This window comes from Actinoalloteichus sp. GBA129-24, from assembly GCF_001941645.1.
GTDB lineage: Bacteria > Actinomycetota > Actinomycetes > Mycobacteriales > Pseudonocardiaceae > Actinoalloteichus_A > Actinoalloteichus_A fjordicus.
Window position 1 is genome coordinate 3,159,062 of record NZ_CP016077.1, and the last position, 111,206, is coordinate 3,270,267.

The following is a 111,206-nucleotide window of genomic DNA, read 5'->3' on the forward strand; positions in this document are numbered from 1 at the left end:
CCCGCGATGCGCAGCGCGAGCGGCAGGCGCCCGCACAACGCCGTGAGCGTGGTCGCGGCCGCAGGCTCTTCGGCGACCCGCGCCGCGCCGACGATGTGCCGCAGCAGCTCCACCGACTCCGCCGTGGTCAGGACGTCCAGGGTCAGTGCCGTGACGCCGTCGCGGGCCCGCAGCCCGACCAGACTGTGCCTGCTCGTGATCAGCACCAGGCTGGCGGCCGTCGCAGGCAGCAGCGGGCGGACCTGATCGGGAGTGGCGGCGTTGTCCAGCACGATCAGCATCCGCCTGCCCGCGAGCATGCTCCGGAACAGCGCCGACGCCTCCTCCGCGTCGACGGGGACCTGCCGGGTGTCCAGACCGAGCGCCCGAAGGAACCGGCCGAGTGCGTCCGCCGCGGCCAGCGGAGGCGAGGTCGCGTCGAAACCGCGCAGGTCGACGTAGAGCTGTCCGTCGGGGAACTCCTCGGCCACGTGATGAGCGAAGTGGATGGTCAGCGCGGTCTTGCCCACCCCGGCGGTGCCGTCGACCGAGCAGACCACCACCGCGCGTCGGCCGTCGGTCGTTCGGCGTGCCAGCGCGGCGAGTTCGGCGGTCCGACCGGTGAAGCCGGGCACGTCGTGGGGGAGCTGCGCGGGCACCGGGAGCGCGGCGGGCCTGCGCGCGGGCGCCTGCTGCGGTGCCGACTCGCCGCGCAGGATGCTCGCGTGCAGGCCTTGCAATGCCGGTCCGGGATCGACGCCGATCTCCTCGGCCAGTGAGTTGCGCAGCCGGTCATAGTGCTGGAGCGCCTCCACTCGTCGTCCGGACCGCGCGGCGGCCAGCATGTACTGCCCGGCGGTCCGCTCGTCCCATGGCTGGCGGGCCGTCGCGGCGCGCAGCTCGTCGAGCAGCTCGACGTGCCGTCCCCTGCCCAGCTCGTGGTCGTGGTGATCGCCGGTCGCGGTGGTCCGTTCGCCGGTCAGTCGGTCGCGGGTCTCCTCGACCCACTCGCCGCCCGTGCCCGCCAGCGGGACTCCGCGCCACAGGCCCAGCGCCGCCGACCACGCGGCCGAGGCCTCCTCGTCGGACAGCTCCCCGCTCCTGGCCTCCTCGGCCAGCCTGCGGAAGCGGTGCAGGTCGATCAGCTCGGGATCGACGTCGAGGAGATAGCCGCCGCTGGTCCTGCGCAGAACGGCCGGGTCGTCCAGTTCGGCGAGGCTGGCGCGGATGCGGGTCAGGTGGCTGTAGAGGGCGCTGCGGGCCGACGGCGGAACGGCCTCACCCCAGACCCGGTCGATCAGGACCGCAGGAGTCAGAATGAGGTTGGCGTCCACCAGCAGCGCGGCGAGCACACTGCGCCGCCGAGGGCTGCCGATGTCGACGCGCCGCCCGGCGGTCCACAACTCGATCGGGCCGAGCACCCGGAAGTCGGTCGTCCTCGCCACCACGTTCCTCTCATCGGTTCCTCCCACTCGCGGAGAAGTCGCCGGGATACGGTCGAGCGCCCGTCGGTCGCCCGATCGCGCTCGGCGACCCGCTGATCATGTCGGAGTCACCGACGGGCGCGATGACCGTCCTCCGGATTCACCCGGCCCGCATCGGCCGCCCGCGTCCGCTGCGGCACCGGCCTCCGCCTCTACAGCGCGCTTACCTGCGCGGCAAGGTTTCCTTCGGATTTCACCCATGGTCGATGCGGCAGGATGACGCCCGCCGGGAGCACGGTGTCGGGTGCCAGGGGTGAGCAGAACGGAGCAGCCGACGCAGCCGGCGCGGACAGGCGCGATCGTGGGCCGGACGGACGTCGAGTCCGGGGGTGACCGCCGTCGAGGCGGTCTGGACGAGTCCGCCGATTCCGCGACTGTCCGCTCTCTTCGGCGGCGCGGTACGCCGCGCCGCCGACGGGCACGCGGCTCGCCTCGGACCCGTCGGGACGGTCGGGCCCGAGACCGGGCTGCTGCCTCGATCACCGGACGCGGGCCAGGTTCGGACGTCGGCGAGAACCCGCAGGCCGGGGCGCCCGTCTCGCGCGGGCGCCGGAGACGGCGGCGCGGCCTGCGGTCCTCCGCGAAGCCCAGTCTCGGCCGCCTCGCTTCGGCGGCGCCTGCTGATTCCGTCGTGTTGTTCAGTGCCGGAATGCTCAGCGGCGGAGACCGGCGCCGCCGTGTATGGAGCTGAGCTCGGGCAGCGTCGGACTGTCCGGCCGCCATCGGGTGACGTCGACGATCCCCGGCAGCACCACCTCCAGGTTCGCGTCGGCCAGCCACCGACGCAGGACCTCGGGAGAACGCAGCGTGATGGGCGTCGCGGTCGCCCGGTAGAGGTCCTCTACCCCCTTCGTCACCTCGGGGGGCTGCACGTTCGAGCCATGGGACAGCGCGACCAGCGACCCCGGCGCCACCGCCTCGGCATAGCGGGCGATGACGTCGCCGGGCCGGTCGGAGTCCGGCACGAAGTGCAGCACCGCCGTGGCGAGCACCGCGAGCGGATCGTCCAGATCGAGGATGCGGGTGGCTCGGACCAGCACGTCCTCGACGTCTCGGAGGTCGGCCAGCGTCACGGCGGTCTGTTCCACGCCGCGCAGGATGGCGACCGAGTGCGCGACGGCCACCGGATCGTGGTCGACATAGGAGATCCGGGTCTCCGGGTGATAGCGATGAGCGATCTCGTGGACGTGCCCCCGGCTGGGAATGCCCGACCCGAGGTCGAGGAACTGGCGGATGCCACGGTCCAGCGCGTGGACCACGATGCGGCGGAGGAAGTCGCGGGTGGCCCGTGCGGAGTCGACCAGGTCGGGGGAGATAGCGATGGCCTGATCGGCGAGCGCCCGGTCGGCGGCGAAGTTGTGGGCCCCGCCCAGGTAGTAGTCGTACATCCGCGCCACGTTCGGGACGTCGAGGTCGATCCGATCGGGGAACCGACTCCGCCCCGCCTCGGCACCCGCGAAGGTCATCGAACCTCGCCCGTCATGTCGTCAAGGATGCGCCCGTCGACCCCCGTTCGCAGGGCGACGGCACGTGATGGTTCTTCGGCATTATCACTTCAGTTCTGAATAAAATTAAGTAGGTTCATGCTCACGACCAGCGAAGACGGCCGGGGGAAGACCTGGGGCGGCGCTATCTCACCCCTGGTCGGGTGCAGTGCGGCGCAAGCCGGGTCCGCCCGTCTCCTGGCGGTGCGCGGGAGCGTGGTGCCTGGGTGACGGGTCTCGAGCCGAGGCGTCCATGGTCGGGCTTGCCGTGATGTTCGTTGCGTGTTCGCCGCCTCACCGGGCCGGTGCCATCGCGGTGCGCGCGCCCTGCCGGTCGACGCCTCGGCCTTGATTGTGACCCGCATCGGCCTGGCAGGCCGGTGCCACCTCCGTCGATGACGTAGGTGTAGCTGCCCTCCGCCGTTGCGATCCTCACCGGCTCAGGCGGGCCGGTGCCACTTGAACTTCGAGTACGACGTTGCGATCCTCACCGGCCCAGCCGGCCGGTGCCACCCTGTCTGCGCAGGGGATATTCAGCTCGGTGCGCCATGAGGTTATCGGATGGTGATCGGCGCGCCCGGCAGACGGTTCGGAGTGACCCGGTGCGTCGCCCGACGCCTGCCGTCCCGAACCATGCGGCGGCGCATCACCGGAGCGGCCCGTTCGTCGTCGTCGGCAGTTCGGCTCGGTCGCGGGCTGCCCGGCTCCTCGGTTAACCTTGACAAACATTGAGGTTCTAGGAGGCCGTAGATGATGATGCCGGAGTGGAACGCGAAGGAGCTCACCGTCGGGCAGCTCGCGGCCAGGAGCGGCGTGGCCGTCTCCGCACTGCACTTCTATGAGCGGCAGGGGCTGATCAGCAGCAGACGGACCACCGGCAATCAGCGTCGCTACCGGCGGGACACGCTCCGCCGGGTGGCGTTCATTCGGGTGTCGCAGCGGGTCGGAATCCCCCTGGCGGCCATCGGCGCCGCGCTGCGTCGCCTGCCGGACGGGCGAACCCCCACCCGTTCGGACTGGGAGACGTTGTCCACGGGCTGGCGGGCCGAGCTGGACTCGCGCATCGGGCAGCTCGTCCGGCTGCGGGACGACCTCACCGACTGCATCGGCTGCGGCTGTCTGTCGCTCGACACCTGCGTGCTGTCGAATCCGCACGATGAACTCGCCGATCAGGGGCCCGGTGCCCGCAGGCTGGAATGCACTCCCTCGGAGTGGGCGGCGGGCTGCGAGCCCGAGCCTGCGACCGCAGGAAGCAGGTCGACGGCGTCTGGACGACCCGCGTCCGATGCGGACTGCGGATGAGGCGGGGCCGGTCCTACCCCGAGGGTGGCGGCCGCTGTCCGCACCGCCACCCCGCCGCCTGAGGTCCTTGTCGTCCTCCGGACGACGTCGACGGCCCGCCTGCCGCCGGGCAGGAGGTGGATCAGGACGCCTGCGCGCTCTCGTTCGCCGAGACGTCGGCGGCCGCAATCGTCGAGTCCTCGGCCAGTGCCGTCCGGATCCGGGCGACCAGGTCGTCGACGTCGATGTTGCCGTTCGCCGCGCCGAGTTCGGCGACCATCGCGGTCAGGACGTCGACCTGCTTGCGCAGTGCGACGAGCTGAAGATAGGTGTCGCCGGGGTACTTCTGCCCGCTCTGGCCGGGAGTGAGGTCCTGGTAGAGCCTGGTCATCCGGTTGCGCAGCTCGGTGAGTGCCAGCCAGATGTCGCCGGGCGGGTGCGAGTTGCTCAGGCCCTGGCGCAGGCTGTTTCGGATCTCGAACAGGGCGGTGCGCTCGTCGGGGGTCATGTCGTCCTCCAGATCGTCGGATGCGGCGAGCCGGTTGATCTCACCGATTCGTGCCTGCGCGTGGCGTCCGGGACAGGCGGTGGAGGCGCCGGGCGCGTCCCGGTGCCCGCCGTTGAGCTGGTTGGCCCGCCACCAGCCATGGGCCGCGCCGTGGCGGAGCAGCCAGGCGACGGCGCGGATCTGCTGGTCGGTCATCTGCTGGGTCTCGTAGTTGCCGATCAGGCAGATCGCTCTTGAGATGTCGTTGCGGCCCCCGGTGTGCGCGCCCTGACGGTCGACGCTGTGGCCCTGATAGATCGCGCCCGTCGAGTCGATCGCGAACGTGTACGAGATCCCCCCGCCGAAGCGGGACTGGCCGATGTCCTCCAGCGTCCGCACCGCTGCGGCGCCGGACCCCGAGGTGACGCTGTGGTGCAGCCACACCTCTTGTGCAGGCAATGGCGCGGCCCGGAAACCGTCCGGATAGCGGGCGCCCCATGCGGCGCGACTGATGATCTCCATGGTGGACTCCTCCTCGGTTCGACCGTCGAACCCGGCGGTGAGTGGCGACCACGGGCGCTCGGCGAGCCTGCCCGCCTGGGCATGGCGGGTTCGCGGCTCGGCGTGGCTCGATACGGTCGCGTCGGGCGGCGATGCCACGACGATGCAACCGGTCGCCTGGACTGTCCTCCGACGTCCCGATCCGACAGCGGATCAGGGCCTTGCTGGCCCTCGCACGCACGGGCCGCTCGGTCGGCCTGCCTGCGCGGCACGGCACGTCCGACTCCTCACCAGCCTGCCGTCCCGCAGGCGGACGGCCGTGAGATCCGGCTCGGTGGTCCGGTCGGGGCAGGGGATCGGCGGCCCGACTGTGCTCGGCCGTCCCGGCGAGCACCGGGCGCGGCGGTCACCGAAAGGATCGCCGTGCCCGCGCAACGCTGAAACCGGGCGGAGACCCGCCGACCTGCGGTGGTCATGTCAGCCGTTCTCCGTTCTCGTCGACGGCATTCACTGAACGCCTCGTGGAGCCTTGATCCGCCCGACATGCGGAGATCATCGGTGGCGAGGTCTGGTCTTGTTCGCAGTCGACCAATCCTTGTCGGCCTTGGTCGAATAATAACCGGCATCGCTTCCGATTGGCTATCAATTGGTCCGTCTGGATCGGATTGTTCGCCCGACCGGCCGCTTGCTCACGCGGATTTCATATGGTCGTGCACTCGCCGTGGTCGCGGCGGCGTGATCGGGCGCTCCGCTGTCGAGGTGCCGCACGGCCGTCATGCGTTCCCGGCGATGCAATCGGCCATCGCCCCAGCTCAGATGTGGTGTATCTGCGGTTTGTCTCTTTCGCGAAGCCGTTGTTCCGCCCGTCTCTCGTCTGGTCCGGTCATCGTGGATCGGACCCGTCGCACACGGGGATCGCGGGGTTCTCCGGCATTGGCAGCGCGATATCGGCGGCGACTCGTGCCGAGGATGCCGACGGTGCGGATCGAGCCGGTGAAAGCGGCTGGTCCGCCGCCGTGCTTTACCGGATGCGGTCGGGGCTGAGGTGCCCCGACGAAATCGACAGCGACATTCCCGGTGCCTGCCCGGTCAGGGCAGGTCATAGGGCGTCGTGATCGTGCTGTAACACAAGCCGGCGGTCGATCGATCTGCAAGGTGTGTGACTCGCGCGAGGCGGCCGATCCGGACGTCGCCGACTAATGGAGTGGTGCGGTCAGTGCTCGGCAGACGGCAGCAGCTTGAGGTGCTCCGGCGGTGTGAGGAGCGCTTGCGACGCGATCGCGTCGACGCCCTGGAATTCCTGGCGGGCGGGCCCCAGACACTTGCGGCCCGTCGGATACTGCAGGACGAGCCGACTCGACTGCCGTCGGCGGGCCGGAACGGCGCGGGGGAGCGCGGTTCCCCCGGCAGCTCGATCGCCGAGTCCTCGCGTCGTGAGCCGGGCGTCGACCCTGCTCGGCGGGACGAAGCGGACGGCACGGTCCGTGCGGAGGTTCGTCGACGTCGTCGCAGGCTGGCCAGAGCGGGTCGCGCGCTGCGGTCCACGTCCTCCCGGCTCACCGGCGGCTCCCGGCCGCGCGGCGGTTCTGCGGGCGGCGGTGATCTGGCCGAGCTGCTACTGCGTGCGTATGACGATGCGGCCGCCGCCTGCGGTCGTGACCTGCGCGGGATCGGACTGTCCGCGGCGCTGGAGCGACTCGAGCGCTCCGTCGGCGTCATCGACCGGATCGGGTCCTCACTCGCGGTGCGGATCGCTCCGGCCTATCACGCGCTGCGGCGGCGTGAACTGGAACTGGCGGCGGGCACACTGCCGCCCGGGCGGCGGGCGGCGGCTCGGGAAGCCTCGCCGCAGGCGCCGTCGCAGCGGGGGCCTCGTGACGGCTGATCGAAGCGGCCTCGGCTCGCGGGGGACCCATCCCCGACCGGGCTCAGCGTGTCGTGGCGCAGCGCGGACGGGGGCTCGGCGGCCGAGTCGGCTCCGGCCGGGCGGGCCTGCGGAGCCCGTGGTCAGGAGGCGGCCGCGCCGTCGGCGGGACCACGGCTTCTCGGAAGGCGCCCCGGAAGTAGCGGTGCGGGGTTCGTGGGCCACACACCACGAACCCCGCACCCTGGAGGCCGTAGGGACGGTTCCCGCACCGTTGTGAGCGTGGGGCCTCCCCGAAAAGGCCGCCTGCTCACACCTGTCCCGTCCCCACGGACGAACATCCGACCCAGTCGGTCGGGGTCGGCAAGTAGGTCAGTTCTGTTCCACCTTCACCCAGTCGATGAGGTAACGGGCGTCGTCCGCCGCGACGAGGTCCACGGTGGACTGCGGGATGCCGTGATACGGCTGGCTCACCCCGTTGACGCCGTGCGGGTAGTCGCCGCCGAGCGCGAAGTTCAACAGCAGGAACTCCGGATCGTCGTAGACCCACTGTCCGTACTGCTCGACCTCGGCGCGGCTGACCGTGTAGACGTGTCGGTCGTTGATCCAGAAGGTGAAGCCCTGCGGCGACCATTCGACGCTGTAGACGTGCCAGTCCCACGGGTCGAGCCCGTCGAAGTACTGCCGGGCGTGCAGCGGGGTGTCGCCCGAGTAGCCGGGGCCGTGCAGCGAGACGTTGGTGAAGGGCTCGCCGACGCTCTCCATGATGTCGATCTCGCCGCTGGACGGCCATGGCGTGCCGTGGCCGATGCTGCTGCCCAGCATCCAGGCGGCGGGCCAGAGACCGGAGGCCTGGCTGCCCTGCGGCAGCTTCAGGCGCACGGCGAAGTTTCCGTAGGTCCAGTCGCGCTTGTCCTGGGTCTTGAGGCGACCGGAGACGAAGTCGTAGGTCCGGCCGTCTGGCGCGACGGTGCCGGGGCGGTACCGGGGATGGATCGCCAGCGCGCTGTCGGCGCCGTCGACGTTCTGGTCGATGTAGAGCACCTCGGGGGAGTCGATGTAGGCCTGCTGCTCGTTGTTGACCGTGCCGAAGTTCGTCCCGGTGACCTCGACGGTCCAGTTCGACGAGTCGATGCCGGGTCCGGAGAAGTCATCGAAGAAGACGACCGCGGCGGCATCGGTGTCGGTGGGGGACTGTGCTCCCGCCGGGAGCACCGGCAGGGCGACCAGGAGGGTGGCTGCGGCGCCGAGCGCCAGAGTGGCGCGACCTCGTCTCATAGGGAGACTCCTTCTCGTGATCGTGCGAGCCGCCGCCTACTCACGCACCACGAATGTAGTGAACGATTTTCTGGAAGCAGACGTTAGCCGTCGCTTGATCACCATCACCAGGGGTGATCGGCGCTGAATCGATTCTGAGCTGCGGAGATTACCTCGAATGGCAGATCGGTTCCGCCTCGTCGCTCGGGGACACGGGGTCGGGGCGGGCTGCTCAGCCGCCGTCTCGACGCGGTCGCTCCCGGATGAGCGTGGCAAGCAGGACCGACCCCAGCATCATCGCCCCGACGGCGGTGAAGACCACGGCGAAGGTGCGTGCCAGGCCGTCGACGATCGGGGCGGCCAGCAGGGGGTCGAGCGTGCTGAGGAAGGACGTGTCGTTCAGATCGACCGAACCGGCCCGCATCTCGGCCACCAGCGCCGCCTCCGATGTCCCGAGAGTCGCCTCGTCGGCGATCCGCGCCGTGAACTCCGGTGAGTCGAGACTCGACCGGAAGGCCGTCGCGATGCGTTCTCCACTGAGCGTGAACAGCAGCGACAGCACCACGGCGGTGCCCGCGACGCCGCCGAGTTGGCGGGAGAAGCCGGACAGCGAACTGGCCACCCCCATTTCCGTCCGGTCCACGCTGTTCTGCAACGCCGTGAGCACCACCTGGAAGTACATCCCCGTGCCGAGACCCAGCAGCGTGAGCACCAGCGCCGCCTGCCACAGGTCGGGGGTCGCCGCGAACCCGAGCAGCAGATAGGCGCCTGCCATGATCGCGAGTCCGCTGGCCAACAACACGGTGAACCGGCCGGTGCGGGCGATCACGGGCCCGCAGAGCATGGCGCCGAGGGTCATCGCCAACGCCTGCGGGAGTAACAGCAGGCCTGCTGCGGCGGGTGCCATGCCGAGCACGATCTGGAGGTAGAGCGGCACCAGCGCCATCCCGGCGAACATGCCCATTCCGCCGAGGAAGTTGACGACGTTGACCAGTGCGAAGGCCGGTCTGCGGAACAGGCGCGGCGCCAGCAGGGCTGCGTCGCCCATCCACCGTTCGACCTGGGCGAATGCGATCAGCCCGACCACGCCCACGCCCGCCGCCGTCAACGCCGCCGGAGACGTCCAGCCCCACTCGCGCCCCTGCTCGGCGAGGAGCAGCAGCGGCACCACGCCCACGATGAGGGTCAGCGCGCCCCACCAGTCCACCCGGTGGTCGACCCTGGGCGTCTCGATCCGGAACAGGGCGCCGACCACGATGATCGCGAGAACCCCCAGCGGGACGTTCACCAGGAAGACCCAGCGCCAGCCCGCGATGCCCGCCAGGGTCTCGGCCTCGGCGAACACGCCGCCGAGGACGGGGCCGAGCACGCCTGCGAGGCCGAAGACCGCACCGAGTCTGGCCTGGTAGCGGACCCGTCGGTGCGGTGGGAGCAGGTCGGCGATCACGGCGAGTGCCAGCGGAAGCAGCCCGCCCGCGCCCAGACCCTGGATGCCGCGGAACACGGCGAGCTGATACATCGACTGCGCGAGGGCGCACAACAGCGAGCCGACGGTGAAGACGACGATCGCGATCAGGTAGAGCCGTCGGCGGCCGAAGATGTCCGACAGCTTTCCGTATAACAGCGTCGAGACGGTCATCGTGATCAGATAGGCGGTCGTCACCCAGGCCTGCAGGGTCAGCCCGCCGAGTTCGTCGGCCACGGTCCGCAGGGCCGACATCATGATCATTCCGTCGAGCGCGGCGAGGAACACGCCGAGGATCAGCCCGGCGACCACGGCGTTGACCGTCCGCCTGCTCGGCTCGGTGCTCTCCACGGTCGTCATCGGCGTGTGCCGCCGCTGCGCGGCTCCGCGACCGGGACCGCTCTCGCTCTCCGGCCCGAAGCCGGTGCGGTGGCCGGAAGAGGGGGCGACGCCTGCACCGGGCCGCGACCAGGCGGGCCCGGCGGCCGGTGCGCGAGTGCCCGGCGGCGCGGCAGGGGGCGTCCGATCGAGACGGAGGAGCGGCGAGCAGCCATCGCGAGCGACCCTTCGTCGGCGGGCATCGGACTCGAACCGGGTGCGGCCCGACCCTAGGGAGCCCCGCTCGAACGAGGATCGAGGAGCGCGCCGCGTCGTCAGCCGTAGATGCCCTGGATCGCGCCCGCGGCAATCGCCGTGACCACCTTGAAGCACTTCATGGCCTCGGTCATCGTCGGTGCGTCGAAGCCGACCCTGCGGACGTCGAGCTGCTCGACGGTGGGGATCACCGCCGTCGCCGCCGCCAGGTGCGCGGCATCGAACTCCACCTCGATCCGATGCGGCGCCGCCGTGCCCTCGAATCGCCCGGCCGAGGCCATCCCGTGCTCGGCCCGCGCGGCGATCAAGGCGTGTGCGCCTGCGGGCGGCAGGCAGATCGCGGCATACCGGCTCACGCACTCCTTGACCGGCGCCAGCGCGGCCTCCGGCGCGTAGCTCACCGCGTCCAGGCAGGTCTGGTCGTCGCCGGTGACCAGGACGACCGGCACGCCGTGCTCGGCGGCAAGCGCCGCGTTCAACCGTCCCTCGCTGGCGTGAACGCCGTCCAGCCACACCCCGGTGATCGAGTTCTCCAGATAGGTGTGGGAGAGCACCCCCTCGGCACCCGCCGCCGCGTGGTAGCCGAGGAACACCACTCCGTCCATTCCGGAGTCCACGCCCTGCATCATCGACAGCGGCTTGTGCCGCCCGGTGAGCAGCCGAGCCCGCTCGTCCAGATCCTCCAGCAGGAGATTGCGCTGCGAGGAGTGTGCCTCGTTGACCAGGACCTCGGTGGCGCCCGCCGCGTACAGCCCGGTCACGCAGGCGTTGACGTCGCCGGTGAAGACGCGGCGGAACCGCTGCCACTGCTCGGTGCCGGGGCGGACGTCGTCGGTCCAGGTGACGCCGGTGGCGCCCTCCATGTCGGCGGAGATCAGGATGCGCATGTCGCACAGCGTAGGCATCGGCGCCGCCGCAGCCGATCACCGACGCACGCCGCGCCCACGTCCGTGGACAAAGCACTCCTGCGCCCCGCCCGATGGTCACTCTTGTGGCGGACCGACGCCGTTGTCTCGACCGGCCCGAGCCTGCCGCGGCGGCCCGTGCGGAGCGATGCGAGCGCGGTGTCGGTCAGTCGACCGGCGACGACTTGCTTCGAGGTAGAGGCGTTGATCCCGGGGAGGCGAAGATCAGGTTACGGCTGTGTTCGGGCGGGCGAAAGTGGATCGGAAGTCATTGACTCGCCTTGGTGTCAGGTGGTTGGTTTTCTCCCACTGGGTGGAAAGGGGCTCACCGGATGAGAGTCAGATCAGGCGCCGTGGCGGCTGCCGTCGGAGTGATCGCGGCGGTGACGGCACCCGCCGTCGCGCCGGGCGTGGCGGGCGCGGAGACGGAGGAGACGGCGGAGTCGCCGACCGTGCTGCGAGTGGCGGTGACGCAGAACATCGACTCGCTGAACCCGTTCATCGCGATCTTCGCCTCGTCCACCGAGCTGATGCGGCTGATGTACGAGTTCGTCACGCTGCCCTCGGCCGAGGACCAGTCGCCCGTCGGCGGGCTCGCCGAGAGCTGGGAGACCTCAGAGGACAACCTGACCTGGACCTTCACCATGCGTGACGACGTCCAGTGGTCGGACGGGGAGCCCGTCACCGCCGAGGACGTGGCCTTCACCTACAACCTGATGCTCGAGGACGAGGCCGCCCGCACGGCCAACGGCAACTTCGTCAGCGCCTTCGAGTCGGTCGTCGCCGAGGACGAGACCACACTGGTCGTCACGACGGCGACACCGCAGGCCACCATGCTCGCCCTGGACATCCCCATCGTCCCGGAGCACATCTGGTCCGAGGTCGACGACATCGCGTCCTTCACCAACGACACGATGCCGGTCGTGGGCAGCGGTCCGTTCATCCTGACGGAGTACCGGGCCGAGCAGTTCATCCGGATGGAGGCCAACCCCGACTACTTCCGGGGGCCCGCCGAGATCGACGAACTCCAGTTCCTCTTCTACCGCAACGCCGACGCGGCCGTCCAGGCCCTGCGGACGGGCGAGGTGGACCTGGTCAACCGGCTTACGCCCGCGCAGGTCGACGCGCTGCGCGACGTGGAGGGCATCGCCGTCAACGAGGCGCAGGGCCGCCGGTTCTACGAGCTGGCCACCAACCCCGGCGCGGCGACGCGGGACGGCACCCCGATCGGGGACGGCCACCCGGCGCTGGAGGACGTCCGCGTCCGGCAGGCGATCAACCAGGCCATCGACCGGGACGTGCTCGTCGACCGGGTGCTCGGCGGGTACGGCGAACCGGGCGCGGGCTACATCCCGCCGGTCTTCCAGGACTACCACTGGACGCCGTCCGAGGAGCAGCGCTGGGACTTCGACCTCGACGCCGCCAACGAACTGCTGGACGAGGCCGGTTACCCGATGGGCGACGACGGCGTCCGAGTCGACGGCGACGACCGACCGCTGTCCTTCCGCCTCTACGGCCGCAGTGACCGCGCGTTCGACACCCAGGCGGGTGAGTTCGTGCGGAACTGGCTGGGTGAGATCGGCATCGAGGTCGACCTCCAGATCATGGCGGGGACCCGGCTCAACGAGCTGACCGGCGAGGGCGTCTACGACCTCGCGTTCAGCGGCTGGGGCGTCAACCCCGACCCCGACTACGTGCTCGGCATTCAGACCTGTGGCCAGCGTCCTGGCGAGGACGGCACGGGCGGCACGACCGACGCGTTCTTCTGCGACGAGGAGTTCGACGACCTCTACGCCGCCCAGCTGGCGGAGTTCGACCCCGAGGCACGGCGGGCGCTGGTCGCCGACATGCAGGAGCTGTTCTACGAGCAGTCGTCCTCGATGACGCTGTTCTACGAGAACGCACTCGAGGCGTACCGGTCCGACCGGTTCGAGGGCTTCCAGCTTCAGCCCGATCCCGGCGGCGTGATCCGGGAACAGAACGGATACTGGGGTTACTACGGCGCGCAGCCCGCCGACGGTGCCGCAGGCGGCGGGGGCGGTGTCGACACCGGCGTGATCCTGGCCGGGATCGCCGTCGTGGTGCTGCTCGGCGGCGGGGCGGCCGTGTTGATCGCCCGACGTCGTCGCGCTACGGCCGACGATCGGGAGTGACCTGGTGAGTGATGTGCTCGCCCCCTCCGAGTCTCTGGGCGACGCCCCGGACTCGGAGGGGCGTTCAGGGGGCGGCAGCGGCCTTGCTCGGTACGTGGCGAGCAAGGTCGCCGGTGCGGCGACGAGCCTGCTCCTGGTGATCCTGCTCGGGTTCTTCCTGTTCCGGGTGCTGCCCGGCGACCCGGTGCAGACGATGACCAGGGGCCGGGCGGTCAGTGCCGAGCAGATCGCGGAGCTGCGAGAGCGCTTCGGCCTCGATCTGCCGCTGTGGCAGCAGTTCATCGACTACCTGTTCGGCGTGCTGCGCGGCGACCTCGGGGTGTCCTACTTCTACAGCAGGCCGGTCTCGGACCTGATCGCCGAGCGCTTCTGGCCGACGGTGCTGCTCGCGGGCTCGGCCACCATCCTCGCGGTGCTGCTGGGCATCTGGCTGGGCACGCGCAGCGCCTGGCGGCACGGCAGTCGGTTCGATCGGACCGCCACGGGCGTGGCGCTGACCCTCTGGTCGGTGCCCACCTTCTGGCTCGGCCTGATCGTGCTGATGGTCTTCGCCGTCGGCGTCGGGCCGATCCCCGGCATGTTCCCCACCGGGGGCATCACCTCGCCCGACACTCCCCCCGGCGTGATCCCCTACGTCCTGGACGTGGCACATCACCTGGTGCTGCCCTGCATCACGATGGTCGCGGTGATCTTCGCCCAGTATCAGATGGTGATGCGCTCCTCCCTGCTGGAGGAGATGGGCGCCGACTACCTGACCACGGCGCGGGCCAAGGGACTGCGGGACGAGCTGGTGCGACGCAGGCATGCCGTGCCCAACGCGATGCTGCCGACGGTGACGCTGATCTTCCTGCACCTGGGGCTCGTGGTGTCCGGGGCGATCATGGTGGAGACGGTGTTCTCCTGGCCGGGGCTCGGCCTGCTGACCTACCAGGCTCTGGACGTGCCCGACCTGCCGCTGCTCCAGGGCACCTTCATCGTCCTGGCGGGTGCCGTCGTGGCGATGAACCTGGTCGCCGACCTCCTCTATCGATTCCTCGACCCCAGGGTGCGTGCCTCATGACCGAGACGCGAAGCCCCAGCGACGACGGTCCTGCCGAGCGGGTCTCGGTCCCGCCTGCCGGGGGCGACGGGCCGGTCGTCAAGCCCCGCAGCCCCAGGGCCATCGCCTGGGCCCGGCGCAGACGGGCCTTCGCCACCGGCTGGACGTCCTTCCGCAGTCAGCGGGCCGGCCTGGTCGGTCTCATCGCGCTGGCGGTCATCGCCGTGCTGGCACTGGCGGCGCCGCTGCTGACGGACGCCACCGGGCTGGACGTCACCCAGGCCACGGCGGACCGGCTCGAGCCGCCGAGCATGCAGTACTGGCTCGGCACCGACGAGAACGGCCGGTCCGTGCTGCTGCTCACCTGGTGGGGCGCGCGGATCTCGCTGCTCGTCGGCCTGGCCGCCACGGTGCTGTCGGTGGGCATCGGCACGCTCGTCGGCGTGCTCGCCGCGCACTTCGGCGGGCTCACCTCGGCGGCGCTGATGCGGGTCACCGACTTCTTCCTGGTCGTCCCCTCGCTGGTCCTGGCGATCGCGTTGTCCACGGTGCTCGCCAGAGGCCTGGGCACCATCGTGCTGGCCATCGGCCTCACGGCCTGGCCGACCACCGCTCGACTCGTCCGCGCCCAGACCCTCGCGGTGGAGGCCAGGCCCTACATCGAGCGGGCCAAGGCACTGGGTGCGGGCCACGGCCATCTCATCGGCAGTCACGTACTGCCGGGCGTGCTGCCGCTGGTGTTCGCCAACACCACGTTGGCCGTGGCCAGCGCGGTGATCGCCGAGTCCACGCTGTCGTTCCTCGGGCTCGGCGACCCGACGCAGGTGTCCTGGGGGGCGATGCTGAAGTCCGCGATGGACACCGGCGCGGTCACCGGGGGCGCCTGGTGGTATCTGCTGCCGCCCGGTCTGGGCATCGTCACGGTCGTGCTGGCCTTCACCCTGTGCGGCAGGGCCTTGGAGACAGTGCTCAATCCACGTTTGCGGGGGCGTTAGGTGACGTTGCTGGAGCTGAGAGACCTCACCGTCGACTACCGGTCGACGCGGGGGCCGGTGCCCGCCGTGCGCGGAGTGAACCTGAGCCTGGACGCGGGTCAGACCCTCGGCCTGGCGGGCGAGTCCGGCTGCGGCAAGAGCAGCGTGGCGATGTCGGTGCTCCGACTGCTCCCGCGTACGGCACAGCTGGGCGGCGAGGTGCTGCTCGACGGCGAGGACGTCCGCACCATGTCCTGGAGCAGGCTCCGCGCGGTGCGCTGGGCCGGGGCCTCGGTCGTCTTCCAGGGCGCGATGCACGCGTTGAACCCGGTCCGCACGGTCGGCGAGCAGATCGCCGAGCCGATCCGGCTGCACGGCATCGACGCCTCGGCGTCCGCCTCGCCGCCGGGGACAGGCACGACCGCGCCCGCAGACTCGGCGGGCAAGGGCGGTCGGGCCGCGACCGGCGGGAACTCGCGGCCGTCCTCCTCGAGGGTCGACCGGCGGGTGGTCGAGCTGCTCGGCCAGGTGGAACTGCCTGCCGGCCGTGCCTCGGCCTACCCGCACGAGCTGTCCGGCGGCCAGCGGCAACGGGTGATGATCGCCATGGCGCTGGCCTGTTCGCCCCGGCTGATCATCGCCGACGAGCCGACCACGGCGTTGGACGTCATCGTGCAGGCCCAGGTCCTGGAACTGATGACCCGCCTGGTGGCCGATCGAGGCCTCGGCCTGATGATGATCAGTCACGATCTGTCGGTGCTCGCCTCCTGCTGTGAGCGGCTGGCGGTGATGCACGAGGGGAAGATCGTCGAGGAAGGCCCGGCCAAGGCGGTGATCGCCGATCCCGAGCACGCGCACACCCGCGCACTCGCGGCGGCGTTCCCGGAGGTCGGCGACCCGGCATCACGTCTGACGTCGGGACGGGCGGGGGCCGGGGTCGAGCGGATCGTGGCCTTGGACCCCGCGTCGGCCCCCGTGCCCGCGCCCGAGCCGACGACCGGGGCCCTTCAGCCGCTGCTGTCGGCCACGGGCGTCTCCGTGGTCTTCCGAGGCAGGCACGGCGGCCGGACCCGCGCGGTCGACGGCGTCGACCTGCACGTCGAACGAGACGAGATCGTCGCGCTGGTCGGACAGTCCGGATCGGGCAAGACGACCATGGCCCGTTCGCTGGTCGGCCTGCAGCCGTTGGCGGCGGGGCGAGTGCTGTTCGAGGGGAAGCCGCTGCCGACCGGCGGGCGTGGCCTGCGGGACTACCGTCGCCAGGTCCAACTCGTCCTCCAGGACCCGACGGGGGCCCTGAACCCGCGCCACAGCGTCTACGAGTCGGTGGCGGAGGGCCTGCGGATCCACCAGGTTCCCGGCGACGAGCAGGAGCTGGTCGCCGCCGCGTTGGAACAGGCCGAACTGCGTCCTGCGGAGCGCTTCTTCACCGCGCTGCCGGACGAGCTGTCCGGCGGACAGCGGCAGCGGGTGGTGATCGCGGGCGCCCTGGCGCTGTCGCCGAGGGTGCTGGTCGCGGACGAGCCCGTCGCCTCCCTGGACGCCTCGGTGCGCGGCGAGATCCTCGCCCTCCTGCTGAACCTCCGTGTCCGACTGGGCCTGTCCACCCTGGTCATCACGCACGACCTCGGACTGGCCTGGGCGATCGCCGATCGCGTGGCCGTGATGTACCGGGGCCGGATCGTGGAGACGGGGACCGTCGAGGAGGTGCTGTCCGATCCGCAGCACGAGTACACCCGCAGGCTCCTCGCGGCCGTGCCCGCGCCGCTCGCGCGTCATCGGCCTGATCTGCTCGGGACTCCTGATCTCGGCACCCCCGCACTCGGCATCACGGTGACGGATCCGGCTGCGCCCGGCGGCGACCTGCCGCCGGCCCCGCCCCCCGGCGCCGCAGCCGCGACAGCCGCGACGGCAGGCGAGGCCGTCGACTCGGCGGATCTCCGTTCCGCGCAGCCTTCCGACGCCGAGCCTGCGGCGGTGGAGCCCTCGGCCGCCGGCCTGACCGCTGTGGGCCCGGCAGGCGGGGACACGGCGGGCCTGTCGAGCGGTACGGAGTCGACGACGGGCGGCGAGACCGACCGGACCTGACGGACCAGACCGCCGCCGAGGTCGACCACGAGGGAGGCGGCGGTCTTCGGCCTCGGCCGTGCCGCCGTCTCGTACCACGGCCGTCGCTCGCCCGGCTGCGCGCTGTCTCGCCTGCTGAGCCGCGAGCCACGTGTGTGTCCGTGGGACTGCCCGCCGTGCCACTGCTCGGCCTCGGTGGCCGCCGCTCTGGCGCGGGGCGCACCACGTCGCAGTGCCGTGGTGCCGCGGGCCGCCGGCTCAGGGGGCCGCAGACCCGTGCGTGCCGCTGCGCCACACGAGCTGTCTGCCGGTCGGCCTCGACGGCGATCGGACCTCGCAGCCTGCCGCGCGGCGCGGACCGAATCGGCTTCCTGCGCTGTCCGGCGAGGTCAAGAAGGTGCCCGCGCCCGACGTCCGGCATCGGCACGTCCGGTCCACCGCTGCCGTCACCTGAGCGGCGGCTGCCGCGCGCCCGCGTCAGGCCAGCGCCGCCGAGACCTGCCCCGCCAACGCGCGGGCGAGGCCGAGGGGCACCGCGTTGCCGATCTGTCTCGCGATCTCGGCCTTCGTGCCGCACCAGCGGAAGTCGGCGGGAAAGTCCTGGAGCAGGGCTGCCTCGTAGTGGGTGATCGGCCGGTTCACCCGGCGGGCGGGTGCGTCCGCCTCCCACTGCGGATGCAGGTACTGGCCCTTCTCCGGCTTGAAGAACTCGGTGCGGATGGTCAGCGAGGGCGCGTCCCAGCGCATCCGGCCCATCACGTCGGTGGTCCCGGTGGGCTTGTCCCGCCAGCACCTCGGCAGCAGCTCTCTCGGCACGTCGAACCGCCCCCCGCCCGGCGGAACGGAGTCGTAGCGCCGCAGGGACAGTTCGGTCGGCCGTCGGCCCAGATGCAGGTCCAGCCCGCTGAAGACGCCGGGAAAGACCCGACCGAAGAACGTGGTCGTCGTCTTGGGCAGCTCGGTGGTGTGCGGACGTTCCGGCAGTTCGGCGATGCGGCTGCGGGTGCCTGCCCAGGGCAGCAGGCTCGCGGCCCCGCCCTCCGTCTCACCTCGGCCGTGCGTCGGGTCCGGGAGCGCGATCGGGCCGACGCGGGAGCCGATGATGATGGTGCGGCGCCTGCGCTGCGCCACGCCGTAGTCCGCGGCGTTCAGATGGCCGTAGGTCAGCGTGTAGCCGGCCAGACTGCCCCCGTCGACCTCGGCCCGCAGCAGGCCGAACTCGGGGCTGCTGAGGAAGCGGTCGACGTTCTCGATCACGAACACCTTCGGGTTCGCCGCGCGCACGACGCGTACGTACTCCCGCCAGAGCTGGTTGCGCGGGTCGGCGAGGTCACGACTGCCCAGGCTGGAGAAGCCCTGACACGGCGGCCCGCCGACCACGACGTCCACCGACGGAACCTCCGCCGCCGGCACGGTCGCGATGTCGACCGGCCGCACGTGATCCTCGCCGAAGTTCGCGGCGTAGGTGGCGGCGGCGTACGGATTGGACTCCACCGCGAGGGCCGTGTCGAAGCCTGCCGCGACGAACCCGCCGGTCATCCCGCCGCACCCTGCGAACAGGTCGATCATCGTCGGCACGGCGTCATCGTAAGCCGGACGGGGGACGGACCCCGTGGTCGGCCCGCCGTTCCGCCGGGTCGCGAGCCTGCCGACTCCGGCTCGTCCGGATTCCTCGGCGACGTCCGGGGTCGTCCTCGTGGGGCCTGCACCGCCAGGCGCGTGGGCTGAGCCCGCGATGTGCCGAGCCGCCAGGGGACGGCGGCCGGGAGTCCGGTCGAGCCGGGGCGGGCCGGAGCCGGTCTGGGCGGTGGCTCGTGCGCCTCGGACCGTCATGATGAGGCGGAGCCCGATGCCGCAGCTCGCACCAGAGTGGATCAGCAGGCCTCAGCGCGGCGCGATCGGCGCCTCCGGCGTTTGGGCATGCGGGCGGGCGGCACGGCCGTTCTCGGCAGCCACAGGCCCCCGGACGAGGGTTCGTCGCGCGCGTGCGCGTGCGTCGGGTATGCCGACGGCGTCGCGGGCGGTCATTAGGCTGCCCGGCGTGACGGGTGCGGCGAAGGCGGAGTCCTGGGCCTCCTCGCCGGGAGTGCGCACGGGCATGCGGGCCAACAAGGGGCGGGACACTCGGCCGGAGCTGGCCGTGCGCCGAGCCGTCCACGCCATGGGACTGCGGTATCGAGTCTCCGCTCGTCCGCTGCCCGGCCTGCGGCGCACGGCGGATCTGCTCTTCACCCGCGTCAAGGTCGCCGTCTTCGTCGACGGCTGCTTCTGGCACGGCTGCCCACGACATCACACGGTCGCCAAGACCAACGCCGAGTACTGGGCGGAGAAGGTCCGTCGCAACCGCGAACGCGACCGGGAGACCGACCGACTGTTGATCGAGGCAGGCTGGCGGCCGTTGCGTCTCTGGGAGCACGAGTCGGTGGACGAGGCGGCTCTGCGCATCGCGGAGGAGGTCCGCCGCGAAGCCCGCCCGAAGCATTCGTGACCGGCCCGACCATCGATCCGGGGCGATCTTGGGTCGGCCCTGGGACGCACCGAGACCCCGTGTCGACACGCCGGGAGAGATTCGCCCATTGGGCCGCTACCTACCCGCCGCGATCGTGCTACGGTTGCGCCGGTTGCTGTTGCAGTTCCTCGCATGTTCTTGGACGCCCGCGGAGCCACATAGCGGGCGTTTTCTGTACGTGGGCCCCGGTCCATGACGGGGGACGACGAACCAGAACCCGGGATCCGCGAGGTGCGGATCCCGAATCGTCCCTACAAGGAGACACAGTTCATGGCTCAGGGCACCGTCAAGTGGTTCAACTCGGAGAAGGGCTTCGGCTTCATCGCGCAGGACGGAGGGCCGGACGTGTTCGTCCACTACTCCTCCATCGACACTCAGGGCTTCCGTACGCTTGAGGAGAACCAGCGCGTGGAGTTCAACATCACCCAGGGCAACAAGGGTCCGCAGGCGGAGCAGGTTCGCCCCATCTGATCTCGAACCCAAGTGTGAACACCCAGGTGTGAACGAGGTGCCCCGACGAGTTCGTCTCGTCGGGGCACCTCGGGTATGTGGACATGGTTCACCGATCGAGGTCGACTTCCGGCGCATCCGTTGTTCGGCGGGTGACGAGCCCGTTAACGTGGAGCCGGAAGTCCGGGTAGCCGTCGTGGAGACCGGATGACCTCTCGTCCGGCCGCACTCGGGTGCGCAACCCGGCCGCACCGGGTGCACGACACAGGGAGAAATGCAGTGACACGGAGGGTCGACCTAGGCGCGGTCCGGTTCCGACTTCGGATGAACTGGCTCCGTCGGATCATGCTGACCTTGACCGGGTCGACGCCGCGCAGCTGTCGGGTCGACGTGGGACTGCATCAGGTGGTCATCCGTGCAGGCCGGTTCTTCCGCACCGCGTTCCCGCTCCGATCGGTCTCCTCGGTGATCGTCCTGCCGCACCACCGCGTCCCCGGCGCAGACGCCGGCCCGGACGGCGTGCGGCTGCTCGGAGCACGCACGGCGTTGGTCCAGATCCTCCTGGAGGCCCCGGCACACGCTCGCAAGCTCGGCAAGCGCATCGCCGTCCGCCGCGTGACCCTGAGCGTCGACGACCCGAGCCTGTTGATGACGGTGTTGAGCAATCGAGGCCACCGCCGCGCCGGGCGACGTTCCGTCACCCCCTGAGCCGCCCCGCCCACGGGCGAAAGCCGGCCCGGTTCCGCCCTCGTCGAGTCTTCCGACGCCTGCTGATCAACTCGGCTCTGCCGCCATCCGCCACACCGTGGTCCGTTTGACCGCCGTGTCCTCCAACGCGGCCACCACCGGGACCTCGTAGTCGGCGAGCGCGTCGAATCGACTGCGCGGCAGATACATCCGCCCCGGATCGCCGACCAGCACCAGCGCCCCTCTGGCCTGCGCCCTGGCCAGCATCGGCAGCACCCGCGCCGCCATCGGCCGTTCGTAGAAGACGTCGCCCGCCAGGACCACCTGGGCGCCGAGCCCGTCGCCGTCGAGCAGGTCCGCCGGACTTGCGGTCACCGCGACCTCGTTGATCGCCGCGTTCAACCCGATCACCGCGACGGCGAGATGATCGATGTCGCTGGCGACGACGTCGGCGGCACCCGCCAGCGCGGCGGCGATCGCGACCAGTCCCGAACCCGACGCCAGATCGAGCACCCGACGCCCCGCCAACAGCTCCGGATGATCGAGCACATGTCGGGCCAGCGCCTGCCCGCCCGCCCACGGGAAGGCCCAGAACGGCGGGGGAGTGTCCGATCGCCCGGACGAGTGTTCGATGCGCTCCCACAGCTCGATCGCCTCGGCAGCCAGCCGTAACCGGACCTCTGGGACCAGGGGAGTGGTGGTGACGGCCGTCTGGGCGTGGATGAAGTCGATCCGGGCGGCCGTGCTGAGTTCGTCGCCATGCACGCCGTGATCCTCGTGCAAGGCGGACGCACGCGGTCGCCCGGGTTCGCCTCAGACTCGCCGAACCGGGGTGCCGACTCCGCTCCGTGACCGGCGATCCGAGTGCCGTCGGCTGCGCAATGATCCTCCTGCGGATTCGGAGCCGCGTCTTAGGCTTTCGAGGACGACTCGGTGGCCCGCCCACCGTTCGCGACCCGAGGAGGAACCGATGGACCTGCTCGATGCCCACCGCCGGGCGATGGAGGAGTTCGACCGTCGTGTGCGGGCGGTGCCCGTCGACCGCTGGGACGCGGCCACGCCGTGTGCCGAATGGACGGTCCACGATCTGGTGAATCATCTGGTCGTCGAGCAGCTCTGGGTACCGCTGCTGCTGGACGGCGCCACCGTCGCCGAGGTGGGTGACCGCTTCGACGGCGACCAGCTCGGCTCCGATCCGGTCGCGGCCTGGTCGGCTGCCGCCCGTGTCGCCGAGGAGGCCTGGCAGGAGCCGGGTGCGGTGGAGGGCATGGTGCACGTCAGCACCGGGCTCATTCCAGCGGCGGAGTACGGCTGGCAGATGGTCGACGACCTGACGGTGCACGCTTGGGATCTGGCCGTCGGGATCGGCGTGGACAGCGCCTTGGATGACGGCCTCGTCTCCGCCGTCCACGACGACCTGCGACCCCATATCGACGAGTGGCGTGGTGCGGGTCTCTTCGCGCCGCCGCTGCCTGCGCCCGCGGGGGCGAATGAACAGGACCGGCTGCTGGCCTGGCTGGGCAGGCAGGTCTGATCGACTCGCCGCCCGACGGCACCGGGTGACGCCGCCCGCCATCCGAGTGGCCCTCCGGGAGTCGGCGTGGGCGTGCGGCACCACGGCGACGGGGTCCGGGCGAGGGGATGCCGCGATCGGCGAGAGCCGAGCGGCGCGGGCGTGGACCGGCCGACTGTCCGGTCTCCGGCGTCCGCCGATGCAGTACGGGGAGTACGGGCCGCCATGCTCGACGGGGCCCGAGCATCGAGGTGGAGCCGGGCGGGCGGCCCCGCGCCGTCGGACGCCTCGGCGCGGGGCGTCACGAGGCGGGCGAGCGCCCGCCCCGTCGGGGGCCCGACGAGTTGTCGGCTCGGCGCCTTCCGACGGCGGTGCGGCCGTCTCGACGGGTTCGGCGTCGAGAAGGGCCGCCGCCGGCATCGCGGGGGCTCCCCGGACGGCCGTCGCCGTGCCGGGGACCGGTCAGGTCAAAGCGGCTTCGTCGAGTCTCAGCGTGCCCGCATCGGCATCCAGCTCCACCGGCACGCCCAGGGGCACGGTGAGCTGATCATCACAGTGGCCGAAGCCCAGCTCCCAGCCGACGGGCACGCCCAGCCCGCCCAGCCGATCGAGCACCAGCGTCCGGACGTCCGCCAGCGGTCCGCAGTCGGTCCAGGAGCCGAGCGCGAAGCCCGCGACGTCCTGCCACCAGCCCGCCCGGTCCAGCTGGGTGAGCATCCGATCCAGTCGGTAGAGGTCCTCGCCGACGTCCTCCAGCAGCACGACCGCCCCCGGCGGCGGCGGATAGGCGTCGGTGGTGCCGATGTCGGCGGCCAGCAGACTGAGGTTTCCGCCCCAGCTGAGTCCTCGTGCCCGGCCGGACACCAGCGGTCCCGCTCCCGGCCTGCCCAGCACGAGGGCGGACTCCGGTTCCAGCAGGGTTCGACGCAGCGTCTCCACGGCGCCGGGGTGATCGACGAACGGCGCGCTGCCCACCATCGGCGAGAACAGCGTCACGAGGTCCAGCCTGCTGCCGAAGGCCTGATGCAGGGCCGTCACGTCGCTGGACCCGGCGAACACCTTCGGCGGTGCCCCGGCGAACGCCGCGAGGTCGAGCCGTTGCAGGGTTCTGGTGCAGCCGTAGCCGCCCCTGGCACAGAGCACGCCCGCGATGTCCGGGTCGAGCCAGGCCTTCGTGAGGTCCTCGGCGCGATCCTCGTCCCGGCCCGCCAGGTAGGGGAAGTCCGGATGCCGGTCCAGGACGTGGGCGCCCACCACGACGTCGAGCCCCCAGCTCTCCAGGATCGCCACCCCGGCAGCCAGCACCGGGGCCGTCACCGGTCCTGCGGGGGCGACGATCGCCACCCGATCGCCGGGGACCAGCCTGCGAGGGCGTCGGGCGCCCGTCATCGGCGCAGGGACAAGGTCGGCACGCCGGGGGCCTCGAACTCGAGAACCTGCGCGTAGAAGGACAGTTCGGCCTCCAACGCCGTCCGAACGGTCTCGGCACGACGGAAGCCGTGCTGTTCGCCCTCGAACGCGAGGTAGGCGAAGGGGATGCCGCGTCCGTCGAGTTCGTCGACGAACCGTTCGGACTGCTCCGGCGGGCAGATCTCGTCTTCGAGCCCCTGCAGCAGCAGGATCGGCCCGGCGAGGCGGTCGACGTTGTTCACGGGAGACCGCTGCTGATAGCGCTGCGCGGTCTCCGGGAGAGGGCCCACCAGGCTGTCGAGGTAGCGGGACTCGAAGTCGTGGGTCTCCCCGGAGCCCCAACCCGTGAGGTCCAGGATCGGGTACATGGCGGTGCCGCAGCGGTAGACCGAGACCGTGGTCAGCGACGCGGCGGTGGTCCAGCCGCCCGCGCTGCCGCCCCGGATCGCCAGGCGCTGCCGGTCGGCGGTCCCCTCGGCGGCGAGCGCCTCGGCGACGGCGGCACAGTCGGCCACGTCCACCACGCCCCAGGACTCGCGCAGCCGCTCGCGGAAGGCCCGGCCGTAGCCGGAGGACCCGCCGTAGTCGACGGCGACCACACCGATGCCCCGGCTGGTGAAGTAGGCGATGGTGGGATCGAGGACGGTGGTGTTCTGACCGGTCGGCCCGCCGTGGACGTGGACGAGGAACGGCGGCAGCTCACCGTCCGGGGCCGCGAAGTCCGGGTTGGTCGGCGGATACACGTGGGCCGGGATCTGCTGCCCGTCCGGCCCGGTGAACATCCGGGTCGTCGGCACCGGGAGCCAGGCCTGGGCAGGCAGACCCGCAGGCTGCCCGGTGAGGACTCGCGGGGTCAGCGTGGCCACGTCCACGGCCACGACGGCGGGCTTGCTCTTCGGCCCGCTGGCCACTCCGATGATCGTCTTCCCGTCGCAGGCCAGCGTCGAGCGCCAGGTCGGCAGTGGGGACTCGACGTCGGTGAGACCGCCGTCGGCCTCGTCGAGCAGGGCGAGTCTGCCGCCGCACAGCACCGCGTGCCTGCCGTCGCCCAACGGCGCCAGCCAGCTCGCGCCGAGCTGCCACAGCGGCCCGCCGATCTCGACCTCGGCGGTCAGCAGCGGCGTGACGACCCCGGCCAGGGTGACCCGGTGCGGGTTCCACCAGCCTGCCGGGTCGGTGAGCGCGTAGAGGGACTCGTCGTCGGCCCAACGGAGCTGACACACCGACTCGGTCGGTCCGCCCGCGAGCACTCGATGGGGCTCGAAGCCGTCCTCGGTGATCTTCGCCACGCAGAGTTCCGTGCCGTCCCACGGCATCGCGGGATGCTCCCAGCCGATCCACGCGGCGTGCCTGCCGTCCGGGCTCGGCCGGGGGGCGGTGAGGAAGTGGTGGCTCGCGGCGAGGACCCGCACGGCCGTCGCGTCCTCGCCCGCCGCGCCCGAGACGGGCAGGGCGACGAGATCACGCCGAACGTCGACGCGGGAGTCGCCGACGACCGTCTCCCGGACGCACCAGACCTCTCGGCCACCGGGACCGGCCACCAGTTCCCCGTAGCGAGCGCCCTGCGGCCGGTCGGGAACGGGGCTGGCAGGCCGGGGAACGGCCTCGGGATCGGTGAGGTCGAGCAGGTAGACCCGCTGATCGTCCCAGTGGGTGAAGGCCACGTGCCTGCGACCGTCGGCCTCGAAGGCGACCCAGGGCCTGCCGCCGTACTCGTGCACCCGGTTGCGGACGTTCCAGGGCGCCCCCAGCACCTCGGCGACGATCCCGTCGTCGGTCTCACGCATCAGCGCGACCCGGCCGCCCTCTTCCGGACGGCTCTCCGTCCACCAGGCCGCACCGAAGGCGAGGTCCGCTGCGAGGACTCCACCGCCTGACTTCGCCGCGTCGGCCGCGTCGATCGGCGAGGTCCACGTTCCGTAGGGAGAGATCGTCACCACCCCGGCAGCGTAGCCGCGCGCGTGCCCCGGAACACAGAAGCAGAGGGATTCCGTCGCGAACCGGGGGGAGCGCGCTGCCCGGTGCAGCCCGGTGGCCTAGTGTCGTCGGTGTCATGGCTCGTGTCATTCATGTATTCCGTCAACCCGACCGGTTCATCGCCGGGACCGTCGGGCAGCCTGGCGAGCGCAGTTTCTACCTGCAGGCGTCCGAGGACGTCCGCAAGGTGAGCGTTCAGCTGGAGAAACAACAGGTCTCGGTGCTCGCCGAACGCATCGGCGCCCTCCTTGAGGAGGTGGCGCTGCGTTTCGACACCGAGGTCCCCGGTGCGGCGCCCGAGGCGGTCATCGACGTGGAACCACTCGACGTCCCGGTCGAGGAGGAGTTCCGCGTCGGAACCATGGGATTGGGTTGGGACGCCGAGACGCACGCGGTGGTCATCGAACTGCTGGCGATGACAGAGGAGGAGGTCGACGAGTCGGTCGTACTCGACGACACCGAGGAGGGTCCGGACGCGCTCCGGGTGTTCCTCACTCCGCTGCAGGCCAGGGCCTTCGCGGCGCGGGCCGAACGGGTGGTCAACGCCGGACGCAAGCCGTGTCCGCTGTGCGGCGAGCCGTTGGACCCCGCCGGGCACATCTGTCCCCGGCAGAACGGCTATCGCCGCGGCGACGAGGGCTGAGGCGAAGCCGGTGCCGGTGCAGCCCGATGATCCCGCTGCCCTCGACTTCCTGCGCCGAGGCCGCATCGAGGTCGAGGGGCGGATGGTCGCCGCCTCCAACGCCACGCTGTTCTGCGCGATCGAACTGGACGGTGTCGAGGCGCACTGCGTCTACAAGCCGGTGCGGGGCGAGCAGCCGTTGTGGGACTTCCCCGACGGCACGCTCGCGGGCCGCGAGGTGGCGACCTACCTGATCAGCGCGGCCGCGGGGTGGGACCTGGTCCCGCCGACGGTGCTGCGCCCCGGGCCGTTCGGGCCGGGCATGGTGCAGTTATGGATCGACACCGACACCGACTCCGAGCTGGTGGACGTGGTGGGTGTGGACGCGATCCCGGCGGGCTGGCGGCCGGTGCTGCACGCTCACGACCGAGCGGGTGAGCCCGCCGTGCTGGTCCATGCCGATCATCCGCGCCTACGGACGATGGCGGTGCTCGACGCCGTGATCAACAACGCGGACCGCAAGGGCGGGCATGTGCTGAGCACGGCCGAGGGCGCGGTGTACGCGGTCGATCACGGCATCTGCCTCCATGCCGAGGACAAGCTTCGCACGGTGCTGTGGGGCTGGATCGACCAGCCCGTGGGCGAGGAGACGCTGGAGGTCCTCGGCTCGCTGCGCGCCCGGCTGGCGGGCCCGCTCGGCGAGGAACTCCATGATCACCTCACACGCAAGGAGGTCGAGGCGTTGGGTCTGCGCCTCGACCGGCTGGCCGCTGCGGGCGTGTACCCCTCGCCATCCGAGGGCTGGCCCGCGATCCCGTGGCCCGCGTTCTGACCGGTCCGCCAGGACTCTTGCGCTTGTCCGTCATGACGGGGATCACGTGGTCGGAAAGGGTGTCATCGGCCTGGATAGCCGCAGGTCAACAAGTATCGGCCCCGCGCACGCGGGGATGGACCCGCGGGAATCGACCGAGCAAATGCACTCATGGTATCGGCCCCGCGCACGCGGGGATGGACCGCTCGAGATGACCCTGCCGATCGGGGGCGCCGCCCCGGGCACCGGGGATCGGCGCCCGGCGTCCGGGTGCGCCAGCCAGACGTCTGCCGGTGCGCTACAAGGCGATGACGCCAGCCTTGGTCGGCCGGAATCCGCAGGCGTCCAGGTAGAAGCCGCTCAGGCGGCCTTCGAAGTCGACGTGCAGCCACTCGCAGCCCGCCGCCGAGGCCTCCCGCATCGCCACCGCCACCAACTCCGCCCCGACACCTCGACGCTGGAGGGATTCGGCCACCACCGTGTCCACCAGGAAGGCATGACCGGCCCCGTCCCAGGCGACGTTGACGAAGCCGACGAGGTCGTCGTCCGCCCACGCGCACACCCAGCCCAGGCTGTGTCGGCTGACCTGACCCCACCAGTCGTGCGGAACGGGCGCATGACCGAAGCCCTCGGCGTGCAGCCGCTCGACGGCCGCGCTGTCGAACCCGCCGCGCCACGCGTACTCGATCTCCATCGCCGGACAGTAATCGAGCAGATCGGCGCCGGAGTCCGATGCGAATCGTGCCTGTCACGGGTCCGCGGGAGGTCCGGCCGGGCGATCTTGCCGAGCCCGGCACCTGCCGAGTCCCCGTCGCCGGGCCCCGGCGGGCAGACTGGACGGTCATGACCACACCCGCCGTCCCGTCCTCCCACGACCGCGCACTGCTGCTGCGGGCCGTCGCCCTCGCCGAGGAGTGCCCCCGCTCCGCGAGCGCCTTCTCCGTCGGTGCGCTCGTCGCCGACGCGGCAGGCGAGGTCATCGCCACCGGATACTCGCGGGAGACCGGCTCCCACGACCACGCGGAGGAGATCGCGCTCGCCCGGTTGTCCCCGACCGATCCTCGGCTGGCGACCGCGACGATCTACAGCTCACTGGAACCGTGCAGCACCCGGTCCTCGCATCCGAGGAGCTGCACCCGGCTGATCCTCGACACGCCCATCCCGCGCATCGTCTTCGCCTGGCGAGAGCCCGAGGTCTTCGTCGACTGCGAAGGCGCCGAGCAGCTCCGCGCCGCAGGGCGCGAGGTGATCGAGCTGAGCGAGTTCGCCGACCTCGCCCGCCATCCCAACGCCCACCTCCTCGGCGGCTGACCACCCCGGACGTCGGGTCGGTCCCGCGCGGCGAGCCAGCGTCGACGCCGCCGGGCACGGCACAGGTCGGCCGGGGCCGAACGCCACGGCGTCGGCCGGGGGCGAGGACGGAGCGAGCGAGAACGCTGTTTCTGCTCCGATGTCAACCCCTTGACCGAAGTGGATCACCTCGGCAGGCTGCGCAGCGGGCAATGACGCCGGACGGTCGACTCGACCGGTGCGGCGTCGCCGTGACTCGGTCGCTCGGCTTGTTCTCTCGGAGGGAGCAGCACGATGGAGACCGATGTGAGCTGGACCGGCACCGGGATCGACCTGGACCGGCCCAACGCCGCGCGCATGTACGACTACTACCTCGGCGGCGCCTTCAACTTCGCCGCCGATCGGCATCTCGCCGAACAGGCCTTACAGGTCATGCCCTGGATGCGGGAGGCGGTGGCCGCGAACCGCTCCTTCCTCGGGCGGGCGGTGCGCCACTGCGTCGAGCAGGGCATCCGGCAGTTCCTCGACCTGGGATCGGGCATTCCGACGGTCGGCAACGTGCACGAGATCGCGCAGGCGGCCGAGCCGAGCTGTCGAGTGGCCTATGTCGACAACGAGCCGGTGGCGGTCGCCCACAGCAGCCACCTGCTGGCGGACGATCCACAGACGACCATCACGCAGGCGGACCTGCGTGATCCGGAGCAGGTCCTGGCCGCACCGACGGTCCGCGAGGTGATCGACTTCGCCGAGCCGGTCGCCTTGCTCGCGGTGGCGGTGCTGCACTTCGTCCCCGAGGAGCGACGGCCGGAGGAGATCCTCGCCGGGTACCGCCAGACGATGGCGCCGGGCAGCAGGCTGGTGATCTCGCACGTGACCGCCGATCACGATCCCGAACAGGCGAGGGCGGCTTCACGGGTCTACCAGCGGGCCGACACCCCGGTGCTGCCGCGCAGTCGAGAGCGGCTGACGGCGATGCTGACCGGTTTCACCCTCCTGGCGCCGGGCCTGGTGGACGCGACGGAGTGGCACGGCGTGCTCAACGCCGACGCGGAGCATGCGGGCTTCTACGCGGCGGTCGCCTCGGTCGACTGAGCCGACCCGAGATCGCCTGGCGGAGGGGCGTCGGGATCGAGCCGGATCACCCGCCGACGTCTCGACGGCCCGGTTGATCGGCGCGTGGCCGGAGATCCGCCGGGACGTCGACGCGGCCAGGCGACGGGGACCGTCGCTCGCCGACCGGTGCGCCCGGCCGCCGTGCGCCCTCGGGCCGTGGCAGGCTCAGGCCTTTCCTGATCCGTGCTGGCCGAATCGGTGCTTCTGGTCGGCGGCGAAGGCGTCGATCCGTTCGAACAGCGGCGTCGCCGCCCAGGCGGCCAGCGTCCACAGTCCGAAGAAGGCCAGGTAGGTCAGCGGCAGACCCGTGAGGGGGATGTCGGCCAGCCCGGCGAACAGCGCGAAGACCAGGGTCATGAACGCGGCTGAGACCAGGGCGGTCACGATGCGATGACGAGCGCTGGAACGGTTCATCGTGCTTCCTCTCCTCCGAGAGACGAGAGCCTGCTGTCTCTCGGATGTGTCGAGTCCGACTACGTCGGGACACGTCTCCCGCGATGGTAGGCGCGCAGCGATCAGGAGTCTCGCATCGAAGTCGACACGCCACGATCGGTGCAAATCCGCAACCTAGGGCCGCCGATCGGCGTCACCGCACCAGTGCGGTCGTCAGCCGGTCCAGCTCGGCCGCTGGATCGTCGGTCAGTCCGGCGTGGACCGCGCCGGTCTGCACGACCGTGCTGCGCGGCGCGGTCAGCCAGCGGAACCGCTGTCCGAGGCTGGTCTGACACGCGGGCACCTGTCGATCGGCGCCCGAGCACACCCGCTCGACGGCGTGCAGCGCCGCGACGACCGACTCCACGTCGACGTGGGGGTCCAGCGCCCGTAGTCGGTCGGCGTCCAGATCGACGGCGGCACCGAGGTAGTCCAGCCTGCCGCAGTACAGCAGGACCCCGGCGTTGATCGACTCGGCGCGCTCGATGCGGGGCATCACGCGCAGCGTCGCGTACTCGAACACGACCAGCTCGCTCATGCCGTCCCTCCGGGAAGCCAGCTCGGTGCCGACTCGATCCGACGCAGGAAGTAGTCCACGTAGGCGGCTCGCCGATGGAACGCGTCCGAGTCGCCGTCCTCGTCGACGAGCCAGCGATCGGGCACCAGCGCCGTGATCTCGGTGAGCAGTGACTCGGTCACCTTCGGCGCCAGTTCGCGGTGGGCCGTCGCCGGGTCGGCCGCATGTCGGACGAGCACATGATCCTCCGACCGGAAGGGCCTGCCCGCCGCCGTCCCGGCCCGAGGCCAGTCGTGGTGGAACCAGAGCGCCGCCCCGTGGTCGATCAGCCAGAGTTCGCGATGCCAGCGCAGCAGGTTCGGATTGCGCCAGCTGCGGTCGACGTTGTTGATCAGGCCGTCGAACCACAGCACCCGCGCGGCCTCCTCGGCGTCCGGCGGGAACGCCTCCGGATCGAAGCCGAACGCACCCGGCAGGAAGTCCATGCCCAGGTTCAGCCCGCTGCTGGCCGCGAGCAGCTCCTGGACCTCCTCGTCCGGCTCGTGCCGGGCAATGCGCGGGTCCATCTCGACCAGCACCAGATCCGGCACTCGAAAGCCGAGTCTGCGGGCCAGTTCGCCCGCGATGATCTCCGCCGCCAGCACCTTGGGACCCTGACCCGCCGCCCGGAACTTCACGACGTAGGTGCCCTCGTCGTCGGCCTCGACCAGGCCGGGGAGGGAGCCGCCCTCGCGGAGCGGTGTCACGTACCGCGTCCCGGTCACCGTCGGGATCACCCTGGCCGCCTTCCCTCGATGCCCTGCGCATCGTCGAGCACACCGTAATGCGCCCGGTTCGGGCTGGACGGGCAGGCCCGCGACGCGCGTCACCGGCTGTCCTCGGCGCGAGGCGGGCCGGGTGGCCGTGCGGCCGGCTACTGCCCGGACCGGGAGCCTGCCGCAGTCCCGGTGCTCGTCGGTGTCCGCCGCTGCCCGCGACGTTCTTCGACGGACGATCGACGTGGCGGGCCGGTCCGTCGTGAGCTGGAGTCACTCGACGTGGTCTCGTCCGCCGATTCTGCGTAGCGTCGAGGCGTGAGCGATCTCCCGGTCCCTGCCGCCCCCGCGATCCCCGACGACCTGCCCGCCACCGTGGGCGCGCTGCGTGCCACCGGACACCGGCTGCGCGGCGTCAAGGCCGAACTGCGGGAGAACCTGCTGGCCGCGCTGCGGGCGGGCGTCGATCCCTGGCCGGGCATCGTGGGCTTCGACCGGACGGTGCTGCCTCAGCTGGAACGAGCGCTGCTGGCGGGACACGACGTCGTGCTGCTCGGGGAGCGCGGCCAGGGCAAGACGAGGCTGCTGCGGACCCTCGTCGGGCTCCTCGACGAATGGGCTCCGGTGATCCGCGACGCCGAACTGGGCGAGCACCCGTTCGACCCGATCACCCCCGCGAGCCTGCGTCGGGCCGCCGAGCTGGGCGAGGACCTGCCGATCGGCTGGGTGCACCGCTCCGCGCGCTACACCGAGAAGCTCGCCACCCCGGACTCCTCGGTCGGCGACCTCATCGGCGACGTCGACCCGGTCAAGGTGGCCGAGGGCCGCAGCCTCGGCGACCCGGAGACCATCCACTTCGGTCTGGTTCCCCGGGCACATCGCGGCATCGTGGCGATCAACGAACTGCCCGACCTCGCCGAGCGCATCCAGGTCGCCCTTCTCAACGTCATGGAGGAGCGCGACGTCCAGGTGCGCGGCTACACGCTGCGCCTGCCGTTGGACGTCGTGGTCGCGGCCACCGCCAACCCCGAGGACTACACGAACCGGGGTCGGATCATCACCCCGCTCAAGGACCGGTTCGGCGCGGAGATCCGCACCCACTACCCGCTGGAGATCGCGGCGGAGACGGCGCTGGTCCGGCAGGAGGCCGAGCTGGTCGCGGAGGTCGGCGACCACCTGTTGGAGGTGCTCGCCCGGTTCGTCCGCGCGCTGCGGGAGTCCACGGCGGTGGACCAGCGATCCGGGGTGTCGGCGCGCTTCGCGGTGGCCGCCGCCGAGACGGTCGCGGCTGCGGCGCTGCGTCGTGCCGCCCGCACGGGCGAGGCCGACGCCGTGGCCCGGCCGGTGGACCTCGATGGCGTCGTACCCGTCCTGCGCGGCAAGATCGAGTTCGAGGCGGGGGAGGAGGGCCGAGAGGAGGAGCTGCTCGGTCACCTGCTGCGTCGCGCCACCGCCGACACCGCCCGCCACCTGCTCGCAGGCGTCGACCTCGGGCCGCTCGCCGAGGCCGTCGCGGGCACGCCGGTGACCACGGGCGAGCGGGTCACCGCCGAGGCGTTGCTGCGTGCGCTGCCCGAGCTGCCCGCGACGGCCGAGATCGCCAAACGGCTGGGCGCCGACCCGACCGGCCCGGCGGGACCGATCGCCTCCGCCGTCGAACTGGCGCTGGAGCTGCTCTACCTGTCGCGACAGCTCGGCAAGGACACCGAGGACGAGCAGACCGTCTACGGCGCGTGACCTGGCACGGAATCGAGGACGAGATGGACGACGGCGCTGAGGGCGGCGAGCCCCGCCGGGCCGGGCGCGAGGGCCCGGAAGGGGATGTCGCGGGCTACCGCTACGTCCGCTGGCACGGCGGACCCGACCCGCTGGCCCCGCCGATCGACCTGCGGGCGGCCCTGGCCGAGCTGGGCCGCGACGTCATGGACGGCTCGTCGACCAGGGCCGCGCTGCGCGAGCTGCTGCGGCGAGGACTGCCCGACCGCACCGGACTGGACGAGTTGACCAGACGCGTCTGGGAGCAGCGCTCCCGGCTGCAACGGCGGCATCGGGTCGACGGGACGCTGACCGAGGTCCGCGAGCTGCTCGCCCGCGCGCTGGCGGAGGAGCGGCGCGTGCTGTTCCCCGAGCCGACCGACGACGCGCGCTTCCGCGAGATGCGGCTCGACGCCCTGCCGACCAATCCCGGCCGGGCGGTGCGGGAGCTGGGCGACTACCAGTGGCGTTCCGAGCAGGCGGCCGCCGACTACGCGCGGATTCGGGAACTCCTCGGCGAACAGCTGTTGGACGCCCGGTTCGAGGGGATGCGGCAGGCGATGCGCGACGCCGGGCCGGAGCAGGTGGCCCAGGTGCGGGCGATGCTCGCCGACCTCAATGCCCTGCTCGCCGCGCACGCCGCAGGCGAGCCCGACGTGCCCGCGAGGTTCACGGCGTTCATGGCCGAGCACGGCCGGTTCTTCCCGGAACAGCCTCGCGACGTCGAGGAGCTGATCGACGTGCTGGCGGCCCGCGCGGCCGCCGCGGCCAGGACGCTCAACTCGCTGTCGCCCCAGCAGCGTGCCGAGCTGGCCGAACTGTCCAGACAGGCCTTCGGCGATCCCCGGCTGTCCGAGGCCCTCGGCGAGCTGGACGCCCGACTCCAGTCGCTGCGTCCGGGGGAGGACTGGCAGGGCAGCGGCCGGTTCCGAGGCTCTCAGCCCTTGTCACTGTCGGAGGCCGCCGAGGCGCTGACGGAGCTGGGCGAGCTCGACGAGTTGGCCGAGCAACTCGGCCAGGCCTATCCGGGTGCCCGCCTGGAGGACGTCGACCTGGCCGCGCTGGAGCGCAGGCTCGGCCCGGACGCGCGAATCGCCGTGCGCGGGCTGACCGAGCTGGAACAGGAGCTCACGCGGGGCGGCCTGCTGAGTCGCAGCGCGGACGGCAGTCTCCGGCTCACGCCGCGCGCCCTGCGCACGCTCGGCCAGGACCTGCTGCGCGACGTCCTGGATCAGACCAGGACGCGGCGCGGGGAGCGCGACACGCGACGAGCGGGGTCGGCAGGCGAGCCGACCGGGGCGAGCAGGCCGTGGCAGTTCGGCGACACCGAGCCGTGGGACGCCGCCCGGACCGCGCGCAACGCCGCGTTGCGGCGGGCCGCCCTGCCGGGACCCGTGCTGGCGGTGGCCGACATCGAGGTCGCCGAGTCCGAGACGCGGACCCGAGCGGCGGTGGTGCTGTGCGTGGACGTCTCCTGGTCGATGGTCCAGGACGGCCGCTGGGCGCCGATGAAGCGCACGGCGCTCGCCCTGCACCACCTGGTGAGCACGCGGTTCCGGGGCGACGACCTCCACCTGGTCACCTTCGGCAGGCGGGCCGCCACCACCGACATCGCGGGCCTCACCGAGCTGGAGGCGACGATGGAGCAGGGCACCAACCTGCACCACGCCCTGCTGCTCGCAGGCCGACATCTGCGGCGGCACCCCGATGCGATGCCGGTCGTCCTGGTGGTCACCGACGGCGAGCCCACCGCGCATCTGGAACCCGACGGCGAGGCGGTGTTCGACTACCCGCCTCGGCCGGAGACGCTGCGCGCCACGCTGGCGGAGGTGGAGGCGCTGGCCAGGGCGGGCACCGCGCTCAGCGTGTTCCGGCTCGGTGACGACGAGCGGCTCACCGTGTTCGTCGACCTGCTCGCGCGCCGGGCGGGCGGCCGGGTGTTCGCCCCGGATCTCGACGGGCTGGGCGCGGCGGTGGTCGGCGACTATCTGCGCACCCGGCGGTCCCGCCGCTGAGGACGACCCGAGACGGCGGTCTCGGGCGACGGGCGCTGCCGGTCGTCGATCGGTCGCCTGACGGCGTGATCTCGGTTGAGTTTCTGGGCGGGCGGCGGGTCCGTGACGAGGCCTGGCCACCGCCTGGAGTGGCGTGGGTCAGGTGGCAGCTTGGCGCCTTGGTCGTCACCAGACGAGCAGGTCAGGAAGTATCGGCCCCGCGCATGCGGGGATGGCTCCCGGGCACTGGCAACCGACGGTGCCGTCAGCGAATCGACCCTGCGCAGGGACGGCTCGATCGTGATCGCCCGCGGTTGGCGGGCCGCGCTGTCAACCGTGCGTACGCGGGAGTGATTCTCGGCCTGTGCGGCACGCGCCCGATTCGGGCCTCGACAAGTGTCTGAGGCTCTCCTGAACAGGATCGATGCCGACCGCGCTGGGGGCAGAACAACTAGCCGAGTCGGGCGAAGGCGGCGTCGACGGCGGCAGTGAGGCGTGCCGGTTCGTTGTCCGCTGCCGCGCGTCCGGCATGGAAGCACGCGATCCCCAGCTCGGCGGCGAGCGAGGCGGTCTCGCGATCGGCGCCGCTCTCGGCCAGCAGCGCGATGATCTCGGCCTTCGTCGCGGCGATGGAGGCCAAGGACCTCTCCGCCGTCGTCGACATGATCGACCGCGACGTGGAGCTGACGGTGGCACTGTCCTTCACCGGAGAACCGGAGCCTGCGGCCCGCTTCGTCGGCGATGAGCAGGTCCTCGGCTACCTGACCGGCGTGTTCACGAACATGGCGACCATCGACTTCGTCGACGAGCGGGTGAGCGTGACCGCCGACGGCGCCACCTCCTTCCGCCAGGCGAACGGCGACTTCACCACCGCCGACGGCAGGCCCTACCGCAACGCCTACGTCGTCCGCCTGGACGGGCACGAGGGTCGCCTACCAAGGTCGAGGAGTACGGCAACCCGATCACCTACTGCCAGACCTTCGGCGATCCGACCTGCTGACGCGCGCCCCCGACCCGGTCGCCACTCGGCCCCACGAGGGCCCTGCGCTGTGCCGAACAGGGAGTGACCACGACCGAGGGCGGTGGACTTCGGCGATTCACGCGGGATGACGCCGAGGACCCCTGACCACGCCCTCGGAGCAGACCGTCCGGCTGATCGTCGCGGGGCGACGGAGCGTCGAACACCTTGCGGCACACGGCATCCTCCGGGCGGCCGGAGAGCCCGACACGACGCAGAACGAACCCCGCGCCGCTGTCGGCACCGTCCACGAGGGGACTCGGACGGCGAGCGGCTCCCCGTCGCGGTCCGCTCAGGTCGGCAGCACCGAGGCGTGGCCCGCCTCGGCCCCCACCCGTACCAGGGGCCCCTGGTACGGGTCCTGGGCGACGTGGACGACCTGATCGGAGCCTGCGGTGATCTGAACGCGATACGGCGCGTGCTCCTCGGCGATCCAGGCGGTCACGTCGCCCTGGCCCGACACCGCCGACAGCGAGGCGAACGGCGCGGTGGTGTGCACCGTGACGTCGCCCCAGTACGTCTCCAGCATGATGCGCTCGGCATCGACGTCGCTGACCTCGATGTCGCCGGTATGGGCCGCGATCAGCACCTCCCCCGCGAGGCCTTCGGCGAAGACCTCGCCGTCCGAGGTTCGGACGGTCAGCGGCGCCATCGTGTCCACGACGCTCACGCTGCCCGTGCCCGTCTCGACGTCGACCTCGACGCCGGCAGGGAGCCGGATCAGATAGTCGGTCGCGCAGAAGTCGTACATGTGCACCGGGCAGGACTCGGTGATGCTCAGTGTCTCGTCCGACTCGGTGACCTCGGACCAGGTCTGCGGGGTCGAGGCGTCGCTGTGCCAGGTGCGGATGATCTCCGTCGTGGTCGCCTCCTCCGACGCCTCGACGCGGACGTCACCCGAGTCGATGATCATCGTCAGTCTTCGGATGTCGCCGGAGTGGCTCACGGTCGTGGTCTCACTGGTCTGGGTGAGCACCGCGAGTCCGTACATGCCGCCGGAGACCACCATCATCAGCGCGACGAACGACCCGCCGATCAGCCAGGCGGGCCGGGCCAACCAGGCCAGGTCGGGTCTCGGCCGCGCCCGTCGGCTCGTCACGTCGCTCATCCCTCGCTCCTGATCGTGTGTGGTCGTCGTCGACCATCCCGCCCGGCCGTGCCTCGATGACGGCCCGACTCCGGCGTCGCGGGCCGGCTCGGCATGCCGCACGGGCGGCCCGCGACGTCACCCCTCGGGGACGCCGTGGTTGCGGAGGTACTCCAAAACAGCCCGGACGCGCCGATGTTCATGGTCCTGGTGACCGAGGTCGAGCCGCGTGAAGATGCCGTTGATGTGCTTCTCGATCGCGCGTTCGGTGATCATCAGGCGTTCGGCGATGCCTGCGTTGTTCAGGCCCTGGGCCATCAGGCCCAGCACCTCCAGTTCGCGCGGACTCAGCCTGCCCAGCCTGGCGTCGTCCCGATTGCGCGTGAGCAGCTGCGCGATGACCTCCTGGTCGAAGGCGGTGCCGCCCGCGACCACCCGGCGCAGCGCGGCGAGGAAGTCGTCCAGGTCGACAACCCGGTCCTTGAGCAGATAGCCGACTCGGGTCGCGCCGCCGGTGATCAGCTCCGCCGCGTACCGGCCGACCACGTACTGTGAGAGCACCACCACCGCGATGTCGGGATGCCGACGACGAATCTCCACGGCGGCATGAATCCCCTCCTCGGAGAAGCCGGGCGGCATCCGTACGTCCACCAGACACAACTCCGGGCGGAGGTCTTCGACGCTGCGGAGCAGCGCGTCCGCGTCACCGACGTCCGCCACGACGTCGATCCCCTCGTCCCGCAGTAGACGCAGCAACCCGGTACGCAGCAGCACCGAGTCCTCGGCGATCACCACGCGCATCGTCTCACGCCTCCCAGGGCAGGTCGACCGTGACGACCGTGGGTCCGCCGGGCGGGCTGGACAGCGCCAGTTCGCCGTCCACGGCCCACACCCGGTCGATCAGCCCGGCCAGCCCGCCGCCCGGTGCACCGTCCACCGTGGCACCGCCCACGCCGTCGTCGGCGATTCGAATCCACAGCCGTTCGCCGTCGCGGTGCAGCCGGACGGAGGCGGTGGTGGCCTCGGAGTGCTTGGTGATGTTGGTCAGCGCCTCGGACACCACGAAGTAGGCGACGCCCTCGGTGCGGGCCGAGGGACGCGAGTCCAGCTCGACGTCCAGGCCGACGGGAACGGCGCAGCGGCTCGCGACGGCGGGCAGGGCGCCGTCCAGCCCGTGGTCGGTGAGGATCGCGGGATGCAGTCCGCGTGCCAGGTCCCGTAGCTCGGTCATCGCGGCCTTGGCCTCCTGGTGGGCCTCCGCCAAGAGCACCTCGGCGGCGGCGGTGTCCTTGCCGATCCTGGCTCGTGCCCTGGTGAGGGTCATGGTCACGGACAGCAGCCGCTGCTGGGCCCCGTCGTGCAGGTCACGCTCCAGCCGCCTGCGCTCGGCCTCGGCGGCGTCGACCATCCGGAGCCTGCGCTCCCGAAGCTCCTCGACCTGTCGGCGCAGCGCCCGCATCTTGTTGCGAAGCACCATCCTTCGCAGCAGCAGCACCTCGATCATGGCGAATCGCCGGGCCAGCCAACCGCTCACGACGAGCCCGACCACCCCGCCGCCGAGGCTCAGGACGATCTGCCTGCTGTCCGCACCACCGGACGCGACGAGCAGCACGCCGTGGCCGAGGTAGGCCGTCGAAGCCGAGAGGGCGAACAGCAGCACGGCACCGGAGGTGATCCCCCACCCCACCTGGACGAGGGTGTAGGCCAGTGCGGTCAGCGCCCGTCGATTCAGCCCGCGCCGCAGCAGACCCTGCCGCCGTGTCCTCGGGACGAGGTCGTCCTCCGGCAGCCGTTCCCGGTCCAGCCCGGTGAGGTCGAGTCCGAGGACGGCGCTGATCCGATGCAGCTCGATCCACTCCACGCCCAGTGCCGCCCAGCAGGCCGCCGCGGCGATCGGGATGCCGACGAACAGCAGCGGGACCAAGAGCACGCCGAGGGCGAACACGAGCAGGACCACCAGGTAGCACAGGGACAGCGCGAGCGTGGTCAGGCAGTGGACGATCGCCACGAGACTGTCCAGGACGCCGCGGGCGCCCGTGCCGGGTCGTCGACTCGACCGGGCGGCGCTCTCGATCACGTGCGGCTCCTTGTCTGTGATGACCATCGTGAATCTAGAGGCGGGTGGGACGGCCGGACAGCGGGGAGGCACCACAGGTGGGGTGGTGGTAGCACCACCCCGCCTTGGGGTGGTGTCGTCATCGACCAGGAACCTCTGCCGCTCATAGCGTTTCCCTGGAGCCGGTGAGGGGAGCGAACAGATGATCGGGTTGCGAGAGCGCACCGAGGAGGGCTGTTCCGGCGAGGCACGCGCGGTCGATCCGACGGAGCGGGCCTGGCGTCGGGTCGGGCCGGGCGGAACCGCCGAGTGGTTGCCGCACCAGGACGGCGCGGGCGACAGACGGACGACGACGCCGTCGGTCCGGTCTGGGTGGGAAGCAGGCTCTGCGGCCTCGTCGTCACCCGGCGGCGCGCCAGGACCGATGAAGGGAGCGGAAACCGCGTCCCGACGCGCCCCCGCCGTGATGTTGCTGATCGCAGCGGTCCTTCTGATGTATCAGGATCAGCCGTTCGCCCTCCTGTACGGGGCGGCGACCTGGCTGGGCGCGCTGGTCGCTCCGGGTGCGGGCGGCACCGATCAGGGCTGGTGGGTGTTGGTGTTCGGCATGGACCTGCCGGAACTCGCGTTCACCGGCCTGCCGCTGGCGGCGCTGCTGCTCTATGCGGTTCTCACCCGGCGCCGTTGACGGATCACTCCTGGGGGCCTGCCGTCGTCGGGGCCCGTGCCGCAGGGCCGACCGTCGCGCCACCCCGTGTCGGCGGCATGCCGGACCGGCCTGCTCCGCCCGTCCCGCCGACTGCCGCGCAGCGGGCCACCACGACCGCCTGCCTGCGCCGCGCCCGCCGGTCGGGTCTCGCCTCTCGCGTCAGCCGTGGTCGGCGGCGCGGGCCGACGTCGCCGCATCACGCGGGCCTCATCGTCACCGAGGCCGGTATGACATCGCCGTCCTCAGCGCACCTTGTTGAGTACCGCGAGGGCGTCTCGCACGGCCAGCCCCACCTCGTGACGCGCCCGGATCGCGGCTCGGGCCTCGGCGTCGAGCCGGGTCTCCGCGGGCAGCCCCGTCGATCGACGGGCCCGCTGCTGATCCACCTGCCAGGCCAGCACCTGCTCGTACACCGGGGAACCCCGATCCAGCGCCACCTCGTGGCCCGCCTCGGCCTCGGCCAGCGCTCTGCGCAGGGCCTCGGAGTCGTTCAGTCCTGCGCCCTCGGCCATGCCCCGGACCAGTTCGATCAGCTCACCGCGTGACGTCGGCCTGCTCTTCTCCGCAAGCCTGGCCGCCGCCTCGGGGGCGTGCGGCTCGAGGGCGGCGAGTCGCAGCGACGGACGGGCGTCGGGTAGCGGAGCGTGGAAGGGCACGGTGAGCAGATGTCCGGTGGTGTCGGCCTCCGTCAGTCGCACACCGGTCAGGCGTTCGACGAGTGCCAGCGCCGCCGAGTCCGGGTCGACGGCGGGAGCCGCGGCGCCTCGGCCCTGGTCGTGCAGGCCGACCGAGGCCATCGCATCCACCAGGGCGTCCGGCTCGGCGCCCCAGCGGCGGTCGGGGGCGAGCTGGTCGAAGCAGGTGCGCACCACGCCGTCCACCGCGTGCGTGATCTGACCGGTGTCTCCCGCATCCCGGAACACCGACACGGCCTCCCCGCCGGTCGAGAGACCCCGCAGCACCTCCCGCCGGGTGCCCTGGAAGCCGTCGATCTCCATCAGCACCGTCCAGGAGCCGAGCCGCACCGCGCGCGCCACCTCGGGGTAGCCCAGGTCGAAGGACCTGGTCAGCTCAAGCCCTCGCTCCTGGGTCGCCACGACGATGTCGTCCTCGACGCCGCCGAGCAGGCACAGGGCCTGCTCGGGCAGCGTCTCGCGCACGAAGGAGAAGCAGAACCCCGGCCTGCCGCCCGTTCCGGCGGGCCAGCTGTGCTCGGCCTGGGTTCTGGTCTCGTCGTTCATCTGCGTGTTCTCCAGGATCGCGGTGGCCGGTCGGCACCGGCCCGCCAAGGCGTGGTCGTGCGCGAGGATAGTGCCGACTGGACTACTGTTCGTCGCCGGCCGTCGTGCGCGGCTGCTCCGAGTGGACCAGCCCGGTGCTCTCCTCTGCGGGGGTGGCGGACCCGACGACAGCACCGGCCACCGGCCCCGGCGCGTCCTCGGAATCCGAGGATGCACCCGGCTGTCCCGGTGCCGCTGTCGGCGTCCCGGTCGAGTCGCCGTGCAGGCCGGGCGCGGTGGCGGCCAGCGGCTTCTCCTTGAGGAACAGCGCCAGCACGGTCCCGAAGAGGAACACCGGTACCAGGTAAAGGAACACCGGGGTGAGAGCGTTCGCATAGGAGACGACGAATGCGTCCTGGAGGGGTTCTGGCAGCCCGGCCACGATGGCGGGAGTGATCGACTCCACATGCGGGACCTCGATGTCGGCTCCCTGCGGGAGGTTCTGGTCCAGCTGCGCGGTGAGCCTGCTGCTGAACAGCGATCCGACCACCGACACGCCCAGCGTGGCGCCGATCTCGCGGAAGAAGTTGTTGCTGGAGGTCGCGGTGCCGATCTCGGCGGGGCTCACCGAGTTCTGCACGGCCAGGACCAGGACCTGCATCACCAGGCCGATGCCGAAGCCGACGAGGGCGAGGTACAGACAGACCAGGGCCACCGGGTCGTCGATCTCCATCGTCGACAGCAGGAACAGCGCCACCGTCGTGATCGCGGTGCCCACGATGGGGAAGACCTTGTAGCGCCCGGTCTTGCTGATCGCGAAACCGGAGCCGATGCCGGAGATCAGCATGCCCACGACCATCGGGATGACGAGCAGACCGGACTCCGTCGCGCTGGCGCCGTAGACCATCTGCAGGTAGGTCGGGATGTAGCTGATCGCCGCGAACATCCCGAGGCCGACCAGCAGGCCGAGGATCGTGGAGACGGTGAAGATGCTGTTGCGGAAGAGCCGCAGCGGGATGACCGGGTCGGCGGCGAACCGTTCGGCAAGGCAGAACAGTGCACCCGCGATGACGGTGCCCGCCGCGAGCCCCAGGATCTGCGGCGAACCCCATTCGTAGCGGGTGCCGCCCCAGCTTGCGAACAGCGTCAGACACGTCACCGCGATCGCCATGAGGCCGATGCCGAGGAAGTCCACCTGGACCCGGCTGCTGCGCTTGGGCAGCCGGATGCCGAGCCAGGAGATCACCAGCGCCGCGATGCCCAGCGGCAGGTTGATCCAGAAGGCCCAGCGCCAGCTCGAACTGTCGGTGAAGTACCCGCCGAGCAGCGGCCCGACGACGGCCGAGACACCGAAGATCGCCCCCATCGGCGCCATGAACTTGGCGCGCTGGCGGGCGGGGACCAGGTCGGCGATGATCGCCTGCGACATGATCATCAAGCCGCCGCCGCCGATGCCCTGCAGTCCGCGGAAGGCGATGAGCTGCCCCATGTTCTGCGCGAACCCGCACAGGGCCGACCCGAGGACGAACAGCACGATGGCGCCGAGGAAGAGATTGCGTCGGCCGAGCAGGTCGCCCATCTTGCCGTAGACCGGCATCGCGATCGTGACCGCGAGGATGTAGGCGGTGACCACCCACGCCATCGCGCTGACCCCGTCGAGCTCCCCGACGATGGTGGGCAGCGCGGTGGCGATGATGGTCTGGTCGAGGGCGGCCAGCAGCATCACGACCATCAGGGCCGCATAGATCCAGCCGAAGCCCTGGACCGGCCGCTCCGACTCGTTCTGCTTCTCCGGCGGCGGCGGAGGGGACTCCACGACGGTCTGACTCACGAGATTCTCCTGTTCGGACACGACGAGACGCGTCGGTGGATCACGACGCGAGGACTTGCCTGCTGCGACGGCATCGGCGCGGGATCGCCGACCACGACGAGGATCGGCGGAGGGGTTCAGGACACGATCGATGCCCACAGCGCGCGGAGATCGGCCAGTGCACGGGCGACCTCGGCGGCGGGGGAGGAGTCGAAGTCTCGGGACCAGCGCTCCATGCCCACCCGGACGGCGGCGAGCACGACGGCGGCGGCGAGCCGGGCGGTGTCGTCCTCGTCGTCGAGGCCGAGGCGCGCGCCGAGCAGTTCACCGAGCTCGAGTTCGAACTGGTGGAACCGCTGCAACTGGAGCGGCACGAGCTGCGGGTTGTCCCGGACGACCTGATGGAAGGACTCCATCGTGGCCCGCCTGGCCTCGATCTCGTCGCTCTGCGCCGCGAAGAGTGACGTCAGATCGGCCAGCACGTCGCCGGTGCCCGCCACGAACAGCGCCCTGGCCTGCTCGGGAATCGGCGGCGGACCCTGGATGAGCGCCGTCTCCTTGCTGGGGAAGTAGTTGAAGAAGGTACGGACGGACACGCCCGCGCGGGTGCTGATCTGCTCGACGGTGACGCGGTCGAAGTCGTGCTCGAGTACGAGGGCCAGCGCGGCCTGCTGGATGCGGTCACTTGTCTCGCGTCGGCGCCGCGCCCGCAATCCCTCACCCGTGGTGCTGTCCCCCATGACGTCAAGCGTGCACGACATGCAGATTCTGCACAACCTGCAAATCTCACCCTAATGAGTGAGTGCGAACACGTTGTGGGGGCTGATTGACCAGGTCTCGGCCGATCTGGTGGCACTCTGTCGCATCTACGGTGGGGTGCCTCGGCCGTTCGTGGCGGCTGCTCGTCCGGCTCGGCGCAGAACGACCTCGGCTCGACCCAGTGGAGTTCCGATGCGGCCGGGCGGTGGTTGGCTCGCGACGGCCCCGCGGTCCGTGCAGACGTCGGCCACCGGCGGGGCCCTGCGGGGCGGGTCAGACCTCAGCGGTCGGCGGCGCCTCGGGGCGGGCGGGCAGCAGGCGGGGGATCGCGCGGACGTAGACCACCATGCCCACCACCTCCACCAGGGTCTGTGCGACCACGACCAACGCCGCGACGGCCAGCGCGTCGGGCAGCGCCAGTGCCAGGGGCAGCACGACAAGGGAGTTCCTGGTCGCGCCGCTGAACACGACCGCCCGGCCGGACCGCGCGTCCAGCCGGAAGAGCCGGACCACGGCGAGCCCGGCGAAGGGCATCGCCACCAGGAAGGCCAGGTAGAACGGCACCACGACGATCACGCCTGCGAGATCGCCGCTGAGGGCAGGCACCTGCGAGGCCACCACCGTCGCCAGGGTCGCCGCCATCAGCGGCACCATCGCGGCGCTCGCGCCTGCCTGGACGGCCTGCCCGGCGGGCCTGCGAGCGGCCCAGGCCTGCGTGAGCCAGGCCGCCGCGAGGGGGATGACGATCAACACGACGAACGCCTGCACGAACGGTCCGACCTCCACCACATCGGCGAGGTCCGGGCCGAGGAACAGCAGGAGGAACAGCGGCAGCAGCGCCATCTGCAGCACCAGCAGCAGCGGCGTGGCCGCCAGCAGTCGTCGGCCGCTGCCGCCCGCCAGGCCGCAGAACACGATCACGTAATCCACGCACGGGGTCAGCAGCACCAGCAGCACGCCGAGGCGGATCGCCTGGTCGGCGGGCAGCAGCAGGAACATCGCGGCGACCACCAGCGGCACCACTGCGAAGTTCACCACCAGCGTGGCGGCGAGGAAGCGTCCTGCCCGGAAGGACCGCAGCAGTTCGGTCGAGGGCACCTGAAGGAAGGTCACGTACAGCAGGGCGCCCAGCACCGGGTTGATCGCGTGTTCCAGCGGAGGCCCGACGGAGGGGACGGTCCAGCCTGCGATCGCGCCCGCCGCCATCGCCGTCAGATAGACGGCGACCTGGTGCCGCTCCATCCGCGCGACCAGTACTGCCGCATCTCCTGCCACGTCGAGAACTCCTCGTTCGCCGTCCGGCCTGCTGCCGGGCGGATGATCCGTCCCGGCGCCGATCGACGTTCGACCCTGGTCGGGTCATCCGGTGCTCGGCTGGTGTTTCGCCGCGTCGGTCGACGGCGGCCGTGGTGACGCAGGGGGATGTGTCCGCCGCCGTCTCCTCGCCGCGCTCGCCTCCACAGTCGATGTCTGATCTGGCTCCGCGCCGGGCCTGCGTGTGGAGGGTAGAGCGCCGGGATCATCCGGGGTCCGAGCGCTGGAGGGGCCGTGCGGGGCGGCGCGACCGATCGTCGGCCGACACGATGATCCCCATTGCTTCAGCGATGATGAAAATTAATGCGAAGGATCACCCGTGATCAGCTTCGCCAACGACACGGCTCGCGAGACGACGCCGCGCACTACGGAGACTGCGACCTTCTCGGTCGCCCGGCCGCTCGCTGCGATGCACACGGTCGGCACGGCCGCGCTGGCCCCGCAGGGGCGGCCGAGCGGGTCGCCGCCTACGTCGAGGCCGGGGCCGACGAGCTCGGTTTCGCGGTCGACGGCGGCGACTACCTGCGTCAGGTGGAGTTGATCGCCGAGATTCGCTCCCGACTCTGACTCCGGGTCTCGCCAGGGCCTCGCCCCGGGCGGTCGCCGAGATCCGGCCTGCCTCCCGACGGGATGCGGCTGATCGGTCCGACCCGACTGCGCCCGGACCCGGCTCGCCGTGACGAGTCGAGGACGGCGACGACCAGATCGCGAGACGGCGGGCGACCCGGCAGCCTGGTCGTCGCCCGTCGCGCATAGGGTCGAACGCATGGAAACCTGGTCGTCGGCCCCGGTGCCCGCCCTGCCCGGCACACCTCGTCCCCTGCGGCTCTACGACACCGCCTCGGCGCAGGTGCGACCCACCGCGCCGTCCGCGACCGCCCGGATGTACGTCTGCGGCATCACTCCGTACGACGCGACGCATCTGGGTCACGCCGCCACCTACCTGACCTTCGATCTGGTGCACCGGATCTGGCTCGACAACGGTCACGACGTCCATTACGTGCAGAACGTCACCGACGTCGACGACCCGCTGCTGGAGCGGGCGATCCGGGACCAGACGGACTGGGTGGTCCTCGCCATGCGCGAGACGGCGTTGTTCCGCGAGGACATGGAGGCCCTGCGAGTCCTGCCGCCCCGGCACTACATCGGCGCGGTGGAGTCGGTGCCAGAGATCTCGGAGGCCGTGCTCGAACTCCTGGCCTCCGGAGCGGCCTACCGAGTCGACGACGAGGAGTACCCGGACGTCTACTTCGACCACCGCGCCAGCGGGCATTTCGGCTACGAGTCGAACTACGACGAGGCGCAGATGCTCGGCTTCTTCGCAGAGCGCGGCGGCGACCCGGATCGCAAGGGCAAGCGGCACCCCCTGGACGCCTTGCTGTGGCGGACGGCCCGGCCGGACGAGCCGTCCTGGGAGTCCGAGCTGGGGCCGGGCAGGCCCGGCTGGCACGTCGAGTGCTCGGTGATCGCCCGCAGACATCTCGGCATGGGCTTCGACGTCCAGGGCGGCGGCTCGGACCTGATCTTCCCGCATCACGAGTACAGCGCCGCCCACGCGGAGGCGTTGACCGGTGAGCGGCCGTTCGCCCGGCACTACTCCCATACCGGCATGGTGGGCCTGGACGGCGAGAAGATGTCCAAGTCGCGTGGCAACCTCGTGTTCGTGTCCCGGCTTCGTGGTGACGGCGTCGACATGGCGGCGTTGCGGCTGGCCCTGTTGGACTCGCACTACCGCAGCGACCGGATGTGGACCGACGCGGTGCTCGACGCAGGCCGGGCGCGCGCCGAGCGGTGGCGTGCTGCGGTCGCGCTGGCCGAGGGGCCGCCTGCCGAGCCCGTCCTGGCTCGCCTGCGGGATCACCTCTCCGATGATCTCGACACGCCGAGGGCATTGGCCGCGCTCGACGCCTGGGCCGACGGGGCCCTGACCCGCCGAGGCACCGACCCGGCCGCGCCTGCGCTGATCAGACAGTCCGTCGACGCGTTGCTCGGCGTCGCCCTGTAACGCACCCTGGCCGCCGTCGCATCTGTTCGCTTCGGCGGGACCCTCGCCGGCCCGGAGCCAGGTCACCGCAGGCCGGGCAGGGCGGTCGTGCCGCGCCTTGACACCGGGCGAGGTGCGGGCTGCGGCGAGGAGCACCTACCTCGCGGTGTCAGGGCCTCGGGACGGCAGCGGAGGTGTCACCCTCGGTGTTTTCGATCATTCGGCCTCGCGACCCTCCGTCGTGGGCGGCCGGGGCGGGGCGCCTGCCGAGGCGACGGCGGACGCGGCCAGCGCGTCGGTGACCGCCGAGTCCGGGTCGGCCTCGATGACCTCCTCGGGGCTCTTGAACAGCGCGGTCATCATCGCGGGCAGCCGGGCGCCGGTCTCACGGAGATACCCGAAGCGGGTACCGCCCGGGTTGGTCTGGCCGGACTCGTGCGGAACGCCGTGGACGTCGAGCCCGGCCGACCTGCACAGGGCCACCGCGCGGGGCAGGTGGAACCGCTGGCTGATCACGATCAGCTCCCGCACGCCGTAGACGTCTCGCGTGCGCACGCACGACTCCCAGGTGTCGTTGCCCGACGGGTCTTCGACGATCGCCTCCTGAGGGACACCGCGTTGGACGAGATAGTCCCGCATCGTGCCCGGCTCGTCGTAGTCGCCGGGGCCGACGCTGCCGCTGAGCAGCAGCACACGCACGACGCCCTCGTGGTAGAGCTCGGCCGCCACGTCGAGCCGCCCGGCGAGCAGCCGGGACGGTCTGCCCTCTGGACGCACGCCCGCACCGAGGACCAGCGCGACATCCGTCTCCGGTGCGTCGTCGGGGTCGACGATCCGGCCTGCGCTGCTGCCGTAGGCCCAGGCCGCGGGGGTGCCCAGCAGTACCGCCAGGGCGGCTGTGCCCGCCAGTGCCCATCGCCAACGCCGTCGCATGGTGCCCGCCCCTCGTGAGAAGTCCTACGAGATCGATTAAACCCATGCCCGTTCGTTCGCGCTCTGTGTGCCTGGCGACATTCATGATCTTGTGCGGACCGCGGGCTGCGGATGGTCGGGCAGGCACGCCCGGTGGGTGTGCGTGCTCGTGCGGTGTCGCCGCCGATCCGACCGGCCCGGCTGCCGGCAGGACTACCCTGGAACTCGGCCGGGTCGACGGTGCCGGAGCCCGGTGCGTCGGATGTCTTCTCGGCGAAAGACGGGACTGTCGGCGTCGGCGCGGGCGGTCCGCCCGAGGCGGGTCGAATCGCGTGCGGGCTGCGCGAGGTCCCGCCCGCCCAGACCGCGCTGCCGGGCCCGGGGCGGTGTGCCGACGGCAGGCCGCCGGTGGGACGACGACCACTGGTGCTTCCGGCCGCACGCGGCGTGTCACCCGGGTGACAACGATCGCCGACCGTAGCCGGCTCGGCAACACAGGGCAGACCATGGAGATCTTCTGCTCATCCCCCCGGCCGGCCAGGCCGATAAGCGAGGGGTTGGTTCACCTGCGATGACGTTCACAGCGGACGGCCGACGGATCACGCCCATCGCCACCGGTGCCAACGGTGGCCTTTCGGGTGGACTCCCTGTTCAGCGACCGCCGTCGGTGGAACCGCTCACCTTCGGTGTCGAGGAGGAGTTCTTCCTCGTCGACAGCCGTACGGGGCGGTGCACCACGGGGGCTGCCGAAGTACTTCGGACGGCGCGTGCGGGGGAGGTCGAGTACGCGGCCGAGATCACCGAGTTCCAGGTGGAGTCGGTCTCCCCGGTGTGCCGGACCGCCGACGAGCTGGCGGGGCGCCTGGGCCAGGGCCGTCGAGAACTGGTCGCCGCCGCGCAGCGGGCGGGACAGACGTTACTGGCCTGCGGCGTGCCGATTCACGAGCCGAGCCTCCCGTACGCGCTCACCGAGACCCGTCGGTACCGACGCATCGCCCATGAGCTGGGCGGAGTCATGGAGAGCCTGCTCACCTGCGGCTGTCATGTGCACATCGGGATGCCCGACCTCGATCACGCGGTCGCGGTGAGCGATCAGCTCCGCGCCTTCCTGCCGGGTCTGCTCGCCCTGAGCGCCAATTCGCCGTACTTCCGAGGGCGCGACTCCGGACACGCCAGCTGGCGCAGCGTCCTGTGGCGGCAGGTGCCCTCCGGCGGCCCGCCGCCGATGTTCGGCTCGGTGGCGGAGTACCAGGCTGCGGTGCGGGAGCTGTTGCGCTCGGGTGCCGCGCTGGACCAGGGGATGGTCTATTGGATGATCCGGCCCTCCTCTCATCTGCCCACCATCGAGATCCGCGTGGCCGACGTCATGCCCACCGTCGAGGACGCGGTGCTCTTCGCGCTGGTCGTGCGGGGCCTGGCCGCGACCGCGCTGGCCAGGATCGACGCAGGCCTGCCCGCGCCGCCTGCCGCCGATTCGACGCTGCGGCTCGCGCTCTGGCGGGCCGCGCGCGACGGGGTGGACGGCATGGGCCTCGATCCGGCGACCGGGGAGCTGCTGCCCGCGAGACTGTTGATCGACCGGATGCTCGCCTGGGCACGGCCCGGACTGGTCGCGATGGGCGACGAGCTCCTCGTGGCGGAGCTGCTCGCCTCGGTTCGGCGGCGGGGTTCGGCGGCCGCCCGCCAGCGCGCCGCCTTCGGCAGGCGGGGGTCCTCTCGGGATCTCGTCGACTTGCTGGCGGGCCGGGCCGCGACGGCGGACGAGGAGCAGGCGGCCCTGCGGCGCCGCCGGACTGAGGAGTCCGCAGCGCCGATCGACTAGAGTGCTGGACGTTTGTCCAGGATTCAGGAGCGTCGCCGTGGGTTACCTGCTGTTGTCCTTCGCCATCGTGACCGAGGTGACGGCGACGATCTCGTTGCGACTGTCCGAGGGGTTCACCAGACTGATCCCGTCGATCATCACCGTGGTCGGCTATGCCACCGCGTTCTTCCTGCTCTCGAGGACCCTGATCCACGGGGTTCCGCTCGGGATCGCCTACGGGATCTGGGCGGGCGCCGGGGTCGCCCTGGTCGCGGTGATCGGCGCGGTCTTCCTCGGTGACGGGATGACCTGGGTGCAGAGCCTGGGGATCGTGGCGATCATCGGGGGAGTCCTCGCCTTGGAGCTGGGGGCCGCCCATTGATCGCCGCCGACCCGGCCTGGCGCCCGACGGCCGTCGCGCCGGTGGGCTTTCGCACGTGGTGAACCTCCGAGGTCCTCAGGCGGTCGCGGCGGGCCGGTGTCGGCCCGGCCTGCCGCGGACTGCGCTGTCTGCCCGGAGCGCCGGGCCGTCTCGCAGTCGTCGGGGCCGACACCGCCGCTGAGTAGCAGCAGGCGCACGACGTCGTCGTGGCAGGAGCCCGGCCTGGCCGTGTCGAGTTGCCCTGCGAGCAGCCGGGACGGTCTCAGACGGAGCCGCCTGCTCAGCCGGCCCGCCCGCTCGGCCGACCCGCCGCTCAGACGGAGCCGCCTGCCTTGCCGCCGGAGCCCCAGCCGCCACGGTGTCGTCGCCGCAGATAGCGCTCGAACTCGGCGGCGATGGCGTCGCCGTTGGCCTCGGTGAGGGTGATCTCGTCCCCGCGCTCTTCGAGGGCGCGTACGTAGTTGGCGACGTCCTCGTCCTCGTCGGCCATCTCCGAGACGGTCTGCTCCCATTCCTCGGTCTGCTCGGGGAGGCTGCCGACCGGAACCTCGATGTCGAGGACGTCCTCTACGCGGCGAAGCAGGGCCAGTGTCGTCTTGGGCGCGGGTGCCTGCGAGACGTAGTGCGGCACCGCGGCCCAGAAGGAGACGGCGGGAATGCCTGCCTGCACGCAGTAGTCGTGGAACACCGCAAGGATGCCCGAAGCGCCTTCGTATCGAGAGCGTTCGAGGTTGAAACGCGTCGCGGCCTCGCTGTCATAGGCGCTGCCGGTGATCGGCACCGGCCGGGTGTGCGCGGTGTCGGCGAGAAGGGAGCCGAGGGTGATGACGGTCGTGACGCCGAGCTTCTCGATCTCCTGGACGAGGCGGGCGCAGAACGATCGCCAGCGCATGTTCGGCTCGATACCGTGGAGCAGAACGACGTCACGGGCTGCACCCGGAGGACGGCAGACAGTCATCCTCGTCGTAGGCCACTCAACTCGTCGGGTGACACCGTCCACCAGGTGGATGGTGGGTCGAGTCACCGTGAAGTCGTAGTAGTCATCGGGATCGAGCTCGAACAGGGGGGTGGCATCCCAGGCGAGTTGTAGGTGCTCGATAGCGGTACTAGCCGCGTCACCAGCGTCGTTCCAACCCTCGAACGCGGCCACGAGTACCGGATCGGTCAGGGTCGGCGGCGTCGCCTCAGCCTCGTCAGCGCTCAATTCCGGGTCGGTCACCGCTCAAGACTACGACCCTGGCCCTAGGCTGAAGACCGTAGGCTGGGCGCATGTCGGATCGTGTCACGTCGCCGTTTCTGGACGCCCTCTCCGCCCGGGTCCTGGTTGCCGACGGGGCCATGGGGACGATGCTGCAGTCCTGGCCGCTCACACTGGATGATTTCGCGGGGCTGGAAGGCTGTAACGAAATCCTCAATGTCACTCGGCCGGATGTCGTTCGCGCGGTGCACCGAGGATATCTTGAGGCCGGTGCCGATGCAGTCGAGACCAATACCTTCGGGGCAAACCTCGCCAATCTGGCTGATTACGACATTGCCGACCGTATTCGAGAACTGGCGCATACCGGTGCGGCCCTGGCGCGGGGGGCGGCCGACGAGTTCAGTTCGGCGGAGAAGCCGAGGTTCGTGCTCGGCTCGGTCGGTCCGGGGACCAAACTGCCCACGCTCGGGCACGTCACCTACGCGACGCTGCGCGACTCCTATGCCGAACAGACACGGGGGCTGCTCTCCGGCGGCTCCGACGCCATCCTGATCGAGACCTGTCAGGACCTGCTGCAGACCAAGGCGGCCGTGCTCGGGGCGCGGCGGGCCATGCTCGACGAGGGCATCACCGTCCCGGTGATCGCCCAGGTCACCGTGGAGACCACCGGGACCATGCTGCTCGGCAGCGAGATCACCGCCGCCCTGGTCGCACTCGAACCGCTGGGGATCGACCTGATCGGCCTGAACTGTGCCACCGGTCCGGCCGAGATGAGCGAGCACCTCCGCCAGCTGTCCCAGTACGCCAGGATTCCGCTGTCGGTGATGCCCAACGCGGGACTCCCGCAGCTCGGTCCCGACGGCGCCGAGTATCCGCTGGGCCCGGAGGAGCTGGCCCAGGCCCTCGCGGGCTTCGTGACGGAGTTCGGGGTCGGCTTCGTCGGCGGCTGCTGCGGCACGACCGGCGCGCACATCTCGGCGGTCGTGGACGCCGTCGCCGGGCTCACCCCTGCGCCGCGCAGGCCTCGCCCCGAACCGGGGGTGGCCTCGCTCTACCAGGCGGTGCCCTTCCGGCAGGACGCCAGCGTCCTGATGATCGCCGAGCGCACCAACGCCAACGGTTCGAAGGCCTTCCGGGAGGCGATGCTCGACGGCCGCTTCGACGACTGCGTCGAGATCGGCCGCGCGCAGACCAGGGAGGGCGCTCACCTGCTCGATCTCTGTGTCGACTACGTCGGCCGCGACGGAGCGGCCGACATGAGCGAACTCGCGGGCAGGCTCGCCACCGCGTCCACGCTGCCGGTCATGCTCGACTCCACCGAGCCGGAGGTGCTGCGCGCGGGGCTGGAACGCCTCGGCGGGCGCTGCGTCGTCAACTCGGTGAACTACGAGGACGGCACGGGGCCGACCTCCCGCTTCCACCGGACCATGGAGCTGGTCTCCGAACACGGCTCCGCCGTCGTGGTCATGTGCATCGACGAGGAGGGACAGGCCCGCACCGCCGAGGGGAAGGTGCGGATCGCCACCCGGATCCTCGACGACCTGACCACGAACTGGGGAATGCGCACCGAGGACGTGATCGTCGACTGCCTCACCTTCCCGATCTCCACCGGTCAGGAGGAGGTCCGGCGCGACGGCGTGGAGACCATCGAGGCCATCCGCGAACTCAAGCGTCTGCATCCTGCGGTGCAGACCACGCTCGGCATCTCCAACATCTCCTTCGGACTGAACGCCGCCGCGAGGCAGGTGCTCAACTCGGTGTTCCTGCACGAGTGTGTGGAGGCCGGGTTGGACACCGCCATCGTTCACGCGTCGAAGATCCTCCCGATGGCACGGATTCCCGACGAGCACCGGGAGGTCGCGCTCGACCTGGTCTACGACCGCAGGCGGGAGGACTACGACCCGTTGCAGCGGCTCATGGAGCTCTTCGAGGGGGCCACCGCGTCCTCCGCGCGGGCCTCCAGGGCCGAGGAGCTGGCCGCTCTGCCGTTGTTCGACCGGCTGCAGCGGCGCATCGTCGACGGCGAGCGCAAGGGATTGGAGGCCGACCTGGAGGCGGCCCTCGTCGAGCGCCCCGCGTTGGCGATCATCAACGACACGCTGCTCTCCGGGATGAAGACCGTCGGCGAGCTGTTCGGCTCCGGCCAGATGCAGCTGCCGTTCGTGCTCCAGTCCGCCGAGGTGATGAAGACCGCCGTCGCCCACCTCGAACCGCACATGGAGAAGAGCGACTCCGACGGCAAGGGCCGCATCGTGCTCGCCACCGTCAAGGGCGACGTGCACGACATCGGCAAGAACCTGGTGGACATCATCCTGTCCAACAACGGGTACCAGGTCGTGAACCTGGGCATCAAGCAGCCGATCAACGCCATCCTCGACGCCGCCGAGGAGCACCGGGTGGACGTCATCGGCATGTCCGGCCTGCTGGTGAAGTCGACGGTGATCATGAAGGAGAACCTTCAGGAGATGAACACCAGGGGAGTGGGCGAACGCTGGCCGGTGCTGCTGGGCGGCGCCGCACTGACCCGCTCCTACGTGGAGAACGACCTCTCCGAGGTCTACTCCGGACACGTCAGCTACGCCAGGGACGCCTTCGAGGGCCTGCGGCTGATGGACCGGATCATGACCAGGAAGCGGGGCGGCCTGGTGATCGCCGACCCCGAGGAGGAGGCCAGGATCGCCGAGCGTCGCGCCCGACACGAGCGGTCCCGGCGGATCGCCGAGGAGCGCAAGGCCAAGGCCGCCGCCGTCGACGCCGAGGTGGTGCAGCCCGCGCGATCCGAGATCGCCACGGACGTCCCGGTGCCGACACCGCCGTTCTGGGGCAGCCGGGTGGTCAAGGGAATCCCGCTGGCGGGCTATGCGGCGATGCTGGACGAGCGGGCCACCTTCCTCGGCCAGTGGGGGCTGCGCGGCGTCAAGGGCGGCGGCGGGCCCAGCTACGAGGAGCTGGTGGAGACCGAGGGCCGTCCTCGGCTGCGGGAATGGCTGGACCGGCTGTCCACCGAGGGCATCCTCGCCCACGCGGCGGTGGTCTACGGCTACTTCCCGTGCGTCGCCGACGGCGACTCGGTCGTCGTGCTCACCGAGCCGAGGCCGGACGCGGCGGAGCGCTTCCGCTTCACCTTCCCCCGCCAGGCCAAGGATCGACGGCTCTGTCTGGCGGACTACTTCCGCCCGAGGGACCTGGCGATCCAGGAGGGCGTGGTGGACGTCCTGCCGCTGACCCTGGTGACCATGGGCCAGCCGATCGCCGACTTCGCCAACGAGCTGTTCGCCACCGATTCCTACCGGGACTACCTGGAGGTGCACGGCCTGGGCGTCCAGCTCACCGAGGCACTGGCCGAGTACTGGCATCGGCGCGTCCGGGAGGAGCTGCACTGGTCCTCCGGCGGCTCGCTCGCCGACGAGGACCCGGCCGAGGTCGAGGAGTACTTCCGCCTCGCCTACCGTGGGGCTCGGTTCTCCCTCGGCTACGGGGCCTGCCCCGACCTGGAGGACCGCGCGAAGATCGTGGAACTGCTCGACGCGGAGCGGATCGGCGTGAAGCTGTCGGAGGAGTTCCAGCTGCACCCGGAGCAGTCCACCGACGCGATCGTCACCCACCACCCCGAGGCCGGTTACTTCAACACCTGATCCCGCCCGGCGCACGGGGCCGAGGAGCCGCGAGGCGGTTTTCGATCCTCGGCCCCTGCCGCCGTGTGCCGGTGATCGCGACCCGAGGAGCACACGTGACCCGACCGTCCCCGCAGGACGGCCGAGCCAGGCCCGCCACCGAATCCGACGAGCGTGCCGTCGCCGAATCCCCTGCCACCCCCGCCACTCCTGTCGAGCCCGGCGGATCGACCGTCGTGGACGCCGCTCGACTGCCGTCCGCAGACGTCTCCGGCGCCGCCGTCGAGGTCGTCGAGGTCGTCGAACTCCGCGTCGCCGACGCAGCCGGTCCGGCTGATGCCGAAGAGGAGTACGGAGCGGCGGGGCGGCTCGCCGGTGGATCTGTTGTTGGGGAGTTCGCCGGTGGATCTGCTGGGGAGTTCGGCGCTGGAGCCCCGGGGGAGTTCGGCGTTGGATCCGTTGGGGAGTTCGCCGCTGGATCTCATGGGGAGTTCGCCGCTGGATCCGTTGGGGAGCTCGCCGCTGGATCTCCTGGGCGGCTCGCCGCCGTCTTCTGGGATATGGACGGCACCCTGCTCGACTCCGAGAAGCTCTGGGCGATCGCCCTGGAGCAGACCGCGGCCGAGCTGGGCGGCGTGATCAGTGCCGAGGCCAGAGCCGCGATGGTGGGCTCGAACATGAGCAACAGCATGGGAATCCTGCTCGGCGACCTCGGCCTGCCGGTGACGCCCGAGTCGGTCGCCTCGGCCGGGACCAGGGTCGCCGACCTCACCAGGGAGCTGTTCCGCACCGATCTGCTCTGGCGGCCCGGTGCGCAGGAAGCGCTGCACGCCGTCCACGACGCCGGCGTGCCGATGGCGCTGGTGACCTCCACGATCCGCTCGCTGGGCGAGGTCGCGCTCAAGACCGTCGGCTCCGAACTGTTCGCCGCCGCGGTCTTCGGCGACGAGGTGCCGCACAACAAGCCGCACCCGGCCCCGTATCTCCAGGCCGCCGCCGCGCTCGGAGTGAATCCCGCCGACGCCGTCGCCGTCGAGGACTCGCCGGTCGGTGTCGCCTCGGCGGTGGCGGCGGGGTGCACGGTGCTCGTCGTGCCCTGTGAGGTGCCCGTCGAGTCAGGGGAGCGCCGCGTGCTGCGGGAGTCGCTCGTCGGTGTCGATCCCGTCCTCCTCTCGGAGCTGCTGCCTGCCATGACGTCCTGAGTCGCCGACGTCGAGCGGTCCCCGGTCACGGCGTGAGCCGGTGGTCTCGCTGCCCCCGAATGCTCCGAAGGTCACCGGGCCAGGGGGCCTGCTGATCGAGGTCGCTGGGGAGACTCGGCCTGCCTGCGGCCGGGCGGCGGCAGGCAGGCAGGCAGGGCGGTGCAGAGAGTGGGCGGCAGCTGAGCGCGGCTGCGGGTGAGACTGCCGGGCGCTCGGCGTCGCCGACCACGCCATACCGACCCCGGCCGTTACCGATGCTGTCCCGCCGCCACTGCCGGGCCAGACTGCCGACCCGACCCCCCGACACCGACACCGACTACCCGACACAGCCGCCCGGCGCGGAGCGGGGCCGGGGACCCGGCTCGACTAGACCGCTGCCCGCACCGCTGCGGCGAACTCGTAGTCCTGTCGCCAGCCCGCCCCGGTCGGCGCGAGAACGACCCGCTCGGTGCCTGCGGCGGCGTACGCCGCGAGCTGGTCTGCGGCCTGCCTCGGATCGGTGCCCAGCACGGGAGCGACGACCGCCGCGCGCGGGCTCGGCCGACCGTGCTCCTCGGCCAGCTCGGTCAGGGAGACGAGAGCCGAGGCCACCTGCTCCACGGACATTCCGATGGACAGCCAGCCGTCGCCGAACTCCGCCGCCCGACGCAGAGCCCGTCTCCCGTTGCCCGCGACCAGCACGGGCGGCAGGGTCGATCCCGGAGCCAGGGTCACCGCCGTCCCGTCGTCGAGGACGGTCGCCGCTCCGGTGATCAAGCCGGGCAGCACCCGCAGCGCCTCGTCGGTGCGCGCGCCCCTGTCCTGGAAGGACACCCCCGCCGCTCGCCAGCCGATGTCGCCGTGCTCGGGATTGCCGGTGCCCACGCCGAGCACGATGCGGTCGCCCGACAGCAGTTGCAGCGTGCTGACCTGCTTCGCCGCCCAGGCGGCGGGCCGGAGCGCGGGCAGCAGCACGCCGAAGCCGAGGGTGATCCGCTCGGTCACCGCCGCCGCGGTGGCCAGCACCACCGTGCTGTCCATGATCGGAGCGCTCGCCACCAGGTGGTCGGTGGACCAGACCGAGTCGAGACCGGCCTCCTCGGCGAATCGTGCGCTCTCCCGGATCTCGACCGAGATCGGCTGCCCTGGGCGGGGCGACGAGGACGGAAGAAACACACCTGTCTCGATGGTCATGTCGTGTGACAACAGCCGCACGCGTCGGCCTGTTCCCCCGGGCATCGGGCCTGCGGCGATCGGTGGGCAGGCGCCGCAGGCCCACCCGGCGAGGCGTGCACCGGGGTCGTGATCAGCGAGGCGGCAGCGGCTGCGGTGCGCTCGGGCCGACGTAGCGGGCGGCCGGGCGGATGATCCGGCCGCCCTCGGCCTGCTCCAGGATGTTGGCGGTCCAGCCGATCACCCTGCTGACGGCGAAGGTCGGGGTGAACAGCGAGCGCGGAATCCCGCACAACTCCATCACCACGCCCGCGTAGAACTCCACGTTGGCGTACAGCTCTCGTCCTGGTTTCACCTCTGCCAGGATCTCGACGACCCGACGTTCCACCGTCGTAGCGAACTCCACCAACGGCCCGCCCAACTCGCGTGCCTTCTCCCGCAGCAGTACGGCCCTCGGGTCCTCGGTGCGATAGACGGGATGGCCGAAGCCCATGATGCGATCGCCCGCCAGCACCTTCGCGCGCACCCAGTCGTCGATGCGGTCGGGGGTGCCGATCTCGTCGACGGAGTCCAGCGCCCGGTCCGGGGCGCCGCCGTGCAGTGGCCCGGTGAACGCCCCGATCGCGGCGGTCACCGCCGACGCGACATCGGCTCCGGTCGAGGCCACGACCCTGGCGGTGAAGGTGGAGGCGTTGAAGCCGTGGTCGATGGTCGCGATCAGATAGGTCTCCACGGCTCGGACGTGCGCGGGAGCGGGGTCGGAGATCCCGAGCATCGCGAGCCAGTTCGCGGCGGTCGACAGCTCCGCGCGGGGCTCGATCGGCTCCAGACAGGCGCGGAGTCGGTACAACGCGGCGAGGATCGTCGGGGTCACCGCGCACACCAGCAGCGCGTCGGCCCGCCGTCGATCCGGGGCGGCGTCCCACAGCGCGGGCAGTCCATGGGCCGCGCCCAAGGCGGACAGGGCCGTCCGCAGGCCCGACATCGGATCGGCGGCGGCGCCGAGCGCCGCGATCGAGGGCAGCAGTGTGCGCAGCTGGTCGGGCAGCACTCGCAGCGGGGCGATCTCCGCGACGAAGCTCGTCAGCTCCGCCGCACTGGGGAGACGTCCTTCAAGGAGCAGGAACCACGTCTCCTCGAAGGAGCAGGACGCGGCCAGGTCGATCGCCGAGTACTGCCGGTAGTGGTAGAAGCCCTCTCTCCCGCGAACGTCGCCGATCTCGGTCGTCGTGACGACGACGTCACGCAGACCCGGCGGAACCTCGATCGATCCGTCCACCGTGACAGACATGGTGCACCTCCTTGATTGCCTGCACTGTCGACTTTGCGGTCATGTATTGTCAATATTGATACAGTCAACATTCACGGGAGGATCGCAGGTCATGGCCGACTCCACTGCCGTCGAGGGTGATTCGCGTTACTTGACCACCTCCGAGGTGGCGCATCGCCTGGACGTCAAGGAGGCGACGGTCTACGCCTACGTCAGCAGAGGTCTGCTCCGCAGCGTGCGGGCCAGAGGCGGCCGGGGGAGCGTGTTCCGGCAGGACGAGGTCGAAGGCCTTGCCGAGCGGCGCCGGGACGGCAGGCAGGCCTCGGGAGCGGTCGAGCGGATTCGCACCGAACTGACCCTGATCGCCGACGACGAGCTGTACTTCCGGGGCCATCGCGCGGTCGACCTCGCCACGACCACCACGGTCGAGTCTGTCGCGCATCTGCTCTGGACCGGCGACCTCGCCGACCGTCCGCCGTTTCCCGCGCCCGCCGATCTCGTCGAGTCGGCCGAGGCCGCCATCGCGGTGCTGCCCAGGACCGCGCGACTGACGGATCGGCTGCGAGTCGCCGTCGTCGCGCTGGGCGCACTGGACCCGCTGCGGTTCGCGCTGAGCCCGGAGTCGGTGATCCGCGCGGGGGAGACGCTGCTCGGCGTCCTGGCCGCAGCGCACGCGCCGGACGCCCCGCAGGGCGACACGGTCGCGCTGCGCGTGTGGCCGGTCCTGACCTCGCGGCCGGTGCGCCCCCGACTGCTCACGGCGGTCCTGATCCTGCTGGCCGATCATGATCTCGCGGTGTCCACCGTGGCCGCACGGGTCGCGGCGAACACGCGGGCCAATCCGTACGCCGTGGTCTCCGCCGGGCTCGGCGCGCTCGACGGGCCCCGCCATGGAGCCGCGAGCAGCCTCGCCTACCGCTTCCTCGGCGAGGCGCTGTCCGATCCGGTCGACGCGTTGTCGGACCGGCTGCGCACCTCCGGCACGGTGCCGGGCTTCGGCCATCGGGTCTACCAGCGGCGCGATCCGCGAGCCGAGCTCCTGATCGCCCTGCTGCGCGAGTCGGGCGAGGCCGAACCGGCCCTGCGAGCACTGGACACCGTCACGGACCGACTGCGCGGTCAGAACCCGTCGGCCTTTCCGAACATCGACCTCGCGCTCGCGGCGATGATGCACGCCTACGACATGCGCCCCGACGCGGGTGAGGCCGTCTTCGCCGTCTCCAGGGTCGTCGGCTGGCTCGCCCATGCGATCGAGGAGTACCGGGAGCCTTCCCTGCGGTTCCGGCCGGTCGGCGTCTACACCGGAGCCCGGCCGATTCGCTGACGGCCGACGCGGGGTCTGCGCGAGCCGGGGCGCCCGCCTGGCGGCCCGCGTGCCGATCGGCGTCCCGGCGTCGCGGCCTGTCGTGTCGGCGGAGCTGCGCCGACACGACAGGCCTCAGCGTGATCGAAACTGTCAGTGCCGACGGTTAGCGTGCCCGGCCATGCCCCTTCGCCTGGAACCCGTCACGCCGGACAACGTTCGGGATGCCTGCGCACTCACCGTCGAACCGGATCAGGAAGCGGTCGTCGCACCGGTCGCGGTCTCGCTGGCCGAGGCCTACACCCAGCCTCAGTCCGCCTGGCCACGCCTGGTCTACGACGACCAGGATCTGGTCGGCTTCGTGATGGCGGGCTTCGACCCGGAGAACCCGGTCGACCTGTTCCGGTGCGGGATCTGGCGACTCAACATCGCGGCGGGTCATCAGGGCAGGGGCTATGGACGATTCGCTGTCGAGGAGCTCTGCGCGGAGGCGCGTCGCCGGGGACAGCGGCGCGTCACCGTCATGTGGGAGGTGCACCCGGCGGGACCCGAGGGCTTCTACCGTCGCATCGGCTTCACCCCGACGGGACAGATCTTCCACGGCGAGGTCGTCGGCGAGCGGCTCCTGGACTGACGGCAGTCGGCCGTTGTGGGCCTGCGCCGGGCGGTGGCGGTGGCGTGCGCGTGCGTGGGCCCGCACTTGACCTCGTCGCCTTCGAGGCGTCGTCCGCCCGCCTGGCGCAGACCGGCGGCGAAGCCCGATCAGGGCGTGTGCCTGCGCCCGCCTCGACGTCGTCCGCGTTCCCGGGCGGCGGTGTCGGGCCGCAGGCGGGGCAGGGCATTCGGCCGCCGGGAGAGAAGACGGCCCCGATCTGCACGGCTCGCCGTGGCCGGTCGGCGACCGACCGCGGCACATCGCTGCCGAGATCAGCTGATCCGGCCGAGGCGGTCGGCCGTGCGGGTGGTCTCCGGCAGTCGATGACACGGCGTGAGCCGCAGCACCAGCGCACACGCCGCCTCGATGTCGCTGCGGTGGCCGACCGAGACGAAGACCGGCTTCACGTTCGGCCTCGTGCGCAGGGTCCGGCCGACCACCTCGCCGTCCAGTAGCAGCGGCGTCCACTCGCCGCGAGCACTCCCGGGCGGGTCGTACGGTCCGAGCGAGTTCTTGCCGACCCCGATGCTCGGCAGATCGGTCAGCACGCCCAGATGGCAGGCCAGCCCGAATCGACGCGGATGGGCGAGTCCCTGGCCGTCGCACACCAGGACGTCCGGCAGCACCTTCACCTGTTCCAGCGCCCGCAGCAGCGCGGGCGCCTCGCGGAAGGCGAATAGCCCCGGCACGTAGGGGAACGACGTCGTGGCGCGCACCACGACGCTGTCGAGCACGGCCAGCGTCGCCACGTCGAGCACCGTCACGGCGGCGACCAGCGTCCCGTCGTCGCCGACGTAGGCGACGTCGAGGCCCGCTGCGGTCTTCGGCGGGCGGACGGGCGCTTCCAGCCGGACCAGCGGCCGTAGGCGTTCCTGCACGGCGAGCGCCTCGACCTCGGTCGTCGGCCATGGATGAAGATCACGAACCTGGATCACGCGGAGAATGCTAGGCGGGTGCGCCCCGGTGAACGGTGCTCGCGGGCGGCTGCGCTGCCTGCCGGCGACTCCTCCTGGCGGCTCGGCCGAGGTGGACGGACCCGCAGGCCCGGCCGGACACCGCCCCCTGGCGACACTCCGCCCGAGACCGATTCTGCCCGGCACCGAGCGTGCCGCGACCGCTGCTCGCGGTCAGAGAGCCGGACCGGTCCCGTGGTCAGGTCCTTTGGTGCTCCCGGTCCGTTCGCGCGGGGCGGCCCGCAGTCCTCCCCGGTCACCTCGTCGTGCGCCCCGCTGCCCTTCAGAGCCGCTAGCCTTCGGCCCCGCAGTCCTTCAGTCCCGCAGTCCTTCAGTGACTCATGTCCTTCAGCGCCTCGGCGCGGGCCGCCCTGGCGGCGAAGATCTCCTCGCGTCGCTCGGCCATCTCGCGCAGCGCCGCCTTACGGTCGCGCGCGGAGAGCCGGTCGATGTAGAGCCTGCCGTTGAGGTGATCGGTCTCGTGCTGGAGACAGCGGGCGAAGAAGTCGGTCCCCTCCAGCGTGAGCGGTTCGCCGTGCATGTCCTGGCCGTGCACCACGGCGCGGTCGGGGCGTGCCACCGTCATGAACGGGCCGGGCACCGACAGGCAGCCCTCCATGCCGTCCGCCAGCCTGCGTTCCGGGGCGGGGATGTCCTCGACCACCGGATTGGCGATGTGGCCCACGTGCCGGACTCCGCTGGTGTCCGGGATGTCGTACACGAACAGCCGCAGGTCGACGCCGACCTGGTTCGCCGCCAGGCCGACGCCCTCGGCGACGTACATGGTCGCGAACATGTCGTCGATCAGGCGGGTCAGTTCCGGCGTGCCGAAGTCGACGACGTCCTGGCACGGACGATGCAGGACCTCCTCGCCGACGACCGTCACCCGCAGCACCGAGCCCCGCTCGGCCTCGGGAGCCCGACGAGGGAAGGCGCCGTCGACCGGCTTGCCCAGTACACGTACTCGGCGATCGACGAAGCGGGGACGATCCGAACCCACTGTCATGGGGCACGACACCTCTCTGCGGTGCGGCCCGGCGTGCTGCTGACGTCGTCGCGGGCCGCGAAGTTTGCCAAGTGCTTTGCAAAGTAGCAGACTTTGCAACGTGAGCAGTGATGGTATCCCCGACTCCGACCCGGCCCCCTCGGCACACCACGACGATCTTCCGGAACACGCAGTGCGGGCGGCCCTCCTCGACCTGATGAAGGACACCGAGACCCTGACCTCGACCGAGGCGGCCAAGGCGCTCGGCTACAGCTCAGGGCTGTGCTCCTTCCACCTGCGCAGCCTGGCCCGACACGGTTACATCGAAGAGGCCCCGCACGAGGGCGGGCGGGCGCGACCGTGGCGGCTTCTGCGGACCGAGCGGCCCGACGTCGTGCCCGCCGAGGAGGCGGGCTTCGGTGAACTGGCGCGCGGTCTGGAGGACGAGAGCCACCGGCGTTGGCTGGAACACCGCTCGGCGGCCCCGGCTCGCTGGCAGCGGGACGAGGCCTTCAGCGCCGTGGTCTATCTGACGCCGGAGGAGCTGACGGAGCTGGGCGCCGCCGTTCGGGAGCTGCTCGCGCGGTATCGCAGCCGAGACGCGCGCTCGGAGGCCCGCCCGGAGGGGGCCGCGCCGGTCGCCGCGATCACACGGCTCTTCCCGCTGATCGCGGACGCGGCGGCCGACGACGGGCGAAGGCCCGGGATCGGCTCGGGTGAGCCTGCTCCCGAGTGATCCGACACGGCGAAGTGATCCGCCGCGCGGCGATGACGCGCGGCAGGCGTCTCGACCGGAGCGCGGATCGGACCTGATCATCGGCGGATGTCGAGGTGCGCCCGCCTAACGAACGGTAGGCGCGACGGCCCTCGGACGACATCGCGTCGTCGCAGCCTGCTGGTCTCGGCTCCTGCCTGATGACTACGAGCGGCCGCCGCGCGCGGCCGATTTTCCTACCCGACGGTCGCCGCGACGGGGTCGCCTGGTGCCGGTTTCCTCGGCCCGCAACGCAGCCGGGCGTCCGAGCCGACCGATGCCGCCCCGGTGCGTCCGGAGGCGGGCCGGGGCGGACGAAAGTCGCGCCTGCGGCGATCCCGGGGCCCGGATCGAGCCGAGGGCGGGCCCGCGACCTGACCGGATCGACGGGTGTTCCGACGGCGATCCCCGCCGGAACGCGAGACGGCACACCACAACGGACCCGACTCGGCCTGCCACGGGTGCGGTGCGGCTTCGCCGACGGCGCGCCGTCCGCCCTGACCCGGCGACACCGATGGCCTGCCGGTGCGAGCAGATCAGTGCAGCCCCAGCGCTCGCGCGTCGAGGCCCAGGGTCGCGTGCAGTCCGGTCACCCCGGCGGCGGTCAGTCGGACCGCGCGACCCGGCTGGACCCGGCGGATCCAGTCCTGTTCCAGCAGCCGTGCACACAGGGCTGCCCCGACGGCGCCCGCAAGGTGGGAGCGGCGCTCGGTCCAGTCCAGGCACGCCCGCACCACGGGGCGGCGTCCGGCCCGCAGCACCTGCTCGGACAGGCACATCGTGTCGACCAGCCAGCCCCACCCCGCAGCGGTGAGGGCGAGGCCTGCCGTCGTGTCGAGCAGCCCGCCGCCGAGCATCGCATCGGTGATCGAGACGCCGAGCGTCCCTGCGAGATGGTCGTAGCAGGTCCTGGCGCGAGCGGTCGCGACAGCGGCGTTGACCGCCCGCAGTCCGCTCGGCCGCTCGGGCAGCGGACCGAGCCAGGAGACCAGGTCTTCGAGCAGGGTGGCGGTCGCCGGGTTCGCCAGTTCGACGTAGCGGTGCCTGCCTTGGCGCCGTTCGACGAGCAGCCCGCCCGCCACCAGGCGGTTGAGGTGCTCCGTCGTGGTCGAGGCTGCGACTCCGACGTGGCCTGCCAGTTCCATCGCGGTCCACGCCCGGCCGTCCAGCAGCGCCAGACAGATGGCCGCTCGGCTGCGATCGGCGAGCAGGCCTGCCAGGTTCGCGAGTGCCTCGCCTCGATGCGCAGGAGCCATGACCCCATTCTGCGTCGTGACACTTCGGCGGCGGCCGAACCGTGTCGCCCTTAGCGTTCGCAGTCAGCGACCGGGCGAGGACGAGGCGGGCCGCGACGAGAGCAGGGCCACGCGGTGCGCAGCCGCAACGGAGCGGCCTGCGGGCACGCGGTCGACCGCCGACGAGCCGGGAGCCTCGACGGTGCTCGATCCGGGACGAGGCCTCGCCGCTGGTCCGCATGTCGAGCTGCGACCCGACGCCGATCCGGCGCGCGGGGACACGACCACGGGAGACGACGATGAAGCGGACCGAGGCGTCACGGGTGTTCCACGCCCTGCATCACGGGACCGTGCCCCTGCTGCTGCCCAACGCCTGGGATCATTCCTCGGGGGCGGCGTTGGTCGCCGCCGGGTTCGCCGCCGTCGGCACCACCAGCCTCGGCGTCGCCGCCTCGGTCGGGCTGCCCGACGGCCGAGGAGTCTCGCTCACCGCGACCACGGCGCTGGCCCGGCTGCTGGTGGAGCTGCCGGTGCCGGTCACCGTCGACATCGAGGCAGGTCTGCACGACGATCCGACGGCGGTCGCGCAGTGGGCTGCCGAGCTCGCCGCTCTCGGCATCGCGGGCGTCAACGTCGAGGACGGCCGCCCGGACGGGCTCGCCGACGTCGACAGTCAGTGCGAGCTGATCGCCGAGATCGCCGCACGCGCGCCCGCGCTGTTCCTCAACGCCCGGGTCGACACGCACTGGCTGGTCGCCGAGCCCCCGTCGGTGCAGGCCGCGCTGGTGAGGGCTCGACGGTATGCGGCGGCGGGGGCCGACGGGGTCTTCGTGCCGGGGATCACCGAGCCCGCCGACGTCGCGGTCCTCGTCGAAGCGCTCCCGGTGCCACTCAACGTACTGTTCCAGCCCGGTGGGCTGGGCGTCGACCGCCTCGCCGAGCTGGGTGTGCGGCGGATCAGTACCGGGTCGCTGCTCTTTCGGACCGCCGTGGCCGCGGCCGTCGACACGGCGGTGGCGCTCCGGGAAGGCGCTCCGATCGCCTCGGCGGCCTACTCGTATGCGGAGATCACCCGTTTCGCGGAGCACCGGGCCTGAGCGCGGCGATGATGGACGCCGTGCTGCCCGGTGCGTCCGGTCCCGACGGGATGGTGTCGGTCGGGCGCCGCGTGGTGTCGTCGTCCGGTGTTTCGTCGGGACCGTCGCAGGCGGGCGCCGACGGGAGGTGTCGCGGCGGCCCGGTGAGACCGGAGCGTCGGGGCGCAGCCTTCTGCGGTCGCGGGCTGTGCCAGGCGGCGGGTCGGCGTCGGCCGTACCCCGGCTCGGCGGCCTCGGCTCGACTGCCGCGCGGCTCGGTTGCCGATCGAGGCCGAGCGGGACTTGACCTGAAGTAATATTGAGGTTCTATCGTCGATCTCCAGTGCGGCACCGGCCCGCGCGGAGATCGAAGGGATCGTCATGACGCACGCACCGCCGTCGGCGGGCGCACGAGAGTGGCTCGGCCTCGCCGTGCTGGCTCTGCCCACGCTGCTCATCGCGATGGACATGACCGTGCTGCACCTCGCGGTGCCCGCGTTGACCGCCGACCTGGCTCCCAGCGGAGCCCAGTTGCTGTGGATCCTCGACGTCTACGGCTTCCTCGTCGCGGGCCTGCTGGTCACGATGGGCGCCCTCGGCGACCGCATCGGACGGCGGCGGCTGCTGCTCATCGGCGCCACCGCCTTCGCCACGGCCTCGATCCTGGCCGCGTTCTCCACCAGCGCCGAGATGCTCATCGTGACCAGGGCACTGCTCGGTGTCGCGGGCGCGACGCTGATGCCCTCGACACTGTCGTTGATTCGCGTCATGTTCGAGGACGCGGCGCAGCGGCGGGTGGCCATCGGGGTGTGGATGACCTGCTTCATGGTGGGCACGGCCATCGGCCCACTGGCGGGCGGCGTGCTGTTGAACAGCTTCTGGTGGGGCTCGGTGTTCCTGCTCGGCGTCCCGGTGATGGTGCTGCTGCTCGCGGTCGGGCCGTTCCTGCTGCCGGAGCAGCGCGACCCCGGCACGGGGCGGATCGACCTGATCAGCGCGGCGTTGTCGCTGGTCGCGATCCTGCTCGCGGTCGGAGGCCTGAAGGCGCTCGCGGAGGACGGTCTCGGCTGGCCGCAGGGCGTCGCGGCGGCCGCAGGGGTGGCCTTGGCGATCGTCTTCCTGCGGCGGCAGCGTGGCCTGGCCGATCCGCTGCTGGACGCGGAGCTGTTCCGCATCCCCGCCTTCTCAGTCTCGGTGGCCGCGCAGCTGTTGGCGATCTTCGCGATGTCGGGCGTCCAGCTCCTCGGCGCACAGTATCTCCAGCTCGTGCTCGGGCTCTCTCCGTTGCAGGCGGGGCTGTGGACGATCCCGTCCGTGATCGCCTCGACGGCGGGGACGCTGCTGGTCCCGGTGATCACCCGACATGCCCGGCCCGCGCCGGTCATGGCGACGGGGCTGGTCCTGGCCGGAATCGGCGCCATCGTCCTGACGGGCATCGACACGGCGGGGCTGTCGACCCTGGTCCTCGCCTTCGTGCTGATCGGGCTCGGCCTCGGGCCGACGATGACGCTGGCCACCGATCAGATCATCGGTGCGGCGCCGGCTCGGCGCGTCGGCGCCGCCTCGGCGATCTCGGAGACCAGCGGCGAGCTCGGTGCCGCCTTGGGCATCGCCATGCTCGGCAGCCTCGGCAGCGTCGTCTACCGGTCCGCGATGGTCGACAGCCTGCCCGCAGGCCTGCCCGCCTCGGTGGCGGAGCCGGCGCGGGAGACGCTCGGCGGAGCGGTGGCCTCGGCTGGTCGGCTGCCTGCGGAGCAGGCGGCCGCGCTGCTGGAGGCGGCCCGGCCTGCCTTCGTCGACGGGATGCGGCTGGTCGCGATGACCAGCAGCGTGATCGCCATCGGGTTGGCCGTGCTGGTCGCGGTGCTGCTCGGCCGCGCCGACACCGCGGCGGCCGGGCAGTCGCACACCGCTGAGAAGGAGCCGGACCCGGTGTGACGCGGCTCCGGCGCCACTAGCGGTCGCCCGGCCAGGACCGGGTCGTCGATCGTCACGGGCCGGTCGAACGGTGACCGGGTGTCGGCGCGATAGGCGATCCTTCAGGTCCACCACCGTCCCGCCACCGGGGCGAACCGCCGACACGGCGGCCGTCGCCGACCACGAACCCGAACTGATCAGGAGCCCTCCATGAGCATGGAGTCCACGGCGTGGAACTCGCTCTACAGCGTGACCAGAGCCGATCACCGTGACCGCAGACCCTTCTCCGCCGCCACGATGCGCCGCATCGGCGGCTTCGCCAAGCGGCATCGCAGCCGCCTCATCCAGTTCCTGGTGCTCAGCATCGTGACGGCGGTGCTCACCGTCGCGACACCGGTGCTCGCAGGCCGGGTCGTCGACGCGATCGTGCAGAGCGCGCCGGTCGACGTCGTCGTGTGGCTGGCGGTGCTCATCGCGGGCATCGCCGTCGCCGAGGCAGGTCTGCGGCTCGTCGTCCGCTGGCTGTCGGCGGGCATCGGCGAGGGACTGATCCTCGATCTGCGCACCAGCGTCTTCGATCACGTCCAGCGGATGCCGGTCGCCTTCTTCACCCGGACCAGGACCGGAGCGCTGGTCAGCAGGCTGAACAACGACGTCATCGGCGCGCAGCGGGCCTTCAGCGACACCCTCTCCGGCGTCGTCGGCAACCTGGTGACCCTGGTGCTGACCTTAGTGCTGATGCTCGGCATCTCCTGGCAGATCACCCTGCTCTCGCTGGTGCTGCTCCCGGTGTTCGTCGTGCCCGCCCGCCGGATGGGTGCCAGACTCGCGCGGCTCCAGCGGGAGGCCGCAAGCCACAACTCGGCGATGAGCACCCAGATGACCGAACGGTTCTCCGCGCCGGGCGCGACCCTGGTGAAGCTCTTCGGCAGGCCTGCGGACGAGTCCCGCGAGTTCGCCGACCGGGCCGCCAGAGTCCGGGACATCGGCGTCCGGCGGGCGATGGTGCAGTCGGTGTTCGTCACCGCGCTCACCCTTGTCTCGGCGCTGGCGCTCGCCCTGGTCTACGGCCTGGGCGGCTACCTGGCGCTGAACGGCGGCCTGGACGCGGGGGCCGTCGTCACCCTCGCCATGCTGCTCACCCGGCTCTACGCCCCGTTGACCGCGTTGGCGGGCGCCCGCGTGGAGGTGATGAGCGCCCTGGTGAGCTTCGAGCGGGTCTTCGAGGTGCTCGACCTGAAGCCGCTGATCGCCGAGAAGCCTGACGCGCTACCCGCGCCGGAAGGGCCCGTGTCGGTGGAGTTCGATCACGTGAGCTTCGCCTACCCCTCGGCGGACAAGGTGTCGCTGGCCTCGCTGGAGGAGGTCGCCGCGCTCGACTCCCGAGGCGGTGTCCAGGTCCTGCACGACGTGTCCTTCCGGGTCGAACCCGGACAGATGGTCGCCCTGGTGGGGTCCTCCGGCGCGGGCAAGTCCACGATCGCCTCGCTGCTGCCTCGCCTGTACGACGTGGACGAGGGCGCGGTCCGGCTGGCGGGCATCGACGTCCGAGACCTCACGGCCGCCGGACTCCGCCAGACCCTGGGGCTCGTCACTCAGGACGGGCACCTCTTCCATGAGTCGATCCGAGCGAACCTGTTGCTGGCCCGACCCGAGGCGGAGGAGGCCGAACTGTGGGAGATGCTCCGTCGGGCGCGCCTCGACGACCTGGTCGCGACGCTGCCGGACGGACTGGACACGATCGTCGGCGAACGCGGCTACCGGCTCTCCGGCGGCGAACGCCAGCGGCTGACCATCGCCCGACTCCTGCTGGCCAGGCCCAAGGTCGTCATCCTTGACGAGGCCACCGCACACCTGGACTCCACGTCGGAGGCGGCCGTGCAGGAGGCACTGGCCGAGGCGCTGGCGGGCCGGACGTCCGTGGTGATCGCCCACCGGCTCTCCACGGTCCGCGCCGCCGACCTCATCCTGGTGATCGAGGACGGCCGGGTGGTGGAGCGCGGTACCCACACCGAGCTGCTCGCGGCGGGCGGGCGGTACGAGGAGCTGCACCGCACCCAGTTCGACCAGTCCGATGACGAGCAGGCCGAGCAACCGGGGCAGACCGGGCTGCCCGACGCGGCCCAGCCCATCGGCTGACCGGCGGATCACCGGCCGGATCGGCGCCGTCCACCGAGGACAGGCGCCGTCCGGCGCTGGTGAGCGGCGCCGTCTCCAGCGGGCCCGGCCCGTCGGGTCGGCGGGGCTCCGATGAGCCGCCCGCCCGGCCCATGGTCGTGTGGGGCGGGGCTCGGCTCCGGTCTGCGGTGTCCCGGAACCCCGCCGGTCGCGAAAAGTGTGATCACGACCACTCTCGGCCGCATCCGGTCAGAGTGGTGGTCGTCACGTCGTGCACTTCCTACTGTCACCAAACAGGACCCGGCACGACACAGGACGACCGCTGACGTCCTGGCGATCACGCTCACCGAGGGAGATCACACATGGTCAACCGGAGATCGGTACTGCACGGCATGGGCGGCACGCTCGCCGCCCCGCTCGCTGCTCGGGTGCTGGCGGCAGAGGCAGACGCCCGCAGCGCCGCGACCGGGGACGGCGCCGCCGAGGGCGCGGGAGCCGAGGCGTCCGCCGGAGCGGAGCGCATCGACCGGCAGGCGCTGGTCGCGCGCCACGACATCCGCAGGACCGACGACGACCCCGACCTTCCGGTGCAGGTCGGCAACGGCCGGTTCGCCTTCGGCGCCGACATCACCGGGCTCCAGACCTTCGCGCCGTTCGCCACCATGGCCGACTGGGGCTGGCACTCCGACGCCCTGCCGCCCGGAAAGCAGATCGAGGACTATCGCGGCACCGTCTGGGACACCTACGGCCGGGACGTCTACTACTGGACCGGCGACGAGGACGAGCCCGAACTGCACCACTGGTTACGGGAGAACCCGCACCGCATCAACCTCGGCCGCATCGGCCTGACCCTGACCAGGGCCGACGGGACGGCGGCGGTCCTCACCGACCTCACCGAGACCCACCAGCACCTGGAGCTGTGGACGGGACGGCTCCACAGTCGGTTCGTCTTCGACGGCCATTCCGTCGAGGTCGAGACCAGCTGCGATCCCGAGACCGACGCGGTGGCGCTGCGGGTCACCTCGCCGCTGATCCGGCTCGGCAGGCTCGCGGTCTTCCTCGACTTCCCCTACGCCACGGCGGCGGGCCAGGACAAGTTCTCGGCCCCCTACGTGGGCTTCTGGGACCGTCCCGGCGACCACACGACCGAGGTGAGCCGCCGAGGATCACGCCGTGCCGTTCTCACCCATCGCCTGGACGAGACCGTCTACGAGGTCGGCGTCGCCTGGCGCGGCCCCGCCCGCCTGACCAGGGACGAACAGCGGGTCCACCGATATCACCTCACGGGCGGTCGATCGGCGACGCTGGTGGCGACCGTCTGTTCGAACCCGAACTGTCCTCGACCCCGCCGTCGGTCGACGCGGTGGAGCGCGCGAGCGCCCACTGGTGGCCGAGATTCTGGCGGTCCGGCGGCGCCGTGGACCTCTCCGGCTCGGCCGACGAACGGTGGCCGGAGCTGGAACGCCGCATCGTGCTCAGCCAGTACCACCTCGCGGTCAACGAGGCGGGCAGCGAGCCGCCCCAGGAGTCGGGGCTGGTCAACAACGGCTGGTACGGGAAGTTCCACACCGAGATGTACTGGTGGCACGCCACGCACTACGCCCTGTGGAATCGATGGCCGCTGCTCGACCGCAGCACCGACATCTATCGACGTCTGCTCCCGTCGGCTCGCGACCGGGCCGCCGAGCAGGGCTTCCTCGGCGCGCGCTGGCCGAAGATGACCACCGCGCAGGGGCGGGAGTCACCCAACATCCCCACGGCCCTGCTGCTCTGGCACGTGCCGCACGTGATGTTTCTGGCGGAGTTGGACTACCAGGCGCATCCCCGGCGCCGCACCCTGCTCAAATGGGAGGAGGTCCTGTTCGCCACCGCCGACTTCATGGCCTCCTTCGCCCACCAGGAGTCCGAGGGCGGCCGCTACGTCCTCGGCCCGCCGGTGATGACCGCCAACGAGCGCAACGACTCCGCCACCACGTCCAACCCGGCCTTCGAACTCTCCTACTGGCGGTTCGGGCTGCGCGTGGCCCTGCAGTGGCGGGAGCGGCTCGGCCTCGACCGCGATCCGCGCTGGGAGGCGGTGCTGGCCGACCTGGCGCCGTTGCCGGTGCAGGACGGCCTGTACGTGCTGTACGAGGGCGTCGAGGACATGTGGACGGTGCACAACACCAACCATCCCGACCCGATCGCGCCCTACGGCATGCTGCCCGGCGACGGTGTCGACGTCGAGATCATGCGCGCCACCGCAGCTCAGGTGTACAAGACCTGGCCGGTGGAGAACCTCTACAGCTGGGACTTCCCGCTGCTGGCGATGAACGCCGCACGACTGGGCGATGCCGAACGCGCGGTGGACTTCCTGCTGCACGAGCGGTTCGGGTTCACCGAGACCGGCCTGCCCGCCAGCGGCAAGTCCGGGGTGCCCTCGCCCTACTTCCCCGGCGCGGGCGGGCTGCTCTATGCCGTCGCGATGATGTGCGCGGGCTGGGGCGACGGGCCGACGGGCGAGACGCCCGGCTTCCCCGACGACGGTCGGTGGACGGTGCGCTGGGAGGGGCTCGCCCCGGCCCTCTGACCGCTCCTCGACCCGGAGTCGTCGCGCGGAACGCCCGCGCTCCTGCTCGGCTCCGGCGACCTCTCGGCTCGGCCGGGCTTGGCGAGCGGAATCCAGGACAGGAGACTCGAATGGGTGTGCGACGACGTTCCCCGGCACACCGGGGACGGACGGCGGCGGCGATCCTCGCGGCGGCCGGACTGCTCGCCGCGTGCGGTGGCGGTGTGGTGCGGACGACGGCCAGGTAGAGCTTCGGTTCACCTGGTGGGGTGACGATGACCGCGCGCGGATCACCGAGGAGGCGATCGCGTTGTTCGAGGAGCGGAATCCGAACATCACGGTCAACACCTCGTATGCGGCGTTCTCGGGGTACTTCGAGCGGTTGGCGACCGAGGTCGCGGGCAACAACGCGCCGGACGTGATCCAGATGGACTACGCGTATCTGCGGGAGTACGGGGATCGGGGCGTCCTTGCCGATCTCCACGAGTTCGACGAGGATCAGCTGGGCACCGAGGGCATCACGCCGTTGCTGGCGCGTTCCGGTGAGATCGACGGCAGGATGTACGCGCTGCCGATGGCGCAGAACACCCATGCGTGGGCGTATGACGAACAGGCCTGGACGGAGTCCGGGGTGCCGCTGCCCGAGGCGGGCTGGACGTGGGAGGACCTGCTGAGCAGCAGCCAGGCCCTGACCGAGTCCACCGACGGCGAGCGCTACGGGACCACCGACTTCGGCTGGTCCTGGGAGACCTTCCAGGTCTGGCTCCGCCAACAGGACAAAGACCTCTACACCGACGCAGGCGAGATCGGGTTCGACGCTGCGGACCTGCGGACCTATCTCGAACTGCTCGACGAATTCCGTACGACCGAGGCGGCCACCCCCGCCGAGGTCACGGCCCAGATCGACGGCGCCATCACCAATTCTCCGCTGGCGATGGAGGGCGCGTACTCCGAATTCGCCTGGGACTCGGCGACGACCACCTTCTTCTCCGTCCTGCCCTCGGGCATCGCGCTCGCCCCCATGCCCAGAACCGAGGGCAGCGAGCGGATCGGCCAGTTCGCCAAGCCCGGCACCCTGATCAGCATCGCGGCAGGCAGCGAGCATCCCGAGGAGTCGGCCGCCCTGGTCGACTTCCTGCTCAACGACGTCGACGCGGGCCTCATCCTCGGCACCTCGAGAGGCATGCCCGTCAACGACGACGTCCGCGAAGCCGTCGGCGCCGAACTCGAAGGACCCGACCAACTCGTCTACGACTATGAGGAAGCCCTCGCCGACGAACTGGAAGAACCCCCGTCCGCACCACCGCCGGGCAACAGCGCACTCAAACGAGAATGGCAGCGACTCAACTCGGTGATCGGATTCGGACAACTGTCCATCGACGAAGCGGTCGAGCAGTTCATGGAACGGGCCGAGCAGGAGATCTGACGGGCAGGGCAGGCCGGCGGGCGCGCCGGTCCCGCTCGGCCTGCCCTGCCTTCCCGGCGTGTCGCGCGGAAGGCAGGTGCCTGCTGGACCGCACGCGGCGCCTCCGAGGTCCGGCTAACCCAACGTCAGATCGCCGACGCCGAACCCGCCGAGGGTGACGTTGCGGTCGACGCCGCCGGGGATGCCCGCCACGCTGCCCCGGTCGGTGTGCTGATGCAGTGCGAGCCTCGGATGCGACCAGCCGGGGTTGCCGGGATCGCCGTTGAACCTGGCGAGCCACAAGAACACGTCTTCGTCGGCCCAGTCGTCCGGCCGCAGCACGTTCTGGTACCAGTCGAGGCTGGAGTACACCAGGATCGGCCGGACGTCGGTCGCCTTGCGGAACTCGGCGATGAAGTCACGGGTGACCGCGTCCGCGTCGTCGCGCAGCTCGGCGGCCTCCATGTCGAGCATCGGCAGCAACGAACCCGATTCCAGCAGTCCGTTCTCCTGGAGATGGTGGACGAAATGGGCCACCTGACCCGCGACTTCGCCCGGCCGGGCGAAGTGGTATCCGCCGGTGGCGATCCCGGCGTCGCGCGCGCCGGGGATGTTCTTCGCCGCCTGCGAGTCGACGTGTCCGGTCGCCTCGGTGACCTTGTGCGAACAGAAGACGATGCCGTCGCCGTGTACGGCATTCCAGTCGTCGACTGCATTCCAATGGGAGATGTCTATCCCGTGGTCGGCCATGGCCGGGCCTCTCAATCCTGGTGACGAACATGTACGGCGGCACTCCGGCACGAAGGCTCCGGGGCGCGGACGTGCTCGGCCGTCCGCGCGGCGGGGCGAGATCAAGGCGAGTCGGACCGCGAACCACGCCGAAGCGCGACAAGGCAGGGCCGCGACGGACCGGTGCACTTCTCGTATGCGGCGCACCTGGTCGCCGCCGTCGCCGTTGTCGCCTACCTTCAGATCTCGAATCCGACCACCGGGCCGGAATGTCACTGATTGCAACGATTGTGTAACTGTGGAGCAAAGTCAACGGCGTGCCTCGGAATTGACCCGAGAGTGGCGGCGTGCGGCTGCGGTGGTTACGGCGCGTATTTTTCCGGTGCGGAATCGACGGCATTCTCGACTGCTTCGCCGACAATCAAGGCATCGCCGGTTCGGGTGACGCACCGAGTGCGGGGTGACCGTGGCACTCGTCCACTGGGCATTGCAGACCCTCGGCACACCGCGTGCCCGTCATGAGCAAGCCTCGGCGGCCGCCCGGTCGAGCGCCGAACCTGCCGGGGCAGGTGCGGCGACCTTCGGGCACCGGCGATCGCTCTGCTGCTCCTCGCACCGTGATGTCGTTGGCCGCTCGGGCCGGGGCATGTCCGCCGGTCGACGTGGGTGCAGGGGTGGTCCGTCCCCGTCGAGGGTGATCGGACGGCGTCGTCGAGCCGGCGTCCCCGCTCGGGCCGAGGTGTGGACTCGACGTCGATTCATGCCGTGGTCCGACGGATTCACCGACCCCGTCGTGTCGTGCCGTCTCGTTCGGGCCTTCGTCGGACCCGCAGGCCGTCCGGCGGCATCCTCGATTCACGTCGGCGCGGCTGAATTCCCGTTCCCCGCCGTATGCTGCGGAATTCGCATGCGCTGATGGCAATTCCTGAATCGGAGCGGGCTCCGGCGACGCACCGCCGATGTCGCCGACCACGCCCTCTTCGGTGATCAGTCGGTGTCATACCGTAGCGAGGCGCTCGTCGAGAAGTAGATTCCTCGACCAACCATCGACGCCAGTGCGCGAGGCAGACAGATTGGGACGTCGCAGCAGGTCATGCCGACCACGGCCCATCGCACCCGGTGACATTCGGGCCGCCCTGGGACGACGACGTGTATTCGTGAGCCATGAACCCGAGTCGATATCGCGGGTTCTGCATATGACACACGAATATGACCTATGGCACCGTGTCGAGGACAGAAAGGCGGAGCAGCCGTGAGGATGGGTTCCGATTCGGACGGGAATGAGGCGACATGGTGCTGACCACCGGCACGTCGTCCGCCGCCGCCCGGCAGACGGACACAGGGACTGCGATCGACGACGCGGCGGAGCCCTCCGGCGGGGCGGCCCCGGACGAGACGAGCCCGCAGTCGGCATCGTCGCTCTCGGAGGTCCCCGGCGATCTGCGCATGGCAGGCCTGTTGTGGCCGGTGCTGGTGGCCTCGGCCGTCAGTCTGCTGCCCTTCACCGTGTTCAGCACCTATCTGGTGGCCATCGCGGCGCACTCCGACAGCAGCGTTGCGGCCATGGGCGGGCTGCGGGGGCTCGGCGGGCTGGCCTCGCTGGTGGTCGGCGCACTGCTCGCACCCTTGATCGACCGGATTCCTCGGGACCTCGCGGCGGCGGGAGCCCTCGGGCTGCTGGGGCTGTCGGCGGCGCTGGGCGCGGTCGGTCACTTCCTCGCGCTGGCGGCCTTCTGCTTCCTCATCGGGGCGGCGACCTCCGTGTTGAGTCCCGCGCTGGCCACGGCGGCGGCCGATCGGTTCGCCGCCGATGCGGCCTCCGGGCGGGCCGCGACGCTGGTGACCGCCACCCAGTCGCTGGCCGCGATGCTCGCCGCGCCGCTGGTGGTCGCACCGGGGCTGCTCTGGGGCTGGCAGGGCAATCTGCTGGCCGTCGCCGTGATCTCGCTGCTGCTGGCCTGCCTGTTCCTGGTGCGGTCGCGCCGCAGCAGGCAGCCTGTCGAGGTCCGGGCGCGACTCGGCTACCTCGCCTCCTTCCGTGCGCTGGCCGCCATCCCCGGTGCCGTGCCGCTGCTGCTGATCGCAGCCCTGCGCACGGCGGCCTTCATGGGCTACCTGGCCTATCTCGCGCCGTTCTACGCCGAGCGGTTCGCGCTGGAGCCGGGCCCGTTCGCGTTCGTCTGGACCCTCAGCGGTGCCGCGTTCTTCGTGGGGAACCTCTTCACCGGTCGACTGGCGAACCGGATCGGTTCCCGACTTGCTGCCGAACGGCTGCTCGCGGGCGGACTGCTGATCGCGTTCCTGGCCATGGCCGGCTTCTACCTGACGCGGTCGCTGCCTGCGGCTCTCCTGCTGACCGGGCTGCTCGGAGCAGCGCACGCCGTCGTCGCCGCGTGCGTGGTCAGTCTCCTGGTCCGCCGCTGTCCGGCCCTGCGCGGCACGGCCCTCACGATCAACGCGGCAGGCATGAGCCTGGGCGTCTTCGTCGGTGCCGCCCTCGGCGGTGCCGGCCTCGGACTGGCGGGCTATCCGGGCGTCGGCGTGGTGCTGGGCGGCCTGACGCTGATCGCCTTCGTGATCAGCCTGCGGGTGCGGTCGGCGGAACCGGCGTCCTCCTCCCGATGACACTCGCACCCGTCGTCGGGGCGTGAACCCAGGGCGGAGTCCGGAGATCGGCGCTGCGTGACGGCCTCCGGACCGCCCAGGCTCACTCGAATCGCCTGCTCATCGGCGGCTCGCACTCACCCGACGTGGGTCCACGGCGACTGGTAGCGCTCGGTCAGCTCGCGGACCTCGGCGGGCTCCAGGGTCCGGGGCGGCCGGGCGCCCAACGCCAGCAGCAGGCGTGCGGTCTCCTCGATCTCGATCGCCATCGCGACCGCGCGGTCCATGCTCGCCCCGCCGACGACCGGCCCGTGGTTCTGCAGCAGCACGGCACGGAACGGGAACGTCAGCGACTCGATGCCCAGCGCCTGGTCCTGATCGCCCGGTGCGGCATAGGGGATCAGTGGCAGCTGGCCGACGTTCATCACGAAGTAGGGCGTGATCGGCGGCATCGCACTGTGCTGCGACCAGGCGGGCAGACACGAGTAGGCGGCGGCGTGCGTCGAGTGCAGGTGCACCACGGCCCGCACCTCGGGATCGCGACGGTAGAGGGCCTGGTGCAGCGGGAACTCCTTGGACGCCTTCGGACCCGCCACATGCGCCCGGTCCGCCGGGCTGCCCAGGTCCAGCACGGACAGCTCGTCGACCGACAACGCGCCGAGGGAGACCCCGGTGGGGCTCATGTGAATCCGGTCGTCCTCCCGGATGCTGAGGTTGCCGGAGGTGCCGGGGCTGAGCCCGAGTGCGTCCAGCCGTCGACCGGCGTCGACGAGGGCGTGGCGGTGGTCGGTCACGCGAGTCGCTCCCAGCTTGAGGTGAAGATGTCCTCGTCACCGAAGTTCCCGGACTTCAGCGCGAGATTGACGACGGCGCCCGCGCGGGTGGTGCCCGCCGCCCACGAGACGCCGGGGGAGAGGGGCGCGCCGAGTCGGAGGCGGGTGACCTCCAACGCGGTGAGCACCGTCCCGGAGGTCTCGCCGCCCGCGACGACCAGCCTGCCCATGCCGTGCTCGGCGAAGAGCGTGGCGCAGCGGCCCAGCGCACGTTCGACCAGTACGGAGGCGGGCTCTCCGCCGTCGGATGGCGGTGGTTCGACGTCGGCGAGCGAGTCGACCGCGTAGACGAGCACGGGCCGCAGGGCGTCCTCGGCCCAGCGGGCGCGGGCCCACTCGACGACGGCGGCGACCTCGGCGTCCAGGTCGGCCCGCAGCGCGCTCAAGTTGAGCTTCCACCAGGGCAGTCGATCTCTGGCGTGGGCCACTTGGGCGCGCGTCGCGGCCGAGGCGCTGCCCGCGAGGACGGCGCGGTGGCCGTCGACGACCGGGATCAGCGCGGCCTGCCGGGCGGGCTCGCCCGCGCGATCCGCCTGCGCCAGGCCCAGCGCCAGACCGGAGCCGCCGGTGATCAACGGCAGGTCACGAGTGGCCTCGGCGATGGTGCGGAGGTCGTCGTCGTCGATCGCGTCGACCACCACCAGCGGCCTCCCGGCGGCGAACTCCGCATCGAGGGCGGCCCGCAGGGCGGCCGGTCCGCGCCGGACCACCTGGTGGAACACCTCGCCGACGGCGTGTCGGGTCTGCGGTTCGAGGAGCAGTCGCACGCGGGACTCGGTCATCGGCGTCAGCGGGTGGTGTCGCATGGAGCTGTCGTCGAGCAGTTCGGACCCGACGAACAGTCGCCCCTGGTAGACGGTCCGCTCGGTGTCGGGGAAGGCGGGCACGATGACCGTGCCCGGCGCGTCGAGGTCGGCGAGCAGTGCGTCGACGACGGGGCCGATGTTGCCCTGCGGCGTGGAGTCGAAGGTCGAGCAGTACTTGTCGTAGATCCGTTCGCAGCCGAGTTCGCGCAGGGCTCGCAGCGCCGCCCTCGCGGTGGTCACGGCCTCGGTGACCTCGGCGGTGCGGGTCTTCACCGCGATCACCACGGCGTCGACGTCGGCGGGCAGGTCCTCACCCGACGGGACGCCCAACGTCACCACCGTGCGCAGGCCGCGCGCGACGAGGTTGGTGGCGAGGTCGGTCGCGCCGGTGAAGTCGTCGGCAATGCCGCCCAGCACGGGCATACGACCTCCTTGGTCTGTCGTGAACGGGGCGGATCGTGGCGTCACCCGCAACCCACCGCCCGGATGTGAAGAAATGATACATAGGTTGACTTGGCTGTGAATCCAAGGTTAGTTTGCGTCCGTTGTTGCGTCGTGGCAGCAGTCTCACGGGTCTGTGTACGCCGCGAAGGTCCACTCCCACTCGGGTCACGGCGACCGGGCAAGCACAGGAGAACCCATGAATCACGAGCTGCTGTTCGCGTCGGCGGTCGAGAAGACCGTCACCTTCGCCCTCACGGGTGCCAAGGGCGGCTTCGCCCGCACGCTGCTGGCCCAGTCCCGCGTGATGCCGGGACTCACGCCGTCAGTGCTGTGCGACCTGGACGTGCCGGGGCTGCGTGCGCTGTGCCTGGAACTCGGGTTCGTCGAGGCGGACCTCGTCGTCGCCGAGGACCCCGCCGAGGTCGGCGCCGCCGTGGCACGTGGTGCGGTGGCCCTGGTCGACGACGTCGCACTGCTGACGGCCGCCCGTTACGACATCCTCGTGGAGGCCACCGGGAACCCCGCCATCGGTCATGCCGCCGCCAGGGCGGCCCTGACCGACGGCCGACACGTCGCCATGGTCAGCAAAGAGGTCGACTCGGTGGCAGGCGTCGCACTGGCGGCCCTCGCCGAGCGCAACGGCCTCGTTTACACCACCGCCGACGGCGACCAGCCCGCCAACCTCATCGGCCTGCACAGCTGGGCGCGGGTGCTCGGTCTGGAGATCGTCGCCGTCGGGAAGTCCGGGGAGTACGACCTCGTCTTCGATCCCGCCACCGGGAGCGTCACACAGCTGGACGAGACCGTCGCCGCCCCGGCCCTCGGCGAGCTGCTCAGCCTGGGCGACGACGTCCCCGCCACCCTGGCCGCCAGGGCTGAGGCGGTGGCCGCGCTCCAGCGCAGCGCCACCGCCGACCACTGCGAGATGTCGGTGGTGGCCAACAGCACCGGCTGCGTCCCCGACGTGGAGGCGCTGCACTACCCGGTGGTCCGCACCGCCGAGTTGGCCGACGTCTACGCGCTGCGTGAGGACGGCGGCATCCTGCATCGGTCAGGAGTCGTCGACGTCTTCAGCGCACTGCGGCTGCCCGGCGAGGCCAGCTTCGCGGGCGGCGTGTTCGCGGTCGTCCGGACGCACGACCCGGTCACCTGGGCCACCCTGGCCCAGAAGGGTCACGTTCTCAGCAGGAACGGGCGTTATGCGTGCGTCTACCTGCCCTATCACCTGATGGGCGTCGAGACGCCCATCACCCTCCTCTCGGCGGTATTGCACGGCCGTCCCTCCGGCGGCGCCGCCCCCCGGCAGCACGCCGTGCTCGCGGGCCGGGCGCGGCAGCCGCTGGCCGCAGGCACCGTCCTGACCATGGGGGGGCACCACCACGACGTCGACGGCGTCGCCGCCGTGCTCCTGTCGGGCGACCAGGCCCCGGCGGACACCGCACCCCTCTACCTCGCGGCGGGGGCGACCCTCTCCCGTGACGTCGCCGAGGGCGAACTGATCACCCTCGACGACCTGACCGGTCACGACGAGGACCTCCTCGCGGCCTGGCACGACGGACTGGCCGTCAGCGGCCGCTGATCATGACGACGACAGCGGACCGAGGACCGCGGCGCAGCCCGCGTCTGCTTACCGCCCGGAGCGCGACCCGCCCTCCCATCGTGATCGAGGGCGAGCGCCAGGCCTCGGCCGCGCCCACCGCGCAGGCCGGGACCATCGCCCGGCCGACTCCACCACCGTGCATCTCCGTCGAGCCGATCCCCCGCACAGCGGCAGCGGATCACCGACACACTCGAAAGGCGACCCATGTCCGACGTCTACACGCTGGTGGCGTTCGGCACCGCGATTCTCGTTCTGGTGCTGTTGATCGCCCGCTTCAAGGTCCATCCGGTGCCGACGCTGTTCATCATCGTCACGGCGCTGGGTCTGGCGCTGGGCATGGGCGGGCTCGGCACCATCGAGATCATCACCGAGGGCTTCGGCTCGACGCTGGCCAGCGTCGGCCTGCTGGTGATCTTCGGCTGTGTGCTCGGCAAGATGCTCGAACTCGGCGGCGCCGCGCTGCGCATCACCGAGGAGGCCGAGCGGCTGCTCCCCGGTAAGAAGCTGCCCTGGGGCATCGCGCTGGCCTCGATGGTCATCGGAATCCCGTTGATCGCAGATACCGTCGTTCTCATGCTCATCCCGATCGTCTCGGTGATGGCGCACAGAACCGGCATCTCGATGATGAAGCTCGGCCCGATCCTCTACATCGGCGCCTACGTTTTCACCTCCACGATGCCGCCCGGTCCCGGCCCGCTCGCCGCGACCTCGCTGCTCGGCGTCGAGATCGGCCAGGCGTTGCTGTGGGGCTTCGTCGTCGGCTTCCCCGGCATCCTCGTCGCCACCTTCTACCTGCTGCGCACGAAGACCCACGTGGACCCCAAGCCGGAGTATGTCGACGATCTGGACCTCGGCGCCGCGGGATCGGGCGGCTCCGGCGGGGGCGTCGACACGAAGCCGAAGACCAGCCTGACGCTGTCGCTGATCCCCGTCCTGTTCCCGATCTCGATCATCATTTTGGCGTCGTTCCTGGTGCCGGTGCTGGGCGAGGAGTCGACCGGCGGGCAGGTCCTCGGCTTCCTGGGCGAGCCCGTCGTCGCGCTGTTCCTGGGCTGTATCTCCGCGCTGCCGCTGTTCGGCCGTCGCTGGCACAGCAAGGAGGTGCTCTCCGACGTCTTCGAGCAGGGCCTCAAGCTCGCGGCCATGCCGATCGCGGTGACCGGCGTCGGCGGGGCGCTGGCCCAGATCATCCGGGCCACCGGCGTCGCCGAGAGCATCGCGGGCGGGATCGAGACGGTGGGGATCTCGCCGATCTTCGTGCCGTTCCTCGTCGCGGCGGCGGTCTGCACGATCACCGGCTCCAACATTCTCGGCGTCATGACGGCGGCGGCGATCATGCAGCCGCTGATCGAGAGCCTCGGCCTGTCGCCGTTGGCGGTCTACCTGGCCTGCGCCACCGGGGCGCAGATCATGAAGCACGCCAATTCCTCCGGATTCTGGGTCACCACCACGCTGTCGAACATGACGGTGGGACAGGGCATCAAGTCGATCGGTGTCGCCTCGCTGCTCTCGGGGATCACCGGATTCATCGTGCTGAACGTCCTGCTGGCTCTGGGAGCGGTCTGACGGTCCCTGTACCGTCAGGCACGCGAGGGAGGTCTCGATCATGGCCGAGGAGACGCCGTTGATCCCGGATCAGCGACGTGAACTGCTGCTCAAGCACCTGCGGGGTCAGATGGTGCTCAGCGTGCATCAGCTCACCGAGATCCTCGGGGTGTCGCACATGACGGTGCGTCGCGACATCGCCGCCCTGGAACGGGAAGGTCGGGCGTTCTCGGTTCCGGGCGGCGTGCGGATCGCCAGTCAGGTCCGTCAGGAGCCGAGCTTCGTCGACAAGTCGATGACCGAGCGACCGCAGAAGCTCGCCATGGCCCGCGAGGCCGCTCGGCTCCTGCGGGACGACGCCACGGTCTACCTGGACGCGGGGACGACCATGCTCGCGATGGTGCCCCACGTCCTAGAGCACACGGGGATGACGGTGGTGACCAACGACTTCTCCGTGGTTGACGCGCTGGTGGGCTGCACGGAGGTCGAGCTGATCCACGTCGGCGGGCGGATCGAGCATGCCAACCGGTCCAGCGTGGGCCGGCTGGCCGCCAGGACGCTCGAACAGCTCTCGTTGGACCTGGCGTTCATCTCCACGAGTTCCTGGGATCTTCAGCGGGGCGTCACGACGCCCTCGTCCGCGAAGGTGGAGGTCAAGCGCGCTGCGATGGCGGCGGCCTCTGGCTCCGTGCTGGTGGCGGGCAGCCCGAAGTACGGCACCTACGGCATGTATCGGATCGCCGGTCTGCGGGACTTCGACGCGATCATCACCGACGACGGCCTGGCCGAGGCCGCGGCCGAGGGCATCCGGGACCTGGGCATCGAACTGGCGCTGACGGCACCGGGCGGCGAGTGAGTCCCCGCGCGGGCGGCCGGTGTGCAGTCCGGCCGCCCGCGCGTCGACGCCGCTCAGATCCGGGTCGGCTCCGCACTCCGCAGCGCGCCGTGCTCACGCAGCTCGGGGTGCCGCGAGCGACGGGCTCCGCCGGAGTGCCGAGCCCGGCCCCCGACCCCGTTCTTGGCGATGAGGACCGAGGCCTGGGCGGACCAGCCCAGCGCGGAGTACAGCCGTTCGCCGTCGGGACTGGCCACGAGCAGGCCGGTCGTGGCGCCGCGCGCCGCGGCCTCCCGGCTCAGCGTCGTCATCACGGTCGACGCCAGGCCGCGTCGCCGATGGGCAGGCCGGGTCTCGACGGCGTGCGCCACGGCGTCGCGGCCGGTCAACGCCATGAGTCCCCGCGCGGCCGTCGCCCGTGACGGGTGGCGCACCGTCGCCTCGAGCACCGAGCCCGTGCCTGCGACGGTGCTCGTGTACGGCTCGGGGGCGGGGTGATCGTCGGGAGTCTCGTCGAGTCGCACCGTCATGAACGTCTCGTTGCCCGCGTCCATCGCCAGCCCGGCAGCGGCCAGGACGGCCGCGACGGCCTCGGGGTGCCGGGTGGGCACGGTGAGCCAGTCCCAGTGCGGAGAGTCGGCCGTCTCCTCGGCGAGCGCGCGGACGGAGTCGAGGTCCTCGTCGGCGTGCAGCGCGATGATCTCGGTGTGCCGGTCGGTCTCGCCGTGCCGGACGTGCAGTCCGCCGCGTGCCTCCTCGGCGGGCGGCAGCTCCCGCGCGATGCCCCAGCCGATCTGCCAGCGGCGGATCAGTTCGGACAGGACGGGTGTCGGTGCGTACATGTCGTACAGACAAACACGGCGGTCCGACACGGCGACGTCGTGCCGGAAGTCTGGTCCGTCCCGTGGCAGGGCCCCGTGGTGGCGGCCCCGGCCGTTCGGCAGGGCGGTCGGCTCCTGCTGCGGAGTCGACGGCCCTGCGGTGCGGCAGCCTCTCGGCGAGTCGGCCCTGCGGTGCGGTCGGCTCTGCGATGAGTCGGCACCGAGCCGAGCCTCGCCTCAGGACGCGGGCCTGCGGAACACGGTCATCAGGCTGCTGATGCTGTCCGAGCCGTGCCCGGCCGCCACGCCGCGCCGGACGAGGTCGAGCACGGCGGCGGGCAGTGTCGGGTCGACGCCTGCCGCCCGGGTGGTGTGTACGACGTGATCGAGGCTGGCCTCGGCCATGCTCAGCCGGTCGACGTCGCCTCGGTGATCGCCCGCGTCGATCCGCTCGCCGTAGAACTCCAGGAAGTACGGCATCCCGGCCAGCGCAGGCGCGGCGTAGGGCAGCAGGTACCGCGCGCTGATGTCGTGCGGGGCGGCGACGGCGAGCATGTGCACGTAGCCGACCAGCGTCGTCCAGAACAGGTCGATCGTCAGCTGGTAGTACAGCGCGGCCAGACCGGGATCGGCTCCCCGGAAGTCCACCGAGGTCAGCACCTCCAGCGTCGAGCGGTGGGCGTCGAGGACCTCCTCGGGACCGCTGTAGAAGGTGGCGGCGCCGGGCGTCGCGACCTGCGGCGGCGGAACCTGGACGCCCCCGGTGAGGTGTCGGGCGCCTCGGGCGGTCACCCAGGCCGCGCCCTCGCGAGTCCGCTCCGGGGTGTCCGAGCTGAGGTTGACGATCACCCGGCCCGCCAGCGCGGCGCCCGCCTGTTCGAGGATCGGGTACATCGCCGCGTAGTCGGTGAGGCTGAGGATCACGAGTTCGTTCGCGGCCACGGCCTCGGCGGGCGTCGCGGCGAGGACGGCGCCCTCGGTGACCAGCGCCGCCGCCTTGCTCGCCGTGCGATTCCACACCGTCACGGGATGGTCTGCCCTGCGGAGGGCCGAGGCCATCGCCTGCCCCATTGGGCCCAGTCCGATGACGGTCACTGCCTGCCTGCTCACGGGTCCTCCTGTCGTCGATGCGCTCGTCGGCCGCCGCGACCGGGGACGGGCCCGCTGGCGCAGACTAAAACGAGCGTTCGATTCGGTAACCTCTTCGCGTGACCCATACCGAGTCGAAGCAGGTCAGGCTGCCGGAGTCCCTCGGCACCCGTGATCGGATCGTCCAGGTGACCGCGCGGCTCCTTCAACGCCAGGGCTACGAGGGCACCCCGATCAAGCAGATCGCGCAGGCCGCCGGGGCCACGCTGGGCTCCGTCTATCACTTCTTCCCCGGCGGGAAGCAGGAGCTTGCCGCCGAGGCGATCGGACACGGCGACCAGGAGTTCGCCGACCTGCTGCGCGAAGGACTCGCCACGGCGAGTGACCCGGCGGACGCGCTGATCGCGGTCACCCGGCTGCTCGCCGAGGGACTGCGCGAGTCGGACTGGACCGACGGCTGCCCGGTCACCGCCACCGCCTTGGAGACCCTCGGGCGGGCCCCGGACATCCAGCGCGCCTGCGACCGGGCCCTGCGCAACTGGCAGGACATCGTGGCCGACCGGCTGATCGCCGACGGCCTCGACGAACCCGACGCACGCGAGCTGGCCTGCACGGTGATCAACGCGCTGGAGGGCGCTGAGGTGACCGCCCAGGTGCGTCGTGAGGAGGAGCCGCTGCTCGTCGCGGGCCGCCACCTGGCCCGGCTGGTCCGGTCTTATCGATAGCGAGGTCGGCGCCGACGGCCGGGTGTCGGCTGTCCAGGGCGGCCTGCGCGCCGCTCGGCTCGCGGCCGGTCGCGGGCTGCGCTCGCCGGAGAGTCGGCCTCGGGCGGTCCCGCCGGGCCTGCGCACCTGCTGGTCGAGGCGGTCGAGATCGCGGCCGGGGATCGGTGCGCTACGCAGCCGCGTGTGCGGGCGGACCGGTCGCGCGGCGGAGGGCGCGACCGGTCCGCCGCGCCACGGGCCCGGGATCGCGCCTGCCGCCTGCGATGCGTTGCGGCGGGGGCTAGGCCGGGCCGGGCTCGGCCGTCATCGCGGCGGTGACGGCGGCGAGCGCGTCGAGCTGCTCGGGGTTCAGCCGGTCGAAGATCATGCGCCGCACCTCGCGGACGTGACCGGGGGCGGCGGCGGCCAGGGCGGCGAAACCCTGCTCGGTCAGGCTCGCCAGCACGATACGGCGGTTGTCCTGGTCACGGTGTCGGGACACCCAGCCGCGCGCCCCGAGTCGGTTCACGGCGTGCGAGAGCCTGCTGGGCGAGGAGCCGACCTTCCCGGCCAGATTCGTCATCGACGTGCGCCGACCCTCGCATTCCGAGAGCGCGACCAGGATCTGGTAGTAGGCGTGCGGCATGCCCGCATCGCGCCGGATCTGCTGATCGAGCGCCTCACGCAGGGCCTGCTGCGCGTGGAGATAGGACCGCCAGACGTCCTGCTCCCGCGGGCTGAGCCACCTTCCCGCTTCGGTCATCACCCCAGCTTACAAAGCTTCGTTGAAGTCTCAATCGAGTCCGGCTAGGGTGTTTATTGAAGCTTCAATAGAGTGATCGCTCTGAACACTCGAACTCGGCTCCGCAGGCACCCTCGTCCCGGCCGGGTCGGTTGATCAGCGCGCCAGAGGGCCTCCGCCCGCCGCCTACGCGGGCACCGTCGCGAGGAAGGACCGACCCGATGAACTCGATCTTCGACCCCGAGGTGCCCGCAGGGGCCTTCGACGAGTTCCTTCTCGGCGCGCTTCCCGCCGCCAGGACCCACCGCGCCTGGACTCCCGAGGATGGCCCGCTGCCCGCCCTCTACCTCAGCCACGGCGCGCCCCCGCTCTTCGACGACGCGCCGTGGATGCGGCAGCTGCTCGCCTGGTCGCTCGCGCTGCCCAAGCCGCGAAGCATCCTGATCGTCAGCGCGCACTGGGAGGCGGCGCCGCTGAGCCTGTCCGCCTCGGCCGCCCACACGCCGCTGGTCTACGACTTCGGCGGCTTCGCCCGTCGGTACTACGAGATGACCTATCCGACGCCGGACGCAGGCCAACTGGCCCGGCGGGTCGCCGCCGCGATGCCCGACACGGAGCCGGTGCACCGCCACCGCAGTCGGGGCCTGGACCACGGGGCCTGGGTACCGCTCAAGGTGATGTACCCGCTGGGCGACGTGCCGGTGCTCCAGCTCAGCATCCCCACGCACGATCCGGACCGACTGCTCGACATCGGGCGGCGACTGCGTGCCCTGCGTGCCGAGGGCGTGCTGGTGATCGGGTCCGGCTTCATGACGCACGGGCTGCCCCACCTGACCAGGGAGATCATCACGCAGGGCGTGATCCCCGGCTGGTCGACCGACTTCGACGCCTGGGCCGCCGACGCGCTGGCCAGGGGAGACGTCGAGACCCTGGCCGCCTACCGCTCGGCCGCGCCCGGCATGCCCTTCGCCCACCCGACCGTCGATCACTACATCCCGCTGTTCGTGACGCTCGGCGCGGCCGACGATCCCGGCAGACCGGTGACCACCACCATCGACGGCTACATGATGGGGCTCTCCAAGCGGTCCTTCCAGGTCGCCTGAATCGGGCCGCCGTCCGGACGCGCCGTCCGCCCGAGCCGTCGGAGAGGACGACGTCGATCGCCGTCTCGGTGGCTACAGTCGCCCGAAGCGCCGTTCTCCCGCTGCGCCGCAGGACGGGCGGCAGGCCCCGATCGACGGACGCCGAACCGACCGTGACCGGCGGGCGACGGCCGGAGCGGGCGACGGCGCCCGCCGACTCGGCACCGGTCCTGCGGACCGAACGGCTCGTACTCAACCGCACCCTCGCCGAGGAATGGGCCTACGCCCAGGTCTTCACCAACTCCCAACACCGCGCCGACGCCCTAGCCCAGTTCCTCCACCACTACAACCACCACCGAGCACACACCGCACTCGCCGGCCAACCACCCATCACCCGCATCAACAACCTCACAGGGCACTACACCTAGGCGGCCCGACTCCGCCGCACCCGTCGGTCGCCGAACCGGCTCCGGCCTGCGAGGCCGGTTCGGCGACCGTGGTGCGTTCCGCCGTCCCGCCTCGCCGACCCAGGAGACGGGAACGACCACGGGCTAGCGGAAGATCACGTCGCTGCACCCGTAGAACGTCTGATCGAAATGGCTGGCCTGCCAGATCATGTAGACGATGTGCCTGCCGGAGCGGCCGGGGGCGTTCACCTCGATGTCCACCGAGACGCCGCCGAGGGAGGGTTCCCCGCTGGGCCGTCCGTCGCCGGGGGCGATCCGGCCGGTCTGGCCCGCCAGTTCGAGATCGCCCCACCCGAGTTCGTCGGTGAGCGGGTCGAAGCCCTGTCTCGTCACATAGATCCGGTAATAGTCGGCGCCGTGCAGCGCCTGGTCGTGGACGGTCGCGGTGAACCGGGTGCTCCGCTCGACGGCCGCCCAGGGGCCGGGCTCGTCGAGTGCGGCGTATCGGGTGCCGCCGGTGTTGCCCGCGCTGCACAGGGTGCCGTCGGGGATGGCGCCCTGATGGTCGCCGCCGACCCCTTCTCGATAAAGGCCGTTCCAGTTCCACATGGCGTTCGTGTCGGTCTGCCAGGCCTGGTAACACATGGGGTCCTGGGTGGCCATCGCCGGATTCTGGAAGTCGTGCCCCCAGCGTTGCCAACAGCCGTAGTTTCGGGACGGCGGATCGATCGTCGAGCCGTGTCCGAAGGCGGAACCCGCCCACAACGTCGACAGGAACAGCACCACGACACCCGCGACGGCCAGCATCTTCATGGCCGCCGATCGCGGCAGCAGAGTTTGGGTGGACATGTCATCCCCACATCGTCGGAGGAATTGTCCCGGCCCAGCCTAGCGCGATTACCTGGTTTCGGAATGCGCCGTCCGGACCAAATCATCGGCAATTCTCCAACATCGAAGTGAATTCGCGAACCGGGGATTATCGTGGCCGAACGAATGAATGTGGGGGAATGCCCCAGATCGACGACGGGGCGGCGTGAATTCGACCACGGCGGCATCGAATGCGCTGCCGCGACGGATCGCCGAACGTGGTGTCCTCGGCCCGGGGGTGTGGTCCTGACGCTGCGACGACGCGTCGACGGGGCAAGATCATCCGACTTGACCTTGAGTCCTGTTGAGGTTGCAGGCTCGTCTCGGCGGTGTCACTCCGATCAAGGGAATCAGATGCGCGCAGTGTGGTTGCGAGAGTGGGGCGGGCCGGAGGTCCTGGTGGCGGGGCAGGCGCCCGACCCGGTGGCCGGACCGGGGCAGGTCGTGATCGCGGTGGCCTTCGCCAACATCACCTTCGTGGAGACCCAGTTCCGGTCCGGCGGCGGGCCGGTTCGGGCTGACCCGCCTGCGCTGCCGATGATTCCGGGCAACGGCGTCGGCGGGGTCGTCGCCTCGGTGGGCCCGGACGTCGATTCCGGTCTGATCGGCAGGCGGGTGATCGCCAGTGCGGGCGGCCGGGGCGGCTACGCCGAGCAGGTGGCCGTCGATGCGGCAGCCCTGTTCGAGGTGCCCGACGCGGTGGCGTTGGACGAGGCGGTGGCGCTGCTCGCCGACGGTCGCACCGCGAGCTGGCTGGTCGACGCGGTCGCGGTGCAACCGGGCGAGCGCGTGCTGGTCGAGGCGGCGGCAGGCGGCGTCGGCACGCTGCTCGTCCAGCTCGCGAGCGCTGCGGGCGCGCGGGTGGTGGCGGCGGCAGGCGGCCCCGCCAAGGTCGAGGTGGCGTCCCGACTCGGGGCGGAGACGGCCGTCGACTATCTCGCCTCGGACTGGGTCGAGCAGGTCCGGGCGGCGGCGGGCGGCCTGGACGTCGTCTTCGACGGTGTCGGCGGCGACCTCGGCCGGGCTGCGTTCGAGCTGCTCGGCGACGGCGGGCGGATGCTCAGCTACGGATTCGCCAGCGGCGAATGGGCGGGGATCTCCGAGGAGGCGGCCGCCGAGCGGGGCGTGCGGCTGGTCAAGGGCGTCGCGAGTCCCGAGGCGATGCGGCACTTCACCGAGCAGGCCCTCGCGGCGGCCGAGGCGGGCAGGCTGCGCCCGGTGATCGGGCAGCGGTTCGCGCTTGCCGACGCCGCCGCCGCTCACGCGGCGATCGAGTCGCGGGCGACGGTGGGCAAGACCCTGTTGGAGGTCCGACGATGACCCCGGTGCAGGTGGGCGTGTTCCTGCCGTCGCCCGTCGACGGCGAGACGGCGCCCGCCGTCGTGGTCGACCACGCCCGCCACGCCGAGGAACTCGGGCTGGAGTCGGTGTGGACGGGGGATCACCTGATCCCGGCGAGCCCGAAGTACGACAGCACGTTGCTGCTCGCCGCCGTCGCCGCGACGACGGAGCGCGTCAAGATCGGCATCGGCGTGTTGATCCTGTCGCTGCGGCCGGTCGCCTGGGCCGCCAAGTAGATCGCGACCCTGCAGTATCTCTCCGGTGATCGTCTGCTGCTGGGCGTCGGCATCGGCGGTTCCCTGCACGGCGACGCCGCGTGGCGGGCCGTCGGCAGGCCCTACCGAGAACGCGGCAGGCAGACCGACGCGGCGTTGGCGGTGCTGCCGGACCTGGTGGCGGGCCGGGCGACGACGGTGGACGGCGAACCGGTGACCCTCGCACCGGGCGCGACGATGCCGCCGGTGCTGATCGCCGGGAGCGCGAAGACCTTGCGACGGGTCGTGCGGCACGGCCAGGAGTGGTATCCGGCCTTCACCACCCGGCCGAGGTCGCCGAGGGGGTGCGACGGCTGCCCGCGCTGGCCGAGGAGGAGGGCAGGCCCACGCCTCGGGTCACCGTCGGGTTGAGCATCGGCCTCGGCGACGTGCCTGCCTCGATGATCGACGTGCAGGTGCGGTCGCTCACCGAGTACGGCATCAGCGCCGAGGCCGCCCGACGCTCGCTGGTCACCGGTCATCCCGCCGAGTTCGCCAAGCGACTCGGCGAGCTGGCGGATGCCGGGGTGAGTCGGGTGATCGGGATGCCCTTCACCGAGGATCGGATGCGGCAGACTGAGCTGTTGGCCGAGTCGGCGCGACTGCTGGGCGACTGACGGCGCGGCCGGTTCGTCACCGCAAGCGTCGACCTGCTCTCGTCGCAGGGCGATCCGGACCCCGACGTCCGTCAGCGCAGGCGGGGTCCGCCGAGCCGGGCGGCGGCGCTGGGCGAGGTCGCGGTCAGAGCGTCACCGGCAGTGCGGTCAGCCGGAGGGAGCCCGGTGCCATCGGCCGCTCCAGTCTCGTCGGCTCGACGGCGAGGGCGAGCCCGGGGAAACGCCTGGCCAGCGCCGCGAAGGCGACCTCGCCCTCCTGCCGGGCGAGCGCGGCCCCGAGGCAGTAGTGCAGCCCGTGCGCGAAGGCCAGGTGGGTCTCGCGTCGACCGCTCTCCGGTGTCCTGGTGATGTCGAGCCGGTCGGCCTCGGGGAACATCCTGGGATCGTGATTGGCCCCGACCAGCATGGGCATCACCGCCTCGCCCCGGCGCACCACGACGCCGCCGACCTCCAGATCCTCGCTCGCGTACCGCATGCGCGCCGCCAGCGCCGGACCGCACCAGCGCAGCAGCTCGTGCACCGCGCGTGACGTGATCTCCGGGTCCCGGCGCAGGAGTGCGTACTGCTCGGGATGGGTGAGCAGGGCGGCCGTGCCGTTGCCGATCAGATGAGCGGTCGTCTCGTGCCCCGCGATGACGAGTGTGAGGATCAACGAGACCATCTCCACGTCGTCGAGACGATCGCCGTCGACCGCCTGGGCGTGGATCAACCCCGAGATCAGGTCGTCGGCGGGGGCAGCGCGTCGCTGCTCGATCAGCTCCCGAGTCCAGGCGATCATCTCGCGCAGTGCCTCGCCGAACTCGGGCCCGCTGCCCGTCACGAGGACCTCGCTCCAGCGGCGCCAGCGGTACCGGTCCGCCTCGGGGATGCCGACCAGCTCGCAGATCACGATGATCGGCAGCGGGTAGGCGAAGTCGGCGAGCAGGTCCACGACGCCGTCGTCGGCGGCCCTCGCCGTCTCGACGAGCCGGTCGAGCAGGCGCTCGGTGATCTCCACCACGCGAGGGCGCAGCGCGGCGACGCGGCGGACGGTGAAGGCGCGGGAGACGAGGGTCCGCAGGCGTGCGTGGTCGGCCCCGTCGGTGTCGGTGAGCCCCGCGCGCAGGTACGGCATGCATTCCGGCGGAACCCCGCGAGCCTGCAGCTGCAGCTCCATCGGGTCGGGTCCGCCTGCGGCCCGCTGCGGGGCGGCCATGACGAAGCGCGGATCGTTCAGGACTAGCCGGACGTCCGCGTAACGGGTGGCAAGGTGCATCGGGCCGAGGCCGGGCACGTTCGCCCAGGCCGACGGCGCCTGCTCGCGGATTCGGGAGTAGCCGCTCACCGGATCGCGCAACAGGTCGGGATCGAGGATGTCGACAGTGTCGCGGCCCGTGGTGTCCGGATCGATGACGGTCATGACTGACGCTCCCTGTTCGGCGGGATCGAGCTGTTTGAGATGATTAGAACATATGGCGTCAACATCTGGAATCGGGGCGACGGGCGGTTCGGACTCGCTCGGGACGATTCCGGACTCGCCGAGTTCGAGTCGGCTGCGTCTGCGGGGTCCGCGCGAAGATCGGTGTTCGCGGGCGCACGTTCCGGCCTCGGCTGGCTGATCAGGGACCGGCGCCCGGCGCGCTGCTGATCTACCGAGTCCCGTCCGTTCGGCTTGGGGAGGGCAGGCGTCGGACGGCACGCCAGGTCAGTCCGAAGTGTCCTTCGGGCATGTCGATCACCTTCCGGTAACATCGGGACGCTCGAAACAGCACTATCCCTGGACAAGCAGGGTGGCACCGGCCCTTCGGGACCGGTGAGGATCGCAACCAGCGCCGAGGCCCGCTCCGCCACGACCGTGGATTCGGTCACGGTGTTGCGCCAGAAGGTCACGGCCGCCAGGTGTCGCCGGGTTCGACGACCTCGGCCGGGGGCCGAGGTCATCGGGGCGCTCTCCCCCTGCGTGACGTCGATCTCCGGCATCGGCTGCCCGTGCCCGTCGAGCCCCCGCAGCGCCGGGTAGCCCTCGACCTCGATCGGGTCGCAGACCGCGTATCGCGGCTCGTCGCACCGCAGCGGTGGCCTGGAGCGTCGTCGTCACCGAGTGACCCCCCTGCGTCGCCGTCAACGCCGTCGCCGGTCGGGGCGCTCGACCTTCGGGGTCGGGACGCCAGGCACGCCGTCGACAGGAGGCCTGCTCGGCGACCCGCCGTCGGAGCCGGTCCCCGTCGGCGGGTGAGTCGAGTCTCATGGGCTCGGTGTCGGTTCCGTGGTTAAGGTTCGAGGTGCTGATCGGTGACAGTGCTGTGCGGATCGCCTGCCGAGCCCCTCGAACCCTGAAACCGATCCGTGGAGGAACGCTGTCATGACGCCGTCCGTCGACGCCGAGGCGAGATCGAGCCGCGATCGTCGGGATGTCACCAAGGCCCTGGCCGCGCTGGCGCTGGGCGGCTTCGGCATCGGGGTCACCGAGTTCGCGATAATCGAGTTGCGATGCTAACTGGCATACTAGCGCAGTGAGACTTCCAGCGCAGCCACTACCCTCCGATCTCATCGACGCGCTGTACGCGCTGCCGCCAGGCGACACGACAGGGGTCGTCTACCTGCGGATCTCTCGAGATCGTGATCACGACGCGGATGGGGAGGTCAATCAGCTCTGGGACATTCTCCCGTTGGCCCGCCGTATGGGTGTCCGCGTCGTGGGCGTGTACCTCGACAACGACATCAGCGCTACGACCGGATCGCGCAAACGCACCGAGTACTACGAGATGCTGGAGATTTTGAAGCGGGATAGCGCTCGCGTAGTCCTGTCGTGGCACTCAGACCGGATGCACCGCAACAACCGTGAACTCGAGGACTACATCGACATCTGCGAGCCTCGCGGCATCCTGACGCACACGGTGCGCGCGGGGACGATGGATCTCTCGACGGCGGTCGGTCAGGCCGCAGCGAGGACGTTTACGGCGTGGGCGGGGGCGCAGGCTCGGCAGACCGGGGAGCGCCTGGCGCTCCGGCAGGCGGCGAACCGCCGGGAGGGGAGGTGGGCCGGGGGGATACGGCCTTTTGGCTGGGAGCTGGACGGCGAGTCGCTGCGGGCGGCAGAAGCAGCGGAGATCCGCTGGGCGACCCAGGCCGTCGTCGAGGGGGATTCGCTGCGGGTGATCGCGCGGCAGATGAACGCGAGGGGATCACGGGGGACGCGGGGGAAAGAGTGGATTGCGTCGACGGTCAAGCAGATCTTGATGCGTCCTCGAAACTGCGGGCTGATGTCGCACGAAGGTCAGATTGTGGGTCGCGGGCGGTGGGCTCCTGCGGTGTCCGAAGAGGAGTGGCGGGCGTGCGTGGATGTCCTCGAGCGGCGGGGAGCGCGGTCAGTGGAGCGGGGCGGCCGTCCGCCCCGCTGGCTGGGCGCGATGCTGTACATCTGTGGCGGGTGCGGGCAGCCGACGCTGCGGGGGATGCCGGTGGCTGGGGGGAAAGGTCAGGCGAAGTACGCGTGTGCACCGAAAGTGGATCGGCTGCCTGGCGTTCGGCATGTGACCCGTCAGGCTGCGGCGCTGGATGCGTGGGTGCAGGAGGCGCTGATCGAGCGGCTGTCCCGGCCGGACGCGGTGAAGTTGCTGCGGAGGCCGGATCACGCGAGAGCTGAGATCGATGTTGCCGCGCTGCACGCGGAGCTGGCTCGCCTCCATGGAGTCCTCGAGGCGCTGGCCGAGGACTACGCCGACGGTGCGCTGACGAGGTCAGCGATGCTGCTCGGCACCGAGCGGGCGCGGCACCGCATAACGGTGGTCGGTGACGAACTTGCGGCGGCGTCGGAGGCCGACCCGCTAGCAGCAATTGTCGGCACGGATGTGCGGCGTGAGTGGTTCGGCACCGAGGATGGCGGCATGCCGGGGTACTCGTTGGAGCGCCGCCGGGCGATCCTGCGTCGCCTGGTGGACGTGTGGGTGATGCCTGCGTCGCCTGGGCGGCGAGCACCGAGCAAGGAGTGGTGGAAGGATATCGACTTGCGCTGGAAGGACTGAATATTAGGTTAGGTCGTCCTAACATTACATAGGTGGACCATTGTTAGTTTCGCGCCCTTCCTATCTGGCTGCACATTATTCCGAGGACGCTCCCGGCCGCCCGGCCGTGCTTTCCTGAATCATTTTAGAACGTTGGCGAACTGCGGCCGGGTGGAGGATGACCAGCGCCGGGGGCCGGTGCCGGCGGTCGGCCAACCGTAGCGCGATCGCGAGGTCTCCGGGGGAGACGTCGCTGGTCGGGGCCGGTTCATCTCTCGCTCTGACTAGCGTCTCGATCCGCGTGCCGACCATTGCGACGCCGACGAGGATGGCGCTGGCGATCCACGCGGAGAGCGCTAGATCCCACCATGTTTCCCACGCATCGGCGTAGTGGGAATTGCTGTCGCCGATGGCGGCGAGAATTCCCACCACAGCTGTGCAGGCGGCCCAAATTGCTGCGGATAATTTGATCAAAGCTCCCCCTCGCGACTATCCCCCGGTAGGGAGAGTATCCCCCAGATGGGTGCTGTGCGTTACAACATCCGGGGGTGTCGCGTGGGATTTCGCCCGATTGCCCTGAGCGTCGGCGCTCTGCGTGACTACCTGCTGTCCCTCGCCTGCCTGCCTGCTTCCCAGCCCGCCACCCACATGCGTAGGCGATCGTCGCCAAGGCGAGTCGCAATCACGTTGAGTACACGCAGGGCGGCGGCCACCTCGGTCGGAGTGAGCTCGCCCTGGTCGTCATCGAGCCTCGACATGAGGTGATCGACATCGACATCGTCGATGGTGCCGCCCGGCAGGAGCGGCTCAATCGGGCGTGGGTCGGTGATGTCGCCGTCGAGTACGGCGGGGATGGTGCCAGCCGACCATTCGACGGCCTCCTCGATGCGGCGCGCACTGGCGTCTCTGATCGTGACGTCGTCGGCGTCCAGGAGGGATTTGAGCGGGTCGAGGGAGACCCCTGCCTTCCGGGCGAGTGCGGTCCTGCTGAGTCCGAGTTGTTGTCGTGCGTCGTCGAGGAGGGTGGCGAGGCGGCGGCGGGTGGCGGGGGTGGACATGGCACTGATTGTTGCGTGTGCGGAGTGCGCGGGTCGCGTCGGAGCGGCAGATCCGGCTGGTCGGTCTAGCAGGTCAGACCACATGGGCGCATAATCTGTCAGTACTGGGTTGTTAATCTGACAGAGTCCGTCTACTCTGACAGACATGACGACGCACTGTAGAACCCTCGGACGGGAGATTCGCTCCCTCCGACGCAGCGCGGGCATGTCGATTCGAGCGCTCGCTCGGACGATCACGATCGCGGGACACCGAGTCCACGAGGACACGATCAGCAACGTCGAACGCGGGCGGCGCAACGCCTCGCCCGCGCTGGAGGTTGCTATCGCTCGGGCGCTTGACATCCCAGTTGAACGGATCACGACTCGGTGTGCCTGCGAGTACGACCAGGCAGCGGCATGACCCGCCCGGTTCTGTGCGCGGGAGCGCTGGCAGCGGCGCGTGCCAGCGCGGCGGCGGCCCCGCCGCTGTCCGAGGAGACCCGTGCGGCTCTCCGCCTGCTGCTCGCGCCGACGACGCCGCCGACTCCGGTGTCCGCGTCGGTTCGACGCGACACCCGCCGCGCTGCCTGACCCCACACATGAAGCGGGGCCGCTCAGCAGCCACTGAGCGACCCCATGATCACGAGAACTGAGGTCTCAATGATCAACCACCATCGTATCGCCCGAGACGCAGAGCGGGACGTGAGCCGCCGGGAGTCCGTGGCACGGGCCACGGAGGCGCAGCTGGCGCGCATCCGCCAGCAGGACCGGGACAACGCCACCGAGCAGTGGCCGCCGGTCACGCCGGAGCAGAAGCGGGCCGTGCTGGACCTCTACTCCCAAGGCCTCACGGCCGCCCGCGCCGACGTCGTGATCCGTGAGCGCTACGGCGTCCGAATCGACCGGTTTTTGCAGGTGGTGAACCAGATCCGCAAGGACATGACGGTGTTCCCCGACCGCGCCCTGGAGTGCAACCGTCTGGCCCGGCTGACCTCGAAGCGGCGTGAGCTGCGCGAGCGTGCCGCCGCGATGCGGGCGACTGGAGGCGCGGCATGACCGCCACCCTGGACCTGCCCCTGGTCAACGGCCTATACGTGACGGCTCGGCGGCCTGACGGGCACTGCTCGAACGGCCACCCGATGACCATCGACAACATCATGATCAAGAAGTCGGGCTCGCCGCGCTGCCGCGCCTGCACCAGGTCGGTCACCCGCCGGTCCCGTCGCCAGTCGACACTGCGCGGCCTTGCACCGCGTCCGATCCCACGCCCTGCCCCGGTGCCGTACAACGCCGCCGCCGAGCTGGCGGCGGAGACGGTGGAGGCGTTCGAGCACCGTCCGCGCACCGGGAGTTGGTGCAACGACGCGGCCTGCCGTGATTCCGAACCCGATCTGTTCGAGGAGGCGTCGGACGAGGAGTCCCGCCGGTCCGGTGGTCGTCCCGCTCGTCTGCCTCGGGTGCGGGAGGCGTTGTCGATCTGCGGCCGGTGCCCGGTGCGGTCCCAGTGTGACGCGACGGCGATGTCGCAGACGGATGTGGCGCCGTCGGGTGTGGTGGGCGGCCGGTACTACAGCGCGAAAACCGGTGCGGCGCAGCTTCGTCGGGCGCGGGCTGTCGGCGGTGTGTCGTGACTGCGGCGGTGGTGTACAGCCACATGTGGCCGAACGGTCGGTGCGCGGCGGGCCACGAGGTGACTGAGGCGTCGGTGGTCTTGGACTCGGCGGGTCGACGTCGGTGCGGCGATTGCCTGCGGGCGGAGAAGAGGTCGGCGCAGGTTCGTCGCGCGGAGCGGGCCCGATCGCATGTCGGACCGGCGGTGCGTGAGGCGCCGCCCTCGTCCTGGATGGCGTCCCCGGTGATGCCGTGCCGCGACGAGGACCCCGAGCTGTTCTTCCCGGTGGGAAGCACCGGACCTGCGCTGGATCAGATCGATGAGGCGAAGGCCGTCTGCCGCCGCTGCCCGGTGTCCTCCGAGTGCCTGAGCTGGGCTTTGGAGAGCGGGCAGGCCTACGGGGTGTGGGGCGCGATGTCCGAGGACGAGCGGCGGGCGCTGAAGCGTCGCAACAACGGGACGAGGCGGACGGCATGAGCCTGACGGTCACCCACCGACGAACTCTCGCTCCCGGAGACGACCTGCTTGGTCTGGTAGACGCGATGGTTCGCCGTCGCGTCCCCGGCTGGGCTGAGGTGTCGTACCTGTCGCCCGACGCGGCGCTGGTGGTGGTGTCGGTGCCGCTGGACGAGCCGCACGTCGTGGCCGTCCACGCCCGGACGGATCTCGCCGTGTCGGTGACAGCGGACCGGGAGCCGTGGGAGCTGCACGAACTGCTCCGGGCACTGCGCCCCGCCGACGACGAGCCACGGGGCAGCCGTGCCTTCGACTACAAGACCTACCTGAATCTTGCCCGGAGGGCCGCATGAGCATCACCCCAGAGCAGCAGGCCGCGTTGCGCGCGCCGTTCCCGGCCGAGTGCATCGGCAAACTTCCCCGCATTACATGCCCGGCATGTCGAGACGCCCAAGGGAAGTCCTGCGGGAAACACCAGAAGTCCAAGTGCGGGGTCTGCACCCAGTGGATCACCAGCGCCCACATGCACCTCGACTTCGTAGGCCACGCCGACGCCACCGACCGACTGCTCCAGGTCGACCCCGAGTGGACGTGGGAGCCGGTGGCATTCGACCAGAAGGGCTTGCCCGCCCGTGATGAACAGGGCGGCATGTGGATTCGACTGACGGTCGCGGGGGTGACCCGACTCGGGTACGGGCACGCCGAGGGGAAGAAGGGTGGGGACGCGGTCAAGGAGATCATCGGAGACGCCATCCGCAACGCCGCGATGAGGTTCGGGGTGTCACTGGACCTGTGGCGCAAGGAAGGTGCCCCCGTGGACAGCGCACCAGCTGCCGTCGAGGCCGCTGCCCCGGTCGACGAGGCGTCGCAGTTGCGTAACGAGATCGCCGCGTTGGGCCAGAAGCGGGGTTTCACGTTGCCCCAGATCGCCGACGGGTTCTCGGGCCAGACCGGCCAGGACATCCGATCGGCGTCGGTCAAGGCTCTGCGGCAGTTCAAGACCTGGCTGACCGAGCACGTCGAGTCCGAGGAGCGTGCGGCATGAGCGCGCCCTACGAGCCGCTGTCTCCCGTCGACATCGAACGCAAGCTCCGCGCCTGCGTCAATGATCTCGCGCGGGCAGAGAGGAGCCTGCGCGTCGCGCGGGACGTCGAGACCATGGCGGAGTTGGACTACCGGTCGGTGCACCGCCGGGCGATGCTCAGCCCCGACGCCCCTCGGGTGACGCGCGGCGGGACGACCACCGCCGAGCGGGATGCGTGGGTGGACGACCGGGCATCTGAGGAGTATAGGGCGTACCGGCTGGCGCAGACCGGACGGGAGGCGGCGCAGGATCACCTGCGGACGGTGCGGGACGTCGCTGCGACGGTGCAGTCGCTTGGCGCTCTGGTTCGGCAGGCGTACGCGATGGCGGGTGCGGCATGACCGCCCGCCGTCTGACACTCACCCAGCTGCGGGCGGACACGGCGGGCGCGGTCGACATCGACACCGCCCTGCCGTCGCCGTTCGCGACGTGGCCCTGGCCGCGCTGGTCCACGTCCCGGCCGTGGGCCGTGGGCGTGGCGGGTGACGTGCCCACCGTGTACGGCACCACCGAGACGGAGTCCGCCGCAGCTGCGGCGGCCGTCCAGCTCTACATCTCGTGGCTGGCCGGGTCCGTCGTCCTGGACGACCTCGCCAAGCGCCGACTCGACCACCTCGCGCTGATCCCGGTGCTCGCCGGGCGCGACCTGGCCTGCCGGTGCGCCCTGGACGTCCCCTGCCACGGGGATGCGCTCCTCGTCCTCGCGTCCGGGGTGTCGCCGCTGGTGCTGCTGGAGGACCTGAGGGAGGTGGCGGCGTGAGCCGTTACTGCAGATCCGAAAAGCTCGCTTGGTCCACCGAGGAGCGTGCCCGCGCCGAGCTGGACGCCTGCCGCCGTCAGGCTGCTGCCGGGGATGAGCGCCGCAGGGAGTGCGCGGTCTACCAGTGCTACTGGTGCGGCTGGTGGCACCTGACCTCGCGTCCGAGGCAGGTGGCCGCGTGATCACGGTGACCGATCTGTTCTGCGGTGCGGGTGGGAGCGGGCTCGGCGCGAGCGTCGTCCCCGGAGTTGAGCTGCGGATCGCGGCCAACCACTGGCCGCTCGCGATCGAGACGCACGCCGCGAACTTCCCCGGCGTTGAGCACGACGTCGAGGTTCGCCGCTACCCGAGGACGAACATCCTGTGGGCCAGCCCGGAATGCACCGCGCACTCCCAGGCTCGAGGTGTTCCTCGTGCGCACCAGGAGCCGGACCTGTTCGGGGAGACGCTGTCCGACGAGGCGTCGCAACGTTCTCGCGCCACGATGTGGGACGTCCCGCGGTTCGCGGAGTACCACCGCTACGACGCGATCATCGTGGAGAACGTCGTCGATGCCGCGCTCTGGCCGCTGTACCCGGCGTGGCTGCACGCGATGCGGCTGCTCGGATACCGGCACCACGAGGTGTACCTCAACTCGATGCACGCCCCGTCGGTCGCTGCACCGCGGGCCCCGCAGAGCCGGGACCGGCTGTACGTCGTGCTCTGGCGGGAAGGCAACCCCGCCCCGGACCTCGAGATCCGCCCGGAGGCCTGGTGCGCGCCGTGTGATCGTCGGGTCCGGGCCGTGCAGGCGTGGAAGAAGACGGAGCGGTGGGGTCGGTATCGGGCTCAGTATGTGTACCGGTGCCCGAGGGTGGAGTGCCGGAACGGCATCGTCGAGCCGCACGTGTCTCCTGCGTCCGACGCGATCGACTGGTCCGTGCAGGGGCAGGTGATCGGCGAGCGGAATCGCCCGCTCCGCCCGGCGACGCTGGCCCGGATTCGGGCCGGGCTCGAGCGGCACGCCGGGGTGCCGACCCTCGTCCCCGCCGGGGGCACGTGGAACTCCTCCGCTAGCCCGGTGACCGCCCCGTTCCGCACTCGCACGACGCGGGAGACCGAGGGTCTGCTGGTGCCGTACTACGGGTCGTCGGAGTCGGCGGTGCCGGTGTCCCGACCGGTCGGCACGCTCACGACTCGGGATCGGTACGCCCTGGTCGAGGTCATTGATCGGTCTGTGGAGCAGTCGCGGTTCCGCATGCTCCTCAGCCCGGAGGTGCAGGCCGCGATGGCGTTCCGGCCGTCGTACCGGGTGCTGGGGACACGCCGCGAACAGATCAAACAGCTCGGCAACGGGGTCACCCCGCCTGCGGCGGAGTTCTTGATCCGCGCTGTCGTCGCGTCCCTCGGCGTGGCGTTGTGAGGCCGACCCGCCGCCCGTCCCCGATCCCGCTGCACGGCATCGCCTGCGCCGCGTGCCAGCAGCCCGCCCGCGCCATCACCACGTCCGGGCTGGTGGTGCACGTGGACCCGCGCTGCCGACCCTGCCCCGGACCCAACCCCGCCCTCCCCGCGAAGGAGACCCCGCCATGTCCGTGACCCTGCCCACGAGCGCCCTGCTGGGAATGCTGGCCGACCTGTTGCACACCTGCGACGACAACCCCGAGGTCGCGACCGGCTGCATCCTGGTGCACACCGCGCTCGCCGACGACCCGATCGACGTCGGCCGGACCACCGTGCTGTCCGGCACCTCCACGTCATCCACCACCGGTCTGATCGGCCACTGCCGTGAGGTCGCCGACGGCACGCTGGCCCCAGTCCTGCTGCCGAACGACGGCGTGTCGATGACCATCGCCGCGTTCAAGCCGCTCTTGGTCGAGGAGCGGCGCAACGAGATCACGACCTTCCTGCGTATCACCGCCGACGCGGGCCGCATCCTCATCAGCCGGGTCGACGACCCCGGTCTGTTCGAGGTCGACGAGCAGCAGAAGCAGGTGCGGTTCCCCGCCGGGAACCTCGCCAAGTTCCCGAGGAGCGTCTGGTCCGCGCTGGCAGAGGAGCACGTCGCGGGCGAGGAGGACGTCGTCGGCCCGCGGCGGGTTCTCCCGCTGGAGGCGGCGAAGGCGTTCGTCTCGGTGGCCCGCCGCCGCAAGGGGAAGTTCGAGACGTTCTCTCCGCACCCGTCGGCCCCGACCCGAGTTCAGGTCGGCCTGACCTACCAGGGCTTGATTCCCGCGCCGTCTGAGGAGGACGGCGTCACGTCGACCATCCCGACCTTCGATGTGATCCACCCACCCCTGCCGGATCAGGAGCTGACGCCGGTCCTCCGCCCGACCGGGTGACCAACGGTGGCCGCCAGCCTCGCGCTGGCGGCTCGCCGTGGCTGCCCGACAGGAGAGGGGGAGCAGGCCATGAGCAAGAAGACCGGGCCGACGAAACAGCAGGCCGACTTGGTTCTCGCACGTTCGGGGGGATTGTGCGAGAGGTGCTGCCGAGAGGGACACCAGATTCATCACCGGAGGCCCCGAGGAATGGGCGGCACATGCCGAGCAGATACCAACTATCCATCCAATCTGGTGCACCTCTGTCATTCGTGCCACGAATGGGTGGAATCGAACCGAACGCAGGCGTTGGCCGACGGGTGGTTGATCAGACAGGCCTCGCCGCTGCCGCCGTCCGACGTGCTCGTCCTACTCCGCTTCGGCTCGTCCTACCTCACTGACCAGGGAGGAATCGCTGTCGAGCACCCAGAGGACGCGGCGATCAGGTGGGCCGCCGCCGACATGTCCGGACGGGCGAGACGAGACCGAGCAGCGTGACGGACCTGACCAGCAGCGGCGAGGGAAAGAGGTGCGGAATGGGAACCAAGAATCGGCGTAGCCCATTCGGCGGCCTCGTGTCCCGTGCCACCATGGGAACGGCGCAATGCGCTAGTCGGAATGCCGAACTCGAGGGCGCGTCAGGTATGATCGAGCCACAAAAGAAAAGCGGCCCGGAGAGGTGCGTCAACACCTCATCCGGGCCTACCCCGTATCCATCCTGCGACGATGAAGGGGGTGACGTCAGTATGCCTGTGCATCAGCATACTGCACTCAGCCACCCGTCGGTACTTCCCGACACCGCCCGCCGCGCTCTCGCGTATCCGGGCCTGCACTCCGTTCGCGCCATCTGTGCGCTGCTCGTCCCCGCAGGCGAGATCGTGCCGCCCGGCGGTGGCCGATGAGTTGGATCAGGGAGGGCAACGTCCCTCGGATCATGATCCCTGCGGCGATCTTCCCGAAACTCGTCGCAGGAGTTCCCGCCGCCCGCGCCTACGCGGCTCTCGCGATGCGTGCCGACAACAAGACCGGGGTCTCCGACTCGACCACCGAGCAGATCGCCGTCGACGCCGACATGAGTCTGAGTCAGGCGAAGGCCGGCGTGAAGCGCCTCATCGACGACGGCTGGCTCACCAAGATCAGGCAGGGGAACTCGTCGCAGTCCAACCGGTACCAGCTTCACACGACCCCGGCGGACAGGTCGGAAATCCGACCGGTCGACCAGCCGGGAATCCGACCGGTCCTCACCCAAACGGAGCAGTCGGAAATCCGGCTCGGACAGGTCGGAAATCCGGCTCGGACAGGTCGGAAATCCGACCCCCCTCTTGTATTTACTCTTGGCTCTTCTCTTGGAACAGACACCCCGGCCGCTCCGCAGCCGGGTTTGTCCGACGGCCAGGCCGCACTCGACGGGATGCCGACCACCCCTCCCAAGACAAAGCCGAAGCAGGCCGCCAAGGCGCAGGTTGACCCCGAGGCGTTCGACCGCTTCTGGGCCGCCTATCCGAAGAAGGCCAAGAAGCCCCGTGCCAGGACGGCGTTCGAGAAGGCCGCCCAGTCGACCCCGGTCGAGGAGATCATCACCGCCGCCGAGGCCTACGGCGAGCACTACCGGGGCCGGGACATCACCTGGGTTCCGCACCCCTCGACATGGCTGAACGACGAGCAGTGGGCCGACGAACTCCCGCCGCACCGCCATCTCCGCGCCGTGTCCGGCGGGCACCAGCCCCACCAGGACCGCGCTCCCACCGCCGGATTCCGAGGACGGATCTGACCCATGACCACCATCGCCCGCGTCGAGGACTTCGACGCTGACCACCTCGACCCGACCCACGTTCAGAAGTCCCGAGAGAAGGCCGGGGAGCTTCTCCGGGCATCCCTGCCCGCCCGGTACCGATCGGCCACTGTGGACGAACTGAGCGCCCGGAAATGGGTCTCTGGAATCGTTGCCGAGGCCGTGGCGACCGGTCACCCCGTGCCGAAGGTCGAGTGCGCCCCGTCGCTGCTGTTCCTCGGCACCGTCGGCAGCGGCAAGACCTGGACGGCCTTCGGCATCATCCGAGCCCTCTCCGCGTCCGGGCTGCGCCTGTCCTGGGAGGCCGTGACCGCCGCCGACTTCTACGCCGCGCAACGCGGCAGCGACCACCCTGAGGCGGCCTACCAACGCTACGCCCGAACCCCGCTCCTACTCCTCGACGACCTCGGAGCCGAGAAGACCTCGGAGTGGACGGAGCAGCAGCTCTACCGCCTGATCAACCACCGGTACACGCACATGCTCCCGATGCTCATCACGACCAACCTGCCCGCCGCCGAGCTGCGCCCGAAGTTCGGCGACCGGATCGCATCCCGCATCGGGCAGATGTGCCACCAGATCGAGCTCGGCGGACACGACCGCCGCGAACCCGCCGGAGACCTGTGATGACCGAACCCGCCATCCCCGACACCCTCCCGCAGGACGAGGCCGCCGAACGGGGCGTCCTCGGCGCGATGCTCCTCGACAACCGGGTCATCGGCGCCGTCGCCAACATGATCGCTGGAGGCGACTTCTACCGGCTCGCCCACCAGGTGATCTACGAGTCGATCCGCCGCCTCGACGACCGCGGCGACCCCGCCGACCCGGTCACCGTGGCAGCCGAACTCGACGCCGTTGGGCAGCTCGCCCGCGTCGGCGACCGCCCCTACCTGGTCGGGCTCCTCGGGGACGCCCCCGTCGGCGGCTCGGCGACCTACTACGCGGCGATCGTCGCCGAGAAGGCCATGCTCCGCCGGGTGGTCGCCGCAGGCCAGCAGATCACCCAGGTCGGGATGCTCGGCGGGGACGGTGCCCCGGTCGAAGACGTCCTCGAAGCCGCGCAGCAGGCGCTGTTCGGTGTCCACGGCCAGGCCGATGACGACCTCTCCGACCTCGACGACCTCTACTCGGAAACCTCGGACTGGCTGGACGACCCCACCGAGGAACCGGGTCTGCCCACCGGGCTCGCCGACCTGGACCGGCTCCTGAGGATCACGCCGGGATCGGTGACAGTGGTCGCCGCCCGCCCCGGCGTCGGCAAGTCCGTGCTGGGTGTGCAGCTGGCCGCGCACGTCGCCGCCGCTGGGTCCCCGGCGCTGATCTGCTCGCTGGAGATGTCCAAGCGTGAGCTGATGCTGCGGATCATGGCGAGTGACGCGCGAGTGAACCTCTCGGACCTGGTCGCCAAGAAGCTGTCTGACGCCGACAGGATGAAGGTCGCGAAAGCCCAAGGCAAGGCGAAGGGCCGTCCTCTGCGGGTGACGGAGATGGTGTCTGGCGGGGTCGCGAAGATCCGTCGATACGTCGCCGACGCCGCCCGTCGCGGCGAGCCGTACAGCCTTGTGGTCGTCGACTACCTCCAGCTGATGCAGCACCACGACCCGAGGGTGTCGCAGCGGCAGCAGCAGGTGTCCGAGATGAGCCGGGCACTGAAGCTGATGGCGAAGGAGTTCGGGGTGCCCGTGGTGGTGGCCTCGCAGCTCAATCGCAACTCGGAGACTCGGCAGGACAAGAAGCCGCTCATGTCGGAGCTGCGCGAGTCCGGCGCCATCGAGCAGGACGCCGACAACGTCCTGCTGTTGCACCGTGATGACGATCTGAAGCCGGGCGAGATCGAGATCATCATTGCCAAGCAGCGGCAGGGGCCGACGGGGGTGGTGGTCGGTGCGTTCCAGGGCCACTACCAGCGCATTGTGTGCATGTCGAACCAACTGGAGCCATGATCCGGGTGTGCCCGCAGGCCGTCCTGCGGGCAACCGGGCGGCTAGTCGGCGGGGGCTCGCACGATCAGTCGGATGTTCTCCCGCGTGTAGCCGGTGATCCGGGCGATCTCCGCTTGGCGGACGCCGTCAGCGTCAGCGGCGCGGATCGCGTCGGCGAGCCGGGTTCGAGCGTTCGCGAGGACGGTTTCGGCGCGGCGGAAGGCGGTGGCGGCTTTCTTGAGGTCATCGGCGGTGTCTGTCATGACGTGATGGTCTCACAACCAGGTTGGCGAAACTGTTTTGCCAACTGGAGTCGCCAAACGACTTGACAACCACAACCGGGTAGGCCAAACTTGTTGGCATACGGAGAGAGCGACACCACGGAGGCGGAGATGAACGCAGCAGCCGCGCTGAACACGGAGCTGGACGATCTGATGAGCAACACCACCAGCCCGGTCCTGATCGCCACGCTGGCGGCACTGGACGGCTACACCGATGGCGCGGCGTGGCTCCTCCGCACCCGGATCACCACGGAGCTGGAAACGAGGTACCCGAAGGCATCGCGGGCGATGGACGCGGAGTTCGCCCGCGCCGAGCGGGAGGGCACCGTCGGCGAGTTCGACCAGTCGGCGATTCTACTGGCCGCCATCGAGCAGATCGGAGCGTGACCTGATGAACATCTACCTGATTCGACGCTCCATGGACGGCCCGTCGCCCGACGCCGCCTACGCCATGGTCATCGTCGCCCGGAACGACGCCGCAGCGCGCCGGGCCGCCGTCGGAGCCTCCCAAGGTGGAGCCGAGGCAGTGGCGTGGATGGACGCGACGACCGAGCTGATCGGCACCGCCGCAAGCACCGCGACCGACGGAACGGCGGCCCGCGTCATCCTCGACGACGCCACCGCCTGACCGACCCCCTCCCCACCTCCGTGGGGGTGCCCCGGCCGGGGCGTCCAACCTCCAAGTAAGCCGCCCCGGCCGGTCCTACACAACACCCGCCTCCGCCCCTTGCTGGGGGCAGATCGGAGCACACACATCATGCCGGCTCTGCTGGATCACTCGAACCGCATCACCCGCGACTCCTACCGCGACATCGAGATCGCCTACTCCGCCGGTCAGATCGTCGCCGTCGTCGTCCGCCACGGTGACCTCGCCGAGGTCACCCGACCCGACGGCGTGACCACCACGACGGTCGGCCAGCGCGGCCTGCTGCGCGAGCTGGACGCCGCCCACGACGCCGCTCACGGCCCGCTGTGGCCGACGGCGGAGGAGACCCGCGCCGCGTCCCTGCTCGCCGAGTCCGACGCCGTCGACGGTGTGCTCCTCGACGAGGTCCGCCGGGTCGCCACCGACCACCCGACGGGGCTGCCGTCCCTGACGGACGACCAGTTGGCCGCCCTGATCGTGTGCGTCCGCCGGGGCTCCGCCTCGCTCGCCGTCCTCGGCAGCTGACCCTCCCCGCACCTCCGCTCCCGCCCGGTGACCCCGACCTGGGCGGGAGCGGACACCAACCGTCCACAAAGGACTGTGTCGAAGGGCTGAAGATGCAGCGCGAAGAGACCTACTACCAGATCGAGATCACCAACGTCCGTCTCGGACTCGATCTCCGAACCACGTGCCACGACACCGTCGCCGAGGCGCTGGCGGAGCTAGCTACTAAGACGTGGCACCACGCGGACACGGTGGCCCGCGTGGTCCAGGTGCACGCCGTCCGAACCACCGTCGTCCTCACCGAAGCCGAAGAAGACGACGCATGGGCCGAGAATGCCCGCCGCGACCGCCAGCGCTGACGTTCCCCGTCGTCCCCGTCTCGTACGGGGTCGGTGGAGTCCGCCAGACAGGCAGACAGACGGAGGGAAGCCGCATGACCGACTCGCTCCAGTCCCGCATCAAGGCCGTCATCGTCGCGAAGAACGACGAGTTCTTGCAGGAAGAGGACTACGAGTACCGCATCGATGAGGACGCCATCGACCAGTGGGCCGACACCATCGCCGCCGCTCTTGCCCCGCGCATGTGGGCAGACGGCGAGACGGTTCCCGGCGGCCTCGTCGTGATGGAGGCAGACGGCGAGATCAACGACGACCGGATCGGGCTCGGCGATGGATCTCTGAACGAGGACGGGACGCCTATGGGGATCTCCTACTCAGGTCCCGTGTGGGAGGTGACCCTGCCGGAGATCCCCGCCGAGTACCGCGAAGACGACGAGGAAGACGAGGACGACGACTTCGACGACGAGGACTGACCCACCAGCCCCGGACGGACCCGCCCGCCCGCGCATCAGGCAGCGCACCGGGGCACCAGACACCCGCGACGAGACGAGAGGAACCCCCGTGATCGCAGTGACCAACACCAGCAGGACCACCTGTTCGTGCCCCGGCGGTGGCGACCCCGACGGCTGGATGGACCCCACCTGCCCCGTCCACGCCGCACACCACGCCCGCGCACACCGAGAGGAGCAGGGCCGATGACCCAGCCCGCCACCGAGACCAACCCGCCGACCGTGGTCTACCGGGTGACCTGCGACTCCTGCCGCACCGTGCAGGGCGTCAGGCTGCCCGCCGAGGTCCACACGATCACGGCGTATGAGTGCGCGTGCGGATGGATCGGCATGTTCCAGCCGGAGCCGACGTGATCGTCGAATACCGCGTCCTCGTGAGGCCCGCCGACGGGATCGGCGTGGAGGTGCACCCGGCCAGCACGGTCGGGCACGCCACTGCACTGCACCGGCAGGCGCCGGGATCGCGCATCGAGCAGCGGCTCGTGGAGCCGTGGCGGGACGTCACCGAGCTGCTGACCCCGGAGGACGCCCGATGAGCGACGACGAGATCGAGTCCACCGCCGAACTGCTCGCCGAGACCACCGGCCTCGACATCACCACCCTCGACCGGGCCGACGGCCTCGACCACGCGCTGATCCTCGCCGCCGAGCTGCTCGCCGAGCACCGACTCGGCGGCTACGACCGGGGCTGCGTGCAGGTAGAGCAGCACATCGACGTCCTCACCACATACCGCGAGGACGTCCTCGACGCCCGACGCAAACAAACGACGAAGGAGAGCACCTGATGGCAGGCGAAACGACGATCACCGTGGTGGGGAACCTGACCGCCGATGTCGACCTCCGATTCGTCCCGAAGGGCGACGCGGTCGCGTCGTTCACCATCGCCTCGACCCCACGCACCTTCGACAAGCAGAGCGGCGAGTGGAGGGACGGCGACGCCCTGTTCCTCCGTTGCTCACTGTGGCGGCAGCCGGGCGAGAACGCGGCCGAGTCGCTGAGCCGGGGCACCCGCGTGATCGCGGTCGGACGGCTGAGGCAGCGCAGCTACGAGAAGGACGGCGAGAAGCGGACCGTCGTCGAGCTTGAGGTCGACGAGATCGGCCCCTCGCTGCGGTACGCCACGGCCGCCGTGCGCAAGGTCGAGCGGGGAGGAGCGGCGCCGTCGCGACCCTCGCAGGCCCCCGCCGACGACCCGTGGGGCGGAGCACCTGCAGTCGGCAACCGCGAGGAGGTGCCGTTCTGATGCTGACCGCTGCGCAGCACATCCTGACCTGCCACAGCCCGACGGCCGCCGCCGCCGTGGTCGCCGAGGCCCGCCGCGTCGGCCACGCCGCGCGGAAGACCGGGGCCACCCTCGTCATCGACTCCACCGGCTCACTCGGATGGATCGCCGACCTCGCGAAGTGGGCGAGGCGGAACAACTACGCCGCCTCCGAGGAGGTGGGCTACCTCATCCACCGACTCGACCTCCCTGACCTCGAACCGAAAGGACCCGCCATGACCCCCGAGCACCTGCACGCCGTCGAGACGATCGACCTCCAGGACGCCATCGACGCCCTCGCCGCAGCCGCCGCCGCAACCGAAGGCGAAGTCGGCGAACGCCTCGCGCGTCTCCTGGTCGCCGCCCGCCAGCTCCAGCAGGACCTGAACGACCTCGTCACCGACGTCCTGAACACCTGACCAAGGGAAGGCCAAGCCGATGAGCGACACCACCTACACCGAGGCTCAGCTACGCGAGTACGCCACGTACGTGATCACCGAGCACGCCAGGGACGTCGAGTACCTGTCGATCGGCGAGATGGCGGATGGCCACCTGGGCGGGGATCTGTCCGACGAGCAGCACCGCCGGGTGTCCGAACTGATCCGGGGCGCGTCCGTGGCCGTGATCCTGCCGACTGACTGACGCCGGTGCCCTCTGTCGCCCCGGACCCCGATGCCGGGGCGGCGGTGGACACCGAGAACAGAGAGGACCTCATGATCAACGACCACGTCACCGAGTGCCCCGCCTGCCACGGCGACTATCTGATCGAGACCCACTGTGAGGACCGGGACTGCCTGGGGCTCCACTGCGGCATCTGCCGGTGGGGGTGTGACCAGTGAGCACCCAGGCAGATCAGATCGTCGCGGCCGTCGTAGCCGACACCAACGAGTACGCGTCCGACGTCGTAGACCGCGTCGACCCCGGCGCCCGATCCGTCGACTACAGCATCGTCCGGCTGGAGAACGGCCGTCCGTACTACGTCCGACGCCGCCAGGTGTGGCGCCTGACGGACGGCGCGTTGTTGGCCGCCGAGTGGACCGAGGGCCTTGGGAAGCACGCCTACGAGGACCCCTGCCCCGAGGCGTACCGGGTCGTGGCCCGCGAGGTCACCGCCGTCGAGTACGTGCGGGAGGACCCGCGTCCTGTCCTACCGGACGACGGCACGACCGTCGCCAGCCTGCGCGCCGAGATGCGCGCAGCGGGACTGTGCGACGACGTGCGGGAGGAGTCGTGACCGTCGAGGCCGACCTCGCTACCGCACTGCGCCTGCTCGACGACCTCACCGACCCCGACCCGTGCTGGTACGACCACCACGGCGGATGCCAGGCCCACGGCGTGCCCGACGCGGGGGGCAGCTGCCCGAACTCTGAGGCGGCCGAGCTGCTCGCCCGGCTGTCCGGCGGACCCCGGACGGTGGCGCTCCGCGAACTCGCCACCGACCTGATCCTGTCGTCCGCCCGAGACAACGACGACCCCGACGCGATCGCCGAGGGCGCCGGCGACACCGACCTCGGCGATCTGACACTCGCCGAGGTGGAGCAGGTGGCCCGCATGATCGCGCAGGCCACGATCACCGTCGAGATCCCGACGACCTTGGAG

General features: G+C 70.9%; 112 protein-coding genes and 2 pseudogenes (2 of these 114 running past the window's edge). 75 read left to right on the forward strand and 39 right to left on the reverse strand.

The features are described from left to right. Positions 1-1,424, reverse strand: partial view of an AfsR/SARP family transcriptional regulator gene (locus UA75_RS14065; RefSeq protein ID WP_157434169.1) — the 5' portion only. It extends 1,363 nt beyond the left edge of the window; only the first 1,424 of its 2,787 coding nucleotides appear in the window; the start codon lies at positions 1,422-1,424; the stop codon falls past the left edge of the window. A gap of 692 nt (positions 1,425-2,116) precedes the next feature. Continuing rightward, entirely contained in the window at positions 2,117-2,929 is an 813-nt protein-coding gene (locus tag UA75_RS14070; RefSeq protein ID WP_075740628.1) for an SAM-dependent methyltransferase, read from the reverse strand. A 774-nt stretch (positions 2,930-3,703) separates the two neighbouring features. Here UA75_RS14070 and soxR point away from each other — a divergent pair. After that, positions 3,704-4,249, forward strand: a complete 546-nt coding sequence (gene soxR / locus UA75_RS14075) for a redox-sensitive transcriptional activator SoxR (RefSeq protein ID WP_083684044.1) — start codon at positions 3,704-3,706, stop codon at positions 4,247-4,249. A 121-nt stretch (positions 4,250-4,370) separates the two neighbouring features. On the opposite strand, the gene UA75_RS31775 is transcribed toward soxR, so the two are convergent. Next, complete coding sequence (locus tag UA75_RS31775) at positions 4,371-5,375, reverse strand: peptidoglycan recognition family protein (RefSeq protein WP_232237753.1); 1,005 nt, start codon at positions 5,373-5,375, stop codon at positions 4,371-4,373. Positions 5,376-6,483: 1,108 nt separating this feature from the next. Here UA75_RS31775 and UA75_RS14085 point away from each other — a divergent pair. Beyond that, on the forward strand, positions 6,484-7,101 hold the full coding sequence (locus UA75_RS14085; RefSeq protein ID WP_198044257.1) for a DUF4041 domain-containing protein: 618 nt from the start codon (positions 6,484-6,486) through the stop codon (positions 7,099-7,101). A gap of 351 nt (positions 7,102-7,452) precedes the next feature. On the opposite strand, the gene UA75_RS14090 is transcribed toward UA75_RS14085, so the two are convergent. The 3 genes from UA75_RS14090 to UA75_RS14100 all read right to left on the reverse strand — a co-directional run bounded on the left by UA75_RS14090 (position 7,453) and on the right by UA75_RS14100 (position 11,283). Further along, entirely contained in the window at positions 7,453-8,358 is a 906-nt protein-coding gene (locus UA75_RS14090) for a family 16 glycosylhydrolase (RefSeq protein WP_075740630.1), read from the reverse strand. A gap of 211 nt (positions 8,359-8,569) precedes the next feature. After that, positions 8,570-10,162 carry a DHA2 family efflux MFS transporter permease subunit gene (locus UA75_RS14095; RefSeq protein ID WP_075740631.1) on the reverse strand — a complete coding sequence of 531 codons (1,593 nt, stop codon included), beginning with the start codon at positions 10,160-10,162 and terminating at the stop codon, positions 8,570-8,572. Positions 10,163-10,455: 293 nt separating this feature from the next. Next, the gene (locus UA75_RS14100) at positions 10,456-11,283 is read right to left on the reverse strand and encodes a M55 family metallopeptidase (protein WP_075740632.1); all 828 of its coding nucleotides are present in this window, start codon (positions 11,281-11,283) and stop codon (positions 10,456-10,458) included. Positions 11,284-11,633: 350 nt separating this feature from the next. Between UA75_RS14100 and UA75_RS14105 the strand changes: the two genes are divergently transcribed. From UA75_RS14105 to UA75_RS14120, 4 genes are read left to right on the forward strand one after another with little or no spacing between them, the layout of a single operon-like run. After that, complete coding sequence (locus tag UA75_RS14105) at positions 11,634-13,454, forward strand: ABC transporter substrate-binding protein (RefSeq protein WP_083683199.1); 1,821 nt, start codon at positions 11,634-11,636, stop codon at positions 13,452-13,454. A gap of 1 nt (position 13,455) precedes the next feature. After that, a complete protein-coding gene (locus UA75_RS14110) occupies positions 13,456-14,514 on the forward strand; it encodes an ABC transporter permease (RefSeq protein ID WP_404799990.1) in 1,059 nt (352 codons plus the stop codon). Beyond that, positions 14,511-15,488, forward strand: coding sequence for an ABC transporter permease (locus UA75_RS14115; RefSeq protein WP_083683201.1), 978 nt, complete (start codon positions 14,511-14,513; stop codon positions 15,486-15,488). The genes UA75_RS14110 and UA75_RS14115 overlap by 4 nt, the downstream gene beginning before the upstream one ends. Further along, positions 15,489-17,555 carry an ATP-binding cassette domain-containing protein gene (locus UA75_RS14120; protein WP_083683202.1) on the forward strand — a complete coding sequence of 689 codons (2,067 nt, stop codon included), beginning with the start codon at positions 15,489-15,491 and terminating at the stop codon, positions 17,553-17,555. A gap of 456 nt (positions 17,556-18,011) precedes the next feature. Here UA75_RS14120 and UA75_RS14125 read toward each other — a convergent pair whose 3' ends face one another. Further along, entirely contained in the window at positions 18,012-19,103 is a 1,092-nt protein-coding gene (locus UA75_RS14125) for a DNA cytosine methyltransferase (RefSeq protein ID WP_075743803.1), read from the reverse strand. Positions 19,104-19,575: 472 nt separating this feature from the next. On the opposite strand from UA75_RS14125, the gene UA75_RS14130 reads away from it, so the two are divergent. The 3 genes from UA75_RS14130 (at position 19,576) to UA75_RS14140 (ending at position 21,201) form a co-directional block, all read left to right on the forward strand. Then, positions 19,576-20,022, forward strand: a complete 447-nt coding sequence (locus UA75_RS14130) for a very short patch repair endonuclease (protein ID WP_318533302.1) — start codon at positions 19,576-19,578, stop codon at positions 20,020-20,022. Positions 20,023-20,313: 291 nt separating this feature from the next. Beyond that, complete coding sequence (locus UA75_RS14135; RefSeq protein ID WP_075743805.1) at positions 20,314-20,514, forward strand: cold-shock protein; 201 nt, start codon at positions 20,314-20,316, stop codon at positions 20,512-20,514. A gap of 258 nt (positions 20,515-20,772) precedes the next feature. After that, the gene (locus tag UA75_RS14140; RefSeq protein ID WP_157442218.1) at positions 20,773-21,201 is read left to right on the forward strand and encodes a hypothetical protein; all 429 of its coding nucleotides are present in this window, start codon (positions 20,773-20,775) and stop codon (positions 21,199-21,201) included. A gap of 66 nt (positions 21,202-21,267) precedes the next feature. Here UA75_RS14140 and UA75_RS14145 read toward each other — a convergent pair whose 3' ends face one another. Beyond that, positions 21,268-21,945: a class I SAM-dependent methyltransferase gene (locus UA75_RS14145; RefSeq protein WP_075740634.1), complete on the reverse strand. Its 678-nt coding sequence runs from the start codon at positions 21,943-21,945 to the stop codon at positions 21,268-21,270. A 205-nt stretch (positions 21,946-22,150) separates the two neighbouring features. Between UA75_RS14145 and UA75_RS14150 the strand changes: the two genes are divergently transcribed. After that, positions 22,151-22,714 carry a TIGR03086 family metal-binding protein gene (locus tag UA75_RS14150; protein ID WP_075740635.1) on the forward strand — a complete coding sequence of 188 codons (564 nt, stop codon included), beginning with the start codon at positions 22,151-22,153 and terminating at the stop codon, positions 22,712-22,714. Between the two features lie 441 nt (positions 22,715-23,155). Here the strand turns inward: UA75_RS14150 and UA75_RS14155 are convergent, their stop codons facing one another. Then, the gene (locus tag UA75_RS14155) at positions 23,156-24,082 is read right to left on the reverse strand and encodes a S66 peptidase family protein (protein ID WP_075740636.1); all 927 of its coding nucleotides are present in this window, start codon (positions 24,080-24,082) and stop codon (positions 23,156-23,158) included. Continuing rightward, entirely contained in the window at positions 24,079-26,043 is a 1,965-nt protein-coding gene (locus tag UA75_RS14160; protein WP_075740637.1) for a S9 family peptidase, read from the reverse strand. The genes UA75_RS14155 and UA75_RS14160 overlap by 4 nt, the downstream gene beginning before the upstream one ends. Before the next feature lie 113 nt (positions 26,044-26,156). On the opposite strand from UA75_RS14160, the gene UA75_RS14165 reads away from it, so the two are divergent. Both UA75_RS14165 and UA75_RS14170 read left to right on the forward strand, forming a co-directional pair. After that, on the forward strand, positions 26,157-26,723 hold the full coding sequence (locus UA75_RS14165; RefSeq protein WP_075740638.1) for a DUF3090 domain-containing protein: 567 nt from the start codon (positions 26,157-26,159) through the stop codon (positions 26,721-26,723). A gap of 16 nt (positions 26,724-26,739) precedes the next feature. Next, positions 26,740-27,534, forward strand: a complete 795-nt coding sequence (locus UA75_RS14170; protein ID WP_075743806.1) for an SCO1664 family protein — start codon at positions 26,740-26,742, stop codon at positions 27,532-27,534. A 277-nt stretch (positions 27,535-27,811) separates the two neighbouring features. On the opposite strand, the gene UA75_RS14175 is transcribed toward UA75_RS14170, so the two are convergent. After that, complete coding sequence (locus tag UA75_RS14175; protein ID WP_075740639.1) at positions 27,812-28,207, reverse strand: GNAT family N-acetyltransferase; 396 nt, start codon at positions 28,205-28,207, stop codon at positions 27,812-27,814. Positions 28,208-28,356: 149 nt separating this feature from the next. Between UA75_RS14175 and UA75_RS14180 the strand changes: the two genes are divergently transcribed. Further along, positions 28,357-28,824, forward strand: a complete 468-nt coding sequence (locus tag UA75_RS14180) for a dCMP deaminase (RefSeq protein WP_075743807.1) — start codon at positions 28,357-28,359, stop codon at positions 28,822-28,824. Positions 28,825-29,097: 273 nt separating this feature from the next. Beyond that, positions 29,098-29,895, forward strand: coding sequence for an SAM-dependent methyltransferase (locus UA75_RS14185; protein ID WP_075740640.1), 798 nt, complete (start codon positions 29,098-29,100; stop codon positions 29,893-29,895). A gap of 186 nt (positions 29,896-30,081) precedes the next feature. Here UA75_RS14185 and UA75_RS14190 read toward each other — a convergent pair whose 3' ends face one another. From UA75_RS14190 to UA75_RS14200, 3 genes are all read right to left on the reverse strand, one after another. Continuing rightward, positions 30,082-30,330, reverse strand: coding sequence for a hypothetical protein (locus UA75_RS14190; RefSeq protein WP_075740641.1), 249 nt, complete (start codon positions 30,328-30,330; stop codon positions 30,082-30,084). Positions 30,331-30,502: 172 nt separating this feature from the next. Then, positions 30,503-30,886: a DUF3037 domain-containing protein gene (locus tag UA75_RS14195; RefSeq protein WP_075740642.1), complete on the reverse strand. Its 384-nt coding sequence runs from the start codon at positions 30,884-30,886 to the stop codon at positions 30,503-30,505. Next, a complete protein-coding gene (locus UA75_RS14200) occupies positions 30,883-31,641 on the reverse strand; it encodes a HipA family kinase (RefSeq protein WP_232237754.1) in 759 nt (252 codons plus the stop codon). The genes UA75_RS14195 and UA75_RS14200 overlap by 4 nt, the downstream gene beginning before the upstream one ends. Positions 31,642-31,938: 297 nt before the next feature. Between UA75_RS14200 and UA75_RS14205 the strand changes: the two genes are divergently transcribed. Together UA75_RS14205 and UA75_RS14210 are read left to right on the forward strand one after the other, a co-directional pair. After that, positions 31,939-33,357, forward strand: a complete 1,419-nt coding sequence (locus UA75_RS14205; RefSeq protein ID WP_075740643.1) for a sigma 54-interacting transcriptional regulator — start codon at positions 31,939-31,941, stop codon at positions 33,355-33,357. A gap of 23 nt (positions 33,358-33,380) precedes the next feature. Next, positions 33,381-35,390, forward strand: a complete 2,010-nt coding sequence (locus tag UA75_RS14210) for a vWA domain-containing protein (RefSeq protein WP_412459537.1) — start codon at positions 33,381-33,383, stop codon at positions 35,388-35,390. A 430-nt stretch (positions 35,391-35,820) separates the two neighbouring features. Here UA75_RS14210 and UA75_RS32835 read toward each other — a convergent pair whose 3' ends face one another. Continuing rightward, positions 35,821-36,009 carry a hypothetical protein gene (locus UA75_RS32835; RefSeq protein WP_157434172.1) on the reverse strand — a complete coding sequence of 63 codons (189 nt, stop codon included), beginning with the start codon at positions 36,007-36,009 and terminating at the stop codon, positions 35,821-35,823. Here UA75_RS32835 and UA75_RS14215 point away from each other — a divergent pair. Then, positions 35,999-36,436: a nuclear transport factor 2 family protein gene (locus tag UA75_RS14215; RefSeq protein ID WP_198044259.1), complete on the forward strand. Its 438-nt coding sequence runs from the start codon at positions 35,999-36,001 to the stop codon at positions 36,434-36,436. The genes UA75_RS32835 and UA75_RS14215 overlap by 11 nt on opposite strands. Before the next feature lie 243 nt (positions 36,437-36,679). Here UA75_RS14215 and UA75_RS14220 read toward each other — a convergent pair whose 3' ends face one another. From UA75_RS14220 to UA75_RS14230, 3 genes are all read right to left on the reverse strand, one after another. Beyond that, complete coding sequence (locus UA75_RS14220) at positions 36,680-37,495, reverse strand: DUF4097 family beta strand repeat-containing protein (RefSeq protein ID WP_075740645.1); 816 nt, start codon at positions 37,493-37,495, stop codon at positions 36,680-36,682. A gap of 117 nt (positions 37,496-37,612) precedes the next feature. Beyond that, positions 37,613-38,275, reverse strand: a complete 663-nt coding sequence (locus tag UA75_RS14225; protein ID WP_075740646.1) for a response regulator transcription factor — start codon at positions 38,273-38,275, stop codon at positions 37,613-37,615. Between the two features lie 4 nt (positions 38,276-38,279). Beyond that, positions 38,280-39,551: a sensor histidine kinase gene (locus tag UA75_RS14230; RefSeq protein ID WP_198043023.1), complete on the reverse strand. Its 1,272-nt coding sequence runs from the start codon at positions 39,549-39,551 to the stop codon at positions 38,280-38,282. 181 nt (positions 39,552-39,732) lie between these two features. Between UA75_RS14230 and UA75_RS14235 the strand changes: the two genes are divergently transcribed. After that, a complete protein-coding gene (locus UA75_RS14235) occupies positions 39,733-40,218 on the forward strand; it encodes a hypothetical protein (RefSeq protein ID WP_075740648.1) in 486 nt (161 codons plus the stop codon). 263 nt (positions 40,219-40,481) lie between these two features. On the opposite strand, the gene UA75_RS14240 is transcribed toward UA75_RS14235, so the two are convergent. The 4 genes from UA75_RS14240 to UA75_RS14255 form a co-directional block, all read right to left on the reverse strand. Next, on the reverse strand, positions 40,482-41,480 hold the full coding sequence (locus UA75_RS14240; protein ID WP_157434174.1) for a DUF6461 domain-containing protein: 999 nt from the start codon (positions 41,478-41,480) through the stop codon (positions 40,482-40,484). A gap of 82 nt (positions 41,481-41,562) precedes the next feature. Next, on the reverse strand, positions 41,563-43,290 hold the full coding sequence (locus UA75_RS14245) for an MDR family MFS transporter (protein WP_232237756.1): 1,728 nt from the start codon (positions 43,288-43,290) through the stop codon (positions 41,563-41,565). A 116-nt stretch (positions 43,291-43,406) separates the two neighbouring features. Continuing rightward, entirely contained in the window at positions 43,407-44,009 is a 603-nt protein-coding gene (locus UA75_RS14250; RefSeq protein ID WP_198043024.1) for a TetR/AcrR family transcriptional regulator, read from the reverse strand. Between the two features lie 292 nt (positions 44,010-44,301). Further along, the gene (locus UA75_RS14255) at positions 44,302-45,270 is read right to left on the reverse strand and encodes an arsenic resistance protein (protein WP_083683203.1); all 969 of its coding nucleotides are present in this window, start codon (positions 45,268-45,270) and stop codon (positions 44,302-44,304) included. A gap of 375 nt (positions 45,271-45,645) precedes the next feature. On the opposite strand from UA75_RS14255, the gene UA75_RS14260 reads away from it, so the two are divergent. Together UA75_RS14260 and mshC are read left to right on the forward strand one after the other, a co-directional pair. Beyond that, positions 45,646-45,909 (forward strand): hypothetical protein, encoded by a 264-nt coding sequence (locus UA75_RS14260; RefSeq protein ID WP_075740653.1) that lies wholly within the window; start codon positions 45,646-45,648, stop codon positions 45,907-45,909. A 199-nt stretch (positions 45,910-46,108) separates the two neighbouring features. Beyond that, positions 46,109-47,347 (forward strand): cysteine--1-D-myo-inosityl 2-amino-2-deoxy-alpha-D-glucopyranoside ligase, encoded by a 1,239-nt coding sequence (gene mshC, locus UA75_RS14265; RefSeq protein WP_075740654.1) that lies wholly within the window; start codon positions 46,109-46,111, stop codon positions 47,345-47,347. Between the two features lie 195 nt (positions 47,348-47,542). Here mshC and UA75_RS14270 read toward each other — a convergent pair whose 3' ends face one another. Continuing rightward, positions 47,543-48,259 (reverse strand): vancomycin high temperature exclusion protein, encoded by a 717-nt coding sequence (locus UA75_RS14270; protein ID WP_075740655.1) that lies wholly within the window; start codon positions 48,257-48,259, stop codon positions 47,543-47,545. 646 nt (positions 48,260-48,905) lie between these two features. Between UA75_RS14270 and UA75_RS14280 the strand changes: the two genes are divergently transcribed. Both UA75_RS14280 and UA75_RS14285 read left to right on the forward strand, forming a co-directional pair. Further along, entirely contained in the window at positions 48,906-50,060 is a 1,155-nt protein-coding gene (locus UA75_RS14280) for a glutamate--cysteine ligase (protein WP_198043025.1), read from the forward strand. Positions 50,061-50,097: 37 nt separating this feature from the next. Next, positions 50,098-50,421: a DMT family transporter gene (locus UA75_RS14285; protein ID WP_075740657.1), complete on the forward strand. Its 324-nt coding sequence runs from the start codon at positions 50,098-50,100 to the stop codon at positions 50,419-50,421. A gap of 313 nt (positions 50,422-50,734) precedes the next feature. Here the strand turns inward: UA75_RS14285 and UA75_RS14290 are convergent, their stop codons facing one another. Continuing rightward, positions 50,735-51,640, reverse strand: coding sequence for a PAC2 family protein (locus UA75_RS14290; protein ID WP_075740658.1), 906 nt, complete (start codon positions 51,638-51,640; stop codon positions 50,735-50,737). Between the two features lie 50 nt (positions 51,641-51,690). On the opposite strand from UA75_RS14290, the gene metH reads away from it, so the two are divergent. Together metH and UA75_RS14305 are read left to right on the forward strand one after the other, a co-directional pair. Then, the gene (metH, locus tag UA75_RS14295) at positions 51,691-55,254 is read left to right on the forward strand and encodes a methionine synthase (RefSeq protein ID WP_075740659.1); all 3,564 of its coding nucleotides are present in this window, start codon (positions 51,691-51,693) and stop codon (positions 55,252-55,254) included. A gap of 518 nt (positions 55,255-55,772) precedes the next feature. After that, positions 55,773-56,435: pseudogene (locus UA75_RS14305) on the forward strand (HAD family hydrolase); the annotation flags it as partial. Between the two features lie 366 nt (positions 56,436-56,801). On the opposite strand, the gene UA75_RS14310 reads toward UA75_RS14305, so the two are convergent. Together UA75_RS14310 and UA75_RS14315 are read right to left on the reverse strand one after the other, a co-directional pair. Further along, a complete protein-coding gene (locus tag UA75_RS14310; RefSeq protein WP_075743811.1) occupies positions 56,802-57,608 on the reverse strand; it encodes an LLM class flavin-dependent oxidoreductase in 807 nt (268 codons plus the stop codon). Positions 57,609-57,720: 112 nt separating this feature from the next. Next, on the reverse strand, positions 57,721-58,878 hold the full coding sequence (locus tag UA75_RS14315; protein ID WP_075740662.1) for a citrate synthase: 1,158 nt from the start codon (positions 58,876-58,878) through the stop codon (positions 57,721-57,723). A gap of 91 nt (positions 58,879-58,969) precedes the next feature. On the opposite strand from UA75_RS14315, the gene UA75_RS14320 reads away from it, so the two are divergent. Further along, positions 58,970-60,181 carry a citrate/2-methylcitrate synthase gene (locus UA75_RS14320; protein ID WP_075740663.1) on the forward strand — a complete coding sequence of 404 codons (1,212 nt, stop codon included), beginning with the start codon at positions 58,970-58,972 and terminating at the stop codon, positions 60,179-60,181. Positions 60,182-60,341: 160 nt separating this feature from the next. After that, a complete protein-coding gene (locus UA75_RS14325; protein ID WP_075740664.1) occupies positions 60,342-60,794 on the forward strand; it encodes a GNAT family N-acetyltransferase in 453 nt (150 codons plus the stop codon). 293 nt (positions 60,795-61,087) lie between these two features. Here the strand turns inward: UA75_RS14325 and UA75_RS14330 are convergent, their stop codons facing one another. Together UA75_RS14330 and def are read right to left on the reverse strand one after the other, a co-directional pair. Beyond that, positions 61,088-61,747, reverse strand: coding sequence for an endonuclease V (locus tag UA75_RS14330; protein WP_198043109.1), 660 nt, complete (start codon positions 61,745-61,747; stop codon positions 61,088-61,090). A gap of 352 nt (positions 61,748-62,099) precedes the next feature. Continuing rightward, the gene (gene def / locus UA75_RS14335) at positions 62,100-62,774 is read right to left on the reverse strand and encodes a peptide deformylase (RefSeq protein ID WP_075740666.1); all 675 of its coding nucleotides are present in this window, start codon (positions 62,772-62,774) and stop codon (positions 62,100-62,102) included. A gap of 100 nt (positions 62,775-62,874) precedes the next feature. Here def and UA75_RS14340 point away from each other — a divergent pair, with 100 nt between their 5' ends. Beyond that, positions 62,875-63,489: a winged helix-turn-helix domain-containing protein gene (locus UA75_RS14340; protein WP_075740667.1), complete on the forward strand. Its 615-nt coding sequence runs from the start codon at positions 62,875-62,877 to the stop codon at positions 63,487-63,489. A 554-nt stretch (positions 63,490-64,043) separates the two neighbouring features. Here the strand turns inward: UA75_RS14340 and UA75_RS14345 are convergent. Continuing rightward, positions 64,044-64,763: an ArsR/SmtB family transcription factor gene (locus UA75_RS14345; protein ID WP_075740668.1), complete on the reverse strand. Its 720-nt coding sequence runs from the start codon at positions 64,761-64,763 to the stop codon at positions 64,044-64,046. Between the two features lie 278 nt (positions 64,764-65,041). On the opposite strand from UA75_RS14345, the gene UA75_RS14350 reads away from it, so the two are divergent. The 6 genes from UA75_RS14350 to UA75_RS14370 all read left to right on the forward strand — a co-directional run bounded on the left by UA75_RS14350 (position 65,042) and on the right by UA75_RS14370 (position 73,827). Further along, positions 65,042-65,839, forward strand: a complete 798-nt coding sequence (locus tag UA75_RS14350; protein ID WP_075740669.1) for an isocitrate lyase/PEP mutase family protein — start codon at positions 65,042-65,044, stop codon at positions 65,837-65,839. Between the two features lie 360 nt (positions 65,840-66,199). Beyond that, entirely contained in the window at positions 66,200-67,756 is a 1,557-nt protein-coding gene (locus UA75_RS14355) for an MFS transporter (protein ID WP_075740670.1), read from the forward strand. Between the two features lie 189 nt (positions 67,757-67,945). After that, a complete protein-coding gene (locus UA75_RS14360; RefSeq protein WP_075740671.1) occupies positions 67,946-69,874 on the forward strand; it encodes an ABC transporter ATP-binding protein in 1,929 nt (642 codons plus the stop codon). A 341-nt stretch (positions 69,875-70,215) separates the two neighbouring features. Further along, positions 70,216-71,574 (forward strand): hypothetical protein, encoded by a 1,359-nt coding sequence (locus UA75_RS33845; RefSeq protein WP_198044260.1) that lies wholly within the window; start codon positions 70,216-70,218, stop codon positions 71,572-71,574. After that, positions 71,571-72,422, forward strand: coding sequence for a hypothetical protein (locus tag UA75_RS33850; RefSeq protein ID WP_198044261.1), 852 nt, complete (start codon positions 71,571-71,573; stop codon positions 72,420-72,422). The genes UA75_RS33845 and UA75_RS33850 overlap by 4 nt, the downstream gene beginning before the upstream one ends. 190 nt (positions 72,423-72,612) lie before the next feature. Then, entirely contained in the window at positions 72,613-73,827 is a 1,215-nt protein-coding gene (locus UA75_RS14370) for an ABC transporter substrate-binding protein (protein WP_232237757.1), read from the forward strand. Between the two features lie 114 nt (positions 73,828-73,941). Here the strand turns inward: UA75_RS14370 and UA75_RS14375 are convergent, their stop codons facing one another. Then, positions 73,942-74,556 (reverse strand): glycoside hydrolase family 25 protein, encoded by a 615-nt coding sequence (locus UA75_RS14375; protein WP_075740672.1) that lies wholly within the window; start codon positions 74,554-74,556, stop codon positions 73,942-73,944. 1,269 nt (positions 74,557-75,825) lie between these two features. On the opposite strand from UA75_RS14375, the gene UA75_RS14380 reads away from it, so the two are divergent. Then, positions 75,826-77,160: an MFS transporter gene (locus tag UA75_RS14380; RefSeq protein ID WP_232251205.1), complete on the forward strand. Its 1,335-nt coding sequence runs from the start codon at positions 75,826-75,828 to the stop codon at positions 77,158-77,160. A 116-nt stretch (positions 77,161-77,276) separates the two neighbouring features. On the opposite strand, the gene UA75_RS14385 is transcribed toward UA75_RS14380, so the two are convergent. Together UA75_RS14385 and otnK are read right to left on the reverse strand one after the other, a co-directional pair. Continuing rightward, positions 77,277-77,933 carry a class II aldolase/adducin family protein gene (locus UA75_RS14385; protein ID WP_075740673.1) on the reverse strand — a complete coding sequence of 219 codons (657 nt, stop codon included), beginning with the start codon at positions 77,931-77,933 and terminating at the stop codon, positions 77,277-77,279. Then, positions 77,930-79,201: a 3-oxo-tetronate kinase gene (gene otnK / locus UA75_RS14390; RefSeq protein ID WP_075740674.1), complete on the reverse strand. Its 1,272-nt coding sequence runs from the start codon at positions 79,199-79,201 to the stop codon at positions 77,930-77,932. Before otnK ends, UA75_RS14385 begins: the two co-directional genes overlap by 4 nt. Positions 79,202-79,418: 217 nt before the next feature. Between otnK and UA75_RS14395 the strand changes: the two genes are divergently transcribed. The 3 genes from UA75_RS14395 to UA75_RS14405 all read left to right on the forward strand — a co-directional run bounded on the left by UA75_RS14395 (position 79,419) and on the right by UA75_RS14405 (position 83,223). Continuing rightward, positions 79,419-80,801, forward strand: a complete 1,383-nt coding sequence (locus UA75_RS14395; protein WP_075740675.1) for a homoserine dehydrogenase — start codon at positions 79,419-79,421, stop codon at positions 80,799-80,801. Between the two features lie 225 nt (positions 80,802-81,026). Next, entirely contained in the window at positions 81,027-82,388 is a 1,362-nt protein-coding gene (locus UA75_RS14400; protein WP_075740676.1) for a GntP family permease, read from the forward strand. Between the two features lie 40 nt (positions 82,389-82,428). Continuing rightward, positions 82,429-83,223 (forward strand): DeoR/GlpR family DNA-binding transcription regulator, encoded by a 795-nt coding sequence (locus tag UA75_RS14405; RefSeq protein WP_075740677.1) that lies wholly within the window; start codon positions 82,429-82,431, stop codon positions 83,221-83,223. A 53-nt stretch (positions 83,224-83,276) separates the two neighbouring features. On the opposite strand, the gene UA75_RS14410 is transcribed toward UA75_RS14405, so the two are convergent. Continuing rightward, positions 83,277-84,044 carry a GNAT family N-acetyltransferase gene (locus tag UA75_RS14410; protein ID WP_075740678.1) on the reverse strand — a complete coding sequence of 256 codons (768 nt, stop codon included), beginning with the start codon at positions 84,042-84,044 and terminating at the stop codon, positions 83,277-83,279. A gap of 216 nt (positions 84,045-84,260) precedes the next feature. Beyond that, positions 84,261-85,133 carry an NAD(P)-dependent oxidoreductase gene (locus UA75_RS14415; protein ID WP_075740679.1) on the reverse strand — a complete coding sequence of 291 codons (873 nt, stop codon included), beginning with the start codon at positions 85,131-85,133 and terminating at the stop codon, positions 84,261-84,263. 98 nt (positions 85,134-85,231) lie between these two features. On the opposite strand from UA75_RS14415, the gene UA75_RS14420 reads away from it, so the two are divergent. After that, complete coding sequence (locus tag UA75_RS14420; protein WP_198043027.1) at positions 85,232-85,837, forward strand: TetR/AcrR family transcriptional regulator; 606 nt, start codon at positions 85,232-85,234, stop codon at positions 85,835-85,837. Between the two features lie 280 nt (positions 85,838-86,117). On the opposite strand, the gene UA75_RS14425 is transcribed toward UA75_RS14420, so the two are convergent. Next, positions 86,118-86,579, reverse strand: coding sequence for a MarR family winged helix-turn-helix transcriptional regulator (locus tag UA75_RS14425; RefSeq protein ID WP_075740680.1), 462 nt, complete (start codon positions 86,577-86,579; stop codon positions 86,118-86,120). A 200-nt stretch (positions 86,580-86,779) separates the two neighbouring features. On the opposite strand from UA75_RS14425, the gene UA75_RS14430 reads away from it, so the two are divergent. Beyond that, entirely contained in the window at positions 86,780-87,661 is an 882-nt protein-coding gene (locus tag UA75_RS14430) for a dioxygenase (protein ID WP_075740681.1), read from the forward strand. 68 nt (positions 87,662-87,729) lie between these two features. Beyond that, the gene (locus tag UA75_RS35165) at positions 87,730-88,068 is read left to right on the forward strand and encodes an integrase core domain-containing protein (protein ID WP_198043028.1); all 339 of its coding nucleotides are present in this window, start codon (positions 87,730-87,732) and stop codon (positions 88,066-88,068) included. Between the two features lie 123 nt (positions 88,069-88,191). Here UA75_RS35165 and UA75_RS14440 read toward each other — a convergent pair whose 3' ends face one another. Continuing rightward, a complete protein-coding gene (locus tag UA75_RS14440) occupies positions 88,192-88,896 on the reverse strand; it encodes a lytic polysaccharide monooxygenase (protein WP_083683206.1) in 705 nt (234 codons plus the stop codon). A gap of 372 nt (positions 88,897-89,268) precedes the next feature. Between UA75_RS14440 and UA75_RS14445 the strand changes: the two genes are divergently transcribed. The 3 genes and pseudogenes from UA75_RS14445 to UA75_RS34510 all read left to right on the forward strand — a co-directional run bounded on the left by UA75_RS14445 (position 89,269) and on the right by UA75_RS34510 (position 91,126). After that, positions 89,269-90,234, forward strand: a complete 966-nt coding sequence (locus UA75_RS14445) for a zinc-binding dehydrogenase (RefSeq protein WP_075740682.1) — start codon at positions 89,269-89,271, stop codon at positions 90,232-90,234. Beyond that, a pseudogene (locus UA75_RS14450) lies at positions 90,231-90,881 on the forward strand (LLM class flavin-dependent oxidoreductase). Before UA75_RS14445 ends, UA75_RS14450 begins: the two are co-directional and overlap by 4 nt. Further along, the gene (locus tag UA75_RS34510; protein WP_232237759.1) at positions 90,815-91,126 is read left to right on the forward strand and encodes a hypothetical protein; all 312 of its coding nucleotides are present in this window, start codon (positions 90,815-90,817) and stop codon (positions 91,124-91,126) included. The pseudogene UA75_RS14450 and the gene UA75_RS34510 overlap by 67 nt, the downstream one beginning before the upstream one ends. Positions 91,127-91,250: 124 nt before the next feature. Here the strand turns inward: UA75_RS34510 and UA75_RS14455 are convergent, their stop codons facing one another. Next, the gene (locus UA75_RS14455; RefSeq protein WP_075740683.1) at positions 91,251-92,525 is read right to left on the reverse strand and encodes a cytochrome P450 family protein; all 1,275 of its coding nucleotides are present in this window, start codon (positions 92,523-92,525) and stop codon (positions 91,251-91,253) included. 942 nt (positions 92,526-93,467) lie between these two features. Here UA75_RS14455 and UA75_RS34920 point away from each other — a divergent pair. Then, entirely contained in the window at positions 93,468-93,602 is a 135-nt protein-coding gene (locus tag UA75_RS34920; protein WP_257787619.1) for a hypothetical protein, read from the forward strand. A 16-nt stretch (positions 93,603-93,618) separates the two neighbouring features. After that, entirely contained in the window at positions 93,619-95,130 is a 1,512-nt protein-coding gene (locus UA75_RS14460; RefSeq protein WP_075740684.1) for a recombinase family protein, read from the forward strand. 578 nt (positions 95,131-95,708) lie between these two features. On the opposite strand, the gene UA75_RS14465 is transcribed toward UA75_RS14460, so the two are convergent. Beyond that, positions 95,709-96,167, reverse strand: a complete 459-nt coding sequence (locus UA75_RS14465) for a hypothetical protein (protein ID WP_075740685.1) — start codon at positions 96,165-96,167, stop codon at positions 95,709-95,711. Positions 96,168-96,312: 145 nt separating this feature from the next. Between UA75_RS14465 and UA75_RS14470 the strand changes: the two genes are divergently transcribed. The 15 genes from UA75_RS14470 (at position 96,313) to UA75_RS14535 (ending at position 106,090) form a co-directional block, all read left to right on the forward strand. Then, the gene (locus UA75_RS14470; protein WP_075740686.1) at positions 96,313-96,567 is read left to right on the forward strand and encodes a helix-turn-helix domain-containing protein; all 255 of its coding nucleotides are present in this window, start codon (positions 96,313-96,315) and stop codon (positions 96,565-96,567) included. Then, positions 96,564-96,737 (forward strand): hypothetical protein, encoded by a 174-nt coding sequence (locus tag UA75_RS32840; protein ID WP_157434175.1) that lies wholly within the window; start codon positions 96,564-96,566, stop codon positions 96,735-96,737. Before UA75_RS14470 ends, UA75_RS32840 begins: the two co-directional genes overlap by 4 nt. Before the next feature lie 45 nt (positions 96,738-96,782). Next, on the forward strand, positions 96,783-97,202 hold the full coding sequence (locus UA75_RS14475) for a hypothetical protein (RefSeq protein ID WP_157434176.1): 420 nt from the start codon (positions 96,783-96,785) through the stop codon (positions 97,200-97,202). Next, positions 97,199-97,777, forward strand: a complete 579-nt coding sequence (locus tag UA75_RS14480; RefSeq protein WP_075740688.1) for a WhiB family transcriptional regulator — start codon at positions 97,199-97,201, stop codon at positions 97,775-97,777. Before UA75_RS14475 ends, UA75_RS14480 begins: the two co-directional genes overlap by 4 nt. A gap of 212 nt (positions 97,778-97,989) precedes the next feature. After that, positions 97,990-98,235, forward strand: a complete 246-nt coding sequence (locus tag UA75_RS14485) for a WhiB family transcriptional regulator (RefSeq protein WP_075743815.1) — start codon at positions 97,990-97,992, stop codon at positions 98,233-98,235. Continuing rightward, complete coding sequence (locus UA75_RS14490; protein WP_157434177.1) at positions 98,232-98,567, forward strand: hypothetical protein; 336 nt, start codon at positions 98,232-98,234, stop codon at positions 98,565-98,567. Before UA75_RS14485 ends, UA75_RS14490 begins: the two co-directional genes overlap by 4 nt. Next, positions 98,564-99,259: a hypothetical protein gene (locus tag UA75_RS33860; RefSeq protein ID WP_198044262.1), complete on the forward strand. Its 696-nt coding sequence runs from the start codon at positions 98,564-98,566 to the stop codon at positions 99,257-99,259. The genes UA75_RS14490 and UA75_RS33860 overlap by 4 nt, the downstream gene beginning before the upstream one ends. Continuing rightward, positions 99,256-99,639: a hypothetical protein gene (locus tag UA75_RS14500; RefSeq protein WP_075740691.1), complete on the forward strand. Its 384-nt coding sequence runs from the start codon at positions 99,256-99,258 to the stop codon at positions 99,637-99,639. The genes UA75_RS33860 and UA75_RS14500 overlap by 4 nt, the downstream gene beginning before the upstream one ends. Next, positions 99,636-100,058, forward strand: coding sequence for a DUF4326 domain-containing protein (locus tag UA75_RS14505; RefSeq protein ID WP_075740692.1), 423 nt, complete (start codon positions 99,636-99,638; stop codon positions 100,056-100,058). The genes UA75_RS14500 and UA75_RS14505 overlap by 4 nt, the downstream gene beginning before the upstream one ends. 178 nt (positions 100,059-100,236) lie before the next feature. Continuing rightward, positions 100,237-101,460, forward strand: a complete 1,224-nt coding sequence (locus UA75_RS14510) for a DNA cytosine methyltransferase (protein ID WP_075743816.1) — start codon at positions 100,237-100,239, stop codon at positions 101,458-101,460. Positions 101,461-101,626: 166 nt separating this feature from the next. Next, positions 101,627-102,379, forward strand: coding sequence for a hypothetical protein (locus UA75_RS14515; protein ID WP_075740693.1), 753 nt, complete (start codon positions 101,627-101,629; stop codon positions 102,377-102,379). A gap of 264 nt (positions 102,380-102,643) precedes the next feature. Next, positions 102,644-102,856, forward strand: coding sequence for a hypothetical protein (locus UA75_RS32845; RefSeq protein ID WP_157434178.1), 213 nt, complete (start codon positions 102,644-102,646; stop codon positions 102,854-102,856). Between the two features lie 400 nt (positions 102,857-103,256). Continuing rightward, complete coding sequence (locus UA75_RS14525) at positions 103,257-104,129, forward strand: hypothetical protein (RefSeq protein WP_075740695.1); 873 nt, start codon at positions 103,257-103,259, stop codon at positions 104,127-104,129. A gap of 3 nt (positions 104,130-104,132) precedes the next feature. Next, positions 104,133-104,774: an ATP-binding protein gene (locus UA75_RS14530; RefSeq protein WP_075740696.1), complete on the forward strand. Its 642-nt coding sequence runs from the start codon at positions 104,133-104,135 to the stop codon at positions 104,772-104,774. Beyond that, on the forward strand, positions 104,774-106,090 hold the full coding sequence (locus tag UA75_RS14535) for a replicative DNA helicase (protein WP_075740697.1): 1,317 nt from the start codon (positions 104,774-104,776) through the stop codon (positions 106,088-106,090). Before UA75_RS14530 ends, UA75_RS14535 begins: the two co-directional genes overlap by 1 nt. Positions 106,091-106,131: 41 nt before the next feature. On the opposite strand, the gene UA75_RS14540 is transcribed toward UA75_RS14535, so the two are convergent. Then, the gene (locus UA75_RS14540; RefSeq protein ID WP_075740698.1) at positions 106,132-106,332 is read right to left on the reverse strand and encodes a hypothetical protein; all 201 of its coding nucleotides are present in this window, start codon (positions 106,330-106,332) and stop codon (positions 106,132-106,134) included. A 129-nt stretch (positions 106,333-106,461) separates the two neighbouring features. On the opposite strand from UA75_RS14540, the gene UA75_RS14545 reads away from it, so the two are divergent. From UA75_RS14545 to UA75_RS14605, 15 genes are all read left to right on the forward strand, one after another. Continuing rightward, entirely contained in the window at positions 106,462-106,737 is a 276-nt protein-coding gene (locus UA75_RS14545; RefSeq protein ID WP_157434179.1) for a hypothetical protein, read from the forward strand. A gap of 4 nt (positions 106,738-106,741) precedes the next feature. Continuing rightward, the gene (locus tag UA75_RS14550) at positions 106,742-106,978 is read left to right on the forward strand and encodes a hypothetical protein (protein ID WP_075740700.1); all 237 of its coding nucleotides are present in this window, start codon (positions 106,742-106,744) and stop codon (positions 106,976-106,978) included. A 129-nt stretch (positions 106,979-107,107) separates the two neighbouring features. Continuing rightward, positions 107,108-107,521 carry a hypothetical protein gene (locus UA75_RS14555; protein ID WP_075740701.1) on the forward strand — a complete coding sequence of 138 codons (414 nt, stop codon included), beginning with the start codon at positions 107,108-107,110 and terminating at the stop codon, positions 107,519-107,521. 92 nt (positions 107,522-107,613) lie between these two features. Further along, positions 107,614-107,859: a hypothetical protein gene (locus UA75_RS14560; RefSeq protein WP_075740702.1), complete on the forward strand. Its 246-nt coding sequence runs from the start codon at positions 107,614-107,616 to the stop codon at positions 107,857-107,859. Between the two features lie 74 nt (positions 107,860-107,933). After that, positions 107,934-108,311 (forward strand): hypothetical protein, encoded by a 378-nt coding sequence (locus tag UA75_RS14565; protein ID WP_075740703.1) that lies wholly within the window; start codon positions 107,934-107,936, stop codon positions 108,309-108,311. Positions 108,312-108,399: 88 nt separating this feature from the next. Beyond that, positions 108,400-108,537 (forward strand): hypothetical protein, encoded by a 138-nt coding sequence (locus UA75_RS32850; RefSeq protein ID WP_157434180.1) that lies wholly within the window; start codon positions 108,400-108,402, stop codon positions 108,535-108,537. Beyond that, a complete protein-coding gene (locus tag UA75_RS32855; RefSeq protein WP_157434181.1) occupies positions 108,534-108,701 on the forward strand; it encodes a hypothetical protein in 168 nt (55 codons plus the stop codon). The genes UA75_RS32850 and UA75_RS32855 overlap by 4 nt, the downstream gene beginning before the upstream one ends. Continuing rightward, the gene (locus tag UA75_RS14570) at positions 108,698-108,883 is read left to right on the forward strand and encodes a hypothetical protein (RefSeq protein WP_075740704.1); all 186 of its coding nucleotides are present in this window, start codon (positions 108,698-108,700) and stop codon (positions 108,881-108,883) included. Before UA75_RS32855 ends, UA75_RS14570 begins: the two co-directional genes overlap by 4 nt. Then, positions 108,880-109,131 (forward strand): hypothetical protein, encoded by a 252-nt coding sequence (locus UA75_RS14575; RefSeq protein WP_075740705.1) that lies wholly within the window; start codon positions 108,880-108,882, stop codon positions 109,129-109,131. Before UA75_RS14570 ends, UA75_RS14575 begins: the two co-directional genes overlap by 4 nt. Next, positions 109,131-109,589, forward strand: coding sequence for a single-stranded DNA-binding protein (locus UA75_RS14580; protein ID WP_075740706.1), 459 nt, complete (start codon positions 109,131-109,133; stop codon positions 109,587-109,589). Before UA75_RS14575 ends, UA75_RS14580 begins: the two co-directional genes overlap by 1 nt. Further along, a complete protein-coding gene (locus UA75_RS14585) occupies positions 109,589-110,026 on the forward strand; it encodes a hypothetical protein (RefSeq protein ID WP_075740707.1) in 438 nt (145 codons plus the stop codon). Before UA75_RS14580 ends, UA75_RS14585 begins: the two co-directional genes overlap by 1 nt. A gap of 19 nt (positions 110,027-110,045) precedes the next feature. Beyond that, complete coding sequence (locus UA75_RS14590) at positions 110,046-110,249, forward strand: hypothetical protein (protein WP_075740708.1); 204 nt, start codon at positions 110,046-110,048, stop codon at positions 110,247-110,249. A 5-nt stretch (positions 110,250-110,254) separates the two neighbouring features. Then, positions 110,255-110,446, forward strand: coding sequence for a hypothetical protein (locus UA75_RS14595; RefSeq protein WP_075740709.1), 192 nt, complete (start codon positions 110,255-110,257; stop codon positions 110,444-110,446). Then, positions 110,443-110,841 (forward strand): hypothetical protein, encoded by a 399-nt coding sequence (locus tag UA75_RS14600; RefSeq protein ID WP_075740710.1) that lies wholly within the window; start codon positions 110,443-110,445, stop codon positions 110,839-110,841. The genes UA75_RS14595 and UA75_RS14600 overlap by 4 nt, the downstream gene beginning before the upstream one ends. Continuing rightward, positions 110,838-111,206: the 5' portion of a hypothetical protein gene (locus tag UA75_RS14605; protein WP_075740711.1), read on the forward strand. 9 nt of this gene lie beyond the right edge of the window; 369 of the gene's 378 nt are visible here — the first part of the coding sequence; it begins with the start codon at positions 110,838-110,840; its stop codon lies beyond the right edge, outside the window. The genes UA75_RS14600 and UA75_RS14605 overlap by 4 nt, the downstream gene beginning before the upstream one ends.

Excerpts from the sequence above, each read along its gene's own strand:
- UA75_RS14470 (WP_075740686.1), top strand. The coding sequence starts at position 96,313 with ATGACGACGCACTGTAGAACCCTCGGACGGGAGATTCGCTCCCTCCGA.
- UA75_RS14475 (WP_157434176.1), top strand. The coding sequence starts at position 96,783 with ATGATCACGAGAACTGAGGTCTCAATGATCAACCACCATCGTATCGCC.
- UA75_RS14500 (WP_075740691.1), top strand. The coding sequence starts at position 99,256 with ATGAGCGCGCCCTACGAGCCGCTGTCTCCCGTCGACATCGAACGCAAG.
- UA75_RS14535 (WP_075740697.1), top strand. The coding sequence starts at position 104,774 with ATGACCGAACCCGCCATCCCCGACACCCTCCCGCAGGACGAGGCCGCC.
- UA75_RS14105 (WP_083683199.1), top strand. The coding sequence starts at position 11,634 with ATGAGAGTCAGATCAGGCGCCGTGGCGGCTGCCGTCGGAGTGATCGCG.
- UA75_RS33850 (WP_198044261.1), top strand. The coding sequence starts at position 71,571 with ATGACCACCGCGCAGGGGCGGGAGTCACCCAACATCCCCACGGCCCTG.
- UA75_RS14480 (WP_075740688.1), top strand. The coding sequence starts at position 97,199 with ATGACCGCCACCCTGGACCTGCCCCTGGTCAACGGCCTATACGTGACG.
- UA75_RS14440 (WP_083683206.1), bottom strand. The coding sequence starts at position 88,896 with ATGTCCACCCAAACTCTGCTGCCGCGATCGGCGGCCATGAAGATGCTG.
- UA75_RS14135 (WP_075743805.1), top strand. The coding sequence starts at position 20,314 with ATGGCTCAGGGCACCGTCAAGTGGTTCAACTCGGAGAAGGGCTTCGGC.
- UA75_RS14195 (WP_075740642.1), bottom strand. The coding sequence starts at position 30,886 with ATGAGCGAGCTGGTCGTGTTCGAGTACGCGACGCTGCGCGTGATGCCC.
- UA75_RS34920 (WP_257787619.1), top strand. The coding sequence starts at position 93,468 with ATGACGCCGTCCGTCGACGCCGAGGCGAGATCGAGCCGCGATCGTCGG.
- UA75_RS14220 (WP_075740645.1), bottom strand. The coding sequence starts at position 37,495 with ATGAGCGACGTGACGAGCCGACGGGCGCGGCCGAGACCCGACCTGGCC.
- UA75_RS14325 (WP_075740664.1), top strand. The coding sequence starts at position 60,342 with ATGCCCCTTCGCCTGGAACCCGTCACGCCGGACAACGTTCGGGATGCC.
- UA75_RS14525 (WP_075740695.1), top strand. The coding sequence starts at position 103,257 with ATGAGTTGGATCAGGGAGGGCAACGTCCCTCGGATCATGATCCCTGCG.
- UA75_RS14585 (WP_075740707.1), top strand. The coding sequence starts at position 109,589 with ATGCTGACCGCTGCGCAGCACATCCTGACCTGCCACAGCCCGACGGCC.
- UA75_RS14150 (WP_075740635.1), top strand. The coding sequence starts at position 22,151 with ATGGACCTGCTCGATGCCCACCGCCGGGCGATGGAGGAGTTCGACCGT.
- UA75_RS14380 (WP_232251205.1), top strand. The coding sequence starts at position 75,826 with ATGGTGCTGACCACCGGCACGTCGTCCGCCGCCGCCCGGCAGACGGAC.
- UA75_RS14070 (WP_075740628.1), bottom strand. The coding sequence starts at position 2,929 with ATGACCTTCGCGGGTGCCGAGGCGGGGCGGAGTCGGTTCCCCGATCGG.
- UA75_RS14250 (WP_198043024.1), bottom strand. The coding sequence starts at position 44,009 with ATGGGGGACAGCACCACGGGTGAGGGATTGCGGGCGCGGCGCCGACGC.
- UA75_RS14155 (WP_075740636.1), bottom strand. The coding sequence starts at position 24,082 with ATGACGGGCGCCCGACGCCCTCGCAGGCTGGTCCCCGGCGATCGGGTG.
- UA75_RS14320 (WP_075740663.1), top strand. The coding sequence starts at position 58,970 with ATGGCCGACTCCACTGCCGTCGAGGGTGATTCGCGTTACTTGACCACC.
- UA75_RS14310 (WP_075743811.1), bottom strand. The coding sequence starts at position 57,608 with ATGACCATCGAGACAGGTGTGTTTCTTCCGTCCTCGTCGCCCCGCCCA.
- UA75_RS14395 (WP_075740675.1), top strand. The coding sequence starts at position 79,419 with ATGAATCACGAGCTGCTGTTCGCGTCGGCGGTCGAGAAGACCGTCACC.
- UA75_RS14490 (WP_157434177.1), top strand. The coding sequence starts at position 98,232 with ATGAGCCTGACGGTCACCCACCGACGAACTCTCGCTCCCGGAGACGAC.
- UA75_RS32855 (WP_157434181.1), top strand. The coding sequence starts at position 108,534 with ATGACCCAGCCCGCCACCGAGACCAACCCGCCGACCGTGGTCTACCGG.
- otnK (WP_075740674.1), bottom strand. The coding sequence starts at position 79,201 with ATGCCCGTGCTGGGCGGCATTGCCGACGACTTCACCGGCGCGACCGAC.
- UA75_RS14270 (WP_075740655.1), bottom strand. The coding sequence starts at position 48,259 with ATGCGACGGCGTTGGCGATGGGCACTGGCGGGCACAGCCGCCCTGGCG.
- UA75_RS14235 (WP_075740648.1), top strand. The coding sequence starts at position 39,733 with ATGATCGGGTTGCGAGAGCGCACCGAGGAGGGCTGTTCCGGCGAGGCA.
- UA75_RS14240 (WP_157434174.1), bottom strand. The coding sequence starts at position 41,480 with ATGAACGACGAGACCAGAACCCAGGCCGAGCACAGCTGGCCCGCCGGA.
- UA75_RS14210 (WP_412459537.1), top strand. The coding sequence starts at position 33,381 with ATGGACGACGGCGCTGAGGGCGGCGAGCCCCGCCGGGCCGGGCGCGAG.
- UA75_RS14410 (WP_075740678.1), bottom strand. The coding sequence starts at position 84,044 with ATGTACGCACCGACACCCGTCCTGTCCGAACTGATCCGCCGCTGGCAG.
- UA75_RS14260 (WP_075740653.1), top strand. The coding sequence starts at position 45,646 with ATGCGAAGGATCACCCGTGATCAGCTTCGCCAACGACACGGCTCGCGA.
- UA75_RS14225 (WP_075740646.1), bottom strand. The coding sequence starts at position 38,275 with ATGCGCGTGGTGATCGCCGAGGACTCGGTGCTGCTGCGTACCGGGTTG.
- UA75_RS14215 (WP_198044259.1), top strand. The coding sequence starts at position 35,999 with ATGGAGGCCAAGGACCTCTCCGCCGTCGTCGACATGATCGACCGCGAC.
- UA75_RS14400 (WP_075740676.1), top strand. The coding sequence starts at position 81,027 with ATGTCCGACGTCTACACGCTGGTGGCGTTCGGCACCGCGATTCTCGTT.
- UA75_RS33845 (WP_198044260.1), top strand. The coding sequence starts at position 70,216 with ATGGTCAACCGGAGATCGGTACTGCACGGCATGGGCGGCACGCTCGCC.
- UA75_RS14190 (WP_075740641.1), bottom strand. The coding sequence starts at position 30,330 with ATGAACCGTTCCAGCGCTCGTCATCGCATCGTGACCGCCCTGGTCTCA.
- UA75_RS14555 (WP_075740701.1), top strand. The coding sequence starts at position 107,108 with ATGCCGGCTCTGCTGGATCACTCGAACCGCATCACCCGCGACTCCTAC.
- UA75_RS14465 (WP_075740685.1), bottom strand. The coding sequence starts at position 96,167 with ATGTCCACCCCCGCCACCCGCCGCCGCCTCGCCACCCTCCTCGACGAC.
- UA75_RS14345 (WP_075740668.1), bottom strand. The coding sequence starts at position 64,763 with ATGGCTCCTGCGCATCGAGGCGAGGCACTCGCGAACCTGGCAGGCCTG.
- UA75_RS14165 (WP_075740638.1), top strand. The coding sequence starts at position 26,157 with ATGGCTCGTGTCATTCATGTATTCCGTCAACCCGACCGGTTCATCGCC.
- UA75_RS14425 (WP_075740680.1), bottom strand. The coding sequence starts at position 86,579 with ATGACCGAAGCGGGAAGGTGGCTCAGCCCGCGGGAGCAGGACGTCTGG.
- mshC (WP_075740654.1), top strand. The coding sequence starts at position 46,109 with ATGGAAACCTGGTCGTCGGCCCCGGTGCCCGCCCTGCCCGGCACACCT.
- def (WP_075740666.1), bottom strand. The coding sequence starts at position 62,774 with ATGACAGTGGGTTCGGATCGTCCCCGCTTCGTCGATCGCCGAGTACGT.
- UA75_RS14455 (WP_075740683.1), bottom strand. The coding sequence starts at position 92,525 with ATGACCGTCATCGATCCGGACACCACGGGCCGCGACACTGTCGACATC.
- UA75_RS14505 (WP_075740692.1), top strand. The coding sequence starts at position 99,636 with ATGACCGCCCGCCGTCTGACACTCACCCAGCTGCGGGCGGACACGGCG.
- UA75_RS14575 (WP_075740705.1), top strand. The coding sequence starts at position 108,880 with ATGAGCGACGACGAGATCGAGTCCACCGCCGAACTGCTCGCCGAGACC.
- UA75_RS14175 (WP_075740639.1), bottom strand. The coding sequence starts at position 28,207 with ATGGAGATCGAGTACGCGTGGCGCGGCGGGTTCGACAGCGCGGCCGTC.
- UA75_RS14315 (WP_075740662.1), bottom strand. The coding sequence starts at position 58,878 with ATGTCTGTCACGGTGGACGGATCGATCGAGGTTCCGCCGGGTCTGCGT.
- UA75_RS14560 (WP_075740702.1), top strand. The coding sequence starts at position 107,614 with ATGCAGCGCGAAGAGACCTACTACCAGATCGAGATCACCAACGTCCGT.
- UA75_RS14255 (WP_083683203.1), bottom strand. The coding sequence starts at position 45,270 with ATGGAGCGGCACCAGGTCGCCGTCTATCTGACGGCGATGGCGGCGGGC.
- UA75_RS14100 (WP_075740632.1), bottom strand. The coding sequence starts at position 11,283 with ATGCGCATCCTGATCTCCGCCGACATGGAGGGCGCCACCGGCGTCACC.
- UA75_RS14580 (WP_075740706.1), top strand. The coding sequence starts at position 109,131 with ATGGCAGGCGAAACGACGATCACCGTGGTGGGGAACCTGACCGCCGAT.
- UA75_RS14550 (WP_075740700.1), top strand. The coding sequence starts at position 106,742 with ATGAACATCTACCTGATTCGACGCTCCATGGACGGCCCGTCGCCCGAC.
- UA75_RS14090 (WP_075740630.1), bottom strand. The coding sequence starts at position 8,358 with ATGAGACGAGGTCGCGCCACTCTGGCGCTCGGCGCCGCAGCCACCCTC.
- UA75_RS32840 (WP_157434175.1), top strand. The coding sequence starts at position 96,564 with ATGACCCGCCCGGTTCTGTGCGCGGGAGCGCTGGCAGCGGCGCGTGCC.
- UA75_RS14405 (WP_075740677.1), top strand. The coding sequence starts at position 82,429 with ATGGCCGAGGAGACGCCGTTGATCCCGGATCAGCGACGTGAACTGCTG.
- UA75_RS14545 (WP_157434179.1), top strand. The coding sequence starts at position 106,462 with ATGAACGCAGCAGCCGCGCTGAACACGGAGCTGGACGATCTGATGAGC.
- UA75_RS14565 (WP_075740703.1), top strand. The coding sequence starts at position 107,934 with ATGACCGACTCGCTCCAGTCCCGCATCAAGGCCGTCATCGTCGCGAAG.
- UA75_RS14350 (WP_075740669.1), top strand. The coding sequence starts at position 65,042 with ATGAAGCGGACCGAGGCGTCACGGGTGTTCCACGCCCTGCATCACGGG.
- metH (WP_075740659.1), top strand. The coding sequence starts at position 51,691 with ATGTCGGATCGTGTCACGTCGCCGTTTCTGGACGCCCTCTCCGCCCGG.
- UA75_RS14185 (WP_075740640.1), top strand. The coding sequence starts at position 29,098 with ATGGAGACCGATGTGAGCTGGACCGGCACCGGGATCGACCTGGACCGG.
- UA75_RS14180 (WP_075743807.1), top strand. The coding sequence starts at position 28,357 with ATGACCACACCCGCCGTCCCGTCCTCCCACGACCGCGCACTGCTGCTG.
- UA75_RS14430 (WP_075740681.1), top strand. The coding sequence starts at position 86,780 with ATGAACTCGATCTTCGACCCCGAGGTGCCCGCAGGGGCCTTCGACGAG.
- UA75_RS14115 (WP_083683201.1), top strand. The coding sequence starts at position 14,511 with ATGACCGAGACGCGAAGCCCCAGCGACGACGGTCCTGCCGAGCGGGTC.
- soxR (WP_083684044.1), top strand. The coding sequence starts at position 3,704 with ATGCCGGAGTGGAACGCGAAGGAGCTCACCGTCGGGCAGCTCGCGGCC.
- UA75_RS14445 (WP_075740682.1), top strand. The coding sequence starts at position 89,269 with ATGCGCGCAGTGTGGTTGCGAGAGTGGGGCGGGCCGGAGGTCCTGGTG.
- UA75_RS33860 (WP_198044262.1), top strand. The coding sequence starts at position 98,564 with ATGAGCATCACCCCAGAGCAGCAGGCCGCGTTGCGCGCGCCGTTCCCG.
- UA75_RS14515 (WP_075740693.1), top strand. The coding sequence starts at position 101,627 with ATGTCCGTGACCCTGCCCACGAGCGCCCTGCTGGGAATGCTGGCCGAC.
- UA75_RS14590 (WP_075740708.1), top strand. The coding sequence starts at position 110,046 with ATGAGCGACACCACCTACACCGAGGCTCAGCTACGCGAGTACGCCACG.
- UA75_RS14125 (WP_075743803.1), bottom strand. The coding sequence starts at position 19,103 with ATGATCGACCTGTTCGCAGGGTGCGGCGGGATGACCGGCGGGTTCGTC.
- UA75_RS14485 (WP_075743815.1), top strand. The coding sequence starts at position 97,990 with ATGGCGTCCCCGGTGATGCCGTGCCGCGACGAGGACCCCGAGCTGTTC.
- UA75_RS14375 (WP_075740672.1), bottom strand. The coding sequence starts at position 74,556 with ATGGCCGACCACGGGATAGACATCTCCCATTGGAATGCAGTCGACGAC.
- UA75_RS14355 (WP_075740670.1), top strand. The coding sequence starts at position 66,200 with ATGACGCACGCACCGCCGTCGGCGGGCGCACGAGAGTGGCTCGGCCTC.
- UA75_RS14360 (WP_075740671.1), top strand. The coding sequence starts at position 67,946 with ATGAGCATGGAGTCCACGGCGTGGAACTCGCTCTACAGCGTGACCAGA.
- UA75_RS14540 (WP_075740698.1), bottom strand. The coding sequence starts at position 106,332 with ATGACAGACACCGCCGATGACCTCAAGAAAGCCGCCACCGCCTTCCGC.
- UA75_RS14095 (WP_075740631.1), bottom strand. The coding sequence starts at position 10,162 with ATGACGACCGTGGAGAGCACCGAGCCGAGCAGGCGGACGGTCAACGCC.
- UA75_RS14530 (WP_075740696.1), top strand. The coding sequence starts at position 104,133 with ATGACCACCATCGCCCGCGTCGAGGACTTCGACGCTGACCACCTCGAC.